Genomic DNA, 89653 nt, shown 5'->3' on the forward strand with positions numbered 1-89653 from the left:
TTTTCTCCACGCAGACCGTCGCCAGGGTCGGCACGGGGACCACGCAGCGCAAGACGATCCAGAAGACTTACTGGGACGTCGAGGAGCTTGAATCCGGCGAAATTTCCGTCCAGCCCCTGAACCGCAATTACGTGCCCTCCGGCCCGAAGCGGTCCGTTCCCCGCGAAGATTTCCTGACCAAGTTCAATCCGGAGCCGGAGTTCTACGTCTCCACGGTGTATCCGGCCATGAAGGAGCTGGACGGAGCTATCGTCCGCGGCGAGAAGCATCGCGAACGGGGCGCGGCCTATTCTGCCGAGTTCGAGTTCAAGCGGGCCATGGACATCGACGAGGAGAACGTCCGCGCCAATTTCGGCCTGGGGCTGACCTACCTCGACCGTGGCGATCAGGCCAAGGCCAATGATATTTTTGAGCGTCTGGTGGACCTTGATGCCGCCTTCGACGCCGAGCACAAGCACCTGTTCAACGACTTCGGCATCAACATGCGGAAGAACAGGATGTACGACCAGGCCCTCAAGTATTATCTTCGGGCCGAACAACTGGTCCAGAACGACGAGCACCTCTATCACAACATCGCCCGCTGTTACTTCGAGAAAGGAAACATCGAGGGGTGCAGGAAGTACCTGCTCAAGAGTCTGGAGCTGAATCCGGGTCTGGAGGCGAGCCTGAAATTCTGGGCTTTTCTTCAGGAAAAGGGGTACGTGGGCAAGGACGATGGACCGGACGTGTCGGCAGTGAGGCGCGCTTCCCGGCCAGAGGACGAAACCCATGCGGCTGGCGGGGAAAAACCGGCCCCTTCCACGCCCATCAAGCTGGATTAAGGGGTCCGGTGAGCTGAAGAAGCGCTCGGGGCAGGAGTGTTCATGAACCAGGACAAGATCCAGGGCTTCCTCCAGGAGCTTCCGCGTATGCGCGGCGACCTGCCGTTTTCGCCGGAAATCCTGGGCCGGCTGTTCGTCCAGACCGGCGAAGGCTGCTTGGTTTCCCTTGAGGCGGTTGGCGAGACCTTGGGCAAGGATCAGGGCCTGACCGCCCGTATCCTGCGGCTGGCCAATTCCGCCTATTACGGCCTTCAGGCCGAGATTCAGACGGTATCGCGGGCCGCCGCGGTGCTGGGCATGTCCGAAATCCGCAACATCGTTCTCGCGCTGGGTATCGACGGGCTGACCAAGCAGTACGGTTTGCCCGAGGATTTCGACCTCGGGAGATACTGGGCCCATCAGTTCATGGTCGCCACGGTGGCCAAGGAATTGTCCGACATGATCGATGTGGGCAAGCCGGACAGTCTTTTCACCTCCGGGCTGCTCCACGATTTCGGCAAGCTGGTCACCGCCCTGAAACGGCCCGACGACTGGTCCGCCATCCGCGAGCTCGCCGAGAACGAGCTGCTGGCCGACAGCGACGCCGAGGAGGAATACTGGGGGCTGGACCACGCGGTCATCGGCGCGCTGGTGCTGCGTTCCTGGGACCTGCCCGCCGTGTTGGTGGAACCGGTCAACTGGCACCATTCGCCGGACCTGTCGCCCGGGCATTCCAACGAGTCCAACGTGATCTGTCTCGCGGACTGCGTGGTTCATGCGGTGGCCGAGCCGGAAGGGCCGTACGCGGAGCGCGTGGACGAGCTCTGCCAGGCCGTGGACGTGGACATGGACGATCTTTTGGAAGTCGCCGAGGAGCTTGTCGACTCGGACGACGTCGAACAATTCGTTAACGTGCTTTTCTGAACATAGGGATCAAATATTGCCTTGCATCTGGAAACCCCGCAATGAGGGGGCTGCTCCGTCGTCGACGGCGGCCATGGCCGAGGAACTGAACGTATCGCCGCTTATTGTGGAGATTCTCTGGAACCGGGGATTGTCCGACGTGGGCGAGATGGACCGTTTTTTGAGTCCGTTGCTCCGGCATATGGCCAACCCCGCCGAGGTGCCCGGGCTGACCGAGGCCGCCGAGACCCTGGCCCGGGGGCTGGACGAGGGACGCAGTCTGGCCGTATGGGGCGATTACGACGTGGACGGCATCACGGCCACGGCGGTCATCAAGGAATTTTTCGCCATGCGCGGCATGGAGGTCATGCACCACCTGCCCAATCGCATGGAGGAAGGATACGGCATGAACGTGCCCGGCGTGGAGCGCCTGCACGAGCAGGGCGCGACCATGCTTCTGACCGTGGATTGCGGCATCACGGACAGCGCGCCCGTGACCCGCGCCAGGGAGCTGGGCATGACCGTGGTGGTTACGGACCACCATCTGCCCGGCGAAACCCTGCCCGAGGCCCATGCCGTGTGCGACCCGCGCCTTGCGGAAGGCGGCCCGTGCGACGATTTGGCCGGGGTGGGCGTGGCCTTCATGCTCGTGGTCGCCCTGAACCGGCTCCTGCCCGGCGAGCCCGTGGACGTTCGTCCGCTGCTCGACCTGGTGGCGTTGGGAACCATCGCCGACATCGTCAAGCTGACCGGCCAGAACCGCATCCTGGTCAAGAACGGTTTGCTGGTCATCAAGGAAGCCAGGCGGCCCGGCATGGCGGCTCTCAAGGTGGTCAGCGATTACGACCGCCGGGCCGAGCTGGGGGCAGGCCAGATCGGGTTCCACCTTGCTCCGAGGATCAACGCCGCCGGGCGTATGGGCGATCCGGAAAAGGCCCTGAGGTTGCTGCTCTCCAAGGATTTCGACTCGGCCATGCCCATCGCCGAGGAACTCAACGCCATCAATATGGAACGCCGCCGCCAGGAGCAGGAGATTTCCGAGCAGGCGTTCGAGCAGGCCGAGACCATGCGCCACATGGCCGGTCTGGTTCTGCACGCCGACCATTGGCATCCGGGAATCATCGGCATCGTGGCTTCGCGGGTGGTCGAAAAATACTACCGGCCCACGCTGCTGCTCTGCACGCCCGAGTCTTCCGAAGGGCTGCTCAAGGGGTCGGGCCGGTCCATTTCCGAGTTCAATCTTTATGACGGCCTGTCCGGCGTGGCCGACGTGCTGGAAGGGTTCGGCGGGCATTCCCAGGCCGCGGGCGTTTCTCTCAAGCCGGAGAATCTCAAGGCCCTGCGTGAGCGGTTCAACGAGCGGGTGATCGAGAAACTTGGCTCCAAGCCGCTTACGCCCACCCTCAAGCTCGACCATGAGCTGGCCTTTTCCAGCATCAACAATACGCTGCTCAAGGAATTGGAGATGCTCCAGCCCTACGGCATGGGCAACCCTGAACCGGTCTTCGCCACCAAGCCTGTGCGCGTGGCCGAGCACGCCCTGTTCGGCCGGGAGGGGGAGCACGTCAAGCTGGTCCTGGAGGACCCGGAGACCGGCACCAAGCTGCCCGGCAAGGCGTGGCGCATGGCCGACACCCTGACCCGCGCGGTTCACGGCAAGACCATGCGGTTTGCCTTCACTCCAAAGATCGACCGCTTCCGGGGCATCCCCACCATCGATCTGCGCATCCGGGACTGGATATTCTAGGACGCCGCTCCAACGGCGTCGGGCCGAAAACGATCAAGGCCGCCGGGGACAGTCTGTCCCCGGCGGCCTTGATCGTTTTCAATATCCGGTGGGCGGCTATACGAAGTCGGCTGCGTTGTAGCTTGAGCGGACCAGCGGGGCGCTGAACATGTGGCGGATGCCGCGTTTTTTGCCTTCTTCGGCGTACCTTTCGAATACCTCGGGCTCCACGTACCGCCTGACCATGGGATGGAGGCGGCTCGGCTGCATGTACTGGCCGATGGTCACGATGTCGCAGTCACTGGCCGCCAGGTCGTCCAGGGTGGTCATGATCTGCTCGTCGGTTTCGCCCAGCCCGACCATGATGCCGGATTTTGTGGGAATGGCCGGGGCCATGCGCTTGGCGTTGCGCAGCAGGTCCAGGGACTGGCGGTAGTCCGCCTGGGGCCGTATGTCGCTGTACAGGCCGGGCACGGTCTCAAGGTTGTGGTTGAGCACGTTGGGCCGGGCGTCGAGCACGGCGGCGAGAGCTGCCTCGTCGCCCTGGAAGTCCGGAATGAGCACTTCCACGGTGCAGCCGGGCATGGCTTCTCGCACGGCCCGGATGGTCGCTGCGAAGTGGGCGGCTCCGCCGTCGGGAAGGTCGTCGCGGGTGACCGAGGTGACGACCACATGCTTCAGCGCGAGTCGGCGGGCGGCCTCGGCCACACGGCCGGGTTCTGTCTGGTCCAGGGGGTCCAGGTCGCCGGAGGTTATGTTGCAGAACGCGCAGTTGCGCGTGCAGATGGCTCCCATAATCAAGAACGTGGCCACATTCTTGGAGAAGCACTCCCACTTGTTCGGACACTTGGCGGACTGGCAGACCGTGTTGAGCCGCAGGTCGCCGATAAGGTCCGAGGTGTTGGAGAAATTTTCGTTACAGGGCAGCTTGATCCGCAGCCACGGCGGAATCCGCAAAGGTTTTTGCGAAGGCGTTTTCAAAGACATGCTTGACCTCCTCCATGCATATGTCCCGCCCGGCTTCGGCGGACAGGGAGGTGGGCACCGCGCCTTGGATGCCGCACAGGGTAATGGCGTTGAACAGGCTTGTGTCGCGGGCCACGTTCAGGGCCAGGCCATGATAGGTGACCCAGCGGCGCACGCCGATGCCCATGGAACATATTTTACGCGTTTCGTCCACCCAGACGCCGGGATGCTTGGGCCGCCGGATGGTCGCGACGCCGAAACGGGCGCAGGTGTCCATGACGGCCTGCTCCATGTCGTGAAAGAACTTGCGCATTCCGCCGGGACGCTTTTCCACGCGCCAGATGGGGTAGGCCACCAACTGGCCGGGAAAGTGGCAGGTGATGTTCCCGCCGCGCGTGGTCTGGACCAGCTCGATGCCGTGCTCCGCGAGCCTCGCCGGGTCGAGAAGCAGGTTCTCCGCGCCGCCCTGGCGGCCCAAGGTGATGACCTTGGGGTGCTCCAGCAGAAACAGGGTGTTTTCCTGTTCACCGCTGGTCACCGCGTCCAGGGCCTTCAATTGCAGAGCCTCGGCCTCCTTGTAGCCGATGAGCCCGAGGTCGGCGATCCTCATTTGCCCCCCCGGGACTTGTAGGGAAGGATGAACGCTTTGGACTTGAGGTCGATCTTCCGGTTGGCGGGCCACTCGGGTGCGAAAGCCTGGCCCGGAAAGAGCGGGCGCGTGCCAGCCGGGTAATCGATGAGCGTCAGCCCCCGGTCGGAACAGGCATACTGCCCCTTGCCGCCGTGGAGCTTGAACGGTTCGGAGATGGCCCGGACCATCCCCCGTTCGGGCGCGCCGCCGGGCGAAAGATAGAGGAAGTTGAGGCTCGCGTTGTCCTTGGTCAGGGAGGCCTCCCCGGAGATGGCGTTCAGCCATTCGGGCGCGCCTTTGGTGGAGAAGTTGAAGTGGCACCACGGGGCTCCCTGGCCCAGTGCGGGCATCGGACAGTCCAGGGCGTGAGTGCATGGCGCGATGGGCTTGTATCCTTTCTCCAGCAATTGGGCGCGCATTTCACTGATGATCCGGCCGCTCAGGCGAACACCGGTCTCGACAATGAGGATGCGCCCGGTCTCCTTGGTGGCGCCCACCAGGTGCGCTGCCAGTTTCTCGGCCTGGGGCCGGGTGGTGCGGCCGGACCAGTCCAGCTCGTTGAAGGCGTTGGCGGCCATGATGAGATCGGCCTTCTCGCGGATGTGGTCCAGGAATCCGGCCTTTACGGTCTTGATGCGCCAGGGCGAGTCTTTTCCCGCCAGAGCCTGGAAGAGCTTCACGCCCGTGTTCATGGTCTTGGGAGCGATGTCCAGGCAGGTAAAGTCGAGCCGCCGGTCGCGCAGGTGGGGGCGGGCCATCCACAGGGCGAGCACCGTGGTCAGGGGGCCGGAGCCGAGGTCCGCCACGTGCCCGTTTTCCGGGATGTCCATCTCCAGGCCGGAGAAGAGCCGGGACAGGCGGAAGAGGTTCCAAGGCAGGAAATAGTAGAGATACGGCGACAGGAACTTGGCGTCCGTCATGTACTCCTTGCGCCGGGTGGACCGTTCATTGGTCAGGCTGCGCGACATGTCACGGATGTCGTACTTCAATTGGTCGCGGTGTTTGCCCTTGAGGGGCCACACGAGTTTGAGGATATCTTCGAACCGGGCGAGCTGCCCGGCGTTTTCTTCGGTCAGGTTGGGGAACAGGCCGTCAATCGACATAGCTGAAACGCATCCTTTGGATGAATTGGTTGCCGAAATCGGCATCTCCGGTCAGGTCCACCCGGGTCAGTCCGCGGGACAGGGACTCGGCAAAGGTCCGCGCCGCGGGGTCGGTTAAAAACAGTTCCGTGCCGCGAAGCGACGTATTGCCCGCCTTGACGGTCCGGGCCGCGCAGCCGGGGGGGAGGAATCCCAGGGTTTCCAGGTCCGCCGGGGAGACGTGCTCTCCCAGCGCGCCCGCCAGGTGGATTTCGCCGAGTCCGCCAGGGCCGATGCCTGCGGCCTTGAGCAGGGCGGACACGGCCAGGTTGAAGGCCGCCTTGACCTTGAGAATTTCTTCCACGTCGGAGGCCGGGAAACGGACCTCCGCATTGATGGCGAAGACAGGCTCCCCTTCCTCGGAGGAAACCTGTTTGGCCAGTTTGCCCGCCAGTGGAGTGGCACCTTCGGCGAACCGCCCGGTTTCGTCCAGCACGCCGTGGGCGCGCAGGATGGCGGCCAGGGACAGGTAGCCCGTGCCGGTCATGCCGGTTCGTTCCGCGTTCGAGTCGTCGAAATAGCGGATGTCGAGCCCCTTCGGCGTCAGGGTGAAGCCGGTGATGGCCCCCGGTCCGGCGGTTCGGCCGTAGGAGAGGCCTACGCCTTCCAGCGCGGGGCCCATGGGCACGCTGGCGCAGAGCCGTTTCTCGGGCGACAGGGCGAGGATGAATTCGCCGTTGGTGCCGAGGTCGGCCAGGAGGAAGGGATATTTGGGCGCGTTGCCGAACTCGATGGCGGTCAGTCCGGCGGACAGGTCAGCGCCCACGAAGGGCGCGAGCAGGGGCGGGATATAGGCCGGGGGCAGTCCCGGGCCGATCCGCCGCTCATCGCCGCCGAAATAGGTCAGCTCATAGGGCGCCGTGGCCAGCCCGTCCGGCTTCATGCCGAGCAGGATGTAGGTCATGGCAGGGTTGCCGGAGACGGACAGCCCGACACAGTTTCCGCCGAGGTTGCGGGAGGCGAGCCCGGCCAGCTCGACGATGCGGTCGGCGACCAGTGCGCGGAGGACGAATCGTCCCTCGGCGGTGGAAGCGGCGGCCAGCCTGGACATCACCTCGGAGCCCATGCCCATCTGCGGGTTGAGTTCCCGGCCCGTGGCGACGGGCTTTCCGTCCGCCAGGGCGGTCCAGTGAATGGAGGTGGTGCCGAGGTCCACGGCCAGGGCGAAGTCGCCGGAGCCTTCTCCGAGGGAGCGCACCGCCCGCTGGCTGCGCACCGGCGCGGGCAGCTCAATTTCGCAGGGCTCGGACGGATGCAGGCAGGAGAGCCTCCAACCTTGCGCGAGCTTGTCCCGGCCGAGCTTCTTCAATTCGTCGCGGCCCGGCTCGGGCGCGTCTTTGACGTAGCGCACACGGCACAGGCCGCACTTGCCCAGGCCGGAACACAGCGGAACGCCGTGCCAAAGGCGGGAAAGGAAAATGGTGCGGGCCAGGGTATCGCCAGGCTTGGGTTCCAGGGCGAATCGGCCGCCGTCGTGGGTGTGTATCAGTATGCTCACTTCATCTCCGTAGGTCCGCGCAGACTAGCCTATGGGCCGGGCCGTGTAAACGGCGGGAACGCGGGACTCCCGGCGGTTGCGTCGGGGAAGGACCGTCCTGCCTCGGCTTTCCGTTTATCGTTCCGGGGAAGGCTAGGGAAGGAAGGGCCGGAGCCGGATGTCAGCAGCGGCTCATGCGCTGCACGGCGTCATGAAGGTGGCTGAGCCAGATGTCGACGAGGATGTCGTATTCGCCTGCGCCCCGGAGCACGGCCTCACATTCGATGCCCGCCCGTTCGAGGCGGGTCTTCCAACTGGTTTCCCCGCCGCCGACCATGTCGCGGGCGGCGTGCCAGCCCGCGCCGAAAAGGAAGGGCAGGAGGTGGGCCTTCCTGACCCCGTCCCGCTTGAACCGTTCGATGATCGCGTCTATGCCGGGTTCGGCCTCCATGGCTCCCAGATGCACGGACGGGTCGCGTTCCTGGAAGGCGCGGTGCAGGGCTTCATAGTAGACGTTGCCGTCGTGCTTGGTACCGTGGCCCATGAACAGCACGGCGTCGTTCTCGCCCTTGCCCTGCTCGGCGATGGACAGGACCGCGTCGGCGACTTCCTCAATGCCCGCCTCTCCCGCTACCAGGGGGAAGCCGACCTCGACCCGGCGGAAGCCGTCCTCGCGGAGCATGAGTTTGTTGGCCAGTCCAAGAAGTTCGTGGAACTCCGTGCCGGGGATAAGGTGCAGGGACTGGACGGCGACGTGGGTCACGCCCTCGTCAAGGAGCCTGTTCAGGGCGGTGGGCACGGAGTCCACCGTCTCTCCCGCCTTTTTCATGTGCCCCCGGATGGTCTTGGAGGTGTAGGCCACGCGCACGGGCAGGTCCGGATAGGCGGCCCGTACGCGCTCCATGATGTGCGCGAGCGACGCCATGGCGTTCTTGTGGCGCGAGCCGAAGGCGGCCAGGACGATGGCGGCGCGGATCACGGCTTCTTCCTCTTGACCAGGGCCAGCGAAAAATAGTGCGGCTGCTTGGGGGCGTCGTTGATGTCCATGAGGATGGACTCCTCGTCCATGCCGAGACGGGAGACGAGCACCGTGGTGTCGCCCAGGCGGAGCCTGTTCAGCAGGTCACGGATTTCTTCGAAATTCTTGTACGCCTTGAGGATGACGGCATTGTCCGCGGTGTTGAGCTGCTCTTCCAGGCGGGCCGGGTCGGCCACGCCCGAGGTGATGAGCAGGGACTCCTTGGATTCGCACAGGACCAGGCCGATGCGCGCGGCGGCGGCATGGAAGGAGGTGATGCCCGGAACGGCGCGCAATTGCAAATTCGGGTTCATGTCCAGAAGGGTGCGCTGGAGGTAACCGTAGGTGGAGTAGGTCAGGGGGTCGCCCAGGGTCAGAAAGGCGGCGTCCAGGCCCTTGTCCAGAACCTCGGCCACAAGCTCGGCGTTCTTGCGCCAGGCAGCCTTGAGCGCTTCCTCGTCCTTGGTCATGGGGAAGCCGAGCTGCACGATGCGCACATCGTTCTTGAGATGGGGCTTGGCGATGGCGTAGGCCGTGGAATAGTCGTTCTTGGTGGAGGCGGCGGCGAAGATCACGTCCACCTGGCCCAGGATGCGCACGGCTTTGAGAGTGAGCAGTTCAGGATCGCCGGGACCTACCCCGATGCCGTAGAGAGTGCCTTTCTTGGTCACGATGAATATCCGTTATGTTTCTGTCGGTAGCCGACTGTGTCTGTTTTGCGTGTGAAGGTCAACTGGGGCCTAGGGATGAAGGATTCGGAAGACGGTGTCGATGCCTTCGAGCAGGCGCAGGGTGGGCCGTGAGACCAGGTGCTCGTCCACCAGAAATACGTTGCGAGTCAGAACGGCCTTGATGCGCGATGCGGCAGGGCCGTTGACGATGTCCTGCACCGAAACATCGTTCATGGTTCCGCGCTGGGCCAGGTAGACGTCGATCCGGCCGCCCCTGGCGAGAAGCCGTTCCAGGCCGTAGTCCGCGATGTTGGTGCCGTGGCGCGGCTTGGCGTCGGCCGCAACGTTGACGCCTCCGGCCTTTTCCAGGACGAAAAGCGGCATGGAGCCGGGCGAGAAGGTGGCGATCTTGCGGTGGATGGACTCGAAGAACACGCCGGGCCGCTCGCTCATGGGAATGGTGGACAGCCGATCCTCCGCATGGCGCACACCCTCGCGGAAGTCCTCGATCATGTACTCCGCCTGGATTTCGCGGCCCGTAAGTTTGCCCAGGGCCCGCCAGTAGTCGTATACGGCATCGATGGAACCGGGTTGCAGGGCGGCCACGGTGACGCCGTGACGCGTCAGCGCGTTCCACAGGCCCGCGTAGGCGCGCATGTGCATGGGCCGGATCAGGATGAGGTCGGGTTTGGCGGCAAGGAATTTCTCCACGCCGTCGCGGGCGTTGAAGGTCGGCAGGGCCATGGCCGCGGCGGGGTAGTCCTCGCCAGGGGACACGCCGATGATTTGCTCGCGCAGTCCGAGGTGGAACAGGTTTTCGGTGTGTGCGCCGTACAGGGAGATGATCCGCGTGAACGGGGCGTCGAAGGTCACGGTCCGCCCTGAATCATCGGTGATGGTTCGGGCGCGGGCGGTGGAGCAGAGAAGCAGGACGAAAAGGAGTGTGAAAAGGAGGCGCTTCAAGGTCTGTTTCCTTGGATAAAGGCGATATGCGGTCCGTTGTCGGTTTGGAGAATGGCCGCGCGAACGCCGAAGACCGCATGGATATTTTCGGGGGTGAGTGTCCGGGCCACGTTGCCATAGGCATGAACTGCCCCTTTGTCCAGCATGAGGATGCTGTCGCAGTGGCGGGCGGCCAGGTTGAGGTCGTGAAGCACGGCCACCACGGTGCGGCCTGTGTCGGCCAGGCGTTGCAGCGTCTCCATGGTCGACATGGCGTGGCGAATATCCATGGCCGAGGTCGGTTCGTCCAGGAGCAGCGCGGGCGTGTCCTGCGCCAGGCCGCGCGCGACGGCGGTCCGCTGGCGTTCGCCTCCGGACAGGTCGGCCACGGCGCGGTCGCGCAATCCCAGAAGGTCCATGGCGGTCAGCGCCTCCTCCACGCGTTCAATGTCGCGGGCGGAGGGACGGCTGAAGCGGGGGATATGCGGATGCCGCCCCATGAGCACGGTTTCATATACGGTAAAGGGAAAACGGAGCGTCTGGTCCTGCGAGACCAGCGTGCAGAGCCGGGCCAGCCTGGCCGGTGGAAAGGCCGCGATGTCTTCTCCGTTGAGCCGCGCCGCGCCCGAAGTCGGGGCGAGGAGTCCGGCCAGGATGCCGAGCAGGGTGGATTTGCCGCAGCCGTTGGGGCCGACCACTCCATGGAGCCCCGGAGCCAGCTCGAAATCAAGGGCGCGGAGGACCGGGGCCGAATCGTAGGCGAAGCCGAGGCCCTGGATGGCGAAGACCGCGCTATCCACGGGCAAGCCTCCTGGAGCGGCTGAATATCCAGCAGAAGACCGGTCCGCCGATGATGGCCGTGAGCACGCCGATGGGGACCTCGTGGGGCAGGGCCGCGCGGGTGACCGTGTCGGCCAGCAGGAGAAGAATCGCCCCGCCCAGGCCCGAGGCGGGCAGGAGCCAGCGGTTGTCCGGGCCGACGATCATGCGCATGAGATGCGGCACGATGAGGCCGACGAAGCCGATGATGCCGCTCACGGCCACGCAGACCGCGCTGGCCAGGGACGCGGCGACAAGCAGGATAAGCCGCACGCGCCCGGTGTCCACGCCCAGGCTCCGCGCCGAACGCGCTCCCAGGCTCATGACGTTCAGGTCGCGTCCGAAGTAGAGGCAGATCGCGAAAACACCCAGGGAGGCAGCGCCGGCCAGCGCCGCGTCGTCCCAGGTGCGGCCCACGAAGCTGCCCATGAGCCAGAAAACGATGACCGATACCCGTTCGTCGGCCAGATATTTGATGAAGCTGATACCCGCCGAAAGAGTGGCCGAGACGATGACTCCCGCCAGAATGAGGGACGTGGGGGCCAGTTCGCCGTCGCGTCCGGCCAGCGCGATGACCGCGGCCAGGGTGAGCGCCGCGCCCGCGAAGGCCAGCGTCATCAGGGTGGCGGAGCCGAAAAAGGACAGTCCCAGGAGAAGCGCCAGGGCGGCGCCGAAGGCCGCGCCCGAGGAGACGCCGAGGGTGAACGGGTCGGCCAGAGGGTTGAGCAGGAGCCCCTGGAAGACCGCGCCCGCAACGGCCAGGCCGAAGCCCACGGCGGCGCAGGTCAGGATGCGCGGCAGCCGGACGTCGAAAAGGATGCCCGCCACCATGCCGTCCATGGAATCCGCCGCCCCCCGCATTCCGTCGAGCAGGCCGCGCAGGACTTCGCCCGGCGGGATGCCGACGACTCCCATGGCGCAGGCGGCCAGCGCCAGCCCGGCCAGCAGGATGGCGAGCAGGGCGACGATCAGGCCGTTGCGGAAGGAGGTGCGGGAGGCGGCGTTCAACATGCGTTTATTTGGCGCTCGGGCCCTGGGCCATGGCGTCGTTGAGGTGGTTCACATAGATGTCGGCCCAGCCGTCGAGCATTCCGAGGCCGCGCAGGTCGGTGGTGACCTTGTAGCCCGCCTTGGTCAGCATGACCTTCCAGGCGTCGTCCTCTTCGCCCGCCATGTCGTTGGAGGCATGGTCGCCCGCCACGATCATGAACGGCTTGAGCAGGACGTCCTTCTTGCCGGAGGCGGCGAGCTGCGGGGTCATGTCGTCAAAGGATGGGAATCCCTCCACGCAGCCGATGAAGATGGGGTAGTCGTATTCCGCCTGCAACACCTTCTGGAATTCCGCGTAGATGCCGGTCGAGAAGAAGTCGTTGCCGTGGCCCATGTAGACCAGGGCGGCGTTCAGTTCGCGGGCGTGGTCCACATCGGCCTTCAGGGTCTTGGCGGCCCGGGCCATGTCCTCGGTGTACGGATATTCCTCGCCGGGCAGGCCGAGGGCCGGGCGGCCGAGGGACAGCCGTGCGAAGGGCATGTTCTTGGCCTTGAGGGTGCGGATGGACTTGAGCCCGCCCACCAGGGTCATCAGATCGTGGAATTCCTCGCCCGCGAAAACGTGCAGGGATTGCACGGTGATGTCGCGGCAACCGTCGTTCTGGAGATCGGCGATGGTGGCCAGGGGGTGCTTGACGTAGAGGACTTCGGCGGGGATATCCGCATGAGCGGCTTTCCAGGCGTCGTCGTTCTGGCGGCCCTGCCAGATATTGCGGATGATGTTGGAGGTGAAGGCCAGGCGCACGGGGACGCCGGGGTGAGCCTTCTCGACCTTGGCCTTGATGTTCAGGATCGATTTGACGGCTTCGGGGTAAGAGGTGCCGAAGGCGGCCAGGACAATGGCCTGTTTGACGGGTTGTGCGTCGTGGTGCCCGGCTTGGGCCGGAACGGCCAACAGCAGAGCGAACAGGCAGAAGACGAAGTTTCTGACAACTGTCATCATGTTCTCCGAAAATGGGGGCGGGGAGGGAAAGAAAAAGCCCCTTCCTCTTCGAATTCAGAGGAAGAGAGCCCGTATTATCCCTTCAAAACCTCGGCGGCAAGCCCACGTACCACCGCGGCAAGTCCTTGTGATCGCTCCAGGCAGGTCTTCCGGCTGGTCCCTCCCGCTTCCGCCTTCCCAGGTTGACCCCAGTGGCATGAATGGAAACGGTTCGGCGAGACGTCACGGCGGCGGGTCCGCTCCCGATTCTCACGGGATTCCCTATTGAGTCCGAGGACACCTGAACTTGAAGTGAAATATGCTTTCCGCAGTGCTTATGTCAAGGATGACCGGGCGTTTTCGGCGATACGTTCCTGAAACTGGCGGATCATCTTTTCGGCGTCGATGACCAGGGCGTCGGATTCGCCCATCATGCCATAGCCCAGAATGGGGACGTTGAAGATTTCCTCAACCGGGACGGTGAAGCCGGTGATGACCACCTGTTGCTGGCGCAGGACCTCGTCCACCAGAATGGCCCCCTTGTAGTCGCCGACCCGGACCACGATGGCCTGGGCCCTCTCGATGTTGTCGATCTCCGGCGTCAGTTCCAGGAGGTCGGCAAGCCGGAGCAGGGAGTGTATCTCGCCGCGCACGTCCACGGTCTCGCGTCCGTCGGGCAGTTCCACCACGTCGGTGCGCCGGGGCATGTAGATTTCCACCACGTCGCGGCTGGGCATGATGAAGGTGTCTCCGCCGACGCGGCAGACCAGGGCGTCAACAATGCCCTCGTTGGCCGATCTGTCCAGGGGAATGGAGATGGTGAAGTCTGCGCCCTTGCCCAGTTCGCTCTCGATGGCCACTTCGCCGTCCAGAGCGACCTTGATGGCATTGACGACGGCGTCCATGCCCACGCCCCGTCCGGAAACGTCGGTGATTTTTTCTGCGGTGGAAAAACCGCTTTGGAGCACGAAGCGGAGTATCTCTTCGTTCGAGTACTCCTTGTCCGGATCGGCCAGCCCCTTTTCGAGGGCTTTGGACAGGATGCGGTCCGGATCAAGCCCGCGTCCGTCGTCGCCTACCCGGATGAAGGCGTTGTCGCCCTTGCGCCAGGCGGACAGGGTCACGATCCCGGTTTCGGGCTTGCCCGCGGCCTTGCGCCCCTCGACGTCTTCCAGGCCGTGGTCGACGGCGTTGCGCAGAAGGTGGACCAGCGGCTCGTTGAGGCTCTCGACAATGGTCTTGTCCAGGGCCAAATCGTCGCCGTGGACCTCGAAATCGAGCTTCTTTCCGATTTTCTGGGAGAGGCTTTTGACCAGCCGGTGCATGGGCATGAAAATCTGCTTGAGCGGCACCAGACGTATGGCGTTGACCTCCTGCTGGAGCTTGGTGATGACGTTGTCGAGCTCGCGCAGGCTGGAGGCCACCTGGGCCACGTTGGCGGCCCCGCCTTGGGCGATGACGGCGTAGGTGACCATGAGCTTGCCCACCAGCTCGATGACCCGGTCCAGGCGGTCCGTGGGGACGCGGATGGAGGCGATGCCTTGCTGCGCGTGCCGGGCGTCCTGCCTGGCGTCGGCTTCCGGGCAGGGCTTTTCTTCGGGGCTCCCGACAGGTTCGGCTTTTTCCTCGGGAATTTCAGCTTTGGCGGCGGGCGGTTCCTCGAACGCCTTGGCCGCTTCCTCCTCGGTCTCTTCGCGGACAGGAGAGGGCGGCGCGGTTTTTATCTTGGCGAGGGCGTCGCCGCTGCCTTCGAGCAGGCCGCCCAAGGCGAAGAAAAATTTCTTCTGCGCTTCGCAAATGTTGAGCATGGCGGTGACGATGTCGTTGTTGACGGGCGTGATGCCGTCTCTGAGCATGTCCAGCAGCGCGATAACTCCGGCCGAGGAGAGCTGCATACACGAGAGGCCGAGGGCGTCAACCACGGCCTCCACGTTCTGGCCTGTGGCGTCCACCTCGAGAATCCGCCGCTCTATGTCCTCGATGCATTGAATGATGCTGTCCTGCATGGTGTCGCCTTATTGCGCGGTGAAGTAGGTCTCGCGGTCGGGGTATACGGAAATGGTCTTGTCGAATCCCCAGCCTATGAGAGTCTGTTTGGCGTCCGGAGAGACGTTGCAGGCGGCAATCCGGAAAGTGACGCCCATGCTGGCCACCGCCGCCCACGCCCCGGACCCGAAGGTCAGCACCCCGTCCAGGTCGAGGAGCACGGGGTCGCCGGGTTCGATGGACAGGATGGCGGAAATGATGGGCTTGAACTGGGCGTCCAGGTGGACGCGCGGTTCATTGACCTTGATGATGGTCACGCCGTTCAGGGTTTCCGTGTCCACGCCCGCTCCGGCGGCTTCGCCGTTGTCCTGCCGGGTGGCGGAAGCCTCCGCGATGAGGCCGAGAACCTCTTCGCGCTCTGCGGTGTCCGTATCGCCCATGCGCAGTTGTTCGAGGACTTGGAAAATCATGTTCACCCCGCGCGAGAGCAGGGTGACGTTGTCGGGAGACGAGTCCACTTCGCCGGACTGCACCTTCTTGAGGAAATCCTCGATCTTGTGGGTGAAGTGGGAAGCCTCCTCGAAGCCCGCCATAAAGCCGGTGACGCCCTTGATGGTGTGCAGAGGGCGGGCCAGTATTTCAATTCCCTGCCCGAGGTCTCCGTTCTCGAGCAGTTCAAGGCCCTCCATCACCTGCGGGTAGTACTTGTCGTTGACCTCGGAGAAGAACTCCTCGACCATCGGGTCTTCGCTCATGTTTGATCCTCGGTCCTACTTGTGCAGAAGTCCCAGTTTTTCCAGTTCGGCATACAGCTTGTCCTTGGCGACCGGCTTGACGATGTAGGCAGAAGCCTCGCCGTCGTGGAAGGTGCGGATGACCGTCTGGGGATCGTCCAGGGCCGTGGTCATGATGACCTTGACTCTCGGGCGGTAGCCGTTTTCCGTTTCGAGATTCCGAATTCGCTGCAATGCCTCGATGCCGTCCACCTCCGGCATCATGATGTCCATGAGGATCAGATCGTAGGGCCTGTTTTCGTCATGGCCCATCTTGAAAGCCTCGACCGCTTCCCGGCCGTTGACCACGATGTCCACGTCGAACAGGGTCATCAGGAACGACCGTAGGACCTTTCGGCTCAGGAATTCGTCTTCGACAATGAGTGCACGCATTTTGTTCTCCGCTTCTTGCCGGGGAAAGGGATTCAAGCTTCCTTTTCCTATGTATATCAAAAAAATGTCAATATAATGATAGGAATTAATTGTTCTCAACACATTATAATCTTGACATTTGCCCGAATGGAAAGCGCGCTGCGGGGTTGCCAAATGGCGACATAATGGATACCAACGCCGCATGATCAGAAAGATTACGGAAGAAAGGAAAAAACGTATTGACGGGGTGTTGGCCAGGAGACAAAAAGACCTGACGTTGGTCATGGATAATATTTGGGACCCTCACAACGTCTCGGCGGTTCTCAGGAGCTGCGACGCTTTCGGGGTGGCCGGAGTGCATTTGTACTACACGGATTCCCAGTGGCCGGACCTGGCCAAGAAGACTTCGGGCTCGGCCAAGAAATGGATCGAGCTCACCCGCCACGTGGACGCTGCCGACATGGTCGGCCATCTCAAGGAGCAGGGTATTCGAATTCTCAGAACGGGGTTCTCCGAATCGGCACGGCCGGTCATGGACTTCGATTTCACCAAACCCACCGCTATAATATTGAGCAACGAGCACCGGGGCACATCCCCGGAGCTGGCCAAGCTCGCGCCCGACGAAATCTACATACCCATGCAGGGCATGGTCCAGAGCTTCAACGTATCGGTGGCCGCGGCCATCATCCTCTATCAGGCGTTCGTTCAGCGCGACGCCGCCGGCATGTACGACAATCCCTCCCTTTCGCGGGAGGAACTGGAATCGCTTAAAACCGAATGGTATTCGAGATAAGGAGGCTGTCATGCAAGAGTTGCTCAAGGTTCTGCGTTCAGACGGCATCGTGATCTATCCCACAGAAACTCTCTACGCGCTGGGTTGCGACGCCACCAGCGCCGCGGCCTGCGACCGCGTGGCCAGAGTGAAAGGGCGTCCCAAGGACCGGCCTCTTCCCCTGATTATCGGAGGCCTGGACATGTTGGCTCTGGTGACTGCCGAAAAAAGCCGATCCCTTGTGGATCTGGCGGCCGCGTTCTGGCCCGGTCCGCTGTCCATCCTGGTCAAGGCGCTGCCCGAGCTTCCCTCCTGGCTGTCCGACGACGAGGGGTACACTTCGGTCCGCTGGTCAGGCCACCCCTTCGCCTCCGAACTGTCCCGCAGGTTTCGTAAGCCCATAGTCGCCACCAGCGCGAATCTGTCCGGCAAGCCCCCGGCGGCCCTGCCCGAGGATATCGATCCGCAGTTGCTGGAGATGGTGGACGGATACTATTTCGATCCGCCGTGGCCGCGCGGGCACAAGGCGTCCACCGTGGTCAGAATGCTCGGGTCGAGCAAGCTGGAGGTTATCCGGGAAGGTGAAATTTCCATCAAGAAACTTTGCGACAAGGGTTTTTCCGTGGCCGTGCGCAACTCCTGACCGTGTCGCGCGGGTCAAAAAACTTGAACCCGCATACACCGCCAGTGGACCTTTGCAGGGTCCGGGTAAAAAATCTTGTACCCTTTTGAGGGGACAGGATTTTTTTCTTGCCTTTTCGATTATATATAACTAATTGATTTTATTAAAATTACATAAAAAATGAAACTTTTTGGATCGTTTGGCACAGGGGTTGCTAATATTAAAGCAAGTTCTTCCTTTTTTTGCACACGAGATAATCAAGGCTTCACCGGATGGTCCGATGGAGCCTTTCTCGTATGGTTTGTCGTACAGTTTTATATCAAATAAAATCAGTATATTATTAAGTCTCTTTTGCCCGAATGACAGCGGCGTGCCGGGGGGCGCCGGGGCGTCGCTTGGCGCAGGAGGGAAGTCCGCCGGGTTAAAAAAATGGAATTCGGCCGTTCCGGGTTTGACTTGGCGGGCGAGTTTGTGAACAGTCCGTGGGTGAATCAGTCAATGGAGCGTGCAATGGGCAAAGTTCGGGCCTGCCCCCACTGCGGGGGCGAAATAGAGGTGTACCGTAATCCCGCGCCTACGGTGGACGTGGTCATCGTGACGGCGTTGCCGGAAGGCGGGGAGGGCGTGGTCCTCATCGAGCGGAGCAATCCGCCGCTCGGGTGGGCGCTGCCCGGCGGTTTCATCGATTACGGAGAGACCTGCGAACAGGCCGCCGTTCGGGAGATGAAGGAAGAGACCGGGCTGGACGTGCGCCTCACCGGCTTGCTCGGGGTCTATTCGGACCCGGACCGCGATCCGCGCAGGCATACCATGAGCGTGGTCTACACCGGCGAGCCCGAGGACCCTGCCCGGCTCAAAGCGGGAGACGACGCGGCCGGGGCCAAGGTTTTTCCTCTGGGCGAGTGGCCCGAACTGGCCTTCGACCATGCGCGGATTCTGGCGGATTTCCTGGCTCGGCGGGATAGCTGTCCCGAGGCGGATTGACTTGCCTCATGGGCGAGCGTAGCTTCCCGAAACCGGGCTTGACCCGGCAGACCGCTTTCAAGGTGACATAACAATGCGAACCCTGTGCATAACCCTCGGGGACCCATGCGGCCTCGGCCCCGAGCTGGTGACTCGTCATTTTCTGGACGGCGGGCGGACCGCCGACCGATTCCTGCTTCTTGGGCCGGTTTCAACCCTGGACCGCGAACTGGCCAGGCTGGGAGCGCCCCGTTTCTTTTCCCTCCTCGATTCTCCCGAGCAGATCGCCGACAAGGGGCCCGGCGTCTACCTGTATCAGCCGCCTGAACTCGACGGCGTCGAATTCCCCCCGGCCTGCCCTTGCCGCGAGGGTGGACTGGCCGCAGGCGTCAGCCTGGATACGGCCGTTCATGTTCTCAAGTCCGGGCTGGCGCAGGGCCTTTTGACCTGCCCCCTGAACAAGGCCATGCTCAATGCTGCCGGATTCGACTTCCCCGGGCACACGGAGTTTCTCGCGGAGAAGCTCGGCGTGGGGCGGGACAACGTGTGTATGCATTTGTGCGGCCACGATCCGGACGACCCTTCGCCCAAGCTGCGGGTCAGCCTGGTGACCACCCACCCGCGTCTTCGGGATGTGCCCGGCCTTGTCACCCGGGAGCGTATTCTGCATTGCCTGCGGCTGACCTCCGATTTTCTGCGTACCCTCGGCCTTGAAGGCCCCATAGGCGTCTGCGGCCTCAATCCCCATGCGGGTGAGTCCGGCCGTATCGGAGACGAGGAGATCACCACCATCATCCCCGCTCTTGAGCAGGCCGCCGCCGAAGGCATTCTGGCCGCCGGGCCCGTGCCGGGCGACACCATCTTCCATTTCGCCGCCCAGGGACGTTATCCGGCCGTGTTGGCCATGTACCACGACCAGGGCCTCGCTCCGCTCAAGCTGCTTCATTTCAGCCGCGCCGTGAATGTCACGCTGGGGCTGCCGTATCCGCGCACTTCTCCCGATCACGGCACCGGATATGATCTGGTGGGAACGGGCGAGGCGTCCATCGACAGCTTCAGGGCCGCGCTGGACATGCTCCGCAAACTCGTCGGTAAAACGAGGTGACGATGTTCAAACGGTATGTCCTTCTGGACCGCGACGGGACCATCATCGTGGACAAGCACTATCTTCACGATCCCGATGAGGTGGAGCTTCTGCCTCAGGCCGCCGAGGGCCTCAAGCGGATGCAGGGCATGGGCTTCGGCCTGGCCGTGTTGACCAATCAGAGCGGTATCGGGCGTGGCTATTACGATAAGGATTCGGTTCTCGCCTGCAATCAGCGCATGATTGAACTCCTGGCGGCCCAAGGCGTGATGATCGACGGCGTGTTCTTTTGCCCGCACGAGCCCAAGGCGGGTTGCGATTGCCGCAAGCCCAAGCCCGGCCTTATGCAACGCGCCGCCACCGAACTCGATTTCGACCCCTCGCAGGCGTTCATGATCGGCGACAAATCCGCCGACATCGGCCTGGGCCGGAAAACCGGCGCAACCACCATCCTCGTGCGAACCGGAAAAGGCGCACAGCAGGAAGCCAAATGCGGCCACCGCGCGGACCATGTCTGCGACGACCTTTTCGCCGCCGCATTGTTCATCGAAAGCTGTCTGTAGGACGGATGATGCCTCCGGCGGCCGGGGGAAGGGAGGGAAAAACCCTTTGAAAAGGGTTATTTCCCTCCCTTCCCCCAGACCCCCATCCCACCCTTTTCCCAAACTTTTTGTCGCCGCTTCGCGGGGGCGGCAAATGATTCGCTTTTTCCCCAACGTATTTTTCTAGCTTGATAGTTGCCTCGAGAGGAAGCTCTTCTCTAGGTCGATCTGCATCCGCGCGGGCAAAGGTTGGCGGAGAAATAAGCCTCTTCGCAAAACAACTTTCAAGTTTGATTGGCTCTTTGCAAGAAAAGGGAACCAATTGTCGACGCCCCGCGAAGCGGCGACAAAAAGTTTGGGAGAGTCCAGAGAACCTTTTTCAAAAGGTTCTCTGGCGGGGTCCGGGGCGGCGCCCCGGCTGCCGGAGGCTCCCCATCCGTCTACAGTTCGTCGATTTTGAGCGGGCTTCCTTTGTCGGGTGTGGCTCTGAGCGTGAGGGCGTCTTTCGGGCAGGAGAGGGTGCAGACGCCGCAGCCCATGCAGCGGTCTTCGCGGATGAACGCGCCGTTCTTGTCGAAGCCGATGGCCTTGAACTGGCATTTCTGGGCGCAGGTGCCGCATTTGGTGCAGAGCTCCCGGTTGACTTCGGCGAGATAGCCGGACGAGCAGAGCATGGGGATGCCGTGGGCGTGCGCCTTCATGGCTCCGCAGCAGCAGGAGCAGCAGTTGCAGATGGCGTAGAAGCGTCCGAGGGCGGCGTCCTTGAAGAAGGCGTGGGAGACATGCCCGCGCGCCTGTTCAGCCTTGACTACGGACACGGCCTCATCGGCGGTGATGATCCGGCATTTGTCGGGATGGTGATCGAGGATGAAGGAGGCGAAAGGGTCTCCGATTATCAGGCAGACGTCGGTGGGCGTGCACGGGTTTTTCATTCCGGCTCGGCAGGGGCATTCGAGGCGGACGATTTTTTCCGGGTGATTCAGGATGAGATTGCGGGCCCTGGTATAGGGCAGAACGGTTTCGGGCAGGACGGTATTTACCGGGCGGTTCAGGCGGATGAGCTTGGTGGCCTCCGCCAGGGGCAGGGGCTTGCCGTGGTAGGCGTCGCTCCAGGTTGATTTTGTCTGGTTCGGGTCGCCCGAGCGGTGGGCGTCGGTTTCGGTGAAGGGGTGAACGCGGTCGATGATGAAGACGAGCGGCACCCACAACCAGCGCCACCACGGGTTCTTGTCGCCGGCCAGGCCTATGTAGTGGTATGGCCACCGGGCGTAGACATAGCCGTGGATGAAGTCGAACAGGGACATGCCCTGCTTGCGGCACGCGCGGTAGTAATCTCTGGTCGATCGCTTGATGAAGGGTATTTGCATTGCCGTTTTTTGCCCTGTATATGTTCAACAAGTCTGATGATAGTACCTTTTGGGATGGCAAAGTCAACATTGCGGCATAACGGCCTGGAGGGATTCCGGCCGATCGAGACCGGAGGTAGGCTGATGAGCGAAAGGAATGGCGAAGGCGAGGGCGTCCGATTGGCCCGCGAGCGTAACGCGCTGGCCGTGGACCGCACACGGCTGGCGAACCGGCGGACGTTCCTGGCCTGGTGCCGGACATCGCTGGCTTTTATGACTTTCGGGTTTCTGCTCGAGAAAGTGGACGCCTTCCTGGCTTTTCAGAAGTCCGATGTGAGCGCCGGGGCGCTTGCCGAATTGGGGTGGCTTGGCAAGTTCGCCTTTGTGGGCGGGCCCGTGCTGATGATTTTCGCTGCCTGGCGGTTTTATCGGCTTGAGAAGGAATTGGGCTTGGACAAGGGAGATCTCTGCGTAATCCCCGAGCTGATCCTTTTTAGCGTGATAATGGCCAGCGCCGTCATTTATCTTTTCTTGTAGCCGCCGTTCCGGTCCGGCTCGTTTAGGTATGCTCGGGCCGGGGCGTGTTCCGTAATATGGCCGTAATGCGAGGTCAGCCGTTGTCCGGCATGTGGTGTAGGTGTTCTCCGGCGAAGCCGACGATCACTGTCGAGCCGCAGTCCAGGCCCCGGTTGAGCACCATGTGGCGGTCCACCAGGGCGGTCATGCTCTGATCGCCGCAGCGGATGACGGCGGTCCAGGTGAATCCCTCCCGCTCCACCCGTTCTACTGTCCCGCGCAGGACCTGCCAGTCCCGCGGGAAATCCTCCACGCTTCCGACAAAGGCGTCTTCGGGCCGAAGGGCCGCGAAGCCCGCAGCTCGCGCGGGCAGTTCGGGCAACCCTTCGAAGGAGTGCCCCGCGAAGGTGCAGCAGTTTTTGTCGTAGCGGGCCGGGAATACGTTGGTCATGCCGACGAAGGCGGCGGTGAAAGGCGTGGCCGGACGCCGGAATATGTTGGCTACCGTGTCCTGCTGGTGCAGCCTGCCGTCCTTGATGACCGCTCCCCGCTCGGCCAGGATCATGGCGTCCGCAAAGTCGTGCGTGACCATCAGGAAGGTCGTGCGCGTGGTCTCATGCACATTTTTCAGGGTTCGCCGCAGCTCCCCCCGAAACTGAGGGTCCAGGGAGGAGAGGGGCTCGTCCAGCAGGACCACATCCGGGCGGCACGCCAGGGCGCGGGCCAGGGCGGTGCGTTGCTTTTCGCCTCCGGAGAGGTTGTCCGGGCGTCGGTTTTCGAGTTTCGAGAGGCCCAGTTCGTCGAGCAGGGCTCGGGCCTCGCGTTTCCCTTCATCCCGCTTTATTCCGTGGTATCGTTGTCCATACATGACGTTTTGCAGCACGGTCAGGTGCGGGAACAGGGCGTGGTCCTGGTAGACCAGGCTGACCTTGCGCTCTTCCGGGGGCAGGTCGGTCACGTCGCGGCCGTCGACGAGCACCGAGCCGCCGTTCAGCCGGGTCAGCCCGGCCACGGTCTCGAGAACCAGGGTTTTGCCCGACCCTGTGGAGCCCATGAGGGCGAAGAATTCCCCGGGGCGGACGTGCAGGGAAACTCGATCCAGGGTGAACCCCGGCAGGTTGATGGTCAGGTCGGTCAGTCGGATCACGAGGGCTTTCCTTTGGGCAGGGACAGGGACCGGAGCAAGAGGAAGAAGAGCATACTGACGAGGATGAGGATTACGGCCACGGGCTGGGAATACTTGAGTCCGTAGGCCGTGAATCGCTCGTACATGAGCACCGGCGCGACCATGGGGTGGTAGGCCACGATGATGATGGCCCCGAATTCGGACAGGGCGCGGGCCATGCACATAATCATGCCGACCAGCATGTAACGCCAGCACAGCGGCAGGGTGATGCGGAAGAATGTGGCTGCGGACCCGGCTCCCAGGGAGCGCGAAACGTTCTCGAGCCGCCGGGGAATGGATTCGATGCCCGATTTGGCCGCGTTCACGTAGAAGGGGACGCCCACAAACACGAGTACGGCCACGATGCCCGTGGTCGACCCCATGATTTCCACGCCCATGGATTGCAGCAGGCTCCCGAAGGCGGTGTTTGGACTGGTCAGCCCGAGCAGGGCGATGCCCACCACCGGGTGGGGGATCATGATCGGCAGGTCCACCAGGCTTTCGACAACTTTCTTGCCGGGGAATTCGTTCCGCGCCAGCAGATACGCGAGGGGCGTGCCGAAAACGAAGGCGATGCCTGCGGCGGCCGCCGAGGTGGACATGGACAGCCAGACCGAGGCCAGGACCTCGGGATCGCCCAGGGTGTCGATGAAGACTTCCCAGGTCGGCCCGGTCAGGGTGGAGGCCATGGGGATGCCGATGAACAGCAGCACCAGCGCGGCCGAGGCGAGCATCCAGCCCTGGAATATGCGGCCGGGGAGGGGCCGCAAGAAGCCGCGCCCTCCCCGTGTAGTCGTTTCTGTCATTGCTTATTCGGAGACGGTGGCCAGGGGCTTGAGGGCCTCGGGCAGCTTCGCCATGCCGTCGGCGTTGGTGCGCACCGGCACGAACGGCGGCTGGCCCATGTCCTTCAGAATCTTCAGCCCGCCCTCGGGGGCGAACAGGAAGGCCAGGAAGGCGTCGGCGGCTTCCGGGTTGGGAGCCTTGTCGATCCGGGTGATGCCGTAGGTGATGGATTTGCCCACGCGTTCGATGAAGGTGCCGGGTTCCTTGCCGGTAACCTTGACCTTGGCCGAGGCATAGTAGGCGTTCATGTCGAAATCGCCGAGGTTCAGGTGCTTGTCCAGGGTGACGTACTTGAGATTGTGCTGCACGGCCACGGACAGGTATTCCCAGGCGTAGTCCATATGCCCGGACTGGAGCAGGGAGATGAGCTCGACGGACTTCGGCCGGACGTTCTTCTCGGGGCGGTTGGCCAGGAACTGTTCGTAGAGACCCGCCCTGTCATAGAATTTTTCGGCGAGTTGCAGGACCATCAGGGAGCGGTAGCCGCAGGGGTCCAGGTTGGGATCGGAGTGGCCCCAGACCACGCCGTCGCGCAGGAGAATGTCGGCCCATTTGTCGCCGTTGATTTCATCCGCGAACTTGGACTTGTCGGTGTAGCAAAGCACCATCTGGTTGGAGGCGAAGCGGACGTTCCAGGAGGAAAATTTGGGGATCAGGTTCTTGTCGATGACCACGTAGTCGGCGGAAGCCATGATGTCGGCGGGCTTGCCCACTTCGGAGATCAGGCGCGCCATTTTCGTGGAGCCGCCCGCTTCGCGCAGGACGTCCACCTTGGGGTACTTGGCTTCGAATTGTTTTTCGATGGCCGCGAACGGGACGGACAGGCTGCCTGCATGGAAGATGATGAGTTTGCCGGAAGGCTCGGCCTGTGCGGCGCCCGGAGCCAGCAGCAGGACCAAGGTCATGGCCACGGCGGCCATGAATGCGGGAATACGGTGTGACATTTCCACTCTCCTTGAAAGATTGAAAAACAGTCGGTTGTGAAATTGCCGACATTATGCTCTCGTATGAATAATGTGTCAATTGTTCAGTTAAAACATCCTTTTAAGGTGCGCTTTCGAGCTAATCAATCCCAGATTTCGACACAAAAAAAGGCTGCGTCGAAACGCAGCCTTTCCTATTGGCATTATGTTATTTTTAGCCGTTTTCCTTGACCTTTTTCTTCTTGCCTTCCTCGCGATGCCGCACCAGTGCCGAGAGCTCGCTTTTGCGCAGCCGGATGGACAAGGGCGTGACCTCGACCTCTTCGTCGTCCTTGATGAAGTTCAGGGCGTACTCGAGGGTCATGGGCTTGACCGGGGTGAGAATGACGGCTTCGTCCTTGCCCGAGGCGCGCATGTTGGTCAGCTTCTTTTCCTTGGCCGGGTTGACGTTGATGTCGTTCTCCCGGTTGTGCTCGCCGATAATCATGCCCTCGTAGACCGGGTCGCCGGGGACCACGAAGATGCGGCCGCGCGGCTCAAGGTTGAACAGGCCGTAGGCCACGGCCTTGCCGGAGCGGTCGGCCACCAGGGAGCCGGTGAACCGGGAAGTGACCTCGCCCCGGTATTCGCCGTACCCTTCAAGGTAGGAGTTCATGATTCCGGTGCCCTTGGTGTCGGTCAGGAATTCGTCGCGGTAGCCGATGAGCGAACGGGCCGGGACGGAGAATTCCAGGCGGACGCGGCCGGTGCCGTTGTTGACCATGTTGGTCATGCGGCCCTTCCGGATTTGAATTTTCTCGGTGACGATGCCCATGAAGTTCTCGTCGCAGTCCACGTAGAGGTGCTCGATGGGCTCCAGCTTCCGGCCGTCTTCGTACTTGAAGATGACCTCGGGGCGGCCGACGGAGAGCTCGAATCCCTCGCGGCGCATCTGTTCCACCAGAATGGCCATCTGAAATTCGCCGCGTCCCTTGACCAGGTAGGCGTCGCGTCCGTCGGTGTCCTCGACCTGGATGGCCACGTTCAGGAGGGTCTCCTTGTGCAGCCGCTCGCGAATCTTGTTGGTCTGGACGAGCTTGCCCTCCTGGCCTGCCAGGGGAGAAGTGTTGATGCCGAAGCGCATGGCCACGGTGGGCTCGTCGACGGTGATGCGGGGCAGGGCCTTGGGGTCTTCCTTGGTGCAGATGGTGTCGCCGATATGCACGTCCTCGATGCCCGCCACAACGACGATGTCGCCGGGTTCGCAGGTCTCGGTGGGGACGACCTGGAGACCATCGTAGGTCTGGAGCTTGGTCACCTTGAGCGGAACGGTGCGGCCGCCGTCGGCGATGCAGAGGAGCTGGTCGTTGGACTTGGCCTGGCCGTGATGGACCTTGCCGATGGCCAGGCGTCCCAGATAGTCGGAGTAGGACAGATCGGAGACGAGCATCTGGAAGGGTTCATTGGGGTCGTGCCGAGGACCGGGCACGTGATCCACGATCATGTCGAGGAGGATGTGCAGGTTCTCGCCGCGTTCGTCCGGAGACGTCATGGCGATGCCGTCGCGGCCGATGGCGTAGAGCAGGGGGAAGTCGAGCTGCTCCTCGCTGGCGTCGAGGTCGATGAACAGATCGTAAATTTCGTTGAGGACTTCGTCCGGACGCGCGTCCTGGCGGTCGACCTTGTTGATGACAACCATCAGGGTGAGTTTCTGTTCCAGGGCCTTTTTGAGCACGAAGCGGGTCTGGGGCAGCGGGCCTTCCGAAGCGTCGACCAGGAGGATGGCACCGTCGGCCATGGACAGGGAGCGTTCCACCTCACCGCCGAAGTCGGCGTGGCCGGGGGTGTCGATGATGTTGATCTTGGTGTTTTTCCAGGAGACGGAGCAGTTCTTGGCGGCGATGGTGATGCCGCGTTCCCGCTCCAGGTCCATGGAGTCCATGATGCGGTCGTTGACGTCCTGGCCCTCGCGGAAGAGCCCGGATTGCTTGAACATGGCGTCCACCAGCGTGGTCTTGCCGTGATCGACGTGGGCTATGATGGCGATATTGCGAAGTCCGTTGTTGTTTATTTTGTTGCTCATGGTCTCTCCAATAATATGTAATAGGCGCAAATGCGCAGGGAAGCGGTTAACCGAAAGCTGTTCGGCTGGCAAGTGGAGATTTGGCGTCGGTCCGAGAAAGTCTGTTGAAATCCGGCCTAGTTTGTATAGAGTAAGTCGCAAGCATCGTTCAGCTTGTGCCGCAGGATTTCCCTCCGGCGAAGAATTGGGACGGCTTTTTTTTGCTTTGGTTGCCGCTGTCAGCATGAGCTTTGCGGCCATTCCGGCCCGCCGTGCGCCCTTCGGGTGTTATTCCGGCGGGAAGGGGACCGTCATGCAAACCGGCCCTGACGCGGGGCGACGGCCCGCGCGACGTCATCAATAACGGAGATTCCTCATGACCCAATTGCGACTGGAACACGACAGCCTCGGCGAAGTGGCCGTTCCGGCGGACGCCTATTACGGCGTCCAGACCCGGCGGGCGCTGGACAACTTCCATATCTCCGGGATTCCCATGTCCCATTACCCCCGCCTCATCAACGCCCTGGCCTACGTCAAGATGGCCGCTGCCGAGGCGAACGCTTCTCTGGGGCTTCTGGACGAGGACAAGAGCCGGGCCATCGCCCGGGCCTGCGAGGAGATCCTGGACGGCAGGCTGCACGAACAGTTCGTGGTGGACGTGGTGCAGGGCGGGGCCGGAACCTCGGCCAACATGAACGCCAACGAGGTCGTCTGCAACCGCGCTTTGGAGATCCTGGGACACGCCAAGGGCGAATATGAGCACCTCCATCCGCTGAACCATGTGAACATGTCCCAGTCCACCAACGACGTATATCCGTCGGCCCTGAACATCGCCCTGATTCTGGACATCCGCGAGTTGATCGAGGCCATGGACTACCTGCGCAAGGCGTTCAAACGCAAGGGCGGGGAGTTCGCGGACGTCCTCAAGATGGGCCGTACCCAGCTCCAGGACGCCGTGCCCATGACCCTGGGGCAGGAGTTTTCGGCCTGGTCGGTCATGATCGGCGAGGACATGCAGCGGATGGACGAGGCCCAGGCCCTGGTCCACGAGATCAATATGGGGGCCACGGCCATCGGCACCGGGCTCAACTCCCATCCGGACTATGCCCGCACGGTCACGGAAAAGCTCGTCCAGCACACCACGCTGCAACTTGTTTCCTCCCCCGATCTGGTGGAGGCGACCCAGGACACCGGCGTTTACGTCCAACTGTCGGGCGTGCTCAAACGCGCCGCCGTAAAGCTGTCCAAGATCTGCAACGACCTGCGCCTGCTCTCCAGCGGTCCGCGCTGCGGCCTGAACGAGATCAACCTGCCGCCCATGCAGCCCGGTTCCTCCATCATGCCGGGCAAGGTCAATCCGGTCATTCCCGAGGTGGTCAACCAGGTGGCCTTTACGGTTATCGGGCACGACATGACCGTGACCATGGCCTGCGAGGCCGGGCAGCTCGAACTCAACGTCATGGAGCCGGTCATAGGCTTTTCCCTGTTCCAGTCCATCAATATGCTCCGCCGCGCCTGCCTGACCCTCGCCGACAAGTGTGTCTCGGGCATCACGGCCAATCGGGAGCGCTGCCGAGAGATGGTCGAGCACTCCATCGGCCTGGTCACGGCGCTGAATCCTTTCATCGGCTACGAAAAGTCCGCCGAGATCGCCAAGGAGGCCATGCGGACGGGCGGTTCCGTGTATGAGATCGTGTTGGAAAAGGGATACCTCAGCCGCGAGGAGCTGGACGACATTCTCAAACCCGAGAACATGGTCAAGCCGCGTTACGTGCATCGTTCCTGATGCGCCTGGCGGCCATCAGGGCCCGTGGCTGGTGACAATGCGGGGCCGGGCATTGCTTTTTGCGCCCACTTCCTCTACGGTTTTCTAGAAAAAATCGAGAGATTCACCCGTTCCCCGGACACAGGACACACGGAGGAAGAATGCGACACCTCGCGGCCCTGTTCGCCATATCGGTTTTGCTGGCCTTGGTCGGCTGCGGCCCGAAGCATGTTCCTTCGACGCCGTCGGGCTCCGGGGACAGCGGCGTGCGGTTCGACCCGAAGACCCGGCCGTACACTGTCCTGGGCAAGACCTATTATCCGTTGAAATCCGCTGCGGGCTACGACGAGGTCGGTCTGGCCTCTTGGTACGGCGCGGATTTTCACGGCAGGAAGACGGCTAACGGGCAGACCTACAATATGTACGGCGTGTCCGCAGCCCACAAGACGCTTCCGCTGGGTTCCCGGGTGCGCGTCACCAATCTGGAGAACGACCGCACCGTTATCCTGACCATCAACGATCGGGGACCGTTCGTGAACGAGCGCATCCTCGATCTGTCCTACGGGGCGGCGAAAAAGCTCGGCACGGTGGAACGCGGCGTGGCCAAGGTCCGCGTCACCTCCCTGACGACGGAGGTCGTCCCCGAGCGGCTCAAGGACACGCCCGGCAGGCTTTATCATGTGCGCGTAGGGGCCTTTGCCGTCAGGGACAACGCCCTGCGGGTGCATAGGCAACTGCTGGCTTCCGGGTACAGCGGCGCCAACATTACCGTTGTCGACCGGGACGGCCAGATGCTGCACATCGTTCAGGCCGGGAGCTTCAAGACGAGGGATCAGGCGGAACGTGTTCTGGAAGCTCTCAAAGGGGAGTTTCCGACCTGCTACATTATCAGTTGAAATTCACCCGAAGTGGTGGCATAGCATCCCGGTTTTGTGTATGAACTCTGCGTGGGACGTGGCTTTTTGCGCTTCCCATTCACCAGGCGAGAGTGTATGACACTAAGACTTATTTACGTGTCATATGTAGATAGTATCCATAAACCACTATAGGAGTTTTTTATGACCAAAGCTGAACTCGTAGCGAAAATCGCTGAAAAGATCGGCACTTCCAAAGCCCAGGCCGAGGCTTCCATGAACGCTATCCTGGACACCATCCAGGAGGAGCTGGCCGCAGGCAACAAGCTGACCCTGACCGGTTTCGGTACTTTCAGCGTGAGCGAGCGCCAGGCCCGCACCGGCCGCAACCCGCGCACCGGCGCTGCATTGAACATCCCGGCCTGCAAGGTCGCCCAGTTCAAGCCCGGCAAGGTCCTGAAGGACGCCGTAAAATAGCTGCGAGGCTGTTTTTGAGAAAAAAGCCCCCCCGGCATCGAGTCGGGGGGGCTTTTTTACGCGGTGGCGGTGACGGGTTATTTCATCCTGCCGACCACGTCGTTCAAATGACGGGCCAGTTCGGCCACGCGGTCGATGGCCTTGGACGCTTCTATCATGAGTTCGTCGGTCTCGCCGCAAACCCTGTTCACATCCGAGGTGGCCGCGCTGATCTGCTCGCTGGCAGAGGATTGCTGCTCGGCTGCGGCGGCGATGGAGTGGACCTGGTCGGAGGTGTCCATTGTCGTTGACAGAATGGACGCCAGGGCTTCGCCGGAGCGGCCCGCGAGGTCCGTGCTTCGGGTGACGGAGTCCACCGCGGTCTGGGTGGCGCGCACATTCTGCCGGGCAACTTCCTGAATCCCCTTGACCGCCGAGTGCACTTCGCTGGTGGCGTTCATGGTCTTTTCCGCCAGCTTGCGGACCTCGTCGGCGACAACCGCGAAGCCGCGTCCGGCATCGCCCGCGCGGGCCGCCTCGATGGCCGCGTTGAGAGCCAGCAGGTTGGTCTGGTCGGCGATATCTTCGATGACTCCGAGAACCACGCCGATTTCCTCGGCTTGATGGTCAAGCTGCTCCATGGACAGTTTGAGTCCCGATGCGTGCTGCGAAACTTCGTCGATGGCCACGATCACCTCGCCGACCACGTCTTTGCCCGCGCTGGCCTGGTCGCTGGCGGCGCGGGCATCAGTCGCCGCCCTCTGGGCGAATCGGGCCACTTCCAGCACGGCGGCGTTCATTTCCTCCATGGCTGCGGCGGTTTCCGTGGTGCGATCGGTCTGCTTGCGGGAGCCTTCCCGGGCCTTGGCGACCATTTCTTCAAGAAGGGCCGAGGCTTCGGCCAGTTCGCCCGAGATGCCGGTGGCCTCGCTCGCGGCAGTGGAAATGCGTTGGTTCTGATCGAGAATTTCCCGTTCGTGTTGCCTCGTCTTCGTGGTGTTCAGGTACAGGCAGCAGCCGCCGATGACCCGGTCCTCCACGTCGTGCAAGGGAAAGAGGTTGATGAGCACGTTGATGTCGCTGCCGTCGGCGTGCTTGAAGACGCCTTCGACATTCATTTCCCTCGAGTCGTCGGCCATGCGGTCCGCGATCTTGGACCGGCGGTCGTCCTTGTAGAATATCTGGGAGATCATCCTGCCGTAATAGGTCTCGGGGTCCTCGCGGGAGCCGAGCATATCCAGGCATTCCCTGTTCAGGTAGGTGATGCGCTGGCCGGTGTCCACGATGCAGCAGGGGATGGGAAGTCCGTGCAGTATGGATCGGGCGAAGCCGAGGCGCTCCTTGTAGCGCGTGGCGAGCTCGCCCACCTTTTCGCCCAGCCCCGGAGCCTTGGTCGCCAGGGTGTCGGCGTCGGCCTTGGCGTATTCCTCGTCGAGCAGGTGCCCGGTGAATTCCGAAACTGCGGCGGCAGGGCACACCAGGGCGCGATGGAGCAGCGTGAAGACGACCGCCCCCAGGACGGCGAATACCGCGATCAGGATCGCGGCGAAGGCGATGCATGATCCGGACAGGTCGAAGAGGATGGAACTGGCCGCGACGACAAGGGCGGAAATGAGCAGCGTGGCGGCGTACAGACCCGCAGTGAGCTTGAATCGGAAAGGAATGGTGTTGGGCATGGTTTGCATCCGGTGGGAAGGCGTTAAAATGAGAGGGTTCCCCGTTCGTGGTGTGAACGGGGAACCCATTTGAGGCCGGTTCGTTCAGGAGGAAGCAGGGTGTGGTTGCTTCTACGGATTGCGGTCCTTACCTTCTGATAGCCTCAAATTATTGGCGAAGCCTATTACTTCTTGTTCTTGGACATGACCTCTGCCACGTGTTTCACCTGGACTCTGGACCCCCGACGCTTGAGGCCGCCGCGCAACTGCATGATGCAGCCGGGGCAGTCGGTCAGCAGGGTGTCCGCGCCGGTGGCCTCGACATTGTCGAGCTTCTTCTTGAGCAGCTCGGCCGAGAGTTCGGGGAACTTCATGGAGAAGGTGCCGCCGAAACCGCAGCAGACCTCTTCCTCGGCGCATTCGACGTATTCCATGCCGCTCTTCTCGATGAGCTGGCGCGGCGCTTCGTGGACATCCAGGCCCCGGCACAGGTGGCAAGGCGCATGGTAGGTGGCCTTTTCACCGGTCTGCCTGAAGTCTTCGGCGTTCACCTTGAGCACGTCGTTGACGAAGGAGGAGTAGTCGATGATCTTGGCCGCGAACGCGTCCGCCCTGAGTTTCATGGCGGGCTTGTCCATGACCAGTTTGGGATAGTTGTGCTTGAGATGCGCGGCGCAGGAGGCGCAGAGGGTGACGATGTAGTCATAGGCCTCGGGCTCGAAGGCGCGCAGGTTCTGCACGGCCACGTCGCGGGACGCCTTTGTCTCGCCCATCATCTGCACCGGCAGGCCGCAGCAGGACTGTTCCTCGGGGAATTCCATGGCGACATCGTTGGCCGCGAAGACGTCAACGGCGGCCTGCATCTGCTCGGGATAGACGAAGTCCTGCACGCAGCCCGAGAACAGGGCGACGCGGTACTTGGGATTCGCCACCCGGGGACGCTTCTCCTTCCACCAGTCGCGGAACGGGGTCTCGGCGATGGTCGGCAGGGCGCGGAAGCCGTGCTCCTTGGAGAAGATCATGGGCAGATGGCGGATGAATCCGTCCTTCTCGGCCACGGGCTTCTGGCCCCACTTGGCGGTGCGCAGCAGGGTGTGGAACAGCTTGCGGTTCTTGAGCATCTTGCCGAGCAGGAAACTGGGCAGCGGATGGCCGTCCTCGTCCTGGATGCGCGCGTGAATCTCCTTGATGAGACGCGGAAGGTCGATGCCGCCCGCGCAGACGTCCTTGCACGCTTCGCAGTTGATGCAGTTCTGAACCAGGTTCTTGGCCTTGTCCTTGCCGTGGAAGAAGTAGGTCAGAATCAGGCCGATGGCGCCGATGTAGATATGACCCATCTTGTGGCCGCCCACCAGGCGGTAGACCGGGCAGACGTTGGCGCAGGCGCCGCAGCGCACGCAACGGTTGACCTGGGAGAAGAGCGGGTCCTTGATGAGTTCGCTCCGGCCGTTGTCGAGCACCACGTAGTGGATTTCCTTCCTGCCGTCCTCGGCCGCCAAACATTCGTTGTTGCCGGTGATCCAGGTCACGTAGGACGTGATCGCCTGGCCGGTGGCGTTGCGCGGCAGCACCTTGAGGATGCGCAGGGCGTCATGCAGGGTGGGCAGCAGCTTGTCGATGCCCATCAGCGCGACGTGGACCCTGGGCAGGGTGGACACCAGACGGGCGTTGCCCTCGTTGGTGACCAGACCGATGGAGCCGGTCTCGGCTATGGCGAAGTTGGCGCCGGTGATGCCCATGTCGGCTTCGACGTATTTCTGCCGGAGCTCGCGGCGGGCCACCTTGACCAGCTTTTCGATGTCGCTGTCCTGCTCCTTGCCGGTGACCTCGGTGAAGAGGTCGCCCACCTGGAAGCGGGAGAGATGGATGGCGGGCATGACCATGTGGGACGGGCCCTCATGGCGCAGCTGGATGATCCATTCGCCCAGGTCGGTCTCGGTCACTTCGAGACCGGCGTCCTCCAGGTCGTGGTTGAGCAGGGTTTCTTCCGCCGTCATGGACTTGGACTTGACGATCTTCTTGCAGTTCGCGTCCTTGGCGATTTGGGCTATGATCCGGTTTGCCTCATCGCCGTCTTTGGCGAAGTGCACATGGATACCGGCGGCCTCGGCGTTCTCCTTGAACTCCCGATACAGGGCATCGGCGTTGCGGGCGGCTTCGTCCTTGGAATCGGCGATCTCCTTGATCAGTCCGCGGACGTCCATATCCTTGAACGCGTTGGCTCGGCCGGCGCGGTAGGCGATGGCGAAGTTGTCGAGAGTCGTGCGCAGGAAGTCGTTTCCGAGCGTCTCGCGCAATTCCTCGCGGTATTCTTTGAGGTCATTAGCTTTCTGCATGACTAGTCCTCCAGGATCAGGATGTGCAATTCAAGGGGGCCGTGAACGCCCAGGGCCAGGACGCGCTCGATGTCGGCGGTACGGCTCGGGCCGGTGATGAAGGCCAGGTAGTCCGGCGTCTTCTTCATCCTTGTCAGCATCATCTTTTCCACCGCGTAGGTGTTGGCCTTGATCTTGGATTTGGGCAGCACACAGACGTGGAACTCGCTGACCATGGTGGCCAGACGCATTTCCTCGCCCGGACAGTCGAGCATCAGCGTGCCGGTGTCGGCAATGCCGTACTCGGCGAAGGTGAACCCGATGTCCACGCCGGCCAGGTGGTCGCGCATCCCCTCGGAGATACACTCGAACCCGGCTTTCTTGGCCTGGGCGGCCAGCTTCTTGTACAGGTCCTCATTGAGGCCCGGCGCGGCGATGACCTTTTTCTGCTTGGCATCGCACAACGCCTCGGCCTTGTCGGACAGGTCGGCTTCGCAGCCGCTGATCATGAGCTGGCAGGCTTCCTTCTTGTCACACAGGTTGATGACATATTTCAGCGCATCGTCTTCAGTGGCGATGCTCGTCACCTTGGCGGAGACGAGCCCCGCCTTCTCAACAAACTTCTGGTACAAATCTTCCTTGGAAGGCATCGTACCTACCTCCATGTATTGTTATGACCCCGGCCCATTCGGACCGCCACAACGGGTCGTTTTATTTGGCAAGCATCATGGCCTCGCGGGCTATGGCGAGTTCTTCGTTCGTCGGAATGACCCAGATCGCCACCGCACTGTCTTCGGTGCTGATCTTGCGGGCTTCCTTGGAACGGGTGGCGTTGACTTCGGCGTCGATCTTCATGCCGAAAGGCTCAAGGCCCTTGATGGTTTCGGCCCGGACGATGTCGTCGTTCTCGCCGATGCCGGCGGTGAAGACGATGGCGTCGACGCGGCCGAGAACGGCCATGTAGGAGCCGATGTATTTGCGGGTCCGGTAGGTCTGCACGTCGAGGGCGAGCTGGGCGCGTTCGTCGCCCTTTTCGACGGCGGCGTGGATGTCGCGCATGTCGTTCATGCCGCACAGTCCCTTGAGGCCGGACTCCTTATGCAGGATGTCGTCGATGGCGGCGATGTCCAGGCCTCGGTTGACGGCCAGGTAGTTGTGGACAGCCGGGTCCACATCGCCGGAGCGGGTGCCCATCACCAGGCCTTCCAGCGGGGTCAGGCCCATGGAAGTGTCGACGCACAGGCCGTTCTTGACGGCGGAAATGGACGCGCCGTTGCCCATGTGAATGGTGATGAGGTTCATGTCCTCGACCTTCTTGTCCATGAGCCGCGCGCATTCGTTGGCCACGTACTTGTGGGAGGTGCCGTGCGCGCCGTAGCGGCGGATATGGTCCTCTTCGTAGTACTCGTAGGGCAGGGCGTACATGAACGCGTGGGGCGGCATGGTCTGGTGGAAGGCCGTGTCGAAGACCAGCACCTGCGGGACGTTGGGGAACAGCTTGGTGGCGTCCTTGGCCCCGCCCAGGTTGGCGGGGTTGTGCAGGGGGGCCAGCCGTTCGGTCTCGGTCAGGTCGGGCCACATGTCTTCGGTGATGATCACCGGATGGTTGAACTTCTCACCGCCGGCCACAACGCGGTGGCCGACGACGTCGATTTCATCCATGGTGCAGACGGCGTTCTCGCCGGTGCAGATAAGGTCGATGGACAGCTTGAGGCCCTCCCCGTGGGTCGGAATGGGCTGTTCGATCTTGGTTTTGACCTCCCTGTCGGTGCCCGGGAAGGTCTTGCTTGTCAGAACTCCCTGCTCCTCGCCGATGCGTTCCACCAGGCCGGAGACCATGACGGATTCATCAGTCATGTCGATGAGCTGGTACTTGATGGAGGAGCTGCCGGAGTTGATAACGAGAACTTTCATCTATTCACCTTTTTCAGCCTGGGCCTGGATGGCCGTGATGGCTACTGTGTTGACGATATCGGGAACGGTGCAGCCGCGCGAGAGGTCGTTGACCGGCTTGTTCAGGCCCTGGAGAACAGGACCGATGGCCACTGCGTTGGCGGCTCGCTGCACTGCCTTGTACGTGTTGTTGCCGGTGTTCAGGTCGGGGAAGATGAACACCGTGGCCTTACCGGCCACATCGGAGTCGGGCATCTTCACGCGGGCGACGTCGGGGTCGACGGCCGCGTCATACTGGATCGGTCCGGCCACGGGGAAGTCCAGGCCGCGCTCGGCGAGGCGCTCGCGGGCGACCTTGGTGGCTTCGATGACCTTCTCCACGTCTTCGCCCTTGCCGGAGGAGCCGGTGGAGTAGCTGAGCATGGCCACGCGCGGTTCGATGCCGAAGATTCTCGCGGTTTCCGCGGAACCCAGGGCGATCTCGGCCAACTGCGCGGCGTTGGGGTTGGGGTTCACGGCGCAGTCGCCGTAGACCAGAACCCGGTCCTTGAGGCACATGAGGAAGACGCTGGAAACAATGGAGCAGCCCGGCTTGGTCTTGACGAACTCGAAGGCGGGCCGAATAGTGTGGGCCGTGGTGTTGATGGAGCCGGAGACCATGCCGTCGGCAAAGCCCTTGTGGACCATCATGGTGCCGAAGTAGGTGGGATCGGACATGCGGTCCCAGGCCTGCTCGGCGATCATGCCCTTGTGCTTGCGCAGTTCGAGGTATTCCTCGGCGAAAGGATCAAGCAGGTCGGAGTTGACCGGATCGATGATCTGCGCGCCGGTGATGTCCAGACCGAACTTGGAGGCGTTGTCCCGGATGGTCTTTTCGTCGCCCAGCAGGATGATTTCGGCCGCGCCGCGCCGCAGGATGATGTCGGCGGCGCGCAGGACGCGCTCCTCGACGCCTTCGGGCAGGACGATCCGCTGCGGGTTGCGGGAGGCCTTGTCCAGCAGGGAGTACTCGAACATCTTGGGCGTGACCTTGGTGGAGCGCTTCTCGACCACGCGGTCGCGCAGCTCGCTCACGTTGACGTGCTGGGCGAATCCGCCGAGCGCGGTGGCGATGCGCTGGTAGTCGTTGGCCTCGATGCGGCCGTAGAGGGAGTTGAGCTCCTGCACGGTCTGGTAGGTGTGTCCCTTGGCGGACAGCACCGGAACCGGGACGCCGGTCCATCCCTCGATGAGCTTGTGCACGTTGACGGACACGTCGAGGCCGCCGGTGAGCACGATGCCCGCGATGTCGGGGTAGGAACTGGACAGGCGCGAGGCGAGGCTGGACAGGATGATGTCCGAGCGGTCGCCCGGGGTGATGATCAGGCTGCCCGGCTGAATGTATCCCAGGAAGTTGCCGATCTGCATGGCGGCGACCAGGTAGTTGTCTACCAACGCCTGGAGGCCGGAGTGTCCGTAGAGGACGTCGGCGTCGAGCCAGCGGCGCACGTCGTTGATGGACGGCTTGCCGAGAGCCTCGTCCTCGGGGATGACATAAACAGGCATGGGCTCCTGGCCACCCTTGCGCTCGATATGGCTGACCATTTCGTCGGTCATGCCTTCGGGTGCACGGTTGACCACACAGGCCAGGGAGTCCACGCCCTTTTCAGCCAGGGTGTCCAAGGTGGTCTGGGTGATGTTGACCACTTCCTCCGGTGCCTTGTCGCGGCCGGACGTCACAACCAGCATGGGCGCGCCGATGTTGGCGGCGATGTCCGCGTTGAGGTCGAATTCAAAGGCGGGGTCCTTGCCCTTGAAATCGGTTCCTTCGCAGAGCACGAAGTCATATTGCTCTTCCAGCATCTTGTACTTGTTGAGAATGTTCTCGAGCACAAGGGCGTGCTGGCCGGAGTTGATGAGCTCGCGGGTCTGCTTCAGGGTGTAGGCGTACGTGTCTTCGTAGGGAATGGACAGCTTGAAGTGATCGATCATCAGAGCGATGTCGTGGTCCATTTTCCCTTCCCCCGGATCATTGATGATGGGCCGGAAGATGGCGACGTTGTGGAGTTCCCTCGTGAGCATCTGCATGACGCCGAGAACCACGGCGGACTTGCCGCTGCGTTCTTCGGTGGCGCTCACGTACAGGTTCTTGGACATGGTGCTTTTCCTTGTTTTTTGCCGTTGTTTATCCGTTATAGGGAGTCGGCATAGAGCTCAATGACATGCTTGACGCTCATGTCGGCTCCTTTCTGCGAGAGCATGTCCGTAATCTGGAGCATGCACGCCGGGCAGCTGGTGGCAGCCACCTTGGCTTTGGACGCTATGATGTTGTCCGCCTTGCGGCCGCCGATTTCCTTGGACAGCTCGTAGTGGGCGATATTGAAGCTTCCGCCGCAGCCACAGCAGGTGCCCGCGTCGGTCATTTCCTTCAGGTCGCACCCGGCCGCCTTGATGATGGTCCGGGGCTGGGCCGTAATGCCCAGGGAGTTCTTCAGGTGGCAGGGATCATGATAGGTGACGCTCCGACCGCCGGTGAGTGCCTTGGGTTCGACTTTAAGAATATCCACAAGGAACTGGCTGATGTCCATCGTTTTCCGCCCCATGACGCCAATGTCATAGGTCCGGGAAGTGTCGCCCTTGTACATGTGGGGCCACAATTCCTTGATGGTGGAGGTGCAGGAGGCGCAGCCGGTGACCAGGTAGTCGAATTCACCTTTCCTGAACTGGTCCACGTTGATGCCGACGAGGGAGTCGAAGGTGTCGGTATCGCCGCTGGACAGTGCCGGGATGCCGCAGCAGGCCTGGCCTGCGGGCATGAATACGCCCACTCCGTGGTGCTTGAGCACCTTGAGGATGGCTTCGGCAACCTGCGGGTAGATCTTGTCGAACACGCAGCCCACGTAGAAGGCCACCCGGAGTCCGGAGGAACCCGCGGGGGTGTCCAGCTCGGGGACGATCTTGTGGAACGGCTTGCTCGCCAGGGTCTTGAAGTGGCGGTCGCCGATGACGGGCGCATTGAACCGGGCGCAGGAGGAGCCGAGCATGTCGTCAACCTTCTTGGTGAAGACACCCTGGAACTTGGCGCCCATTTCGGTCAGGGCGTTGAACAGTTTGGGGTTCTTCAGCAGGCCGCGGAAGATGGCCTTCTTGGCCGGGGACAGACCGAAGTAGCCGGTCATGATCGCGCGGGCCTTGAGGAAGATGTCCATGACGGACACGCCGGACGGGCAGTTGGCCTGGCAGGTCCCGCAGAGCAGGCAGCGGTTGAGCTTTTCGTTGACGCCCTCGGGGTCGGTGAGCATCTCGGAAGCGAGACCGTCGAGCAGGGCGAGCTTGCCGCGGGTCACGTCGGTTTCCCGGCCGCTCAGCTTGAATATCGGGCAGACCGCCTGGCACATGCCGCAGCGCATACACCCGACCAGCTGGTCGTCCAGTTCCTTGAACATTTGTGCGAGCTTATGAATATCGGCCATTTTAGTCACCTATTCGCGGCCGATGATCTTATCGGGATTGAGGATGCCCTTCGGGTCGAGGACGGACTTCATGCGGCGGGCATAGGCCAGGGTCGCCTTGGAGGTTTCCTGGGCCATGTACTTGGACTTGGCCAGACCGATGCCGTGTTCGCCGGACAGGGTACCGCCCATGGACAGCGCCTTGTCGAAGATCATGTCGATGCCCTTTTCCACGCGTTCCCACTCGGACTTGTCGCGCTTGTCGGTCAGGATGGTGGGGTGCAGGTTGCCGTCGCCCGCGTGGCCGAAGGTACCGATGGTCAGGTCGAGCTTCTTGGCGATTTCTTCCAGGGCCTCGATCATGGCCGGAATCTTGGAGCGGGGCACGGTGGCGTCCTCAAGCACGCAGGTGGGCTTGAGCTTGGCCAGGGCGGGCAGGGCGTCGCGGCGGGCCTGCCAAACGGCATCGCGCTCGGCGGCGTCCTTGGCGACCTTCAGTTCGGTAGCGCCGTTTTCCTTGCAGATGCGTTCGACCACGGCGGCTTCGTCCTCGACCTGGGCGGGGTGGCCGTCCACTTCGATCAGCAGCAGGGCGGCCGCGTCGACGGGCAGGCCCGCGCCGCGGAAGTTTTCGACCGTGCGGATGGTGAAGTTGTCCATCATTTCGAGGGTCGCCGGGACGATCTTGTTGGCGATGATGGCGGCAACGGTCTCGGAGGCGGCCTTCATGGACGGGAACACGGCCATCATGGACTTGGCGGCCTGCGCCGGGGGTACGAGCTTGAGGATGATCTTGTCGAACACGCCGAGGGTGCCTTCGGAGGCGACCATCAGACCGGCCAGGTTGTAGCCGGTGACGCACTTGACGGTGCGGGAGCCGGACTTGACCAGTTCGCCGTTGACGTCCCAGAACTCCATGCCCATGACGTAGTCCTTGGTGACGCCGTACTTGAGGCCGCGCAGGCCACCGGCGTTCTCGGCGACGTTGCCGCCCAGGGTGGACACGGCCTGGGAGCCCGGATCCGGCGGATAGAACAGGCCGCGCTTGGCCACTTCGGCGGCGAACTGGGCGGTGATAACGCCCGGCTCGACAACGGCGTACATGTCTTCCTCGTTGATTTCGAGGATGCGGTTCAGGCCGTTGGTCAGGACGACCACGCCGCCCGGATGGGGGATGGTGCCGCCGGACAGGTTGGTGCCCGCGCCGCGAACGGTCAGGGGCAGGCCGTTGTCGTTGCACAGCTTGGTGACCGCGCCCAGGGCCTCGCTGGTCCGGGGACGAACCACCAGGGCGGGCATGACGGAATCCAGAACCGCCGCGTCATAGGAATAGGCGTGACGGTCGGTCTCGCCGGTCATCACATTCTCGGCACCGGCTATATTTTCAAATTCTTTGACAATTGCTTCTTTGGTCATGATCGACTCCTAAAGAAAATGGTGATCCCCGGTACAGCGTCCGGGGTTGGTTGCGTTTTTTCCGTTGAACCAGACTACATTTTTGGGGTCGTTGTCGGGGGAGGCGGACAAGCGGCCCGCCTCCCCCGGTTATTAACTATTCCTTAGAACAGGCCGGGCAGGAAGACGAAGCTCATGAGCGAGGCGACGATTCCCACGACGACGCCGTACAGCAGGAAGGGCCATACGGTGCGCTTCAGGATTGCGCCTTCCATGCCGGACAAGCCGACGACGGCGCAGGCAGCCACGATGTTGTGGATGCAGATCATGTTGCCCATGCCGCCACCGACGGCCTGGGCGGCCACGATGATCTGGCGGGGCAGTTCAAGCTGCGAGGCGACGCCCCACTGGAACTCGGCGAAGAGCAGGTCCGACACGGTGTTGGAGCCGGTGATGAACGCGCCGAGGCCGCCCACGAAGGAGGCGAACATGGGCCATGCGTCACCCGCGATACCGGCGACGGCCTTGGCCAGAGCCAGGGGCATGGACGGGTAGCTGCTCGGGTTCAGGGCGGCGTCGGCGATGCCGGAACCGCGGAAGATGGACACCAGGGCGACCGCCGCGAACAGGGCGATGGTCGGGTTCTTCATGGTCTTGAAGGCCTGGGACCAGGCGAGCTTGACCTTTTCGCCGGGCATACCGTGGATGAACACGGTCAGCAGGGCGACCAGGGTGAACGGAATGGTACCGGGCAGGTACAGGTAGGCGATGGAGGCGCTGACGCTTTCAAAGCCGAGAATGTTGGAGAACTTGATGGCCTGACCGGCGAGCATGGACTTGAGGCCGAGCTCGGGGATACGGGTCACGACCAGGATGATGCCGATGAGGATGTAGGGCAGCCATGCCTTGAACTGGCTCATGTGAGCCTTGAACTCGGAGGCATCGGCGGAAACGGAACCGGTCCACTCGGGGTCCCACTTGGCCGGGTCGCCGAAGTTCCAGGAGGTCTTGGGCATGCAGAAGCCCTTCTTGGCACCGATGATGATGATGCCCAGGCCGAGCAGACCACCGATCAGGGACGGGAACTCGGGACCGACGTTCCAGGCGAAGACCAGGTAGGGGACGGTGAAGGCGACGGCCGCGAAAATGCAGAACTTCCAGGCGGCGAAGCCGGGCTTCCAGCTACGCTCGGGGCCGAAGAAGCGGGTGATGAAACCGAGCATGAAGATCGGCAGGATGAAGATCATGGCCACGTTCATGACGGTGGCCCACTGGCCGACGAGCATGATGAAGTCGCCCATGTTGGTGAAATTCACACCGGGTGCGCCGGACTGAACGGCGGCTTCCACTCCGGGGGCCAGGAACTTGAGGCCCAGGACGACGGGGGTGCCGACTGCGCCGAAGGTGACCGGGAAGGAGTTGAAGACCAGACAGATGATGGCTGCGGCCAGGGGCGGGAAGCCCAGGGAGAGCAACAGCGGGGCGGCCAGTGCGGCGGGGGTGCCGAAACCGGCGGCGCCTTCGATGAAGGCGGCGAACATGTAACCGATGATGATCGCCTGGATGCGGCGGTCCGGGGTGATGTTCTGCATACCGTGCTGGATGGTCTCCATGCCGCCGGAATGCTGAAGGGTGCGCAGAATCAGGATCGCGCCGAAAACAATGATGAGAATGCCGATGGCCGTCACGAACCCTTGCAGGGTAAGGGCGGCGACGTAGGCGACAGGCAGGCTCCAGACCAGGACAGCGCCGGCGGCGGCGGTGAGCCACGCCAGGGGCATGGCTTTGGTGGCGGGCCAGCGCATACCGACCATGAGCACGAGCGCCACCAGGATGGGCAGCAGTGCGACCAATGCGAGCACTTCAATAGACATTAAACAAACCTCCATGGGTGTGAGGTGATACCTCACGTTTCAACAAATGTGCGGGAAGGGTTAGGCAGAAGCCTCCGCAACGCCCCTTCCCGCACATGCCTCTAACTCTTATCTGCCGTCATCGCAGGGTTCGCCGGAACCCGGAGCTTCGGCCGACACACCGGTTTCGCACGCGGCAGGCTCATCCATTTCGGCCTTGCTGAAGTCAGCATCGGCCATGTGGGTGAGGATGGCGTAACGATCGGCGTAGTCCTTTTCCAGTTTCTCGCGGAACGCCTTGGACAGTTCCGGGTGGAACCTTTCGAGCATGGCGTAGCGGTTTTCGCCGGACAGGAATTCCTGGAGGCTTCCGTCGGGAGCCTTGGATTCCAGGGTGAACGGATACTTGCCCTGTTCGGTGAGTTCGGGGTTGAAGCGGTACAGCGGCCAGTAGCCGGAAGCGACGGCCAGCTTCTGTTCGAGCTGGGTCTTGCCCATGCCCTTCTTGATGCCCTGGTTGATGCACGGAGCGTAGCAGATGACGAGGGAGGGGCCATTGTAGGCCTCGGCCTCCTTGAAGGCCTTCAACATCTGCTGCTTGTCCGCGCCCATGGCGACGGAGGCCACGTAGACGTAGCCGTAGGTCATGGCCATGCGGCCCAGGTCCTTCTTGCCGGTGCCCTTGCCCGCGGCGGCGAACTTGGCGATGGAGCCGAGCGGGGTGGCCTTGGAGGCCTGTCCGCCGGTGTTGGAGTACACCTCGGTGTCCATGACCAGGATATTCACATCCTTGCCGGAAGCCAGGACGTGGTCCACTCCGCCGTAACCGATGTCGTAGGCCCAGCCGTCACCGCCGAAGATCCACACGGACTTCTTGGTGAACAGGTCGGAACCGGCGGCGATCTCCTTGAGCAGGGCGTCGTCGGCGCCTTCCAAGGCGGCCTTCAGGGTCGCGCCGGCTTCGGCGGAACCTTCGGCGTCGTCCTTGGCGGCCAGCCAGCCCTCAAGGGCGGCCTTGACTTCGCCGGTGGCGGAGGCTGCGGCCGTTTCGCACTTGGCGATCAGGGTCTTGCGGCGGTTGGTGACGCCCATCTCGATGCCGAAGCCGAATTCGGCCGCGTCCTCGAACAGGGAGTTGCCCCAGGCGGGACCGAAGCCGTCGCTGTTGGTGCAATAGGGGGTGGAAGGTGCGGAAGCGCCCCAGATGGAGGAGCAGCCCGTGGCGTTGGCGATAATCATGCGCTCGCCGAACAGCTGGGTCAGCACCTTGACGTAAGGGGTCTCGCCGCAGCCCGCGCAGGCGCCGGAGAATTCCAGGAGCGACTGCTTGAACTGGGAACCCTTGACGGAGTCGCGCTTGAAGGCGTCCTTGTAGGAGACCGTCTCGGTGAAGTCGAAGTTGGGCACTTCAGCGCCGGTCTGGGTGGCGATGGGCTTCATGACCAGCGCCTTTTCCTTGGCCGGGCAGATGTCGGCGCAGTTGCCGCAGCCCAGGCAGTCCATGGTATTGACCTGCATACGGTAGCGCAGGCCCTTGACGTCCTTGCCCTTGGCTTCGACGGCGACGAAGGAAGCCGGAGCGTTCTTCATCTCGTCGTCGGTGACCAGCACCGGACGCAGGGCGGAGTGGGGGCACACAAAGGCGCACTGGTTGCACTGGATGCAGTTGTCGGCGATCCACTCGGGGACCTTGATGGCCACGCCGCGCTTTTCGTACTTGGAGGTGGAAAGCGGCATGGTGCCGTCCACGGAGAAGACGGAAACCGGCAGGTCGTCGCCCTTCTGGGCCAGGACCGGACGCATGATGTTCTTGACGTAATCGGGCTCGTCGGTGTCGGCCTTGGCATCGTCGGCCAGGTCGGCCCAAGAGGCCGGGATGGCGATCGGGACGATGGCGTCGGCGGCCTTGTCGACGGCGGCGCAGTTCATCTCGACGATCTGCGGGCCCTTCTTGCCGTAAGCCTTGTCGATGCCGTCCTTGAGCAGGCTGACGGCCTGTTCGAAGGGAATGACGTCGGCCAGCTTGAAGAAGGCGGTCTGCATGACCATGTTGATGCGGCCGCCCAGTCCCACTTCGCCCGCGATCTTGACCGCGTCGACGGTGTAGAACTTCAGGTTCTTCTGCGCGATGGTGCGGCGCATTGCGGCGGGCAGCTCCTTGTCCATCTGGTCGGCGGTCCAGGGACAGTTCAGCACGAAGGTGCCGCCGTCCTTGATGCCGTCGAGGACGTCATACAGGTGCACGTAGCTCGGGTTGTGGCAGGCCACGTAGTCGGCCGAGGTGACCAGGTAGGTGGACTGGATGGGGGAGTGGCCGAAGCGCAGGTGGGAGATGGTGATGCCGCCGGACTTCTTGGAGTCGTAGGCGAAGTAGCCCTGCGCGTACATGTCGGTGTTGTCGCCGATGATCTTGATGGCCTGCTTGTTGGCGCCGACGGTTCCGTCAGAACCGAGACCCCAGAACTTGCACTGGACGGTGCCTTTAGGGGTGGTGTCCAGGGTCCCGGTCGTGACGAGGGAGGCATTGGTGACGTCGTCCTCGATACCCACGGTGAAGTGGGACTTGGGAGCGTCGGTCGCCATGTTGTCGAACACGGCCTTGGCCATGGCGGGCGTGAACTCCTTGGAGCCCAGGCCGTAACGGCCGGCAATGACGACGGGGCCGTTGCCCTGTTCCAGGAACACGGTGCTGATGTCCTGGTACAGCGGATCGCCCAGCGAGCCCGGCTCTTTGGTGCGGTCGAGCACGGACACGAACTTTGCGGTCTCGGGCAGCACGGCAAGGAAATGCTTGGCGGAGAACGGACGATACAGGCGGACTTTGATCAGGCCGACCTTTTCGCCGTCTTCAACCATGTGGTTGACCACTTCCTCGATGGTCTCGCAGGAGGAGCCCATGGAGATGATGACGCGCTCTGCGTCGGCGGCGCCGACGTAGTCGAAGGGCTTGTAGTTGCGGCCGGTGAGGGCGGAAACCTTGGCCATGTACTCTTCGACGATGGCCGGAATGGCCTCGTAGTACTTGTTGGAGGCTTCGCGGCCCTGGAAGTAGATGTCCGGGTTCTGGGCGGTGCCGCGGATGTCCGGATGCTCGGGGTTCATGGAGCGGTTGCGGAACTCGGCCACCTTCTCCATGTTCAGCAGGGGCTTCATGTCTTCGTAGTCGATGGTTTCGATCTTCTGGATCTCGTGGGAGGTCCGGAAGCCGTCGAAGAAGGACACGAAAGGCACGCTGGCTTCGATGGTCGCCAGGTGGGAGACCAGGGCGAGGTCCATGACTTCCTGGACGGAAGCGGAAGCGAGCATGGCGAAGCCGGTCTGGCGGCAGGCCATGACGTCCTGGTGGTCGCCGAAGATGGACAGGGCGTGGGCGGCGAGGGCGCGAGCGGACACGTGGAAGACGCAGGGCAACAGTTCGCCGGCGATCTTGTACATGTTCGGGATCATCAGAAGCAGGCCCTGAGATGCGGTGAAGGTGGTGGTCAGCGCGCCGCCGGCGAGACCGCCGTGCACCGCGCCCGCGGCGCCTGCCTCGGACTGCAGCTGGCGGACCTCGACGGTCTGCCCGAAAATATTCTTGCGGCCTTGAGCCGCCCATTCATCCGCGATCTCGCCCATGGTGGACGAGGGCGTGATGGGGTAGATGGCGGCGGTTTCACTCATGGCATAGGCCACCCAGGCGGCGGCGGTGTTGCCATCCATCGTTTTCATCTTGGACATTCGATTCTTCTCCTAATTGGGGTCGTCGGATTTTTTGGCGTCCGCAGCGCGGACCCTTTCCTTTGAAGACACAGATGCTACTCAACATTCGTGCCAACTTTGTGAAAAAGCAAATCAGTAGCGTTTACATGCTGTTACAGAAAATGAGGAGAGAGGGAGGGAGGGCGCGGACACGAGGCTGAGTCTGAAAAATAGGACGGGAAAAGTAATAAGGATATGATAAAATCACGTATCACGGGGTTTCCCGCCCAAATGCGCCGTTCAGAAGAGCGAAAAAAAGGCCGTCCAAAAAAATGGACAGCCGGAAAATGCCCGTAATACGGGGAATGCGGAGGTCTCAGCCCCGCGGAATGGTGGCCCAGGGCGGTCCGGCTTTCAGGATTTTTCGATGAACCGGGCAGGACTCGGCGTGCGCGCCTCTCAAGTAGCCGGAGCTCATGAGGAACTCGCCCACGATCTCCCCGCCCACGAATTTGAAGCGGGTCTTGAAGAGCTTGACCCAATCCTGCTTGTCCAGCGGGTGATGGGCGTCAAGCCACGCCTTGAAAGAGCCGTGTTCGCGTTGCAGACCGAGGACGGCCTTGGCGTTATGGATGGCGGCGTCGACTTTGAGCCGGTTGCGGATGATCCCGGCGTCGGCCAGAAGTCTGGTCCGGTCCGATTCCCCGTAGGCGGCCACGGTGGAGATGTCGAACCCGTCGAACGCCTTGCGGAAGTTGCTTTCCTTATTGAGGATAGTCCGCCAGCTCAGCCCGGCCTGATTGATCTCCAGGATGAGCAGGGCGAACAGTTCGTTGTCGTCCTCCACGGGGAAGCCGTACCGGGTGTCGTGATAGATGCGGTCCAGGTCGTCCGCCTCCCGGGCGGCGCAGAGGTCGCAATAGGTGGCGAAATCGGCCATGCGGTTTCCTAGAGGGACAGGCCGTACTTCTTGAGCAGGCCGTAGAAGTGGGAACGGGAGAGCTTGGAGACTTCGAGAATGCGCGGCAGGTCGCCGTCGCATTGGCGGATGAGTTCGCCCAGGTAGACTTTTTCGGCGGTGCTCTTGAAGTCTCGAAGCGTCGGCAGCTCCTGTTCGAATATGTCTTCGAAGATGTCCTGTCCGATTTTCCGGACTGGCTCCGTGTAGTCCGATGTGCGGGCCTCCTCTTCGGGATTGTCGTTGGTCATGCGCTCAATCTGCGCCTTTGCCACCCGGATGCGCAGTTCGCGCGGGAGGTGCATGGCGTAGAGCGTCTTTTCGTTGCCCGACGTGACCACGGCGCGTTCCAGGATATTGAAAAGTTCGCGGACGTTGCCCGGCCACTCGTAGCTCTCCAGGGACGGATGAAAGTCCGACCCGAAGGACTTCGGCGGCATGGAGTATTGGCGGCAGAGATGGTTCACCCTGTAGGTGGCCAGGGCCTTGATGTCCTCGGGACGCTCCCTGAGGGGCGGCAGATGGATGTGCATCGTCTTGAGCCGATACAGCAGGTCGGAACGGAACGTCCCCTTTTCGACCATATCATCCAGGTCGCGGTTGGTGGCGGCAACAAGCCGGAAGTCGCTGGTCTGCTCGCGGGTGTCACCCACCGGGCGAAAGGTCCGCTCCTGCAGGACGCGCAGGAAAGCCTTCTGCATGGACAGGGGCATTTCGCCCACCTCGTCCAGGAACAGGGTGCCGCCGTCCGCCAGTTTGATAAGGCCGATACGGTCGTTCTGGGCTCCGGTGAACGCGCCCTTGCGGTGTCCGTACAAGGTGGATTCCAGCAGGGATTCCGTGAGCCCGGCGCAGTCCACGACAACGAAATTGCCCGTCTTGCGTTTGGAGTTGGCGTGGATGGTGGAGGCGAACAGCTCCTTGCCGGTGCCGGTTTCGCCGGTGATGAGCACGTTGGACTCCGACCGGGCCGCCTGGGACAGAAGGTTGAAGCTGCTCTTGATGATCGGGCTTTCGCCGACCACGCCTTTCATTTCCAGGTCGCGGTCGCCGTCGCGGCCCCGCTTTTCTTCATGGTATTTGAGGGCGCGGCCCAGGGTCAGGGATATTTCGCGTATGCTGGACGGCTTGAGCAGATAGTCCCAGACGCCGCCCCTGATGGCCAGTTCCGCGCCGTCGGGATCGCCCTTGCCCGTCAGTATTATCACTTCGGGCGGGTCGGGCAGGGCCATGATGTCCGGCAGGATGCCGAGGCCGTTGCCGTCGGGCAGGCGCACGTCCAGGAAGACCACGTCGAAGGCCTTCTTGCGCATCATCCGCAGTCCGGAGTCCAGGGTGTGTGCGGAGGCGCATTCGTGCGGGAGCCTGTTTATCAGGCTCTCCATGGTTTCGCAGACCTCGAGGTCGTCGTCTATAATCAGAATGTCTGCCACGTCATTCCCCTTGCGCTTCGTTGTTCAACACCGTGTTGATGGCTCTGGACAGGTCCTGCTTGTCGTAAGGTTTGATAACCACGAGACGGATGTTCGGCAAGTCCGAGGCAGCGGATACGGCATCCTCTCGTCCGGAAATGAGGATCACGGGCAGGTCGGGTTCGATGACCGCGAGGCGTTTGGCCAGTTGCGTTCCGCTCATGCCGGGCATGTCGTAGTCCGTGATGACCAGGTCGAATGCGCCGGGTATTTCGTTGACCAGCCGCAGGGCCGATAGCGGGTTTTCCTGTCCGTCCACGAAGTAGCCCATGGTTTCGAGAAGACGCGGCGTGGTCTGGAGTTGGTCGACGTCGTCCTCGACGAACAGGATGCGCGCGCCGATATTGTGGGGCACGCCGGAGAAGTCCACGTCGCCGCACAGGCCCGTGTCTCCCTTGGGAAGATAGATGGTGAAGGTCGTCCCGCCTCCATCGCGCGGGGCCACCTGGAGGCCGCCCTTGTGGCTGTGCACGATGCCGTGGACGACGGCCAGGCCCAGACCCGTGCCTTCTGTCTTGTCTTTTGTGGTGAAGAACGGGTCGAATATCTTGTCCACGATGTCCAGCGGGATGCCCGGTCCGTTGTCCTCCACCACTAGGCGGACGTATTCGCCGGGGATCAGCCCCAGCATGTCCGCGTCTTCGCGCGCGAGTTCCGCCTGGTCCAGGCGGACTTCAATGACCCCGCCCGTGCCGCGCAGTGCGTGGAAGGCGTTGGTGCACAGGTTCATGACCACTTGGTGGATCTGGGTCGGGTCGGCATAGACGCAGGAAAGATTCTCCGCGATCCGCGAGCGGACCTCGATCTTGCGCGGCATGGAGGATTCGAGCAGCCCGATGGCCTCGGTGATGACGCCGCCCACGTCGGTGGGCCTGAAGCCTTCCGTGGATGGACGGCTGAAGGCCAGAATCTGCTTGACCACGCGGCCGCCGCGCCGGGCCGCCTTGAGCACCCTTTCCAGATCGCGGGTCGTCATGGAGCCCGGGTCCAGGTCGCCTACGGCCAGCTCGGTGGAGTTGATGATGCTGGTCAGGATGTTGTTGAAATCATGAGCGATGCCTCCGGCAAGAGTGCCGATGGCCTCCATTTTCTGAGATTGCAGCAACTGTTTTTCCAGATTCAGTTCGGTGGTGATGTTGTCCACCATGGACAGCACGCCCACGATTTGCCCCGAACGGTCGTTGATGGGGACCTTGGTGGCTTCGATCCATGCGGGATTGCCCTTGGCGTCGGCGATCTTCCGCCGTTCCTTGCGGAACGCCTGGCCCTTGCTGATGACTGATTTGTCCGCCCCGGACGCCCAGGATGCGTAATCCAGGTCCGGGATGACGTCGTAGGTCGTCTTGCGGACGATTCCCGCACCGTGTTCCACGCCGAAGAATTCCGAGAAGGCCCTGTTGGTGCCGAGGAATTTCCCCTCGGCGTCCTTCCATGAGACCAACTGCGGAATGGTGTCCATGAGTGTCTCCTGGAAGGCGAGCTGGTCCTTGATCTTCCGTTCGACCTTGCGCCGTTCGAGCATGGTGATGGTCAGGAATATGAGAACCAGCACGAGCAGGACGAAGCTGACCATGATGGTCCAGAAGAGTTCCTTGGACAGCTCGTAGAACGCCTTGGGCGCGTTGATGATGCGGCTGCCCTCGGGCAGCAGGTCCATGTTCAGCTTGAGTCGCTTCATTACCTCGTAGTCGAAGATATATTCACCGGTGGTCTCCCGGAATACCGGAATATCGTCGGCATCCTTGCCGTCAAGGATTTCCAGGGCGACTGTGGCGGCTTTTCGGCCGTGCATGTAGCCGGACAGCATGTTGCCGCCCACGGCGCCGTTGCCCGCAAGGAATTCCCATGCGGTGTAGATGGGTACGTGGGACCTGGTCGAGATGACCTGCATGACCTCTTCTGCGGTCAGAAACCGGCCGTCGATGACCTGGTAGTAGGGAATGAAGAAAAGGAATGTGTCATTGGGCAGGATCGCCACCCGATCCACGACGTTTTCGAGCGACATGTCGGTCCAGTATTCGACGTTCAGCGGTTTTTTGTAGCGGCTGAGCTGGTTCCTGACCTGGCGTTCGATGGCCGCTCCGGTTGTGGAGGAGTCGTCGACCACGACGATGCGCTTCTTGTCCGGGTGCAGCCGCAGGGCCACGTCCACTGTTTTGGACAAGTCGAAGATTTCGATGATGCCCGTGGCGTTGTCCGAGTCCGTGTCGTCGGTGTGGAGGAAGTTGACCCCGCAGAAGACCAGGGGGACGCCGGGGAAAAGGATGTCCCTATACTGCATGGCGAAGGAGTAGGCGTCGTTGTCCGAAGTCATTATGAGGTCGAACTTTTCGTGCTTGAACTTCTCCTTGTACAGCCTCAGGAGCATGTGGGTTACATCTTCGTAGTTGTACCGCTTGGCGTCCATGTATTCGATTTGGAGATCGATCTTGTAATGGCTGTTGTCCAGAACCGAGCGAATGCCGCGCATGATCGCGTCCGACCACTTGTAGCCGTGGTGGTAGGAGTTCAGGCAGAGCACGCTTTTCTTCGGCTTTTCGACTCCGCCCAGCGCCGGCCGGACAGGCAGGACGCAGAGGCAGGTCAGAAGTAGGGTCAAACAGAGTATTTTTCGCATGGTGGTTCTTTTTGGCATTTCTCGTGCATAATGTACTCGCATGATCGCGACGCCGCGATACATGCAAGGGTCGGGCCTCAGCCCGCCAAAGTCAAGGCGTCGCGGCCCGGGTTATTCGCATCATCCCCCGGGAAAACAGTCAAGGGGATGATTTATAATGTGAACTGGGGTGACAAAACGGAAAACCGTGCTTATCCTGATTTGTGTAAGCAAGCGTCTATTTCAAGTCGTTTTGTCTATGCGTCCTGAATTGTTGAATTTCAAGGAGAGTCCAAGTGGTCAGACATATCGTTATGTGGACGTTGAAGGATGAAGCGGAAGGCCATTCGGCCGCTGAAAACGGCGCAAAGATGAAGGAGATCCTTGAGGCGTTGAGAGGGCGCATCGAGGGGCTCAGGCACATCGAGGTCAGTGTGGACATCGTGGCCGCCGATCCCGAGTGCCATGTGATTCTGTGCTCGGAGCACGACGATGTCGACGCCCTGAACCACTACCAGGGTCACCCGGAACACCAGGCCTGTGTGGCTTTCGTGAAGAAGGTCGCCTCCGGTCGCAAGGCCGTGGATTACGTGATCTAAAATGTCTGAACTGGAGAAATTCCGTAAGGCCGATGCACTAGGGGTGAATCCGAACCAACGCGGCTTGAGAGGGAAGCAAGCCGACGCCAAGGAGGATGCCATGTCCATGCGTTTTGACCAGGAACGGAAGCGGATTATCTGCCGCTGGGAAGAACCCACCAAGGTGGTCATGAACAAGAAGGAAGGTCTCATCAACCGTTCCAGAATGATTACCGTCAAGGTGAACGACAACGGCAAGCTGAACAGCAAGGATCGAAAACGCCATGCGGATCATCCCATGTTTCCGATCATTCGCCGTTTCAATCAGATGCTGAATTCCATCGAATGCTATCCGAAGTGCGAAAATGAGCACATGTGCGCAGTTTGCGGCACGGTGCATGGGGTTAGCCCCCATTTCGACACCGGGCGCCAGTCCATCGTGTGGCTGTGCAAGGAGCATCTGGACAATTCGCCCAAGCTGGACGCCTAGAGAACCGAATGTCGCTTCGGGCCGGACCGCCCGAGCCTGTAGCGCGTCCGAAAAAACGGACAAAAAAACGCACTCGAATTGCCGGGTGCGTTTTTTTTTGTCCGTTTTCCCGGACCGTGAACAGGGTCAAGCCGTTTTCGATCACCGCCTTTATCCGCATGGACGGTCGCACGAGTCTTGCCTCGGAGCGGATATTCGATCGGTGCCCGGCAACGGTATAATAAACGCGCGGGGGACCCGGATGCGGGGCTGTCGTTATTCACGGCCGATATTCTCCCAAAAGAAACCCATATGTTTGACTCCGGGCGTCGCGGAGTAAGACGGTCCGGTCCGCTGGCGCACACAGGGGGCAAGGGGGCGGCGTCTTGATCGCCGAGCAATCAGCAGGACAGCGGACTGGGGCGCGGGTTTACCGGCACTTTTAAAGGGGAGGTCCGGACGGGGTGAATCAAGGTGAAATCACCCGGCTGGTGCCGCAAAGCGGCTTCTACGCCTGATTATTCCCTTCAGGGAGTAGTTGGGGTGGTTTCCAACGAAAAGGCCCCGCGCATCGCGCGGGGCCTTTGGCTTTGTCGGTGTTTCGGATGGCCTACCAGGAGAAGAAGTAGGTGGCGGCCAGGCCGGTGATGGACATGGTGATCGTGTAGGGCAGCGCCAGGACGACCATGCGGCCGTAGGACAGCCTGATGACCGGGGCCAGCGCCGAGGTCAGCAGGAACAGGAAGGCTGCCTGTCCGTTCGGAGTGGCCACGGACGGGATGTTGGTACCCGTGTTGATGGCCACGGCAAGGTGGTCGAGCTGGGTCATGACTTCGGTGACCTTGCCCTGGATGTCGGCGGGAAGCGAGGCGATGACGTCGGCGCGGGCCATGTGCGGATCGGTGAGACGGTCCATCAGGGCTACGCCGTCGGGGACGCCGGGGATCGCGGCCAGGACTTGTTCGAAGTGCATCTTGGTTTCCGAGATGTAGACTGTCGCCACGAAAACGTTGTCCGAGATCATGGAGAGCAAGCCGTTGGCCGAGTAGTAGGCGGCCAACTGGACCTGGCCGTTCAGGCCGAGGACGAAGTCCATGACCGGAGCGAAGAGGTGCTGGTCGTGGATGACGCCGACGATGGCGAAGAAGACCACGAGCAGCGCGGTGAAGGGCAGTGCCTCTTCGAAGGCGGGGCCGAGCTGATGTTCGTCGATGAAGCCGTTGAAGGCGGTCAGGAAGACGATGACGGACAGGCCGATGATGCCGACTTCGGCCAGGTGCAGCGCCAGAGCGACGATGAGCCAGATACCGACCAGGGCCTGGACCACGAGCTTGGCCTTGCCCTGAACGCCGCGCTTGGATTCCATTTCGATGGCGGTTTCAAGCAGATGGGAGCGGATGTTGCCGGGCAGTTGCGCGCCGTAACCGAAGAGATGGAATTTCTCAACGACCACGCAGGTCAGCAGGCCGGCCAGAAGGACGGGCATGGAAACGTGGGCCACGTTGAGGAAGAAGGGCACGAAGTGCCAGCCCATTTCCGCGCCGATGAGCAGGTTCTGAGGCTCGCCCACCAGGGTGCAGACGCCGCCCAGCGCGGTGCCGACCGCGCCGTGCATCATAAGGTTGCGCAGGAAGGCCCTAAATTCCATCAGGTCGTTGCGGTTCTGCTCCTTGACCGTCTCGTCGGAGCAGAGGTCGTGGGTGCAGGTCATGTTCTTGCCGGAGGCGAACCTGTGGTAGACGTTGTAGAACCCGAATGCGACGGCGATAATGACCGCGGTGACGGTCAGGGCGTCCAGGAATGCGGACAGGAACGCGCCCGCGAAACAGAAGAGCAGCGAGATGAGGATCTTGGACTGCACGCGGGTGAGGATGCGGGTGAAGGTGTACTGCAGGAAGTCCTTCATGAAGTAGATGCCCGCAACCATGAAGATCAGGAGCAGGATGACCGGGAAGTTGGTCAGGGCTTCATGATACACCGTGGCGGGTGATGTCATGCCCATAATGATGGCTTCCACGGCCAGCAGGCCGCCCGCGGGAAGCGGGTAGCATTTAAGCGCCATGGCCAGGGTGAAGATGAATTCACCTATCAGTACCCAGCCTGCAATGAATGGTCCGGCAGTGACCATTAGGATCGGGTTGATGATCAAAAAGGCGACGATGGCCATTTTGTACCAGTTGGGCGCGCTTCCGAGGAAGTTTTTGCTGAAGGCCTGGGTCAGTGTCTGAGGCATTGTCGGATACTCCTGATGATTGGATTGCCGGGATCTGTCTCGTGTGCAAGAACTAGTCCCCAATGGTCATTGTTGGATACATACCGGCATCCTTGCCTGATTGGAAAGGCTGAAGGATATTGAAGGCTGCATCCCTTGTCTTCTGGGCATGTCCGCGGGTTTTGTCGGACCCGTCGAAATATGCGCCGTTTTCTTCGCGAATATGGTCGATGCGGTGTCTGAACGCCTCGACGAAAGCCTTTCCGTCGCCCGTGAAGGTGGCGGTACCCAGAGCTACGTCCGAGGCGTTGGCCAACTCGTCCAAGTCTATGGAATGCGCTTCAAGGTCGGCCTGCGTCGTGATATAACCCCAAACAGCAGAGTTGTCAGGGATTATTATGCATTCTTTCGCATCAATAATGGTGTGAGGCATGACTATCGAGTTACGGCCGATAGTTATGGGACAATCCTGCCGGCCGTGAACGTAGGAGTTGAAGCCTATGAAGACGTTTTCGTCGACGGTGGTCCAGATGACTTTGCCGCCGTGGGCGGTGACGTCGTTGCCCTTGTAGATGGAATTCTGGATGTAGCAATTCTCCTGGGCGTTTGAGCCCTTGCCTATGTAGGAGTCCTCCACGTGCGCGCGCTGCACGATGAGGGCGTTCTCGCCTACAACGCATTTGCCCTTGATGACCGCGTACGGAGAAACGTAGGCCGTTTCCGGCACGTCGAAATCGGTTTCCGGGCGGGCTGTGGAGTAGATGGGCACGAAGTCTTCCTTGTATTCATCCACGTAGTCCACGAACTTGCCGCTCAGGTGGCCGTTTTCATCCAGCTTGACGTACTGCTCGATCACGCCTTCCGGGAAAACATAGTTGAATTCGAAAAGGTTGTTGGCCTTGATCCAGACGCGGCCGGGCTCCACCGTGGTCCGCGAAAGGTCTCCCGCCTGGACGTAGGCGAAGTCGCCGATGACGCAGTTGTGCATGATGGACAGGTCGGCGGTGGCGAATGCTCCCAGGTAGACTCCTTCCAGGGTGGTGCCGTGGATGTTGGAGTAATGCATGGCCGTCGAGTTGAGGATGCGAAAAACTTCGGGCGTCTCCGGGTTCTTGGAGTTGTTGTGGACCAGGGTCTTGACCAGGAAGGAATTGATGATGCGGATGACCTCGTCATAGAAGAGCTTGGTCTTGACCCCGTTGAATTCGACCACGTCCCCCCTGCGCTTGAGCTCGTCGCCGCGCACGTTGGATTTGTAGAGAACCGAGTGGTCCACCTGGGTCTTGCCGAGGAAATAGGTCCCGGCCAGGTTCGAGTTCTTGAATTTGAAGCTGATGGGGTGGTCTTCGGTCAGGGCGTAGAACGCGTAGTAGAGCAGGTGGCGTTCACGCGGGATGCAATTTTGAAGGATGGACCGGACGTCGACTCCCATGGGCTTGAGGTTGACGTTTACCCTGGACGTTATGTGATCGAATACTGCTTCGAGTTTTTCCATTATGCTCCCCGTGGTTTTGGTTGTTGCACAAAACGGCTGCCACGCCTAAGCGCGGCAGCCGTTTTATTACTGCGATTATACTCCCTTGATCGTTAACCCCCGACGGGAATCGTGATGGGCATACCCATGAGAGGCCAGATGACCAGGACGGCGAGGCCGACCACGACCATGAGCAACAGGGATGCCGGGACGCCCCAGGCGAAGAATTCACCGGTGGTGAACTGGCCGGAGTCGTAGGCGATGGCGTTGGGCGCCGCGCCTACCAGGAGCAGGAAGGGCATACCCGCCATGACCAGCGAGGCGTACAGGATGACTTCGGGAGCCACGCCCAGGTAAGGGGCGATGACCAGGGCCACGGGAAGCGATATGGCGATTGCCGCCACGTTCATGATGAAGTTGGTCATGATCATCACGAAGAAGGCGATGGACATGACGAAGACGAACCAGTTGGCGTTCTGGAACATGACCAGCCAGTTGACGGCCATCCACTTGGCCGCGCCGGTCTGCCACAGACAGAAGCCGATGGACATGGCACCCGCGAAAAGCAGGATGATGTTCCAGGGGATGTCTTCCAGGTCCTTGAGGTCCAGGATCTTGAAGATGAAGAAGAGGACGGAGGAGCAAAGGATGATGGCGGTCTTGTCAACGGCCTTGAGCGCCGGGACGAAGGCCCGCAGGGACATGATCAGGATGACGGAGCCGACGATGATGGCCGCCATGATTTCGGCGCGGGTCAGGCCGCCCATCTTGGCGTTGAGCTCGCGGGCCTTTTCGCGCAGGCCGGGGATGCGGTCCTTTTCGGGCTTGCAGACGATCATGAAGAAGCCCCAAAGGAGGAGGGTCATTCCCCAGCCGATGGGAGCCATGTAGTAGGACAGCTCGAAGAAGCCGACTTCAACGCCGACGATTTCCTTGAAGAAGCCCAGAGCCACCGCGCCGCGGGCCGCGCCGAGCAGGGTGACGACTGAGCCTGCGCCGGCCACATAGGCCATGCCGATGAACAATCCCTTGCCGAACTTGGTGGGCCGGTCGCCTTCGCCGTAGAGGGCGTAGATGGCCAGCAGCAGCGGATAGATGGTCGCGGCCACGGCGGTGTGCGCCATGATGTGGGTCAGGGCGGCGGTGACCACGAACACGCCGAGATAGATCATCGAGGTGCGTTCGCCCACAACGTCGAGCATCTTGTACGCCAGCCGTTTGGTCAGGCCGGTCTTGGTGAAGACCAGGCCGATCATGATGGACGCGAAGATGAAGAGGACCGAGGGGTCCATGAAGTCCTTGAACGCTTCGTTGGCCGTGCGGACGTGGAACATGACCTGAAGGATGCCGATCATCAGCGACGTGATGCCGATGGGCACAACTTCAAAGACCCACCATGTGCCAGCCAGAAGGAAGACCGCGATGGCTCCCTTGGCCTGCGTGGACAGGATGAAGTGTTCGCCCTTGGGGTCGATGGCGTCCGGCCAGGCCGGGGAATAATAAACGATGGCGAAAAGAAAGACGCCCGTGAGCATGAATGCCAGGCGTTTCCAATCGAAGGCGGATTTTGCAGTGCTTGCTGTCTCCATGAGAGTCTCCTCGTTGGACCGAACGGCCTAGTCGGCTTTGGCGCAGGTGTTCATGCGGCCGATGATTTCGTTGAAGACGTCCGACATGCGCAGGACGCCGGTGATCTTGCCGTCACGACGGACGATCAGCGGCTGGGGCGTGCCGACCATGTACATGTGCACGCCGTATTCGATGTCGCTGTCTTCATCCAGGTATTGGTCCTCTTCGGGGACATGCATGGCGTCGGTGACCTTGATCGCGACGCCTCGGGCGCAGATGTTGCCCAGGGTGTCGGACCAGAGGTTGAACTCCTTGAACTGCTCGGCGACATACCGATTGGAGAGAATGTCGCTGTCCAGGTCTTTCTTGAAAAGTTTTTTGTAGTTGGGCTCCAGCGCGGTGATGATGTCGGTCATGGTCAGGACCCCGGCGAAGGCGCCCCGTTCGTCCACGATGAAAATGTCCCGATGGGTGCCGCCCTGTAGCGCGGCGACCACGTCGCCGAGCGTGGCGTCCGTGCCCAGCGTCCGGTAGTCCCCCACCGGGGTCATAAGCTCTTTGACTTTCATGTATTCCTTCCTCCCAAGAAGTACTGTTGACACATTGCGGCGACTCCCCCTCTGCCAGGAAGCAGGTCGCCGCGTTGAAGTGAACACAGCCTCGGACCAGTTGACCGACGCCGACCCCCATCGGCGTGACCTTGTGAGCGAATCTCGCAGTCTAAAACGATCAAGTGACCCGCGTTTCTATAGATAGCAATTGGTTCCTTGCGTCAAGCGTCTTACGTGAAATTTTTCGCAAGGACGAAATGAAACATTGTGGAACGGTTCTGAAACGGCCGCCTGTCTCAAAGTGAAACAAAAAGAAACTAAAAGCGTGTCAGAAATAGAATTGCCCAGGGGAAAGCTGACCGGCGAGGTAGGCTTCCAGAATGGGATCGACCTGGCCGCAGACGTTGTCTACGACCTTGATGCCTTTGCGTTTCAGAAACTCGAAAACCTCGTTTTCTATGCCCGCGCAAATGATGGTCTGGATGTTCTCGGCCATGACCAGCCTGTACATGGCCTCGGCCGACGGTGTTTCAAAGTCGATGACCCGCTCGTTCAGGGTGCCCATGGCGCTGGTTTCCCGGGTGATGGAAATAATGAGCACCTTGGGGGCGAGGTCGAAGCGCGGGGACAGTTCGTCGTCCATGATGGGGATGAGGATATTTTCCATGCGGTCCGCCTATTCTATGCCGAAGTGTTTCATCTTGCGCCACAGGGTGGAGCGGCCCCAGCCCAACAGTTCGGCGGCCTTTGACTTGCGGCCGCCGGTCTTGACCAGCGCTTCCATTATCATTTTACGCTGCACATCCTCCCATCGTTCGGGAGGGGCGGCCAGGACCGCGCCTGCCTCCACCGGCCTCGGAGGTGTGGACAGGTTCTCGGGCAGGTTCGGCGCGTGGAGCATATAGCCGGGCAGGTGACGCATTCGAATGACGTTGGTGTCGCAGAAGTTGACCGCATATTCGATGAGGTTGCGCAGCTCCCTGATGTTGCCGGGAAATTCATAGGAGCGCATCAGGGTTTCCACGTTCTTGGAGAAACGGTCCACCTTTTTGCCGTAGCGGACCTGGAACATTTTCAGGAAGTGGTCCAGCAGCAGGAGCAGGTCTTCGCCACGTTCGCGCAAGGGCGGCAGGTGCAGCCGGATGACGTTGAGCCGGTAGAGTAGGTCGCGCCGGAACCGTTTGCGGCGGACCATGTCCTCCAGGTCGTAATGGCTGGCGGCCATGATGCGGACATCCGTATGGACGACCTTGGTGGAGCCGATCGGACGCACGGCGTGATCGTCCATGTAGGCCAGCAGCTTGGTCTGCAACGGCAGGGGAAGATCGCCGATTTCGGTGAAAAAGAGGGTGCCCCCGTGGGCCATGCGCAGTCTGCCTGGCTTGGCCTGGTCCGCGCCGGGCAAGGCGTTCTTGGTGTGGCCGAAGAGTTCGGACTCCAGCAGCGGCACGGGCAGCGCGCCGCAGTTCACCTTGACGAAGGGGCCGTCCCGGTCGGACTCCTTGTGGATTTCCTCGGCCAGCATGTCCTTGCCCGTGCCCGTCTCGCCGGTGATGAGCACCGGCGAATCGGTTTGGGCGATGGACGGGGTCATGGAGAATATCTTGCGTACCTCGGGGCTCCGGCCCACCAGTTCGCCCAGCCCGGAAACTCCGCTGACGATCTCGTCCAGGGCGTGAATCGACGCGGGCATCAGCGTTTCGATGACTCCCCGGACGGACCCGTCGTCGGCCACCAGCGGCGCGAGGGTCAGGTGGATGCTGAGTTTTTCCCGGTCGCGGTTGATGATGTTCGTTTCCACGGTCCGGGCCCGCTTGTCCGCCCATTCGCCCCGCATGGGACACTTTCGCATACAGTAGTCCGAGCGCAGGGCGTGGTGGCATCGAATGCCGAGGACCTGGTCTCCGCTCACCCCGGTCAGGGACTCGTAGTTCCTGTTCACGGCCAGCAACGTTCCGTTCCTGTCCATGATGGCCACGCCCAAAGGAAGCACGTCCAGGAGGGCGGCAAGTCCCTGCTTGTTCGATAGGTTGCGTATCAGCGCTGCCGGATCGGCTATGGCCATGGATATCCTTCGGTTGAACGATTTTTCACAAGCCAGTGAACCATAATGAAACGTAGTCGGGATGACAAGCGGGGATGCGTTGCGGGCGGGGGTATTCATGCTTTTCGACATGAAAAAGGGAACTGCTCCTTAAATTTCCTGATGAATAAAATCCGGCGGTGAAAGCCGTTTCGCGGCAATGGCCGGGTGATTTCGCTTCCGGAGGGCGAGGGGCGCGCCCTTGCATCCCATGTATGCGCTTTCGGCGCGTTTTTTTACTCCGCGGTGTTCTGCCGCGAAAGTGGGGGAGTCAACGATATTGGATCCAAAAAAAGGCGCGGGGAATTCCCCGCGCCTCGGTTGCATTTTTGGCTTGTTCGCCGCTAATGGGCGTTCATTTCCTCAATGAGCTTGTGCAGACGGTTGGACAGCTTGGCCAGCTTGTTGATGGCTTCGGCGGACTGGTTCATTCCTTCGGCCGTTTCAGTCGCGATGTGGTTGATGTCTTCCACGGCCCGGTTGATTTCCTCGGAGGCGGCGGACTGCTCCTCCGCGGCGGTGGCGATGGACTGCACCTGTCCCGAGGTGTCGTCGGCGTAGTTGACGATGGAGTCCAGGGCTTCGCCGGAGCTGTTGGCCAGGCTTGTGGCCTGTTCCACGACCTGGGCCGCGTGGTCCACGCTTTGGATGTTGGCGGTGGCGGCGTTTTGGATGACCTGGATGGCGTCCCCAACCTCCTTGGTGGCGGCCATGGTCTTTTCCGCAAGTTTGCGGACCTCGTCGGCGACCACGGCGAAGCCTCGTCCCGCCTCGCCCGCTCGGGCGGCCTCAATGGCCGCGTTGAGGGCGAGGAGGTTGGTCTGGTCGGCGATGTCCTCGATGACGTTCATGATCTGTCCGATGTCGGTGGTCTGCTTGCCGAGCTGGTCCATGGACTGCTTGAGGGTGGAGGTCAGGTCGTGGACTTCGCGGATGGCGTCCGTGGCCTCGCGCACGATCTTCGCCCCTTCCTGCGCCTGGGTGCGGGCGTTGGCCGCGGATTCGGCGGAGTTGGAGGAGTTGCGCGCCACTTCGAGGACGGTGGCGTTCATTTCCTCCATGGCCGTGGCGGTCTGGGTGGTGCGGTCGCGCTGGACCTCGGCCCCCTTGCTCACCTGTTGGGCCTGGGCGGATATTTCGTCGGCGGCCGAAGTGACTTGTTCGGCGATGAGAGAGGCTTCGCCCGCGATGCGCTGCATGGTGGACAGCAACTCGTTGCTTCGTGCTTCCTGCGCCTTGGCGGCTTCCATGGCCGTTTCCGCCACGCCTTGGGCGTGCTCGGCTTCGTCCTGCTTCTGGGCTGCTTCGAGCATTTTTGCCTTGAGGTTGCCGACCATGGTCTGAATGGCTTCCTTCACGACGCCCAGTTCGGCGGCGAAGTGTCCCTCCGGCTCGGCGTCGATGTCGCCGTCGGCCACGGACTTGGCGTAGGTGCGGATGCGGAAGAGCGGTCCGACGATGATGAGCTTGACCAGGAACCAGACCAGGATGCCCACGGCCAGAAGTACGGCTGTGGTTTCCAGGGCGGCGTACAGCTCGGATGTGAACACGCTGGCGTTGACCTGGTCCAAGGAGGTGATGATCTCGAACGCGCCGTGGATTTCGCCTTCCTTCCAGCCTTCCTTGATGCCGCCGACTGGATCGCGGTCGCCTCTGGCGTCGCCGTGGCAGTACAGGCATTCCTTGGTCAGGCGGATGGGCCGGAAGTAACGTATTTCGTTGTTTTCAATGAGAATTTTTTCATCGAGGTTCTTGGCCTTGAGCTCGGCCAGCACCTTTTCCTCGATGGGGGTGGGTTTGTTAACCGGATTGCGAGGGGCCACTTTGGGAACCCGGAAATTGTAGTCGAGTTCCTTGGCCTTCTGCTTGGCGATGTTGATGGCCGTGATGACCGGGATGGATTCGAGGAGCTTTTCCCGGGTGTCGAGTTGGTCGAAGGGGACCATGATGCCCATGTTCAGCTTTTTGGCCATCTCGTTGCGGGCGGCCTCGGCCATGAGAATGAGCGCCCGGCTTTGCTGGACAATGCCGTTTTCGGCGTCGTTGCGAATCTGGATGGCCTGGTGGATGGACAGTACGGTTGCGACGATGACCGGTCCGAGCAGGGCCAGGGCCAGCACTTTCAACTTCAAGCTCAAATTGGCGAACATGGAATCCTCAACGTCTTTGAATGTATTGACAAGAACAGTATCGGCTATTTTGCGCATTACTATACGGAACCCGCTTCATTTTCGTGAAAAAATGCAAAGGTCCGTTTCCTTGCGCCCGAAGGCTTGGTCCGTCGTTGAGGCAGGACCACGGGAGTAGCCCGACTGCCGTCGGTTTCAGCCGTCCCGTGTGCTGGGGCGCGGAGCACAGGCCGCGTCCTCGCATGTAGTCGAAACACCATCGATTGTCCATTGAGAGGCAAGGCTGTCGAGCGTCGGTATTTTGAGGCGGAGGGCGGAAGAAGATGGAGGCAAATGAAAAGGGTCGCAACCTGTCGGTCGCGACCCTTGTACTAGCATGGTGCCGAAGAGAAGACTCGAACTTCCACGGGAATACTCCCACTAGACCCTGAACCTAGCGTGTCTACCAATTCCACCACTTCGGCACGTTCAGGAAGAGTCTGTTTATAAGAGAAAAGTTTCGTTTGCAAGCTTTATTTCAATCTTTTTTTGAGAGAAGGTGCTGGCCGAGGGCGGAGGTGGGTTGTATTGTCACGATTTTAGGTGTTCGCGTGATCGACTTGTCCGCAATGCGGAAATGTCCGTACCAAAGAGGCGAGATCCCGTACTGTCCGAAACACTAAAAAACACTAGTTCAGGAGTCGTCATGAAACGCATTTGCTCATTGGTGCTGGCTTTGTGTCTCCTCGTTCCCTCGGGAGCCTCCGCCGCGGACCTGCTTATCGCCCAGGCGGCCAACTTCACGCCGGTAATGAAGGAGATCATTCCCGCCTTCGAGAAGGCCACCGGGCTGACCGCCCAGGCCACCTACGCCTCCACCGGCAAGTTGTACGGCCAGATCGTCAATGACGCTCCGTTCGACATCTTCCTGGCTGCCGACGAGAAACGCCCCGACAAGCTGTACGCCGACGGCCTGGCCGAGAAACCCTTCATCTACGCCATGGGACAGGTGGTCCTGTGGTCCGCCAACAAGGATTTCTGCGGCGAGGATTGGAAGGCCACGGTGCTCAACCCGGCGGTCAAGCGTGTTGCCATCGCCAACACCGAAACCGCGCCCTACGGCACATCGGCCATGAAGGCCATGCAGAAAGCTGGCGCCTGGGACGAGGTGCAGCCCAAGCTCGTCTTCGGCCAGTCCATTTCCCAGACTTTCCAATTCGCTTCCACCGGCTCGGCCGACGTGGGCTTCTGCGCCTACTCCTCTGTTTTCACCGACGAAGGACGGAAGGGTTGTTTCGTGGTGGTGGACCAGGCTCCGCCGGTCATTCAGGCCGGTTGCGTGCTGAAGTCCGCTCCGCATCCCGACGCGGCGGCCCAGTTTGTTGACTTCCTGTCCTCTCCCGAGGTGCAGGCGATGAAGCTCAAGTACGGATACAAGTAGCCCATGGATTGGACTCCGCTGATTCTTTCGGCCAAGCTGGCCTTCTGGACCATGTTGCTCATTCCCGTGGCGGCCTCCCCGTTGGCCAGTCTTCTGGCCTTCGGGAGGTTCAGGGGTAAAAGCCTGCTCGACGCCGTGATTACCCTGCCCATGGTCATGCCGCCCACGGTGCTTGGCTTCGCCCTGCTCGTGGTCATGGGGCCGCGCGGGTTCATGGGCGGCGTTTGGGAGGATCTGACAGGAAACCGGCTGGTCTTCAGTTTCGCGGGCATTCTGATGGCGTCGCTCGTCTTTAATCTGCCGTTCGCCGTCCAGCCGTTGCGCGCATCGCTGGAAAAGCTCGATCCGAGGCTGCTCGAAAGCGCGGCCGTGCTCGGGCTGTCGCCGTTGTCCGCCTTTTTCCGCATTGTGCTGCCGAACTGCCTGGGCGGCCTTGCCGCCGCTTCCATCCTGGTGTTTGCGCACAGCCTGGGCGAGTTCGGGGTCATTCTCATGGTGGGCGGCAGCATTCCCGGGCAGACCCAGGTAGCCTCGGTGGCGATCTTCGAGGCCGTCGAGGCGTTGCGCTTCGATGACGCCTTCCGCATGTCGGCGGCCCTGATTCCCGTCTGCTTCGTGGTGCTTCTGATAATAAACAAGATCAATGCGAGGCGTTCCTGATGCTCGATGTCGCAATGACCAAACGGCTGAAACATTTTGATCTCGATCTGGCTTTTTCCTGCGCCCCGGGCGAGTTGACCGCGGTTATAGGCCCGTCGGGCGCGGGCAAGACAACGCTGGTCCGTCTTCTGGCCGGACTGGAGAAGCCCGATTCGGGAAAGATTGCCTTCGGAGAAGAGGTCTGGGCCGATGCGGCAAAGCGGGTTTTTGTGCCCGCCCGGAAGCGCGGCCTGAGTCTGGTCTTTCAGGATTACACTCTGTTTCCGCATCTGACCATTCGCAAGAACGTCGCCTTTGCCGCGTCCGATGAAGACAGGGTGGACGAACTCATGTCCATGTTCGGCATCAGGCATCTGGCATCATGTCGGCCGTCGGCCATTTCCGGCGGCGAGCGTCAGCGGGCGGCCTTTTGCCAGGCCCTCGCCCGGGACCCTGTGCTGCTTCTGCTGGATGAGCCGTTTTCAGCCCTGGATGTGGCCAACCGGCGGAATCTGCGCAGTTGTCTCAAGGAGCTCAAAAGCGAGTTGAACATACCCATCCTGCATGTGACCCATGACCTGGACGAGGCCCTCTTCCTGGGCGACACCGTCATGGCTGTGGAAAACGGGAAGATCGCTCCCGATTGGCTCAAGGAGCAGCAGGCCATCCAGCGGCATCTGGCCGTGTCCGGTTTGTCCAGGGCCGGAGTCGGGTCCTCGGTTTGCGCAGATGAGCCGTCGCCGGAGAAACACGCGCTTCTCGGCTGCGGGTAGGTTGCGGGGCTGATGATCGCGCCGAAGGACGCGCGGTCCCGGCCTGGACGGGCGGGACGCGCTCAGTCGGCGCGCAGGGTGATTTTGAGCAGTTCTCCCGGATTCCAAAGACGCATACGCGCACCCCATACGCCCGCTCCCCGGGTGACGATGAACGTCATGGGGCCGATTTCAAACCTTCCCTCCACCAGCGGAAAACTCAGTCTCACAACATAGTTGAAGGGCCATATCTGGCCGCCGTGGGTATGTCCGGCAAGCATCAGTCCGGTCCCGAGGGACGCGGCCTCCTCGTAGCGCAGCGGCGTGTGGGAGAGCAGGATTGTGGCCCCGGCCGGGCGGTCGGCCAGGGCTTCGGCCACCGGGTCGTTGGTCGCTTGGCTGCCCTGGTGGGTGCTCAGGTCTTCGACTCCGGCCACCACCAGTCCGGGCGCGGGTGAATCCCATCTGTTCACCAGAACCGTGAACCCGGCGTCGTGAAACAGCCGCAGGGCCTTTTCCGGAAAACCGTGATTCTCGTGGTTGCCCGGCACGGCATAGACGCCGAGCGGAGCGCGCAGGGTGCTCAGGGCGGGCAGGAGCGCGTTCAACTGCCGGGAATGTCCCTCAACGATGTCGCCGAGGAGCAGGATTATGTCCGGCTTGAGGGTCATGATCTGGTCCGCGCGCGTCTTGAGCCAATCCGGACCGAGCTGGGTGCCTGCGTGGAGGTCAGAAACGGCGGCGACGGTGATTCCGTCCAACTCGTCCGGCAGGCCCGGCAGGGCGACCTCATATTCAGTGATGATGGGCGCGCGCATTCCCTGGACCAGGGCCGCGCCCGACAGGACCAGGGCCAGGGCGAAGGCCGCACGGCGAAGTCTGGGGGCGGCTGCGGGCAGGAACCGGCCGAAGAAGGTGGCGGCGTCCACAACGGCCAGCAGGGCGGCGGCCAGGAAAAGGGTGATGAGCAGGCTGAGCCCGACGCTTTCGAGAATGATGGACCATTGGCCGAAGTTGGCTCTGCCCACGTATCGGGCGACCATGATGAACAGCCAGGCGCACAGGCCGAGGACCATGCGGGTTCTGCATGTCAGGGAGCCCAGGAAGGGCAGTCCGTCCATGCGCCGGAAGACATAGGCGGTCATGATCGCTGCCGCGCCCAGAAGATACGTGCTGAACATCGCGTTTCTCTAGCAGGTCCGATTCTGAAAGGCCAGGCAGCCCGCGCCTGGAGATTGCCGTCTGTTCAGTGGATTACCGCCCCCCGCCCCGTCCCCCGATCGCGTCTTTGGCGCTTGTTTTGGTTTGCGGAAGGGCAATGCAAAGTCGAAGTGACAATGACGCTTGCGAAACTGCAAAGTCGTGTTTGCATATTCTGTCGTGACGTTTTGTAGTAATATTGTTATTTCAGTATGTTGCTGCGTATTGAGAAAGTGGCCCGGCATTTGCTCATTGGAGAAAGCGAATTGGTTCCATCGGATCGTCCGGGGGGACGGTTCGACTGAAGAGTAACTGCTTTATTGAGGAGTTTTAGTAAATGGCTGATAACGCTGTCCAACAGAACGCCGAGGTGGTCGTCGACAAGGCGACCAGCTCCTGGTCCGACCTCTGGAAAAAAGAGGATTACTGGGCCATTTGGTTGGGATTTCTGATCCTGATCGTGGGGTCCATCATTTATTTCAACAACAAGCCTGCGGAGATGAACGAGAAGTTCATCCAGGCCAATGCGATCATGGAGCAGGAAGCAGCCCGCGCCCCGTTCAAGACCGTGGCCTGGTACGAAGCTCAGACCGCCAAGGAAAAGATCAAGGCCAAGAATCAGCCCATCGGCAAGACCATCGCCGCGTTGATGGCTCAGCCCAAGAGCTGGTCCACCAACCCCCTGAACTCCTTCTATCAGACTCAGGAGCAGGCCGACATCAAGAACGCCAAGGCCATGCCCAAGTATGAGGCCGCCAAGGCGGCCGCCGCCGCGGCCAAGACCGAGGCTCTGGCCGCGCAGGTTGCGGCCGAGAAGGCCGGCTTCAAGAGCGCCGAGCTGAACACCCAGGCTTCGTCCTCCATCGAGACTTGGCTGAAATCCCGCTCCAAGGAGGCGTCCGCCAAGAAGAAGATCGGCAACAAGCCGTTCAACCTGCTTCCCGGTTTGCTCCTGATGCTGGTCGGCTTCGGTATCATTTTCGCCATCGGCATCAAGTTTATTGACGGCGATTGGGTCAAGTTCCTCAAGGGCTTTGGACTGGTGTTTGCCGTAGCCGTGCTCTCATACGTGATGGCCGGGCAGGCTACCATGAAGCAGTACGGCATCGGTTACGCCGCCTGGGCCATCGCCATCGGTTTGCTCATCTCCAACACCATCGGCACGCCGGAGTGGGCCAAGAAGGCTCTCCAGGTTGAGTTCTTCATCAAGACCGGCCTGGTGCTGCTGGGCGCCGAGGTGCTGTTCAACAAGGTCATCGCCATCGGTATCCCGGGCATCTTTGTCGCCTGGGTCGTTACCCCGGTCGTCCTGATTACCACGTTCATCTTCGGCCAGAAGGTCGTCAAGATGCCGTCCAAGACCCTGAACATGGTCATCTCCGCCGACATGTCCGTCTGCGGCACCTCCGCAGCCATTGCGGCCGCCGCAGCCTGTAAGGCCAAGAAAGAGGAGCTGACCCTGTCCATCGGTCTGTCCCTGGTCTTCACCTCCATTATGATGGTGCTCATGCCCGCCGTCATCAAGGCCACCGGTATGCCCTACATTCTGGGCGGCGCCTGGATGGGCGGCACCATCGACGCCACCGGCGCCGTGGCCGCGGCCGGTGCGTTCCTGTCTGAAAAGGCTCTGTACGTCGCCGCAACCATCAAGATGATCCAGAACGTCATGATCGGCGTTACCGCCTTCGGTATCGCCATCTACTGGTGCACCCGCGTTGATTGCGTGCAGGGCCAGAAAGTTCACGCCATTGAAATCTGGCACCGCTTCCCGAAGTTCGTGCTGGGCTTCCTGACCGCTTCCGTGATCTTCTCCATCGTCTACGCCGCCATCGGCTCGGACGCCGGATTCACCATGGTCGACCAGGGCGTGCTGCGCGGCTTCTCCCGCATCTTCCGCGGCTGGTTCTTCTGCCTGTCCTTTGCCGCCATCGGCCTGGCCACCAACTTCCGTGAGCTGAAGCACTACTTCAAGGGCGGCAAGCCGCTGATCCTGTACGTGTGCGGCCAGTCCTTCAACCTGGCCCTGACCCTGCTCATGGCCTACCTGATGTTCTACGTGGTGTTCCCGGACATCACCGCCAAGATCTAACGCAGGCCCCAGGGAAGGGATACCCTCGCTAAAGCGGAGGGGGGCGTTCGCGCCCCCCTCCATAGTCATTAAAAGGAGAGAACAATGGAAAACCGAAGCTTGCCGCAACGCCTGGCGGCGTTCGCCCTGTCTTGCGCGGCCGTGTGGGTCTTCACGTTTCTGATCGGACCGGAAGTTGTGGAATCGTCGGAAGCGTTTCAGAAGTTGGGCGATTTCATCGTTGAAGAAAACATCGAGACCGGCATGTTCTATTACACCGACGTTGAGATTGTGGGCCACGCCGATCACAACGCCCGTTCCACCATGGAGTACATGCCCCATGGACCGGGTCCCATGCCCGTGACGTCTTCCAGCCGGTAGGCGGGACGCCCGCCTTCGGGATGCGCAGCAGGACTCCGCGACGCGCCCGCAGGAATTCTCGGGGGTGCGGGCGAGCCCCGCTACGGGTCGTTTCCGGCGTCGAAGAGGGTCTCTATGAGCCTGTTCGCCTGTTTGAGATAGAGAAAGACCCTGGTGACGGCCCCCAGAAAGTAGCCGACCTGTTCCAGTTCGCTTTCGCCGAGGCCCCAGACACGAAAATAGAACCGGAAGGCCAGGAACATGGTCAGCCAGCAGAGTATGGCAATGGGAATGGCGGCGTTAAGGCGGCTGAAAAGGGTCGCACCGGATATTTTCTTTTGAAAAAACAGGACAAACGACGCAGCGGTACGCAGGACTCCCGTCCAGCCTCTGCTGAACATGTCCGCTGTCGCGACGCCGAAGAAAGCGGCCGCGATCGACAGGATCAGGTGGTTCATGCCGCCGGCTCTCCTGTTAATTGTGCTTTTCACCGCTTATCATTGCCTATACAGTCCCGAAAGAAGTTGCGTCAAGGAATCCCCGAGCGGGGCGGGCGCGGCTCGGATTTCGTTAGGTGACACTCATGCAGCTTCCCAGACCATACTCCCTGCAAAGCAAATTCCTCATCGGCCTGATTATGACCTCGGTCGTCATCGGCGGGCTGATGTTCGTCGGTTTTTCCTATCATCTTAGGCAGGTGCTTGAGAACGAGGTCCACGACAAGGCCACCATGGTCCTGTCCCAGGTGGATTCGGTCCAGGATTACGTGCGCAACACGCTCAGGACGCGCATGTACGAGGTGCTGCCGGACAGCTTCGTCATCGAGGCCATGTCCTCGTCGTATATCACGCGGCGCATCATGGCGGGCATGGACGGCAGCCCGACGAGCCATCTGTACCGGCGCGTGGCGATCAACGCCCGAAATCCCAAGTTCGAGGCCAATCCGCTTGAAGTGCGGCTTGTGGAGACCTTCCGCAAGGACCCGGACCTGAAGCTGTGGGAGGGCTATGAGCTCATAGGCGGCGTCAAGCATTTCGTCATGGCCCGGCCGGTCGTCTACTGGAAGAGCTGTCTTCATTGCCACGGCGACAAGGCGGACGCGCCGGTCGAGCTTGTCAGGCTCTATGGCGACCGAGGGTTCGGCCACAAGCCGAATTCCATAGGCGGGGTGGATTTCGTCGGACTCCCCGTGACTGCGTCCGTCGCGCGGATTCAGGACACCATCATGACCTATTTGATGGTCTTCGGGCTGGCCGCTTTGTTGTATTTCGCCGCCACCAACTACATTTTCAAACGCATCGTCGCGAACAACTTCCGTCTCTTGACCACGAGCTTTCGCCGGAACTTCAGCGATGACAAGGGAATCCAGCTGGTCCGCGAGGTCGAGCAGGGCGACGAGGTCGGAGAAATGGTCGCCGGTATCGAGAAGCTGAGCGACTATCTCTATGAAACGCGCCAGCAGTTGCAGGACTACACCACGAACCTGGAGGCCAAGGTCGAGGAGCGGACCAGGGAACTGGCGGCCCAGGCGGATGCCCGTACATCGGATGTGGAACTGTTCGTCCAGTTGCTCGCCGGGGCAAGCAGGAGCGCATCGCGTCAGGAGTTGTGGAAGGCGACGCTGCCGCTGATCTACAGCCGGTTCGACCTTGAAAAGGTCGCCTTTGTCTGCACTTTCTCCACCAACCGCCATTACACCTGGCCGGAGACCGACGAGCGGCCCGTCATCCCCGACGACTGGGTCGATCTGCTGACGCATTCCGTGGCGAGGATCGAGGCCTCCCGGGCCTTCATTCCCGTGGAGTCCTTTTCCGGCACTGCCGAGGGGCTGCTTTGCCTCTATCACAAGCCCGGCCATTCCTTCGAAGCCCAGGACAGGATCGTCCTGCGGGCCATAGGCCGCCAGTTGTGTCTCGGAGCCGAGAACCTCATGGCGCTCGATTCCATCGTTCGGCAGAACACCAACTTGCAGGCCATATTCGAGGGCATCACCGAGCCGTTGCTTTTGGCCAACAGTTCGGGTTCCCCCATCATGGTCAACGAGGCCGCCCGCCGGTTGAGCACGGATCTTTCCGACGGGGCCAGTTCCGACGGCAACGTCATCGGCCTGCTGTGCGGCGGGCCGAGCGATACCGGCGACTGCGACATATCCAAGTCCCTCAGCCTGGACAAGGTCATATCGCGCGAGGTTTCCCTGCCCGGAGGCCGTTCCTTCGCGTTGAGCATCTACCCCGTGCGGGAGGCCGACACCGAGGAGAGCGAACGGGCGGTCGTCTACGTGCATGAGACCACCCGGCAGAAACGGATGCTGGCGCAGATGACCCAATCCGAGAAAATGGCGACCGTGGGCAAGCTGGCTTCGGGCTTGGCTCATGAGATCAACAATCCGCTGGGGGTCATCCTCTGCTATGCGCAGTTGTTGAAGAAAGGGACGCCCGAGGGTCAGGCCGCCGAGGATCTCGACGTCATCATCAAGCACACCAGACAGGCGCAAAGCGTGCTCAAGAACCTCCTGAACTTCGCCCGTCCCAAGGTGACCAGCTCCCTGGTGGTGCATCTGCCGAGCGTGGTGGATACCGTCGCGGGCGTATTCCGGGTGCAGGCGGAGAAGCAGGGCGCGACCATCACGGTCGACGCCGCAAGCGGCGTTCCCGGCATCAGCGTGGATGCCCAGGCCGTTGAGCAGATCGTCGTCAACCTGGTCATCAACGCCCTGGACGCGGTGCCGGAGAACGGCGGTGAAGTCAAAATGAGGCTTTGGCACGACGAGGCGGCCGACGAAGCGGTTCTGGAGGTCTGCGACAACGGCCCCGGCATCGCGGAGGAGAATTGCCAGTATATTTTCGACCCGTTCTTCACCACCAAGGATGTGAACAAGGGGTCCGGTCTCGGCCTGGCCATAGTCTACGGCTTCATGAGCGACCTGGGCGGGTCCATATTGGCCGACAACAGAAAGGAGGGCGGCGCGCGGTTCACGCTTCGGTTCCCGGCCGCCGGAGAGGAGCGGCAATGACCCCGGAGCCGGTGCATATTCTCGTTGTCGACGATCAGGTCGACTTCGCCAAGGGACTCAAGCGGCTGATCGAGAGCGAATTTCCCGATGTGAAGGTACAGGTAGCCTTTTGCGGCGATCAGGCCCTCACGGTTCTTCGTCGCGTGCCCATCAGCCTCATGATTACCGATTTGCAGATGCCCGCCATGGACGGCATGGAACTGCTGAAGCGTGCGCTGGGCGATTCCCCGGAGCTTTCCGCCGTGGTTCTCACGGCCCACGGCACCATCGAAATCGCCGTCGAGGCGCTCAAGGCAGGGGCCTACGATTTCCTGACCAAGCCCATCGAGCCGGAGTCCCTTTTCCGGGTAGTGGCCAAGGGCCTGGAACGCAGCCGCCTGCTTGACGAGAACCGTCAGCTCAAGGACCAGCTCGAACGCCACAAGGAACGCCTCATCGGAGAGAGTCTGGTCATGCAGCGGTTCAAACAGTCCGCCGCCGCGGTCGCTCAGACCGACTACAACGTCCTCATCCTCGGGGAGTCAGGCACCGGCAAGGAGCTGGCTGCGGCCATGGTGCGCGATCTCAGCCCGAGGGCGGACAAGCCGTTCGTCACGGTGAACTGCACCGCGATCCCTGAGAACCTGCTCGAAAGCGAGCTCTTCGGTCATGTGAAGGGTGCCTTCAGCGGTGCGGACAAGGACCGCGACGGGCTCTTCCTGAAGGCCGATACCGGGACCATTCTGCTGGATGAAATCGGGGATATTCCCATGGAGACCCAGGCCAAGCTGCTGCGGGTGATCCAGGGGGGCGAGATTCGTCCGGTCGGTTCCGACAAGTCGCGTACCGTGGATGTGCGCGTCATCGCTTCCACCAACCAGGACCTGGTCGCCAAGATCGCGGACAAGACCTTTCGCGAGGACCTTTTTCACCGCCTGAATGTCCTCACCCTGAACTTGCCGCCGCTTCGCGAGCGCAAGGGAGACATTCCTCTGCTGGCCCGGTATTTTCTCAAGAAGGCCTGCGCCGAGCTGGGGTTGCCCGACAAGGAACTCGATCCCGCCGTGATCGGTCACTTGGCCGCGGAAGAGTGGTCGGGCAACGTCAGGGAGCTGCAAAACACCATGCGCAAGCTGGCCGTGTTCGGCACCGGGGAAATGGTCGCCATGGACGTCGTCCGTATGGTGGGAGGCAACGGGAGCTCCATGCCCGCGTCCGGAGGGGAATTGCCGCCCTTCAAGGAGGCCAAGAACCAGATGATCGACGGGTTCAGCCTTAATTACATCCGGGAGGCCATGGACCTGGCGGAAGGAAATGTCTCCAAGGCTGCGCGAATTTCCGGCCTGTCCCGAGTGGCCGTCCAGAACATGCTGAAACGGTACGGCCTTTCGACCGGCGAGTTCAAATAGCAGCAAGCCCGATAGCCGGTAGACTGTGAGCCGTCTGTCGCCGCTTTCCCGGTTTCGCTGGAAGGCGTCTAGCAGGAGGATTGCATCGGGTGCCTGTCTGTCAGGCCTTTCCTTCAGTTCTTTGAATCGGATGGGGGAGTGCAGACGAGGCTGGCGAGCCGACTCCAGGAGAAACGATCTCCGGTTTCCCGTGCGTGGGCGGTAAGCCGGTTCAGGGTTTCCGTTTCCAGGCTCGTAATGAGCGCGTTCGCCAAGTCGGCCGAATCGGCTGGGGAAACGAGCATACCGTTTTCCCCGTGTCGGATTACTTCCGGCAGATTGCCGACCCGGGTCGCCACCACGGGTTTTCCGAATCCGTATGCCAGTTGGGAAACACCGCTGCCGGAGGCCGAACGGTACGGCTGTACGACAATGTCGGCGGCGGCGAAGTACCTTGGCAGGCTTTCGTTCGGCACATATTCGTCCACCAGGCGGATATGGCCGCCTATTCCGAGCCGGGAGATCTGTTCCAGGTATCGTTCCTTGTCTTTCCAAAATTCCCCGACCACCATGAGGGTGACATCGCGGGCGGCCAGCACCGTCGGCATGGCGTCCAGCAGAACATCTAAGCCCTTATAGGGGCGTACGAAGCCGAAAAATAGCAGGATGTTACCCGTCAGGTTCAATTCCCGGGCAGCCTGGACGCGATCCAGGGGAGCGCCGGCCAGAGGGGCGTAGGTAGGGTGAAAGCCGGTCGTCACCGGGAAGTCCGTTCCCAACAGTTCCCTGGCTTTATCACTTTCCTGCCGCGATTGAGTGATGATGCCGTCCGCTCTCGACAAGGTCATGCGGGTGATGAGCCGTTTCAGAAAGGAAGGTTCGTGCTCCAAAACGTTGTGGCACAAAAAGACTATTCGGGTGGGCAGAAATAACCGTACCCAGGTGGTGAGGACCAGATATAGCGGAGCCCAGAAAGCCACCCACCAGGGCAGCACCAGCAGGTCGGGTTTGAACCGCACGATAGCCCTGGCCGTCTGAATCCAGGTGACGGGATTCACGGAATCCACGAGGAAGTCGACGCCTTGCGCCTGGATCGCCTCCGTGCTCGGGTCCTTGTCGGATTTCCCGGGGAAAAGCAGCGCAGGGTATTGCCGCTTGTAAGAAATGAACTGGACTTCGTTATCTTCTCTCAAGGCCTCCCACAGCAGGGTCGTATGATGCGCTATGCCCCCCCGATAGGGATGCGTGGGGCCGACTATGCTGATGCGCATACGGCCTCCTTTAATCGTCGCTGTGTTCTTTGCATACGGCCGCGTCCTGGCGGTCTAGCTGCCGACGCTGTTGAAAGCGTATCTCCTCGAGGAGCCTTCGGTTGGCGGAGAGCAGATCCGCCACAAAGGCGATCAGGAACGTTTGTCCCCCCATGCCCGCCAGAAGTCCGGCAAGGATAAGGGATTGGACGTGTCCGCTTCCGCCGCTCGTGAAGTAGTAATAGAGAAAACGCAACCCGATGAGCATGCCAGCGGAAAACAGGATCGCCGCGAGAAGGGAAAAAAACGAAACGGCTTGTAGACGACGAATATCCGGATGATCGTGAAGATGCTCTGCCTGATATAGGAGGGGATGTCCTTGACGAGTCGGGATGGCCTCAGATCATCGTTCACCTGGACAGGCACTGAGGTGACGGACATGCCTTTCTGGCCTGCCTGGATGATGGTCTCCAGCGTGTAGGTGTAGTTGTTGAACACCATCAATTGTTGCGCCGCCACCCTCGAAATGGCCCTGAAGCCGCTGGGGGCGTCGGGGATGTCGGTGTGGCTGGCCATACGCACGACCCAACTGCCGAGCCGCTGCAACATCTTTTTGAGCGGGGAGAAGTGATCTATGGATGCGATGGGACGTTCCCCGATGACCATGTCGGCGGTCCCTTCCAGAATGGGAGCGACCAGATCGGGGATATTGCCCGCGTTGTATTGGTTGTCGGCATCGGTGTTGACGATGACATCCGCGCCGAGAGCGAGGCAGGCATCGAGGCCGGTCCTGAAGGCCGCTGCAAGCCCCTTGTTGTTGGGATGCCGGACCACATGATCCACGCCGTGCTTTTTCGCTTCGGCGACAGTGTTGTCGCGGCTGCCGTCGTCAATGACCAGCCATTCAACTTCTGTGAATCCCGGGACACTACGCGGGAGCTCGGCCAAAGCGACACCCAGCGTTTGTTCTTCGTTGTAGCATGGGATTTGGATAATCAATTTCACAATAATGCTCCCTGGTGGCTTTTATAACAAATTTTGTTCATGCCGCTTCATTAGACATGAAATTGGGTCGATGCAGCCAGGCTTTTCCCTGCCGAGTGGCACAGCCTATCCCTGACAGTTGGCAACCCCGGCCATCTCCTTGCGCCCGCAAAACGGCAACAGGGGGAATATGGGAATGACAAAGGAACCGGCAAATAAGTCAAAACCGCTCCAGATAAATGGCTTTTCCGTCTAACTCGTCTGTATGGCCGTTGCGTTCCACCATCAGGAACTCTTTCCCGTCTCGTTCAATAGCAGGGAAGTCGGAAAGACGGATGTCGTGCTCACGATTCCAAGGCACCTGTCCGAAGTAATGGGTGTCGGTGTATAGCGCGTAGTATTTGATTATTTGCTTGATCGACTCTTTTTCCTCGTCCTCCCGGAGGATGAAAACGGGAACTTTGTCTTCCCGGGCCTGGCGGACGATTGCCGCAGTGCGGGCGGTCCGCTTATAGCCGTTGTCCACCCAATGGATGTGTTTGATCGCACTGATTGCAATGGGCGAAGCGAGCACTAGGAAGAGAATGATTCGAATTGCCCGATCGCCCGCTTTGAACGGGAGTTTGTATTTCGTGGCGGTCCCCTTGAAACGGGGAGCCGACAAAAAGAGCACAAGCGTCAGGAGCGCCAATTCGAATATGGCGCTCTGGTACCGAAAGAGTATTCGTTCGGGGCGGACAAAAGGAAAAACGGATGTAACTGCGTACGCATGTCCGAAGAAACCGAACAGAAACGGAATGGCCGCAGCGGACGTGTTCGGCCATTTCTTCGCCAGTGCGAATACTGAGATGACAAAGGCTATATAGTACAGGACTGCCGGGGCTCTGCCTGGGTATTTAAAATAAACAAAAAAATTGCATAGATACTGGAAAACTGAATTGAAAGAATATTGCCAGTCGTTGGTGATGGCGGAGGAGGCGATAGTGCGAATCGGTCGATGGGAAGACTGGATGAGTTCCATTCTGCCGAAGGACGATCCAGTTAGCATGTTGAATGAATAGGTTTCAACGACAAAGAGCGCAATGAATATGCCAAGAAAACAAAGGCTGGTGTAAAAACGAGTTCTCAGGTTGCCTGCAAAGAGATAAATGAGAACAAGGAACGCCGGGACATAGTAGATAATCGTGATTTTGGCCCCGTAGGCGAAGAACAGCAACAACGAGCTGGCGGCAATATTCCGGCTACACCCGTCGTCTCGCCAACGGACAAAGAAATAGACCGCCCCCAGCAGAAAGGACACAGCCGTCCCCATGGGCAGAAGCTGGGTTCCCTGCCTCATCATGGGATCGGACATGATAATCAGAACGCCCGCCGCCAGACCTATGCGCCATGAGCGGAGCCTCTCCATCAACAGGAAGCCGAAGATGGCCGACAGGGTGGAAGTCAGAAACGGCCACACATAATAAGTGGTAGGCCCGGTTCCCAGGTACTTTTGCAAGAAAAATACAGGGATGTTGACCGACCATCGGCACGTATGGTGATTCAAGCGGGCGGGGACGTCCCCAAAAAGTACAAATTGTTTAATTACGGACCACTTGTAAACAGCATCCCCTCCGCTTTCAACGGTTCCGGATGTCAGATACCGGAATGCCAGCGAGAATACGGCGAGAAAGAGCAGACAGGCAAACAGCATCATTTTTCTTTTGCCTGTGTTTTCTGTCGCAATGATGGGGTTATTCATTCATACCTCAGGGATAATAGCCAAAAGTTGGCTATGGGGCTGGTGACTCAATGCGGTCCATGGTTTGCTAGCTTAAAAAAGGTAAATTGTAAAGTATATAAAGAAGATACAAATATTGAAAAAGGTTAGGAAGCTCTCTTTTTCATTAAGGGGCGGCTCTCCAGCAAACGGGCCGTAAGCCAACATGCGGTCAGAATGATGACAACGGAAATCCACCAATACCGATCGGGAACGAAAGGCGACAACACCAGACGAAAGAATAACAGTCCAACTAGGTAATGCACACCATAGAGCACCAGGGAGTGTCGGCCCATCAATGCCAGCGCGGCGAGTATTCCTCGGATAAAGGCCGTTTGGATTTTCTCGAGCTTGAGCAGAACAAAGGAAATAGCCGCGGCTGCTCCGAAGCAATAGAGATAATAGGAAACAGACATTTTTTTGAGGGCATCTACCGGCGGGTGGGCAATGAGGTAAAAAATAAGGGCAAGCGCTCCCGCAGCCAGCGTCGCGACCAGTGCCCGGATGTGCTTTTCGGTTGCCTTGATGTCCGTGAAATAATCGCCGAGTAAAGACGCATAGATGCCAAGGGCCATCGAAACCGGCCAAGAGAGGTCGCGATAGGTCCCAACATTCGAGGCTGTGATATTATAAAGGAAACACAATGCTGTGACCGCAGTTATGCAGCATGTTTTGCTACGAAATGTAAACTTGAAATAATGTATAAAATTATGCAGTATCAATTCGTTAAATAAATAGATTAACAGAATGTAAAAAAGCACATTGGGTGACACTAGATGCTTTAATAGTTCCATATTTTGAGGGAATGGAGTGCGCAGGAGAAAAATTGTGTTGACAGCCAATGTCCCAATAATGAGGCGTGACGCTCTTGATATTGTTTTATTGTACTCAATATTATTTATTTTTTTGAATTTAATATTACACATGACGCCAACAAGAAAATAAAATAAAAATGGCGCAAGAAATGATGCGTTTGCATGTACGAAGTAGAGTACAAGGCGAGGGAAATCGTCAACTCTATCCAGGAAACTACCAATGGTAAGACCGTCGAACGTAGCCGTTTCAACATAGCTGAAATGTGCCATTACCATACAAAGAATGGCCACGCCACGCATCTCGTCCCAAAGTTGTATGCGTTTACTTGGTTGTTTTTCCATTAGCTGGTCCTTAGATAGAGGTGTTGCGTGTTCGGACGTTCGATGTCCATTTCGACAATGTAGGTTCGCGAATAAAAAGGTTATTTGTCGACGAAATTCTCGTCATTTTGGGAAGAACCATAAGCTGCGGACGATTTGCGTATGGTGTAAATTATGCCGATTCCGCCCAAAATGAAGGTCAAGGCCAACATGACGCCTCGGTCCAGCGTGCTGGCGAAAAAACCAGCCTGGAAGTCGAACCCGGTAGCCGAAGTCAGGGCACCGATGACCCATTCTCTGAGCCCCAGATTGCCTGGTGTAACTGTGACAAAAGTGAGCAGCGACGAGGCTGGCCCGACGATAATATACAACCATAGTGGTGCGATCACCCCAAAGGCCGCAAAAGAAATATACAGACGAAGACTAAAACAGAGTTGTTGGAACAGGATGCAGCACATGACGGCCAGCATGGCCTTCGGTTGTTTGCGCATGGTCCTGTGAGCCTCTGTCAGTTTTTCAAGTCGTCCCTGTATGAAGCGGTTGGGGATTGAAATTCTGGAAACCGGCAAAAAAAGTGCTGCCAGAGCCCCGACAAACAACGCCCCGAAGAGGCCGTATACGGCAAGCGGCAGGGTGTATCCCTGAAGCCGAAGGCCAATGAATCCCAACCCGCAAAACAGACTGGAAGTAATTGCCAGTAGCAGGGTGCGCACCATCATGATCCCCACGAATGAGGAATAATCCATTCCTATGGATTTTTTGAAGAAACGCATACGCACAATCGTTCCGAGCCTCATGGGGAGATAATTACCGAGCATGGCCGCCGCCATGACAAAAAAATTGGCCCAAAAGCCGATACGCTTTCCTGCAAGCCGGGTGAATATCAACATAGGCAAGGAGTTGGCCGCCCAGTTGAGCACAACAAGGCAGGCCATGGCGGCAAGCTGATCATAGGGCAAGGACAAAGTGTCTGTGAATGCTTCCTTATGCTTCCAGAGGTACGCAACAAGACCCGCAATAATGAGTACGGAAAGAAGGGGTTGTCCCCATTTTACAGCGACTTGCTTGTCCATGTATTGGTTGTTTTTTGGAAACTTCAAACGAATTTGTAACGGTTCGGTTGTGCAGGCGAACACTCTCGCGGCGACAGATTATCCATGTCTAGCCGCGTGGTCAATCACACCTCTACCTGTGTATCCTTTGTGAGGCGAGAGCCGAGTCCGTGTCGGCTAAAAGCCCTTTGTGAAGGAAGCGTACGTCAACAGCAGAGAAATGGTGTGTGTTGAAAGTTGGTCTGAACTGAGATGACGTTTGTAGAATGAAGTCAGCGGGTGATTCCTCAACAGAAAATTGACGTACCTTTTGTTTGCGGGAAACGGCAACCCCTTCAACTCCTGCATAATGGCGGCGCGCAATGTGTCCCTGTACCAATCGTCAATTGGCGCATCGACGGCCGCGACTTTTCGTTGATAGATGATTTCGTGCGGCAGGAGTTCATGTTTTTCAATCATTTTGAGCAGAATATATTTTCCAAGCCGGGCATTAGAACCGGTGTTGTCCTTGGGGCGCAAGTATTTATCCGGAAGGTTCTGTGCAAATTGCTTGAGAACCGGGTGCAGATAGGGGGAAAACAGGCAAAGTCCATGCTGATCCATGCATCCATTCATTTTGATCTTGTTTGGAGACAACATGCTTTTGCCCGCATAGGAAATTCTGTCAGGCGTATTCCGGGACCAGGGGCGGGAAAGTGAAGTTATTATTTCCTCAATAGCCATATTCTGGACAGGAGCATTTCCACCTCTCAGTCTGCCTAAAGAAGCTTCATCAGCCACTTTGAAGGAAAGCAGAAGCCGCTCGGCGCCCCTTCTTTTCAGGGAGCGGAGCACATTCATGAACAGCGTGTAAATACGCCCTGTAGCGTATTCCACTGGAGCGACGGAGAGCAAGCCCAGGACCGTGTTCAATAATCCTTCAGGCAGATTGGCTATCGAATTGTAGATGACGCTTCGTTTGTGCACATTGGGATATCCAAGGAAGGCTCCGTCACAGCCGTCACCCGTATAAACGTGCGAAATGCCGTCCTCTTTAATTTGAGCACAAAGGAATGCTGTCTGTACTGGATAATTCAACCAATTGGTTTCCTGGCAAAAAACGTCAGCATAAGAGGCAAGGCCCTCGGCGATGACTTCCGGGGTTATACGCACCCAATGATGCGTGGTGCCGATGCTTTCGGCAAGAGTATCGGTGTGAGGTTGATTGAAATTGTTCAGGTCGTAATAGAAGGAATAGGTGTGGACTTCCTTGCCTAGCCGCCTGAGGGCGGCCGCCACGAGAGCGGAATCGACGCCGCCCAGCAGAACTCCCACCTTGTCTCCTGCTGTGCATTGACCTTCCACGGACTGCATGAACACGTCATAGAGCATATCCGTCGCCTCATCCTCGGGCAGCTCCGCGACATCGGGGACGTTCAACGCAGATTTCTCCGCCTTGAACGTTCGGGTTTCGCCTGCATGAACTTCCACAAGGCAATCGCTCTTGTGTCCGGTCACTCCGGTGTAGGACGTGCCGTTGAACGGATGGAAGCCGTAGCAAAGGAAAAAGTCTTCGAAGCTTCTATTCACAGTTGGTTTTTGGGGCAAACTCTTGGCAAGGGTGCGAGGATTGGTGGAAAACCAGACTTCTCCGGGCGTTTCTGCGAGATACAGATTGCGCATCCCGGCATGATCGGTAAACAGCAGAGCGCGTTGCGCAGCTTCATCAAAAATACAACAGGCAAAGGAACCGGTTATGTCGGCGAGGAACCGGTCTCCATGCTCTGTGTAAAGCGAGGCGATGTGTTTTGCCGTCAGCTGGGGGGAGTCCTGAGGCGTTTCCATGTATGCCCAGTGCGGCACGGGATGGTGAGCCACACCATAAAAAACTACACAAAGCCCATTGGAAATGAAAATACCGGTTAGCGGCTTATCTTCACCTGCAGGACACAGGATGAAGCCCTGCCCGGTCTCAACGAATTGGCATTCTTCGCCATACTCTTCCGTCAGAACTCTTCGAGTTTTATCCAGTTCTTCTCTGGTCCAGGTACCTGCTTTGCCGAGTATAAAATGCATTGTCCCTGATTCCTTATTACTTCGAAAAATGGTTTACGGCGAGGTTGACGTTGTCGTTTGCCTTCTGGCGCAACGGGGCTAGTTTCATGCGTAGTCTTTCAGTCACAGTGCTACGGTCGGCCGCAAGCGAACAAACGGCCTTTGCCAAATCATCTCTGCCGAATTCGGCGATATCGACCACGTACGGGTCCAGACCAAACTGTTTCATGACGCCCGGGGTTTTGTGGCTATAGGCGATGGCGGCCACGGGAACGGAAGTGGTGACGGCACCGATGCTGGCGTGCATTCGTGCGCCGAGATGCATCCACAAACGGCTGATGACGCCCTTGAGTTCATCCGGGCGGTAGTCGCCCCGCAAGGAAAAGGCTCGGTCCGACCTGTTCATTTTGTTCATGACTTTTTCGGCGGCGATTCGGTCGTCCTTGATTGAAGTGGGGCCGGTAACGTGTGGGATGAAGAGGATATCCACATCAAGTTGGTCTATGATGGAGTCCAGTTCTCCGGCCATCAGCCCGTCGAAATCCAATGAGGCCGCATTCGGGTTGCGTCTGCGGTAATGCTGTTCGATGAGTCCCGATACGGAGACGCCCAGCATTTTGCGACCGCCCAGAGACAGTGACTCCAACTTCAGAATTTCGTTCACACGTTCATCCGGAACCGGTTCCAGCAGGAACGCCATGTCCGCTGTTTCGGCAACAGTGCGCCCAAGATGATGTTTCGCCAGATAGGCTGAGGATATTTCGTCGCGAGTGGTTATCAGGTCGGTTCGGTCGAAAATGAATCTGGCCAGCGGCATGGTCCACTTGAATGGACCTATGGATTGCGCGCAGAGCATCAGCGGGCGGCCAAGCGCCAAGGTTATCAGCAGAGGGATGAAATGAGAGTATGCAACGTGCGGACCGTAGCTCTCGGTCATCATGTCGCCGGATAGATCGATGACGGCGTCTGCCTGATGGAGAGTCCTGATCTCATCATTGCCCAAAATGCCGAAACGGCGGTAAAGCGCCGCGCGAAGGATTTGCAGTGTCCCGAAAATAAGTCTTCGGCGCGACGACTTCAGAATTTCCATGTTCGGGTAGAACGGGCGGTCCAGGTCGGGGAAAGGGGTGTGTAGAACAATCCGTGCGTTCGGGAATCGTTTGCGCAACTCCTGCGCCGTGCTGATCTGCATGGCGGCGTCGCCTTTGTTCTTCGAGTTGTATGTTCCGGTTAAAACAAAGAGGGGCATAGAGAACTCCGGATTGGCGTCGTTTTTCATGGGTAAGGGTTGTATCTACAAGCAAACAAAAGTGGTTTCAGACATACAATTGTAGGAATCTGAAGTAGATTCAACAGGTTGAAAAATAGATAAAAGCATCGTTTCTTGTTTTGTATTACCGGGAGACAACCGTTTGTCCTATCACTGTCTGCTGAAACAATACGTATTGAGGGGAGCGGCCTGATTGCCGAGCGGCGGTCTCCGTCTGGAACTATCTGGCGTCGCATCCATGGTAAGCCTTACCTCTTCTCGTCGACAAACTCGGGCAGGCGGCTGACCTCGGTCGTTTCGGGGAGATACTCCGGTGTCGTGTAGCCCGCCTGGGTGGAATGATTGTATATCTCGAACATGTATTTGTTGTGCTGATGAGCAAGATCAGCAGTGGACTCGAGCAGAATGTACTTGGGGCGCACCGCATTGAGCGCGAAGGGGGCGGAGAGTTGGTCCCGCCTGGAAAAACGCTGATACTCTTCGCGCCAGCAATCGAAAAAGAGGCGGCAGGTTTCGCTTTTGAGATTGGCTATGAATACCCCCATGGCTAAAAGCGGCTGGTCGTTGATTGCCTTGATATCATATTGAGTCTTGTAGCATTCCAGTTGGGCCTGGATGATTTCTTCGCTGTCCTTCCCCTTGCGGATGCAGGCTGCGGCCTCTTCCTCGTAAGAGTTCCTTTCCGGGTGGGGGAACACTCCCAGGTCGGCTTCCGCCCGTTGAACTTTGGAAACATAGGGTTCCAAGCTGTTTCGCACCAGAAAGCTCGCATCCACCCAGACGGCATATTCATATCCCGGCAGCATTTCGAAGGGGTTGAGCTTGACTCGGCGGGAGACGCGCACGGGGTCTTCGCCGGGCTTGCTGATAAGGATCTTCTTGAACGGTTCGAAGACCTTGAGATTCTCGTCATCCGTAAAAATATAATAATCGAACGTCGGGTCGAAATATTCCGGCACCTTGAACGATTCGTACCCCCCCGTGAGGGAAGTGAAATAAGCGTATTTGCGTTTGACGGGAGAGTTCTTGTACTCTTTGAGGCGGGCCAGGTGCGCCTCCTTCGAAAGCTGCGACCTGTAATCCTTCAAACGCCTGGTATTGCGCTTTGCGATATCCTTGAAGCGAATGGAAAGAAGTATCGAAGCGAGCAGCAGTACTGCCAGTACGATATGTCCCGTGTCGATGTTGAGCATATTCATTTTTGCCGAATGTTGTTTTGCGGGTAAGGAATCATTCCCGGCCCTTTGCTGCGGCCGTTCCCCTGTTCCAGAGGGTGCGCCACCACGGATAGCGGCGCAGCCGATGGCTGTATTTCCGAAGCAGTCGAGTCGAAGCCGCATGGTCGCCCGCTTTCAGGCTGGAGAAAATCAGCGGCCGTTCCCCTTCTCCGGGATCAAGATCCCGGACTTCAGGGCGGTTGAAGATTTGTTGCGCCTTTTCGTAAAAGTCTTTCCTCGTTTCCTTGTCCACTTGGGTGGAAGCCCATGCGCACATCCCGGCAATGGCGGGAAAATCCAGGCGCTTGAATCTGTGGTCCAGAGCCCGCTTGTTTCCTGTTTCATGCAGCAGGGTCAACATCATGCCATGGGCCCGAATATCATCAAACATGCTTCGGGGATTCTTGCGCCCTTGCAGTGAATTGTGTCGGCGGCGGTATTTGACCAACGGGATATCGCTGACCGTGAGTGAACGGGCGGAGAGCAATGCGTGGAGCAGAAATTCCTTGTCATCGTGGCCGATTAAATCCTGGAACCGCAATCCGTTTTCACTAATGAATTCCCTTTTGAATATCCAGGCGGCGAAATTGTTGCCGGGCCAGAGTTCCGGCGAGTCTTGAAACCGGGTGGAAACCGGAGAGGCGGGGAGAAATTCATTCATGATTTTCTCCTTGCCATCTTTAAGTGATATCCGCACCCCGCGGATGGCGTCGCTTTGGCATTCTTTTGCGAGCTGGGCGATTTTTTCCAGTGAATCGGCAGCCAGCAAATCATCCTGGTCGAGAAAAATCAGGTATTCCCCCTTGGCATGATCCAGGGCCGTATTGCGGGCGGCAAAGGGACCGCCGTGATTCTTTTCGTGGATGATTACGTTGATGTTGGGGTGTCGTGTTCCGGCGTCCTTGAGCAGTTGCGCCGAATTATCCGTGGAGTGGTCATCGACCGCGATCATTTCCCAATCATGGAACGACTGATTCAAAACGGAATCAATTGTCTCCCCCAAAAGCGTAGCGCCATTATATATGGGAACAATGATGCTGAAAAAGAAGGTGCTCATTAGTAATCAACAGTCCTAAGTAGTCATAAAAAATAGAAAGAATGAAAGCGATATTCGCTGAGCGCCGAACTGTTTCCGATCCCATCGTCTTCGGCGCGATTTGCCTTTCTAGATATAAGAGACGAAATTCTGCCCGGTGGCCGGGGAAATAGTCGGTACCGCCTTCGCGACGTTGCCTTCTTCTTGCGGCCCACAGCAAAAAGGCCGTTCCATCATGAACGGCTTTGGTTGAGTTGTCACCTCAACGAATTATATCGGAATAACCTAGGTAATTCAATTGATAAATAGAACATCGAGTGTGTCGCAAACAAGCGGGCAACAGCCCTAAAGAAACTGGTCGGTTGGTTGAAAAGAAGAACTCTCGTCTTCAAAGGCTGTCCCATCAATTTGCGCATGTCTCTTCTTTCGCCGTCGTCTCCGGTTGCCATGGACGATCTCATCGGGGTGGAGTCCGAGCATTCGTCTGAATGGCCTGCCTTGCCCCGAGCCGCTTGCGCCTTCTCGCGCGAAGCTGGAACCGCCGTGTTGTCTACATTGGGACGAAGGCGTTTGCGCGGCGCATTCACACACAGGCCGGGTATTCTCCGGCAGGCTGGGAGGTCCGGCGAGCTGTGCCCCGAGGCGCAGTCCCGGGCCCGGTTAAGACGGATTCCAATGCAATCCCCAAGTCTGCTGCCGGACGCAAGCAAGGCACCCCGTCCGACTCACGCTCGAAAAAACACGAGATGCGCCGGAACGTCAAGGCCTTTGCCAGGCCTTTCATAGTGCTTGGCGCAGGCGATGTGGCGAAGCTTTATACGGCGGTTGTCCGGTAAAAGAAGCGAGAGGGCGGGGCCTTCTCGATTTCCTCCGTTTCCGGTGTGATGGGCCCCCTATGGCAATTCGATCGGGATAGGGGCAGCGGCGATATGGATGAGGGTATCCCGCCCCGGCCGGGTGGCCGGGGCGGGAGGGATTGGTTAGTTGTTGGCCGAGTTGATGATGTCCTGGATGACGGTGTTGATGTCGTCGGTGACCACGCTCGGGTCATAGTGCTCGTGAATGTCGGCGGTGGTGGGGATGACGCCCATCAGGGAGACCACCAGGTCGTCGCTTCCCCCGTCGACGCCGGAGAACGTCAGGACCAATGCGCCCGGGTCGGTCGTGGAGGATTGGATGTCCACGTCCATGTTGGCCAGGCTAGGGGAGAGGTTCAGGGAGTCCGAACCTTCGAAGCCGTGAACCGTAAGGGAACCTCCGCCATCGCCGATGTAGTCCGGGTTGATGAAGATGGTGTCCGCGCCGTTGCCCAAGGTGACCATGTCGTCGCCGGAACCGGCGTAGACGGAGTTGTCTCCGTTGCCGGTGGTCATGACGTCGTCGCCGGCGCCGCCGTACAGGGTGTCGTTTCCGTCGCCGCCGTACAGGGTGTCATTGCCTGCACCGCCCAGCAGGAGGTCGTCTCCGGCCAGGCCGTAGAGAACGTCGTTTCCGTCGCCGCCGTCGAGAATGTCCGCGCCGGTGGTGCCGTTGAGGGTCTCGCCCGAATCGGTGCCGATCACCGTATGGGCGCTGGCGTCGTTATGCGAGCTGGTCAAATGGATGGTCAGGTCGGCTTGGTCGGTGGTCGTGCCGTTGAACACCGTATAGGTAAAGGTGTCGTTCAGGTCCACGAAGCCGAGGTCGCCATCGTGCTGCGTATACGTGTAGCTGCCATCTTGGTTGATGTGCAGGGTGCCGTAGGAGCCGTCGATGTCGATGCCGCCTGCGGTTACGTCGTGCGTTTCGCCGGCGAAGGATATCTCCGTCACCGTGAGTGCGCCCGAGGCCATGTCGTTGTCCAGTACATTGCCGGGAGCCGGGTCGGTGGAGCCGGTCATCTCGGTGTAGGTCGCGAGTGCGCCGTCAAGCCGGACTTCTTCAAGAGTTGCCCACATGGATGGATCGCGGGTTGTATCGTCACCGAACATCACCAGATGATATTCTCCGCTGGCCGCCAGATCAAAGCTGTAGGTCCCGCTTCTGGTGAAGCTTTGTTCAGACCCGGCAACGGTGTTGCCTTCACTGTCGACGAGCCGGACCGTCAGCGTGTCCCCATGGCGGTAGTTCATCACGGCCACTTCTGCCGAGACGGTAACTGCATCGGTTGCCAAGCCATTGACTGCAAACGATTGGGTGGAAACCTCTCCTTCAAAATCTTGCGCCGAACCGAAATAGTCCGGCACGATGTACACATCGTCAATCGTGTTTGTCTGAATCTGTCCTTCCACTCCGTGGGCCGCGTCGTCCACGGCCAGGAGCGCGCCGGCGGCGTCCATATCCTGGGAAGTGAAAGTGACTACGCCCGTCGCCTGCGAACCGTCGCCGTCCTGCACCGTGTAGGTGAAGTCAACGGAGTAGTCGCTGTCGACGATGCCTGCCGTATAGGTGTACTCGCCGTGCCCGTTGATTTCGAGCACCGCACCGTGTTCCAGGGTGATGGTCTGCACCGCGTCCGGATTGCTCGGGTCAAAGGTCAGGTTATGGACGCCGTTGCCGTCGCCCAGGTCGTAGGACAGGCTGAGCAGGGTCGGGTTGCCGTCGTCGTCCGCGCCGAGGGTTCGGCCTTCCTCCGAGTTGATCAGGGCGTCGCCGGTGGATGTCTGCTCCACTGTGGAAACCAGGGTGGCCGTCAGGTCGTCCAGGTTGGACACGGTGAAGATGGCGTCGTCCACATCGCCGGAGTAGCCGCCGGGCGTGTGCGCAATGGACTTCAGGTCCGCATCCGAAGGAGCGGAAGAGCCGATGCCGATGGCGTACGACGTGCTGAAGTTCTGGTCGACGAAGTCTTCCCAGGCGCTTTGTTCGCTGCTGTTCAGCTCATGGCCGCTGTTCGGCTGGCCATCGGAGATGAAGTAGGCAACGGAGTTGCCGGAGTTGATGCTGCTGTCGGCTGCGATCGTGGACCATACTTGCTTCGCCTTGGCGATGGCGTCGTCGTATTCCGTTCCTCCGCCCGCAGACAGCGTGTCCAGATAATTGGACAGCGAGGTCAGGTCGGTGAAGGTGGTGGGAGCGGCCACGCCGTTGTATGCGAAGGTCACGATCTGGATGTTGAATCCGCCGTTTTCGTCATACGCGGCAGCCAGTTCCTTGATGGAATCGACGGCCATTTCGAGGCGGCTCTTGGTGGTCGTGTCGTTCCATGGAATGGTGTTTCCGTTCTGATCCCACTGCATGCTGCCGGACGTATCCAAGGTGATCAGGATGTTGGTCACCTGGGAGGTGTCGGTGCTCTCGGGAATGGCTACCTCGTAGCTCGGGGCTATGGGATTATCGTCCGCCACGTGGAAGTCGGTGCTGGCCGTATCCAGAGTGGTAGTGCCGTCGACCACGCCGAAGCTGAGGCTGAAGTCGAGGTCATGCGCCTGCTGCATCGGGTCTGTCTGCTGCGTGTTGTCAACCGCATCGGTCAACTGCAACGTGTAGGTGAAGGTGCCGGTATCGGAATTGTAGCTGTCGATGGTGAGCGTGGCGTCGTTTTCGCCGTCGCCGTCCAGGTCCATGTCGGAGCTGTGGCCGACGAGCGTTTCGAATCCTCCCGAAGTATCGAGGGACACCGTGGTGCCGCTGGGCGGGGTGATGGTGATGGCGTCAACCACATTGCCTGGATCTTCGACGGTGAAGGTGCTGGTCACGGATGAGCCGGCTCCTTCCGGGATGTCGTCGCCGGAGCCGTCGGACAGGGCCGCTTCGTAGAGCGTGCCCCCCAGACCGCTGGTGATGCTGGCGTCGTTATCCAGGATATCCGTGGTGATGGCTCCGTTGGTTGCGGAAACCGCGATATTTTCGAAGTTGCCGCCCACGGGGTTCTTGAGCGTGATGACGACGTTCTCAGTCCCTTCGGACAGATTGTCGTCGATAGTGGTCAGGTCCAGCGTGGTGCTGGATTGGCCGTTGGCGATGGTTACCTGGGTGACGCCGTGGAAGTCGGTGCCGTTGGCGGCAGTTCCGCTGTACTCCACATCAATGGTCACAGTGTCGTGGGCCGGGTTGTCCAGGCTGATGGTGTAGGTGGCGGTTTCGCCCTCGGTTACGCTGGTGTCGCCGGTGATGCTCACATGTGTGGTGTCCACGGTGTCGCTGACGGTCACGGTGGCCGTGCCGGAGATGTCCAGGTCCTCGTAGTTTCCGCCCGCCACGGACTCGATGCCCACCGTGTAGGAGCCGCCGTCATTGTAGACGTCGTCGCCCTGCACGTCGAACGGGGTGGAGGCCGCCGAGCTCTGCCCGGCCGGGATGGTCACGGTCTGGCCGTTGTCCAGGGTGATGACCAGGTCGGAGCCGGTCACGGGATGGTCTACGGACGCGGTGATGGTCGCCTGGCCGGTGCCCTCGTCCACGGAGACGTCGCCGAGCGTCACGGTGGTGGTGTCCACGGTGTCGCTGACGGTCACGGTGGCCGTGTCGTCGGTGTTCAGGTTCTCGTAGTTGCCGCCGGTCGCGGAATCGATGCCGACGGTAAAGGAGCCGCCGTCCACGTAGGGGTCGTCGCCCTGCACCGCGAAGGTGGCGCTGCCGGTGGTGGTGCCGGCCGCGATGGTCACGGTCTCGCCGTTGCTCAGGTTCAGGGTGAGGTCGGTCTGCGGGGCGTTGTCGACCGTGGCGGTGATGGTGGCGTTGCCGCCCTCGTCCACGGAGACGTCGCCG

At 60.4% G+C, this 89653-nt stretch carries 70 protein-coding genes, 1 tRNA gene and 1 riboswitch (1 of these 72 only partly in view); of the genes, 21 read left to right on the forward strand and 50 right to left on the reverse strand.

What is annotated here, in order from left to right; genetic code table 11:
* The 3 genes from PSN43_RS09815 to recJ all read left to right on the forward strand — a co-directional run.
* On the forward strand, positions 1 to 821 hold the 3' portion of the coding sequence (locus PSN43_RS09815) for a tetratricopeptide repeat protein (protein ID WP_272700541.1). It extends 73 nt beyond the left edge of the window; the window shows 821 of its 894 coding nt (coding positions 74-894); its start codon lies off the left edge, out of view; the stop codon is at positions 819 to 821.
* 42 nt (positions 822 to 863) lie between these two features.
* Complete coding sequence (locus PSN43_RS09820; protein WP_272700542.1) at positions 864 to 1724, forward strand: HDOD domain-containing protein; 861 nt, start codon at positions 864 to 866, stop codon at positions 1722 to 1724.
* Positions 1725 to 1797: 73 nt separating this feature from the next.
* Entirely contained in the window at positions 1798 to 3450 is a 1653-nt protein-coding gene (recJ, locus tag PSN43_RS09825; protein WP_272700543.1) for a single-stranded-DNA-specific exonuclease RecJ, read from the forward strand.
* 96 nt (positions 3451 to 3546) lie between these two features.
* Here recJ and lipA read toward each other — a convergent pair whose 3' ends face one another.
* The 13 genes from lipA to PSN43_RS09890 form a co-directional block, all read right to left on the reverse strand.
* Positions 3547 to 4416 carry a lipoyl synthase gene (gene lipA, locus PSN43_RS09830; RefSeq protein ID WP_272700544.1) on the reverse strand — a complete coding sequence of 290 codons (870 nt, stop codon included), beginning with the start codon at positions 4414 to 4416 and terminating at the stop codon, positions 3547 to 3549.
* A complete protein-coding gene (lipB, locus tag PSN43_RS09835) occupies positions 4346 to 5005 on the reverse strand; it encodes a lipoyl(octanoyl) transferase LipB (protein ID WP_272700545.1) in 660 nt (219 codons plus the stop codon). Before lipB ends, lipA begins: the two co-directional genes overlap by 71 nt.
* Complete coding sequence (locus tag PSN43_RS09840; protein WP_272700546.1) at positions 5002 to 6129, reverse strand: small ribosomal subunit Rsm22 family protein; 1128 nt, start codon at positions 6127 to 6129, stop codon at positions 5002 to 5004. The genes lipB and PSN43_RS09840 overlap by 4 nt, the downstream gene beginning before the upstream one ends.
* Positions 6119 to 7666, reverse strand: coding sequence for an ASKHA domain-containing protein (locus PSN43_RS09845; RefSeq protein ID WP_272700547.1), 1548 nt, complete (start codon positions 7664 to 7666; stop codon positions 6119 to 6121). The genes PSN43_RS09840 and PSN43_RS09845 overlap by 11 nt, the downstream gene beginning before the upstream one ends.
* A gap of 160 nt (positions 7667 to 7826) precedes the next feature.
* Positions 7827 to 8624, reverse strand: a complete 798-nt coding sequence (locus tag PSN43_RS09850; protein WP_272700548.1) for a sirohydrochlorin cobaltochelatase — start codon at positions 8622 to 8624, stop codon at positions 7827 to 7829.
* The gene (gene cobI, locus PSN43_RS09855) at positions 8621 to 9334 is read right to left on the reverse strand and encodes a precorrin-2 C(20)-methyltransferase (protein ID WP_272700549.1); all 714 of its coding nucleotides are present in this window, start codon (positions 9332 to 9334) and stop codon (positions 8621 to 8623) included. The genes PSN43_RS09850 and cobI overlap by 4 nt, the downstream gene beginning before the upstream one ends.
* Before the next feature lie 69 nt (positions 9335 to 9403).
* Entirely contained in the window at positions 9404 to 10297 is an 894-nt protein-coding gene (locus PSN43_RS09860) for an ABC transporter substrate-binding protein (protein WP_272700550.1), read from the reverse strand.
* Positions 10294 to 11076 (reverse strand): ABC transporter ATP-binding protein, encoded by a 783-nt coding sequence (locus PSN43_RS09865; protein ID WP_272700551.1) that lies wholly within the window; start codon positions 11074 to 11076, stop codon positions 10294 to 10296. The genes PSN43_RS09860 and PSN43_RS09865 overlap by 4 nt, the downstream gene beginning before the upstream one ends.
* The gene (locus PSN43_RS09870) at positions 11069 to 12106 is read right to left on the reverse strand and encodes a FecCD family ABC transporter permease (protein WP_272700552.1); all 1038 of its coding nucleotides are present in this window, start codon (positions 12104 to 12106) and stop codon (positions 11069 to 11071) included. Before PSN43_RS09870 ends, PSN43_RS09865 begins: the two co-directional genes overlap by 8 nt.
* A gap of 4 nt (positions 12107 to 12110) precedes the next feature.
* Positions 12111 to 13085, reverse strand: coding sequence for a sirohydrochlorin cobaltochelatase (locus PSN43_RS09875; protein WP_272700553.1), 975 nt, complete (start codon positions 13083 to 13085; stop codon positions 12111 to 12113).
* Positions 13086 to 13210: 125 nt separating this feature from the next.
* A riboswitch (cobalamin riboswitch) is annotated at positions 13211 to 13387 on the reverse strand.
* A gap of 15 nt (positions 13388 to 13402) precedes the next feature.
* Positions 13403 to 15073, reverse strand: a complete 1671-nt coding sequence (locus PSN43_RS09880) for a chemotaxis protein CheA (RefSeq protein ID WP_272700554.1) — start codon at positions 15071 to 15073, stop codon at positions 13403 to 13405.
* A gap of 9 nt (positions 15074 to 15082) precedes the next feature.
* On the reverse strand, positions 15083 to 15808 hold the full coding sequence (locus PSN43_RS09885; RefSeq protein WP_272700555.1) for an Hpt domain-containing protein: 726 nt from the start codon (positions 15806 to 15808) through the stop codon (positions 15083 to 15085).
* A gap of 15 nt (positions 15809 to 15823) precedes the next feature.
* Positions 15824 to 16219 (reverse strand): response regulator, encoded by a 396-nt coding sequence (locus PSN43_RS09890; RefSeq protein ID WP_272700556.1) that lies wholly within the window; start codon positions 16217 to 16219, stop codon positions 15824 to 15826.
* Positions 16220 to 16400: 181 nt separating this feature from the next.
* On the opposite strand from PSN43_RS09890, the gene PSN43_RS09895 reads away from it, so the two are divergent.
* From PSN43_RS09895 to gmhB, 5 genes are all read left to right on the forward strand, one after another.
* Entirely contained in the window at positions 16401 to 16991 is a 591-nt protein-coding gene (locus PSN43_RS09895) for a TrmH family RNA methyltransferase (RefSeq protein ID WP_272700557.1), read from the forward strand.
* Between the two features lie 10 nt (positions 16992 to 17001).
* Entirely contained in the window at positions 17002 to 17613 is a 612-nt protein-coding gene (locus PSN43_RS09900) for an L-threonylcarbamoyladenylate synthase (protein WP_272700558.1), read from the forward strand.
* Between the two features lie 489 nt (positions 17614 to 18102).
* A complete protein-coding gene (locus tag PSN43_RS09905; protein ID WP_272700559.1) occupies positions 18103 to 18576 on the forward strand; it encodes an NUDIX hydrolase in 474 nt (157 codons plus the stop codon).
* Between the two features lie 73 nt (positions 18577 to 18649).
* Positions 18650 to 19660 carry a 4-hydroxythreonine-4-phosphate dehydrogenase PdxA gene (gene pdxA, locus PSN43_RS09910; protein WP_272700560.1) on the forward strand — a complete coding sequence of 337 codons (1011 nt, stop codon included), beginning with the start codon at positions 18650 to 18652 and terminating at the stop codon, positions 19658 to 19660.
* 2 nt (positions 19661 to 19662) lie between these two features.
* Positions 19663 to 20202, forward strand: a complete 540-nt coding sequence (gene gmhB, locus PSN43_RS09915; RefSeq protein WP_272700561.1) for a D-glycero-beta-D-manno-heptose 1,7-bisphosphate 7-phosphatase — start codon at positions 19663 to 19665, stop codon at positions 20200 to 20202.
* Positions 20203 to 20621: 419 nt separating this feature from the next.
* Here gmhB and PSN43_RS09920 read toward each other — a convergent pair whose 3' ends face one another.
* A complete protein-coding gene (locus PSN43_RS09920; RefSeq protein ID WP_272700562.1) occupies positions 20622 to 21548 on the reverse strand; it encodes a 4Fe-4S binding protein in 927 nt (308 codons plus the stop codon).
* 123 nt (positions 21549 to 21671) lie between these two features.
* Here PSN43_RS09920 and PSN43_RS09925 point away from each other — a divergent pair, with 123 nt between their 5' ends.
* Positions 21672 to 22064, forward strand: coding sequence for a YidH family protein (locus tag PSN43_RS09925; RefSeq protein WP_272700563.1), 393 nt, complete (start codon positions 21672 to 21674; stop codon positions 22062 to 22064).
* Positions 22065 to 22137: 73 nt separating this feature from the next.
* Here PSN43_RS09925 and PSN43_RS09930 read toward each other — a convergent pair whose 3' ends face one another.
* From PSN43_RS09930 to typA, 4 genes are all read right to left on the reverse strand, one after another.
* Positions 22138 to 23190 (reverse strand): ABC transporter ATP-binding protein, encoded by a 1053-nt coding sequence (locus tag PSN43_RS09930; protein ID WP_272700564.1) that lies wholly within the window; start codon positions 23188 to 23190, stop codon positions 22138 to 22140.
* Complete coding sequence (locus PSN43_RS09935) at positions 23187 to 23978, reverse strand: ABC transporter permease (protein ID WP_272700565.1); 792 nt, start codon at positions 23976 to 23978, stop codon at positions 23187 to 23189. The genes PSN43_RS09930 and PSN43_RS09935 overlap by 4 nt, the downstream gene beginning before the upstream one ends.
* Before the next feature lie 39 nt (positions 23979 to 24017).
* Positions 24018 to 24998, reverse strand: coding sequence for a tungstate ABC transporter substrate-binding protein WtpA (gene wtpA, locus PSN43_RS09940; RefSeq protein WP_272700566.1), 981 nt, complete (start codon positions 24996 to 24998; stop codon positions 24018 to 24020).
* Between the two features lie 193 nt (positions 24999 to 25191).
* A complete protein-coding gene (gene typA / locus PSN43_RS09945) occupies positions 25192 to 27039 on the reverse strand; it encodes a translational GTPase TypA (RefSeq protein WP_272700567.1) in 1848 nt (615 codons plus the stop codon).
* A 355-nt stretch (positions 27040 to 27394) separates the two neighbouring features.
* Here typA and aspA point away from each other — a divergent pair, with 355 nt between their 5' ends.
* From aspA to PSN43_RS09960, 3 genes are all read left to right on the forward strand, one after another.
* Positions 27395 to 28804, forward strand: coding sequence for an aspartate ammonia-lyase (gene aspA / locus PSN43_RS09950; protein ID WP_272700568.1), 1410 nt, complete (start codon positions 27395 to 27397; stop codon positions 28802 to 28804).
* Positions 28805 to 28944: 140 nt separating this feature from the next.
* Positions 28945 to 29679, forward strand: a complete 735-nt coding sequence (locus PSN43_RS09955) for a septal ring lytic transglycosylase RlpA family protein (protein ID WP_272700569.1) — start codon at positions 28945 to 28947, stop codon at positions 29677 to 29679.
* 162 nt (positions 29680 to 29841) lie between these two features.
* Positions 29842 to 30114, forward strand: coding sequence for an HU family DNA-binding protein (locus PSN43_RS09960; protein WP_269942210.1), 273 nt, complete (start codon positions 29842 to 29844; stop codon positions 30112 to 30114).
* Positions 30115 to 30191: 77 nt separating this feature from the next.
* Here PSN43_RS09960 and PSN43_RS09965 read toward each other — a convergent pair whose 3' ends face one another.
* The 12 genes from PSN43_RS09965 to PSN43_RS10020 form a co-directional block, all read right to left on the reverse strand.
* Positions 30192 to 31769: a methyl-accepting chemotaxis protein gene (locus tag PSN43_RS09965; RefSeq protein ID WP_272700570.1), complete on the reverse strand. Its 1578-nt coding sequence runs from the start codon at positions 31767 to 31769 to the stop codon at positions 30192 to 30194.
* A 164-nt stretch (positions 31770 to 31933) separates the two neighbouring features.
* Complete coding sequence (gene ldhH / locus PSN43_RS09970; protein ID WP_272700571.1) at positions 31934 to 34084, reverse strand: L-lactate dehydrogenase (quinone) large subunit LdhH; 2151 nt, start codon at positions 34082 to 34084, stop codon at positions 31934 to 31936.
* 2 nt (positions 34085 to 34086) lie between these two features.
* Positions 34087 to 34713 carry a LutC/YkgG family protein gene (locus PSN43_RS09975; RefSeq protein ID WP_272700572.1) on the reverse strand — a complete coding sequence of 209 codons (627 nt, stop codon included), beginning with the start codon at positions 34711 to 34713 and terminating at the stop codon, positions 34087 to 34089.
* Positions 34714 to 34774: 61 nt separating this feature from the next.
* Positions 34775 to 35977 (reverse strand): acetate/propionate family kinase, encoded by a 1203-nt coding sequence (locus tag PSN43_RS09980; RefSeq protein ID WP_272700573.1) that lies wholly within the window; start codon positions 35975 to 35977, stop codon positions 34775 to 34777.
* Positions 35978 to 38092 (reverse strand): phosphate acetyltransferase, encoded by a 2115-nt coding sequence (gene pta, locus PSN43_RS09985; RefSeq protein ID WP_272700574.1) that lies wholly within the window; start codon positions 38090 to 38092, stop codon positions 35978 to 35980.
* 35 nt (positions 38093 to 38127) lie between these two features.
* Positions 38128 to 39408, reverse strand: a complete 1281-nt coding sequence (locus PSN43_RS09990) for a (Fe-S)-binding protein (RefSeq protein WP_272700575.1) — start codon at positions 39406 to 39408, stop codon at positions 38128 to 38130.
* A gap of 9 nt (positions 39409 to 39417) precedes the next feature.
* Positions 39418 to 40803: an FAD-binding oxidoreductase gene (locus PSN43_RS09995; RefSeq protein WP_272700576.1), complete on the reverse strand. Its 1386-nt coding sequence runs from the start codon at positions 40801 to 40803 to the stop codon at positions 39418 to 39420.
* Positions 40804 to 40946: 143 nt separating this feature from the next.
* Complete coding sequence (locus tag PSN43_RS10000) at positions 40947 to 42656, reverse strand: L-lactate permease (protein ID WP_272700577.1); 1710 nt, start codon at positions 42654 to 42656, stop codon at positions 40947 to 40949.
* A 108-nt stretch (positions 42657 to 42764) separates the two neighbouring features.
* Positions 42765 to 46355 (reverse strand): pyruvate:ferredoxin (flavodoxin) oxidoreductase, encoded by a 3591-nt coding sequence (nifJ, locus tag PSN43_RS10005; protein WP_272700578.1) that lies wholly within the window; start codon positions 46353 to 46355, stop codon positions 42765 to 42767.
* 337 nt (positions 46356 to 46692) lie between these two features.
* Complete coding sequence (locus tag PSN43_RS10010) at positions 46693 to 47256, reverse strand: DNA-3-methyladenine glycosylase I (RefSeq protein ID WP_272700579.1); 564 nt, start codon at positions 47254 to 47256, stop codon at positions 46693 to 46695.
* Between the two features lie 8 nt (positions 47257 to 47264).
* Entirely contained in the window at positions 47265 to 48707 is a 1443-nt protein-coding gene (locus PSN43_RS10015; protein WP_272700580.1) for a sigma-54-dependent transcriptional regulator, read from the reverse strand.
* Position 48708: 1 nt separating this feature from the next.
* Positions 48709 to 51363, reverse strand: a complete 2655-nt coding sequence (locus tag PSN43_RS10020) for a hybrid sensor histidine kinase/response regulator (protein ID WP_272700581.1) — start codon at positions 51361 to 51363, stop codon at positions 48709 to 48711.
* Between the two features lie 275 nt (positions 51364 to 51638).
* On the opposite strand from PSN43_RS10020, the gene PSN43_RS10025 reads away from it, so the two are divergent.
* Both PSN43_RS10025 and PSN43_RS10030 read left to right on the forward strand, forming a co-directional pair.
* Positions 51639 to 51941 carry a Dabb family protein gene (locus tag PSN43_RS10025; RefSeq protein WP_272700582.1) on the forward strand — a complete coding sequence of 101 codons (303 nt, stop codon included), beginning with the start codon at positions 51639 to 51641 and terminating at the stop codon, positions 51939 to 51941.
* Between the two features lie 100 nt (positions 51942 to 52041).
* Complete coding sequence (locus PSN43_RS10030) at positions 52042 to 52410, forward strand: hypothetical protein (RefSeq protein ID WP_272700583.1); 369 nt, start codon at positions 52042 to 52044, stop codon at positions 52408 to 52410.
* A 589-nt stretch (positions 52411 to 52999) separates the two neighbouring features.
* Here PSN43_RS10030 and nhaB read toward each other — a convergent pair.
* From nhaB to PSN43_RS10070, 8 genes are all read right to left on the reverse strand, one after another.
* Positions 53000 to 54622 (reverse strand): sodium/proton antiporter NhaB, encoded by a 1623-nt coding sequence (gene nhaB, locus PSN43_RS10035; RefSeq protein WP_272700584.1) that lies wholly within the window; start codon positions 54620 to 54622, stop codon positions 53000 to 53002.
* Between the two features lie 52 nt (positions 54623 to 54674).
* Positions 54675 to 56096 carry a transferase gene (locus PSN43_RS10040; protein WP_272700585.1) on the reverse strand — a complete coding sequence of 474 codons (1422 nt, stop codon included), beginning with the start codon at positions 56094 to 56096 and terminating at the stop codon, positions 54675 to 54677.
* A gap of 92 nt (positions 56097 to 56188) precedes the next feature.
* A complete protein-coding gene (locus PSN43_RS10045; protein ID WP_272700586.1) occupies positions 56189 to 57664 on the reverse strand; it encodes an SLC13 family permease in 1476 nt (491 codons plus the stop codon).
* 27 nt (positions 57665 to 57691) lie between these two features.
* A complete protein-coding gene (locus tag PSN43_RS10050; protein WP_272700587.1) occupies positions 57692 to 58213 on the reverse strand; it encodes a CBS domain-containing protein in 522 nt (173 codons plus the stop codon).
* Between the two features lie 310 nt (positions 58214 to 58523).
* The gene (locus PSN43_RS10055) at positions 58524 to 58862 is read right to left on the reverse strand and encodes a NifB/NifX family molybdenum-iron cluster-binding protein (protein ID WP_272700588.1); all 339 of its coding nucleotides are present in this window, start codon (positions 58860 to 58862) and stop codon (positions 58524 to 58526) included.
* A gap of 9 nt (positions 58863 to 58871) precedes the next feature.
* The gene (locus PSN43_RS10060; protein WP_272700589.1) at positions 58872 to 60260 is read right to left on the reverse strand and encodes a sigma-54 interaction domain-containing protein; all 1389 of its coding nucleotides are present in this window, start codon (positions 60258 to 60260) and stop codon (positions 58872 to 58874) included.
* Between the two features lie 362 nt (positions 60261 to 60622).
* Positions 60623 to 62428: a methyl-accepting chemotaxis protein gene (locus tag PSN43_RS10065; RefSeq protein ID WP_272700613.1), complete on the reverse strand. Its 1806-nt coding sequence runs from the start codon at positions 62426 to 62428 to the stop codon at positions 60623 to 60625.
* Positions 62429 to 62784: 356 nt separating this feature from the next.
* A tRNA-Leu gene (locus PSN43_RS10070) sits at positions 62785 to 62871 on the reverse strand.
* Positions 62872 to 63092: 221 nt separating this feature from the next.
* On the opposite strand from PSN43_RS10070, the gene modA reads away from it, so the two are divergent.
* The 3 genes from modA to PSN43_RS10085 are packed head-to-tail and all read left to right on the forward strand — an operon-like array spanning position 63093 to position 65239.
* Positions 63093 to 63827 (forward strand): molybdate ABC transporter substrate-binding protein, encoded by a 735-nt coding sequence (gene modA / locus PSN43_RS10075; RefSeq protein ID WP_272700590.1) that lies wholly within the window; start codon positions 63093 to 63095, stop codon positions 63825 to 63827.
* A 3-nt stretch (positions 63828 to 63830) separates the two neighbouring features.
* Positions 63831 to 64487: a molybdate ABC transporter permease subunit gene (gene modB, locus PSN43_RS10080; protein WP_272700591.1), complete on the forward strand. Its 657-nt coding sequence runs from the start codon at positions 63831 to 63833 to the stop codon at positions 64485 to 64487.
* On the forward strand, positions 64487 to 65239 hold the full coding sequence (locus PSN43_RS10085; protein WP_336314032.1) for an ATP-binding cassette domain-containing protein: 753 nt from the start codon (positions 64487 to 64489) through the stop codon (positions 65237 to 65239). The genes modB and PSN43_RS10085 overlap by 1 nt, the downstream gene beginning before the upstream one ends.
* A gap of 62 nt (positions 65240 to 65301) precedes the next feature.
* On the opposite strand, the gene PSN43_RS10090 is transcribed toward PSN43_RS10085, so the two are convergent.
* The gene (locus tag PSN43_RS10090; RefSeq protein ID WP_272700592.1) at positions 65302 to 66399 is read right to left on the reverse strand and encodes a metallophosphoesterase; all 1098 of its coding nucleotides are present in this window, start codon (positions 66397 to 66399) and stop codon (positions 65302 to 65304) included.
* 356 nt (positions 66400 to 66755) lie between these two features.
* Between PSN43_RS10090 and PSN43_RS10095 the strand changes: the two genes are divergently transcribed.
* Positions 66756 to 68507: a YeiH family protein gene (locus tag PSN43_RS10095; RefSeq protein ID WP_272700593.1), complete on the forward strand. Its 1752-nt coding sequence runs from the start codon at positions 66756 to 66758 to the stop codon at positions 68505 to 68507.
* A gap of 84 nt (positions 68508 to 68591) precedes the next feature.
* Positions 68592 to 68867, forward strand: coding sequence for a hypothetical protein (locus PSN43_RS10100; RefSeq protein ID WP_272700594.1), 276 nt, complete (start codon positions 68592 to 68594; stop codon positions 68865 to 68867).
* An 80-nt stretch (positions 68868 to 68947) separates the two neighbouring features.
* On the opposite strand, the gene PSN43_RS10105 is transcribed toward PSN43_RS10100, so the two are convergent.
* The gene (locus PSN43_RS10105) at positions 68948 to 69304 is read right to left on the reverse strand and encodes a hypothetical protein (RefSeq protein ID WP_272700595.1); all 357 of its coding nucleotides are present in this window, start codon (positions 69302 to 69304) and stop codon (positions 68948 to 68950) included.
* A 125-nt stretch (positions 69305 to 69429) separates the two neighbouring features.
* On the opposite strand from PSN43_RS10105, the gene PSN43_RS10110 reads away from it, so the two are divergent.
* Both PSN43_RS10110 and PSN43_RS10115 read left to right on the forward strand, forming a co-directional pair.
* Positions 69430 to 71859: a c-type heme family protein gene (locus tag PSN43_RS10110; protein WP_272700596.1), complete on the forward strand. Its 2430-nt coding sequence runs from the start codon at positions 69430 to 69432 to the stop codon at positions 71857 to 71859.
* A complete protein-coding gene (locus PSN43_RS10115; protein WP_272700597.1) occupies positions 71856 to 73247 on the forward strand; it encodes a sigma-54-dependent transcriptional regulator in 1392 nt (463 codons plus the stop codon). Before PSN43_RS10110 ends, PSN43_RS10115 begins: the two co-directional genes overlap by 4 nt.
* A 113-nt stretch (positions 73248 to 73360) precedes the next feature.
* On the opposite strand, the gene PSN43_RS10120 is transcribed toward PSN43_RS10115, so the two are convergent.
* From PSN43_RS10120 to PSN43_RS10165, 10 genes are all read right to left on the reverse strand, one after another.
* A complete protein-coding gene (locus tag PSN43_RS10120; RefSeq protein ID WP_272700598.1) occupies positions 73361 to 74497 on the reverse strand; it encodes a glycosyltransferase in 1137 nt (378 codons plus the stop codon).
* Positions 74498 to 74629: 132 nt separating this feature from the next.
* Positions 74630 to 75481, reverse strand: a complete 852-nt coding sequence (locus tag PSN43_RS10125; RefSeq protein WP_272700599.1) for a glycosyltransferase family 2 protein — start codon at positions 75479 to 75481, stop codon at positions 74630 to 74632.
* A 199-nt stretch (positions 75482 to 75680) separates the two neighbouring features.
* Entirely contained in the window at positions 75681 to 77201 is a 1521-nt protein-coding gene (locus PSN43_RS10130; protein ID WP_272700600.1) for an ArnT family glycosyltransferase, read from the reverse strand.
* A 125-nt stretch (positions 77202 to 77326) separates the two neighbouring features.
* Positions 77327 to 78376: a hypothetical protein gene (locus tag PSN43_RS10135; protein ID WP_272700601.1), complete on the reverse strand. Its 1050-nt coding sequence runs from the start codon at positions 78374 to 78376 to the stop codon at positions 77327 to 77329.
* Between the two features lie 80 nt (positions 78377 to 78456).
* Positions 78457 to 79428 (reverse strand): lysylphosphatidylglycerol synthase transmembrane domain-containing protein, encoded by a 972-nt coding sequence (locus PSN43_RS10140; protein WP_272700602.1) that lies wholly within the window; start codon positions 79426 to 79428, stop codon positions 78457 to 78459.
* 156 nt (positions 79429 to 79584) lie between these two features.
* Entirely contained in the window at positions 79585 to 81462 is a 1878-nt protein-coding gene (locus tag PSN43_RS10145; RefSeq protein ID WP_272700603.1) for an asparagine synthase-related protein, read from the reverse strand.
* A 16-nt stretch (positions 81463 to 81478) separates the two neighbouring features.
* Entirely contained in the window at positions 81479 to 82720 is a 1242-nt protein-coding gene (locus tag PSN43_RS10150) for a polysaccharide pyruvyl transferase family protein (RefSeq protein WP_272700604.1), read from the reverse strand.
* 239 nt (positions 82721 to 82959) lie between these two features.
* Positions 82960 to 84051 carry a glycosyltransferase domain-containing protein gene (locus PSN43_RS10155; RefSeq protein ID WP_272700605.1) on the reverse strand — a complete coding sequence of 364 codons (1092 nt, stop codon included), beginning with the start codon at positions 84049 to 84051 and terminating at the stop codon, positions 82960 to 82962.
* The gene (locus tag PSN43_RS10160; protein WP_272700606.1) at positions 83942 to 84985 is read right to left on the reverse strand and encodes a glycosyltransferase family 2 protein; all 1044 of its coding nucleotides are present in this window, start codon (positions 84983 to 84985) and stop codon (positions 83942 to 83944) included. Before PSN43_RS10160 ends, PSN43_RS10155 begins: the two co-directional genes overlap by 110 nt.
* A 959-nt stretch (positions 84986 to 85944) precedes the next feature.
* Positions 85945 to 89653 (reverse strand): immunoglobulin-like domain-containing protein (locus PSN43_RS10165; RefSeq protein WP_272700607.1); only part of this gene is annotated, 3709 nt, incomplete at its 5' end.

The sequence above is a fragment of the Desulfovibrio sp. Fe33 genome (genome assembly GCF_028532725.1).
Lineage (GTDB): Bacteria > Desulfobacterota > Desulfovibrionia > Desulfovibrionales > Desulfovibrionaceae > Pseudodesulfovibrio.

Bases quoted from the DNA above. Each gene is read 5' to 3' on its own strand.
- PSN43_RS09820 (WP_272700542.1), top strand. From the start codon at position 864: ATGAACCAGGACAAGATCCAGGGCTTCCTCCAGGAGCTTCCGCGTATG.
- recJ (WP_272700543.1), top strand. From the start codon at position 1,798: ATGGCCGAGGAACTGAACGTATCGCCGCTTATTGTGGAGATTCTCTGG.
- lipA (WP_272700544.1), bottom strand. From the start codon at position 4,416: ATGTCTTTGAAAACGCCTTCGCAAAAACCTTTGCGGATTCCGCCGTGG.
- lipB (WP_272700545.1), bottom strand. From the start codon at position 5,005: ATGAGGATCGCCGACCTCGGGCTCATCGGCTACAAGGAGGCCGAGGCT.
- PSN43_RS09840 (WP_272700546.1), bottom strand. From the start codon at position 6,129: ATGTCGATTGACGGCCTGTTCCCCAACCTGACCGAAGAAAACGCCGGG.
- PSN43_RS09870 (WP_272700552.1), bottom strand. From the start codon at position 12,106: ATGTTGAACGCCGCCTCCCGCACCTCCTTCCGCAACGGCCTGATCGTC.
- PSN43_RS09875 (WP_272700553.1), bottom strand. From the start codon at position 13,085: ATGACAGTTGTCAGAAACTTCGTCTTCTGCCTGTTCGCTCTGCTGTTG.
- PSN43_RS09880 (WP_272700554.1), bottom strand. From the start codon at position 15,073: ATGCAGGACAGCATCATTCAATGCATCGAGGACATAGAGCGGCGGATT.
- PSN43_RS09885 (WP_272700555.1), bottom strand. From the start codon at position 15,808: ATGAGCGAAGACCCGATGGTCGAGGAGTTCTTCTCCGAGGTCAACGAC.
- PSN43_RS09890 (WP_272700556.1), bottom strand. From the start codon at position 16,219: ATGCGTGCACTCATTGTCGAAGACGAATTCCTGAGCCGAAAGGTCCTA.
- PSN43_RS09895 (WP_272700557.1), top strand. From the start codon at position 16,401: ATGATCAGAAAGATTACGGAAGAAAGGAAAAAACGTATTGACGGGGTG.
- PSN43_RS09900 (WP_272700558.1), top strand. From the start codon at position 17,002: ATGCAAGAGTTGCTCAAGGTTCTGCGTTCAGACGGCATCGTGATCTAT.
- PSN43_RS09905 (WP_272700559.1), top strand. From the start codon at position 18,103: ATGGGCAAAGTTCGGGCCTGCCCCCACTGCGGGGGCGAAATAGAGGTG.
- pdxA (WP_272700560.1), top strand. From the start codon at position 18,650: ATGCGAACCCTGTGCATAACCCTCGGGGACCCATGCGGCCTCGGCCCC.
- gmhB (WP_272700561.1), top strand. From the start codon at position 19,663: ATGTTCAAACGGTATGTCCTTCTGGACCGCGACGGGACCATCATCGTG.
- PSN43_RS09920 (WP_272700562.1), bottom strand. From the start codon at position 21,548: ATGCAAATACCCTTCATCAAGCGATCGACCAGAGATTACTACCGCGCG.
- PSN43_RS09925 (WP_272700563.1), top strand. From the start codon at position 21,672: ATGAGCGAAAGGAATGGCGAAGGCGAGGGCGTCCGATTGGCCCGCGAG.
- wtpA (WP_272700566.1), bottom strand. From the start codon at position 24,998: ATGTCACACCGTATTCCCGCATTCATGGCCGCCGTGGCCATGACCTTG.
- typA (WP_272700567.1), bottom strand. From the start codon at position 27,039: ATGAGCAACAAAATAAACAACAACGGACTTCGCAATATCGCCATCATA.
- aspA (WP_272700568.1), top strand. From the start codon at position 27,395: ATGACCCAATTGCGACTGGAACACGACAGCCTCGGCGAAGTGGCCGTT.
- PSN43_RS09955 (WP_272700569.1), top strand. From the start codon at position 28,945: ATGCGACACCTCGCGGCCCTGTTCGCCATATCGGTTTTGCTGGCCTTG.
- PSN43_RS09960 (WP_269942210.1), top strand. From the start codon at position 29,842: ATGACCAAAGCTGAACTCGTAGCGAAAATCGCTGAAAAGATCGGCACT.
- PSN43_RS09965 (WP_272700570.1), bottom strand. From the start codon at position 31,769: ATGCCCAACACCATTCCTTTCCGATTCAAGCTCACTGCGGGTCTGTAC.
- ldhH (WP_272700571.1), bottom strand. From the start codon at position 34,084: ATGCAGAAAGCTAATGACCTCAAAGAATACCGCGAGGAATTGCGCGAG.
- PSN43_RS09975 (WP_272700572.1), bottom strand. From the start codon at position 34,713: ATGCCTTCCAAGGAAGATTTGTACCAGAAGTTTGTTGAGAAGGCGGGG.
- PSN43_RS09980 (WP_272700573.1), bottom strand. From the start codon at position 35,977: ATGAAAGTTCTCGTTATCAACTCCGGCAGCTCCTCCATCAAGTACCAG.
- pta (WP_272700574.1), bottom strand. From the start codon at position 38,092: ATGTCCAAGAACCTGTACGTGAGCGCCACCGAAGAACGCAGCGGCAAG.
- PSN43_RS09990 (WP_272700575.1), bottom strand. From the start codon at position 39,408: ATGGCCGATATTCATAAGCTCGCACAAATGTTCAAGGAACTGGACGAC.
- PSN43_RS09995 (WP_272700576.1), bottom strand. From the start codon at position 40,803: ATGACCAAAGAAGCAATTGTCAAAGAATTTGAAAATATAGCCGGTGCC.
- PSN43_RS10000 (WP_272700577.1), bottom strand. From the start codon at position 42,656: ATGTCTATTGAAGTGCTCGCATTGGTCGCACTGCTGCCCATCCTGGTG.
- nifJ (WP_272700578.1), bottom strand. From the start codon at position 46,355: ATGTCCAAGATGAAAACGATGGATGGCAACACCGCCGCCGCCTGGGTG.
- PSN43_RS10010 (WP_272700579.1), bottom strand. From the start codon at position 47,256: ATGGCCGATTTCGCCACCTATTGCGACCTCTGCGCCGCCCGGGAGGCG.
- PSN43_RS10020 (WP_272700581.1), bottom strand. From the start codon at position 51,363: ATGCGAAAAATACTCTGTTTGACCCTACTTCTGACCTGCCTCTGCGTC.
- PSN43_RS10030 (WP_272700583.1), top strand. From the start codon at position 52,042: ATGTCCATGCGTTTTGACCAGGAACGGAAGCGGATTATCTGCCGCTGG.
- nhaB (WP_272700584.1), bottom strand. From the start codon at position 54,622: ATGCCTCAGACACTGACCCAGGCCTTCAGCAAAAACTTCCTCGGAAGC.
- PSN43_RS10040 (WP_272700585.1), bottom strand. From the start codon at position 56,096: ATGGAAAAACTCGAAGCAGTATTCGATCACATAACGTCCAGGGTAAAC.
- PSN43_RS10045 (WP_272700586.1), bottom strand. From the start codon at position 57,664: ATGGAGACAGCAAGCACTGCAAAATCCGCCTTCGATTGGAAACGCCTG.
- PSN43_RS10050 (WP_272700587.1), bottom strand. From the start codon at position 58,213: ATGAAAGTCAAAGAGCTTATGACCCCGGTGGGGGACTACCGGACGCTG.
- PSN43_RS10055 (WP_272700588.1), bottom strand. From the start codon at position 58,862: ATGGAAAATATCCTCATCCCCATCATGGACGACGAACTGTCCCCGCGC.
- PSN43_RS10060 (WP_272700589.1), bottom strand. From the start codon at position 60,260: ATGGCCATAGCCGATCCGGCAGCGCTGATACGCAACCTATCGAACAAG.
- PSN43_RS10065 (WP_272700613.1), bottom strand. From the start codon at position 62,428: ATGTTCGCCAATTTGAGCTTGAAGTTGAAAGTGCTGGCCCTGGCCCTG.
- modA (WP_272700590.1), top strand. From the start codon at position 63,093: ATGAAACGCATTTGCTCATTGGTGCTGGCTTTGTGTCTCCTCGTTCCC.
- modB (WP_272700591.1), top strand. From the start codon at position 63,831: ATGGATTGGACTCCGCTGATTCTTTCGGCCAAGCTGGCCTTCTGGACC.
- PSN43_RS10085 (WP_336314032.1), top strand. From the start codon at position 64,487: ATGCTCGATGTCGCAATGACCAAACGGCTGAAACATTTTGATCTCGAT.
- PSN43_RS10090 (WP_272700592.1), bottom strand. From the start codon at position 66,399: ATGTTCAGCACGTATCTTCTGGGCGCGGCAGCGATCATGACCGCCTAT.
- PSN43_RS10095 (WP_272700593.1), top strand. From the start codon at position 66,756: ATGGCTGATAACGCTGTCCAACAGAACGCCGAGGTGGTCGTCGACAAG.
- PSN43_RS10100 (WP_272700594.1), top strand. From the start codon at position 68,592: ATGGAAAACCGAAGCTTGCCGCAACGCCTGGCGGCGTTCGCCCTGTCT.
- PSN43_RS10105 (WP_272700595.1), bottom strand. From the start codon at position 69,304: ATGAACCACCTGATCCTGTCGATCGCGGCCGCTTTCTTCGGCGTCGCG.
- PSN43_RS10110 (WP_272700596.1), top strand. From the start codon at position 69,430: ATGCAGCTTCCCAGACCATACTCCCTGCAAAGCAAATTCCTCATCGGC.
- PSN43_RS10115 (WP_272700597.1), top strand. From the start codon at position 71,856: ATGACCCCGGAGCCGGTGCATATTCTCGTTGTCGACGATCAGGTCGAC.
- PSN43_RS10120 (WP_272700598.1), bottom strand. From the start codon at position 74,497: ATGCGCATCAGCATAGTCGGCCCCACGCATCCCTATCGGGGGGGCATA.
- PSN43_RS10130 (WP_272700600.1), bottom strand. From the start codon at position 77,201: ATGAATAACCCCATCATTGCGACAGAAAACACAGGCAAAAGAAAAATG.
- PSN43_RS10135 (WP_272700601.1), bottom strand. From the start codon at position 78,376: ATGGAAAAACAACCAAGTAAACGCATACAACTTTGGGACGAGATGCGT.
- PSN43_RS10140 (WP_272700602.1), bottom strand. From the start codon at position 79,428: ATGGACAAGCAAGTCGCTGTAAAATGGGGACAACCCCTTCTTTCCGTA.
- PSN43_RS10145 (WP_272700603.1), bottom strand. From the start codon at position 81,462: ATGCATTTTATACTCGGCAAAGCAGGTACCTGGACCAGAGAAGAACTG.
- PSN43_RS10150 (WP_272700604.1), bottom strand. From the start codon at position 82,720: ATGAAAAACGACGCCAATCCGGAGTTCTCTATGCCCCTCTTTGTTTTA.
- PSN43_RS10155 (WP_272700605.1), bottom strand. From the start codon at position 84,051: ATGCGGCTTCGACTCGACTGCTTCGGAAATACAGCCATCGGCTGCGCC.
- PSN43_RS10160 (WP_272700606.1), bottom strand. From the start codon at position 84,985: ATGAGCACCTTCTTTTTCAGCATCATTGTTCCCATATATAATGGCGCT.